At 66.3% G+C, this 115,046-nt stretch carries 91 protein-coding genes and 3 pseudogenes (1 of these 94 cut by a window edge); 39 read left to right on the plus strand and 55 right to left on the minus strand.

What is annotated here, in order from left to right:
- The 6 genes from B3E94_RS21735 to B3E94_RS21760 form a co-directional block, all read left to right on the plus strand.
- A partial coding sequence (locus B3E94_RS21735) for a muconolactone Delta-isomerase family protein (RefSeq protein WP_286915241.1) occupies positions 1-92 on the plus strand: 92 nt, incomplete at its 5' end.
- 51 nt (positions 93-143) lie between these two features.
- Positions 144-1,079: a catechol 1,2-dioxygenase gene (gene catA / locus B3E94_RS21740; RefSeq protein ID WP_286915150.1), complete on the plus strand. Its 936-nt coding sequence runs from the start codon at positions 144-146 to the stop codon at positions 1,077-1,079.
- 280 nt (positions 1,080-1,359) lie between these two features.
- On the plus strand, positions 1,360-2,718 hold the full coding sequence (locus B3E94_RS21745) for a spinster family MFS transporter (protein WP_236237899.1): 1,359 nt from the start codon (positions 1,360-1,362) through the stop codon (positions 2,716-2,718).
- 1 nt (position 2,719) lies between these two features.
- Positions 2,720-3,667, plus strand: coding sequence for a helix-turn-helix transcriptional regulator (locus B3E94_RS21750; protein ID WP_286915151.1), 948 nt, complete (start codon positions 2,720-2,722; stop codon positions 3,665-3,667).
- Between the two features lie 79 nt (positions 3,668-3,746).
- A complete protein-coding gene (locus B3E94_RS21755) occupies positions 3,747-4,847 on the plus strand; it encodes an NAD/NADP-dependent octopine/nopaline dehydrogenase family protein (protein ID WP_286915152.1) in 1,101 nt (366 codons plus the stop codon).
- The gene (locus tag B3E94_RS21760) at positions 4,844-5,854 is read left to right on the plus strand and encodes a 3-hydroxybutyryl-CoA dehydrogenase (RefSeq protein ID WP_286915154.1); all 1,011 of its coding nucleotides are present in this window, start codon (positions 4,844-4,846) and stop codon (positions 5,852-5,854) included. Before B3E94_RS21755 ends, B3E94_RS21760 begins: the two co-directional genes overlap by 4 nt.
- Here B3E94_RS21760 and B3E94_RS25660 read toward each other — a convergent pair.
- The 5 genes and pseudogenes from B3E94_RS25660 to B3E94_RS21780 form a co-directional block, all read right to left on the minus strand.
- Positions 5,816-6,571, minus strand: coding sequence for a methyl-accepting chemotaxis protein (locus B3E94_RS25660; RefSeq protein ID WP_414708169.1), 756 nt, complete (start codon positions 6,569-6,571; stop codon positions 5,816-5,818). The two genes, B3E94_RS21760 and B3E94_RS25660, sit on opposite strands and share 39 nt — an antisense overlap.
- 102 nt (positions 6,572-6,673) lie before the next feature.
- Positions 6,674-7,957: pseudogene (locus B3E94_RS25665) on the minus strand (HAMP domain-containing protein); the annotation flags it as partial.
- A gap of 126 nt (positions 7,958-8,083) precedes the next feature.
- Complete coding sequence (locus B3E94_RS21770; RefSeq protein ID WP_286915156.1) at positions 8,084-8,710, minus strand: NIPSNAP family protein; 627 nt, start codon at positions 8,708-8,710, stop codon at positions 8,084-8,086.
- A gap of 81 nt (positions 8,711-8,791) precedes the next feature.
- A complete protein-coding gene (locus B3E94_RS21775; RefSeq protein ID WP_286915157.1) occupies positions 8,792-10,036 on the minus strand; it encodes an OprD family outer membrane porin in 1,245 nt (414 codons plus the stop codon).
- Between the two features lie 213 nt (positions 10,037-10,249).
- Positions 10,250-11,167, minus strand: a complete 918-nt coding sequence (locus tag B3E94_RS21780) for a LysR family transcriptional regulator (protein ID WP_176517509.1) — start codon at positions 11,165-11,167, stop codon at positions 10,250-10,252.
- A gap of 482 nt (positions 11,168-11,649) precedes the next feature.
- On the opposite strand from B3E94_RS21780, the gene iacA reads away from it, so the two are divergent.
- From iacA to B3E94_RS21815, 7 genes are read left to right on the plus strand one after another with little or no spacing between them, the layout of a single operon-like run.
- Entirely contained in the window at positions 11,650-12,819 is a 1,170-nt protein-coding gene (gene iacA / locus B3E94_RS21785; RefSeq protein ID WP_176517510.1) for an indole-3-acetate monooxygenase, read from the plus strand.
- A gap of 17 nt (positions 12,820-12,836) precedes the next feature.
- On the plus strand, positions 12,837-13,199 hold the full coding sequence (locus B3E94_RS21790) for an IacB protein (protein WP_176517511.1): 363 nt from the start codon (positions 12,837-12,839) through the stop codon (positions 13,197-13,199).
- Between the two features lie 15 nt (positions 13,200-13,214).
- On the plus strand, positions 13,215-14,498 hold the full coding sequence (locus B3E94_RS21795; RefSeq protein WP_176517512.1) for an aromatic ring-hydroxylating oxygenase subunit alpha: 1,284 nt from the start codon (positions 13,215-13,217) through the stop codon (positions 14,496-14,498).
- Positions 14,498-14,974, plus strand: a complete 477-nt coding sequence (locus B3E94_RS21800; protein WP_236237914.1) for an aromatic-ring-hydroxylating dioxygenase subunit beta — start codon at positions 14,498-14,500, stop codon at positions 14,972-14,974. Before B3E94_RS21795 ends, B3E94_RS21800 begins: the two co-directional genes overlap by 1 nt.
- 10 nt (positions 14,975-14,984) lie before the next feature.
- Positions 14,985-15,725, plus strand: a complete 741-nt coding sequence (locus B3E94_RS21805; RefSeq protein WP_286915159.1) for an SDR family NAD(P)-dependent oxidoreductase — start codon at positions 14,985-14,987, stop codon at positions 15,723-15,725.
- Positions 15,726-15,745: 20 nt separating this feature from the next.
- Positions 15,746-16,705, plus strand: coding sequence for a PDR/VanB family oxidoreductase (locus tag B3E94_RS21810; RefSeq protein WP_286915160.1), 960 nt, complete (start codon positions 15,746-15,748; stop codon positions 16,703-16,705).
- Positions 16,706-16,716: 11 nt separating this feature from the next.
- A complete protein-coding gene (locus tag B3E94_RS21815; RefSeq protein ID WP_176517516.1) occupies positions 16,717-17,214 on the plus strand; it encodes a flavin reductase in 498 nt (165 codons plus the stop codon).
- 3 nt (positions 17,215-17,217) lie between these two features.
- Here B3E94_RS21815 and B3E94_RS21820 read toward each other — a convergent pair whose 3' ends face one another.
- From B3E94_RS21820 to lpxO, 3 genes are all read right to left on the minus strand, one after another.
- Complete coding sequence (locus B3E94_RS21820; RefSeq protein WP_236237907.1) at positions 17,218-17,787, minus strand: GNAT family N-acetyltransferase; 570 nt, start codon at positions 17,785-17,787, stop codon at positions 17,218-17,220.
- A 79-nt stretch (positions 17,788-17,866) separates the two neighbouring features.
- Positions 17,867-18,211, minus strand: coding sequence for a carboxymuconolactone decarboxylase family protein (locus tag B3E94_RS21825; protein ID WP_236237908.1), 345 nt, complete (start codon positions 18,209-18,211; stop codon positions 17,867-17,869).
- Positions 18,212-18,390: 179 nt separating this feature from the next.
- Positions 18,391-19,290, minus strand: a complete 900-nt coding sequence (lpxO, locus tag B3E94_RS21830; protein WP_176517519.1) for a lipid A hydroxylase LpxO — start codon at positions 19,288-19,290, stop codon at positions 18,391-18,393.
- A 157-nt stretch (positions 19,291-19,447) separates the two neighbouring features.
- Here lpxO and thpR point away from each other — a divergent pair, with 157 nt between their 5' ends.
- Entirely contained in the window at positions 19,448-19,993 is a 546-nt protein-coding gene (thpR, locus tag B3E94_RS21835; RefSeq protein ID WP_176517520.1) for an RNA 2',3'-cyclic phosphodiesterase, read from the plus strand.
- A gap of 7 nt (positions 19,994-20,000) precedes the next feature.
- Here the strand turns inward: thpR and B3E94_RS21840 are convergent, their stop codons facing one another.
- From B3E94_RS21840 to B3E94_RS21860, 5 genes are all read right to left on the minus strand, one after another.
- A complete protein-coding gene (locus B3E94_RS21840; protein WP_286915161.1) occupies positions 20,001-22,436 on the minus strand; it encodes a TonB-dependent siderophore receptor in 2,436 nt (811 codons plus the stop codon).
- Between the two features lie 85 nt (positions 22,437-22,521).
- Positions 22,522-23,496: a FecR family protein gene (locus B3E94_RS21845; RefSeq protein WP_286915163.1), complete on the minus strand. Its 975-nt coding sequence runs from the start codon at positions 23,494-23,496 to the stop codon at positions 22,522-22,524.
- Positions 23,493-23,999 (minus strand): sigma-70 family RNA polymerase sigma factor, encoded by a 507-nt coding sequence (locus B3E94_RS21850; protein ID WP_286915164.1) that lies wholly within the window; start codon positions 23,997-23,999, stop codon positions 23,493-23,495. The genes B3E94_RS21845 and B3E94_RS21850 overlap by 4 nt, the downstream gene beginning before the upstream one ends.
- A gap of 39 nt (positions 24,000-24,038) precedes the next feature.
- Positions 24,039-24,650, minus strand: a complete 612-nt coding sequence (locus B3E94_RS21855) for an NAD(P)H-dependent oxidoreductase (protein ID WP_236237912.1) — start codon at positions 24,648-24,650, stop codon at positions 24,039-24,041.
- A 178-nt stretch (positions 24,651-24,828) separates the two neighbouring features.
- On the minus strand, positions 24,829-25,734 hold the full coding sequence (locus tag B3E94_RS21860; protein ID WP_286915167.1) for an AraC family transcriptional regulator: 906 nt from the start codon (positions 25,732-25,734) through the stop codon (positions 24,829-24,831).
- Positions 25,735-25,914: 180 nt separating this feature from the next.
- Here B3E94_RS21860 and calA point away from each other — a divergent pair, with 180 nt between their 5' ends.
- Positions 25,915-26,967 (plus strand): vanillin reductase, encoded by a 1,053-nt coding sequence (calA, locus tag B3E94_RS21865; RefSeq protein ID WP_286915168.1) that lies wholly within the window; start codon positions 25,915-25,917, stop codon positions 26,965-26,967.
- 116 nt (positions 26,968-27,083) lie between these two features.
- Here the strand turns inward: calA and B3E94_RS21870 are convergent, their stop codons facing one another.
- On the minus strand, positions 27,084-28,400 hold the full coding sequence (locus B3E94_RS21870) for a hypothetical protein (RefSeq protein WP_286915169.1): 1,317 nt from the start codon (positions 28,398-28,400) through the stop codon (positions 27,084-27,086).
- Between the two features lie 199 nt (positions 28,401-28,599).
- On the opposite strand from B3E94_RS21870, the gene B3E94_RS21875 reads away from it, so the two are divergent.
- Positions 28,600-29,799, plus strand: a complete 1,200-nt coding sequence (locus B3E94_RS21875) for a sugar transporter (RefSeq protein ID WP_286915170.1) — start codon at positions 28,600-28,602, stop codon at positions 29,797-29,799.
- Positions 29,800-29,893: 94 nt separating this feature from the next.
- On the opposite strand, the gene B3E94_RS21880 is transcribed toward B3E94_RS21875, so the two are convergent.
- The 3 genes from B3E94_RS21880 to B3E94_RS21890 are packed head-to-tail and all read right to left on the minus strand — an operon-like array spanning position 29,894 to position 32,317.
- Positions 29,894-30,478 (minus strand): LysE family translocator, encoded by a 585-nt coding sequence (locus B3E94_RS21880; RefSeq protein ID WP_236238428.1) that lies wholly within the window; start codon positions 30,476-30,478, stop codon positions 29,894-29,896.
- A gap of 50 nt (positions 30,479-30,528) precedes the next feature.
- Positions 30,529-31,359 (minus strand): AraC family transcriptional regulator, encoded by an 831-nt coding sequence (locus B3E94_RS21885; protein WP_286915171.1) that lies wholly within the window; start codon positions 31,357-31,359, stop codon positions 30,529-30,531.
- Positions 31,360-31,417: 58 nt separating this feature from the next.
- Positions 31,418-32,317: a LysR family transcriptional regulator gene (locus tag B3E94_RS21890; RefSeq protein ID WP_176517441.1), complete on the minus strand. Its 900-nt coding sequence runs from the start codon at positions 32,315-32,317 to the stop codon at positions 31,418-31,420.
- 104 nt (positions 32,318-32,421) lie between these two features.
- Here B3E94_RS21890 and nfsB point away from each other — a divergent pair, with 104 nt between their 5' ends.
- Complete coding sequence (gene nfsB, locus B3E94_RS21895; RefSeq protein WP_286915173.1) at positions 32,422-33,075, plus strand: oxygen-insensitive NAD(P)H nitroreductase; 654 nt, start codon at positions 32,422-32,424, stop codon at positions 33,073-33,075.
- A gap of 120 nt (positions 33,076-33,195) precedes the next feature.
- Here nfsB and B3E94_RS21900 read toward each other — a convergent pair whose 3' ends face one another.
- Together B3E94_RS21900 and B3E94_RS21905 are read right to left on the minus strand one after the other, a co-directional pair.
- Positions 33,196-34,350, minus strand: a complete 1,155-nt coding sequence (locus tag B3E94_RS21900; RefSeq protein ID WP_286915175.1) for a cysteine desulfurase family protein — start codon at positions 34,348-34,350, stop codon at positions 33,196-33,198.
- Positions 34,351-34,500: 150 nt separating this feature from the next.
- Positions 34,501-35,427 (minus strand): LysR family transcriptional regulator, encoded by a 927-nt coding sequence (locus tag B3E94_RS21905; protein WP_176513199.1) that lies wholly within the window; start codon positions 35,425-35,427, stop codon positions 34,501-34,503.
- A gap of 139 nt (positions 35,428-35,566) precedes the next feature.
- Between B3E94_RS21905 and B3E94_RS21910 the strand changes: the two genes are divergently transcribed.
- Complete coding sequence (locus tag B3E94_RS21910) at positions 35,567-36,796, plus strand: acyl-CoA dehydrogenase (RefSeq protein WP_176513197.1); 1,230 nt, start codon at positions 35,567-35,569, stop codon at positions 36,794-36,796.
- Between the two features lie 47 nt (positions 36,797-36,843).
- Here the strand turns inward: B3E94_RS21910 and B3E94_RS21915 are convergent, their stop codons facing one another.
- The gene (locus B3E94_RS21915; protein ID WP_286915176.1) at positions 36,844-38,067 is read right to left on the minus strand and encodes an MFS transporter; all 1,224 of its coding nucleotides are present in this window, start codon (positions 38,065-38,067) and stop codon (positions 36,844-36,846) included.
- Positions 38,068-38,433: 366 nt separating this feature from the next.
- Between B3E94_RS21915 and B3E94_RS21920 the strand changes: the two genes are divergently transcribed.
- Both B3E94_RS21920 and B3E94_RS21925 read left to right on the plus strand, forming a co-directional pair.
- Complete coding sequence (locus B3E94_RS21920) at positions 38,434-39,843, plus strand: PAAR domain-containing protein (RefSeq protein ID WP_286915177.1); 1,410 nt, start codon at positions 38,434-38,436, stop codon at positions 39,841-39,843.
- Positions 39,836-40,228, plus strand: coding sequence for a hypothetical protein (locus tag B3E94_RS21925; RefSeq protein ID WP_286915178.1), 393 nt, complete (start codon positions 39,836-39,838; stop codon positions 40,226-40,228). The genes B3E94_RS21920 and B3E94_RS21925 overlap by 8 nt, the downstream gene beginning before the upstream one ends.
- 85 nt (positions 40,229-40,313) lie before the next feature.
- Here the strand turns inward: B3E94_RS21925 and B3E94_RS21930 are convergent.
- From B3E94_RS21930 to B3E94_RS21975, 10 genes and pseudogenes are all read right to left on the minus strand, one after another.
- Positions 40,314-40,575 (minus strand): annotated as a pseudogene (locus B3E94_RS21930) (membrane protease subunit, stomatin/prohibitin); the annotation flags it as partial.
- Between the two features lie 63 nt (positions 40,576-40,638).
- Positions 40,639-41,682 (minus strand): TerC family protein, encoded by a 1,044-nt coding sequence (locus tag B3E94_RS21935; protein WP_286915179.1) that lies wholly within the window; start codon positions 41,680-41,682, stop codon positions 40,639-40,641.
- A 162-nt stretch (positions 41,683-41,844) separates the two neighbouring features.
- A complete protein-coding gene (locus tag B3E94_RS21940; RefSeq protein WP_286915180.1) occupies positions 41,845-42,855 on the minus strand; it encodes a methionine ABC transporter ATP-binding protein in 1,011 nt (336 codons plus the stop codon).
- 18 nt (positions 42,856-42,873) lie between these two features.
- On the minus strand, positions 42,874-43,653 hold the full coding sequence (locus B3E94_RS21945) for a MetQ/NlpA family ABC transporter substrate-binding protein (protein ID WP_286915181.1): 780 nt from the start codon (positions 43,651-43,653) through the stop codon (positions 42,874-42,876).
- Positions 43,654-43,678: 25 nt separating this feature from the next.
- Entirely contained in the window at positions 43,679-44,344 is a 666-nt protein-coding gene (locus B3E94_RS21950; RefSeq protein ID WP_286915182.1) for a methionine ABC transporter permease, read from the minus strand.
- A complete protein-coding gene (locus B3E94_RS21955) occupies positions 44,341-45,714 on the minus strand; it encodes an LLM class flavin-dependent oxidoreductase (RefSeq protein ID WP_286915183.1) in 1,374 nt (457 codons plus the stop codon). The genes B3E94_RS21950 and B3E94_RS21955 overlap by 4 nt, the downstream gene beginning before the upstream one ends.
- 10 nt (positions 45,715-45,724) lie before the next feature.
- Positions 45,725-46,948: an SfnB family sulfur acquisition oxidoreductase gene (locus B3E94_RS21960; RefSeq protein WP_286915184.1), complete on the minus strand. Its 1,224-nt coding sequence runs from the start codon at positions 46,946-46,948 to the stop codon at positions 45,725-45,727.
- Positions 46,949-47,130: 182 nt separating this feature from the next.
- Positions 47,131-48,438, minus strand: coding sequence for a phosphate ABC transporter substrate-binding/OmpA family protein (locus tag B3E94_RS21965; RefSeq protein ID WP_286915185.1), 1,308 nt, complete (start codon positions 48,436-48,438; stop codon positions 47,131-47,133).
- A 173-nt stretch (positions 48,439-48,611) separates the two neighbouring features.
- Positions 48,612-49,124, minus strand: a complete 513-nt coding sequence (locus B3E94_RS21970; RefSeq protein ID WP_286915186.1) for a nuclear transport factor 2 family protein — start codon at positions 49,122-49,124, stop codon at positions 48,612-48,614.
- A gap of 9 nt (positions 49,125-49,133) precedes the next feature.
- Positions 49,134-50,252 (minus strand): amidase, encoded by a 1,119-nt coding sequence (locus tag B3E94_RS21975; RefSeq protein WP_286915187.1) that lies wholly within the window; start codon positions 50,250-50,252, stop codon positions 49,134-49,136.
- A 170-nt stretch (positions 50,253-50,422) separates the two neighbouring features.
- Between B3E94_RS21975 and B3E94_RS21980 the strand changes: the two genes are divergently transcribed.
- A complete protein-coding gene (locus B3E94_RS21980) occupies positions 50,423-50,902 on the plus strand; it encodes a MarR family winged helix-turn-helix transcriptional regulator (RefSeq protein ID WP_176518080.1) in 480 nt (159 codons plus the stop codon).
- 34 nt (positions 50,903-50,936) lie between these two features.
- On the opposite strand, the gene B3E94_RS21985 is transcribed toward B3E94_RS21980, so the two are convergent.
- The 10 genes from B3E94_RS21985 to B3E94_RS22030 form a co-directional block, all read right to left on the minus strand.
- Positions 50,937-52,256 carry a hypothetical protein gene (locus B3E94_RS21985; protein ID WP_286915188.1) on the minus strand — a complete coding sequence of 440 codons (1,320 nt, stop codon included), beginning with the start codon at positions 52,254-52,256 and terminating at the stop codon, positions 50,937-50,939.
- A 154-nt stretch (positions 52,257-52,410) separates the two neighbouring features.
- Positions 52,411-52,809: a c-type cytochrome gene (locus B3E94_RS21990; protein WP_286915190.1), complete on the minus strand. Its 399-nt coding sequence runs from the start codon at positions 52,807-52,809 to the stop codon at positions 52,411-52,413.
- Between the two features lie 247 nt (positions 52,810-53,056).
- Entirely contained in the window at positions 53,057-53,971 is a 915-nt protein-coding gene (gene feaR / locus B3E94_RS21995; protein ID WP_286915191.1) for a transcriptional regulator FeaR, read from the minus strand.
- 383 nt (positions 53,972-54,354) lie between these two features.
- The gene (gene mrdA, locus B3E94_RS22000; RefSeq protein WP_176517545.1) at positions 54,355-56,247 is read right to left on the minus strand and encodes a penicillin-binding protein 2; all 1,893 of its coding nucleotides are present in this window, start codon (positions 56,245-56,247) and stop codon (positions 54,355-54,357) included.
- Positions 56,248-56,515: 268 nt separating this feature from the next.
- Entirely contained in the window at positions 56,516-58,024 is a 1,509-nt protein-coding gene (locus B3E94_RS22005) for a TolC family protein (protein ID WP_236237987.1), read from the minus strand.
- Positions 58,025-58,061: 37 nt separating this feature from the next.
- Positions 58,062-68,597: a VCBS domain-containing protein gene (locus B3E94_RS22010; protein WP_286915192.1), complete on the minus strand. Its 10,536-nt coding sequence runs from the start codon at positions 68,595-68,597 to the stop codon at positions 58,062-58,064.
- Between the two features lie 97 nt (positions 68,598-68,694).
- Positions 68,695-70,785, minus strand: coding sequence for an HlyD family efflux transporter periplasmic adaptor subunit (locus B3E94_RS22015; RefSeq protein ID WP_286915193.1), 2,091 nt, complete (start codon positions 70,783-70,785; stop codon positions 68,695-68,697).
- The gene (locus B3E94_RS22020) at positions 70,785-72,131 is read right to left on the minus strand and encodes an efflux RND transporter periplasmic adaptor subunit (RefSeq protein WP_286915194.1); all 1,347 of its coding nucleotides are present in this window, start codon (positions 72,129-72,131) and stop codon (positions 70,785-70,787) included. Before B3E94_RS22020 ends, B3E94_RS22015 begins: the two co-directional genes overlap by 1 nt.
- Positions 72,118-72,879 carry an efflux RND transporter periplasmic adaptor subunit gene (locus tag B3E94_RS22025; RefSeq protein ID WP_286915195.1) on the minus strand — a complete coding sequence of 254 codons (762 nt, stop codon included), beginning with the start codon at positions 72,877-72,879 and terminating at the stop codon, positions 72,118-72,120. Before B3E94_RS22025 ends, B3E94_RS22020 begins: the two co-directional genes overlap by 14 nt.
- A 154-nt stretch (positions 72,880-73,033) precedes the next feature.
- On the minus strand, positions 73,034-74,329 hold the full coding sequence (locus B3E94_RS22030; RefSeq protein ID WP_286915197.1) for a DUF1254 domain-containing protein: 1,296 nt from the start codon (positions 74,327-74,329) through the stop codon (positions 73,034-73,036).
- 294 nt (positions 74,330-74,623) lie between these two features.
- Between B3E94_RS22030 and B3E94_RS22035 the strand changes: the two genes are divergently transcribed.
- From B3E94_RS22035 to B3E94_RS22085, 11 genes are all read left to right on the plus strand, one after another.
- On the plus strand, positions 74,624-76,939 hold the full coding sequence (locus B3E94_RS22035; RefSeq protein WP_286915198.1) for a tetratricopeptide repeat protein: 2,316 nt from the start codon (positions 74,624-74,626) through the stop codon (positions 76,937-76,939).
- A gap of 153 nt (positions 76,940-77,092) precedes the next feature.
- Entirely contained in the window at positions 77,093-78,067 is a 975-nt protein-coding gene (locus B3E94_RS22040; protein ID WP_286915199.1) for an AAA family ATPase, read from the plus strand.
- A gap of 11 nt (positions 78,068-78,078) precedes the next feature.
- Positions 78,079-79,029 (plus strand): DUF58 domain-containing protein, encoded by a 951-nt coding sequence (locus B3E94_RS22045; protein WP_286915201.1) that lies wholly within the window; start codon positions 78,079-78,081, stop codon positions 79,027-79,029.
- Positions 79,026-79,511, plus strand: a complete 486-nt coding sequence (locus B3E94_RS22050; RefSeq protein ID WP_286915202.1) for a DUF4381 domain-containing protein — start codon at positions 79,026-79,028, stop codon at positions 79,509-79,511. The genes B3E94_RS22045 and B3E94_RS22050 overlap by 4 nt, the downstream gene beginning before the upstream one ends.
- Complete coding sequence (locus B3E94_RS22055) at positions 79,498-80,499, plus strand: vWA domain-containing protein (RefSeq protein ID WP_286915203.1); 1,002 nt, start codon at positions 79,498-79,500, stop codon at positions 80,497-80,499. The genes B3E94_RS22050 and B3E94_RS22055 overlap by 14 nt, the downstream gene beginning before the upstream one ends.
- On the plus strand, positions 80,496-82,082 hold the full coding sequence (locus B3E94_RS22060; protein ID WP_286915204.1) for a VWA domain-containing protein: 1,587 nt from the start codon (positions 80,496-80,498) through the stop codon (positions 82,080-82,082). The genes B3E94_RS22055 and B3E94_RS22060 overlap by 4 nt, the downstream gene beginning before the upstream one ends.
- Positions 82,079-83,398 (plus strand): hypothetical protein, encoded by a 1,320-nt coding sequence (locus B3E94_RS22065; protein WP_286915205.1) that lies wholly within the window; start codon positions 82,079-82,081, stop codon positions 83,396-83,398. The genes B3E94_RS22060 and B3E94_RS22065 overlap by 4 nt, the downstream gene beginning before the upstream one ends.
- Positions 83,399-83,411: 13 nt before the next feature.
- Positions 83,412-84,437, plus strand: coding sequence for an HAD family hydrolase (locus tag B3E94_RS22070; RefSeq protein ID WP_286915207.1), 1,026 nt, complete (start codon positions 83,412-83,414; stop codon positions 84,435-84,437).
- A gap of 104 nt (positions 84,438-84,541) precedes the next feature.
- Positions 84,542-86,110 (plus strand): arylsulfatase, encoded by a 1,569-nt coding sequence (locus B3E94_RS22075; RefSeq protein WP_286915208.1) that lies wholly within the window; start codon positions 84,542-84,544, stop codon positions 86,108-86,110.
- 78 nt (positions 86,111-86,188) lie between these two features.
- Positions 86,189-88,717, plus strand: a complete 2,529-nt coding sequence (locus B3E94_RS22080) for a fused MFS/spermidine synthase (RefSeq protein WP_286915209.1) — start codon at positions 86,189-86,191, stop codon at positions 88,715-88,717.
- A 55-nt stretch (positions 88,718-88,772) separates the two neighbouring features.
- Positions 88,773-90,407 (plus strand): mechanosensitive ion channel family protein, encoded by a 1,635-nt coding sequence (locus tag B3E94_RS22085; RefSeq protein ID WP_286915210.1) that lies wholly within the window; start codon positions 88,773-88,775, stop codon positions 90,405-90,407.
- On the opposite strand, the gene B3E94_RS22090 is transcribed toward B3E94_RS22085, so the two are convergent.
- From B3E94_RS22090 to B3E94_RS22135, 10 genes and pseudogenes are all read right to left on the minus strand, one after another.
- Positions 90,404-90,838, minus strand: a complete 435-nt coding sequence (locus B3E94_RS22090; protein WP_349681714.1) for a helix-turn-helix transcriptional regulator — start codon at positions 90,836-90,838, stop codon at positions 90,404-90,406. The two genes, B3E94_RS22085 and B3E94_RS22090, sit on opposite strands and share 4 nt — an antisense overlap.
- Positions 90,827-91,417, minus strand: a pseudogene (locus B3E94_RS22095) (AraC family transcriptional regulator ligand-binding domain-containing protein); the annotation flags it as partial. The gene B3E94_RS22090 and the pseudogene B3E94_RS22095, both read right to left, overlap by 12 nt.
- A 77-nt stretch (positions 91,418-91,494) precedes the next feature.
- On the minus strand, positions 91,495-92,163 hold the full coding sequence (locus B3E94_RS22100) for a DUF3313 domain-containing protein (RefSeq protein WP_236237072.1): 669 nt from the start codon (positions 92,161-92,163) through the stop codon (positions 91,495-91,497).
- A 49-nt stretch (positions 92,164-92,212) separates the two neighbouring features.
- Positions 92,213-93,517 (minus strand): OmpP1/FadL family transporter, encoded by a 1,305-nt coding sequence (locus tag B3E94_RS22105; protein ID WP_286915211.1) that lies wholly within the window; start codon positions 93,515-93,517, stop codon positions 92,213-92,215.
- Between the two features lie 99 nt (positions 93,518-93,616).
- Entirely contained in the window at positions 93,617-95,641 is a 2,025-nt protein-coding gene (locus B3E94_RS22110) for an alkyl/aryl-sulfatase (RefSeq protein ID WP_286915212.1), read from the minus strand.
- Between the two features lie 253 nt (positions 95,642-95,894).
- Positions 95,895-97,574, minus strand: a complete 1,680-nt coding sequence (gene aspT / locus B3E94_RS22115; protein WP_286915213.1) for an aspartate-alanine antiporter — start codon at positions 97,572-97,574, stop codon at positions 95,895-95,897.
- 88 nt (positions 97,575-97,662) lie between these two features.
- A complete protein-coding gene (locus B3E94_RS22120) occupies positions 97,663-98,130 on the minus strand; it encodes a DoxX family protein (protein ID WP_286915214.1) in 468 nt (155 codons plus the stop codon).
- A gap of 11 nt (positions 98,131-98,141) precedes the next feature.
- Positions 98,142-98,897, minus strand: a complete 756-nt coding sequence (locus B3E94_RS22125) for a DNA-binding domain-containing protein (RefSeq protein WP_286915215.1) — start codon at positions 98,895-98,897, stop codon at positions 98,142-98,144.
- A complete protein-coding gene (locus tag B3E94_RS22130) occupies positions 98,894-99,727 on the minus strand; it encodes a DUF692 domain-containing protein (protein ID WP_176515574.1) in 834 nt (277 codons plus the stop codon). The genes B3E94_RS22125 and B3E94_RS22130 overlap by 4 nt, the downstream gene beginning before the upstream one ends.
- A 16-nt stretch (positions 99,728-99,743) precedes the next feature.
- Entirely contained in the window at positions 99,744-100,022 is a 279-nt protein-coding gene (locus tag B3E94_RS22135) for a DUF2282 domain-containing protein (RefSeq protein ID WP_176515572.1), read from the minus strand.
- A gap of 192 nt (positions 100,023-100,214) precedes the next feature.
- Between B3E94_RS22135 and B3E94_RS22140 the strand changes: the two genes are divergently transcribed.
- The 3 genes from B3E94_RS22140 (at position 100,215) to nhaA (ending at position 102,895) form a co-directional block, all read left to right on the plus strand.
- Positions 100,215-100,802: a sigma-70 family RNA polymerase sigma factor gene (locus B3E94_RS22140; RefSeq protein ID WP_176515570.1), complete on the plus strand. Its 588-nt coding sequence runs from the start codon at positions 100,215-100,217 to the stop codon at positions 100,800-100,802.
- On the plus strand, positions 100,789-101,430 hold the full coding sequence (locus tag B3E94_RS22145; RefSeq protein WP_236237066.1) for a DUF1109 domain-containing protein: 642 nt from the start codon (positions 100,789-100,791) through the stop codon (positions 101,428-101,430). The genes B3E94_RS22140 and B3E94_RS22145 overlap by 14 nt, the downstream gene beginning before the upstream one ends.
- Positions 101,431-101,542: 112 nt before the next feature.
- On the plus strand, positions 101,543-102,895 hold the full coding sequence (nhaA, locus tag B3E94_RS22150) for a Na+/H+ antiporter NhaA (protein WP_286915216.1): 1,353 nt from the start codon (positions 101,543-101,545) through the stop codon (positions 102,893-102,895).
- Between the two features lie 57 nt (positions 102,896-102,952).
- Here the strand turns inward: nhaA and B3E94_RS22155 are convergent, their stop codons facing one another.
- The 3 genes from B3E94_RS22155 to B3E94_RS22165 form a co-directional block, all read right to left on the minus strand.
- Entirely contained in the window at positions 102,953-104,467 is a 1,515-nt protein-coding gene (locus B3E94_RS22155) for a nucleobase:cation symporter-2 family protein (protein ID WP_236237065.1), read from the minus strand.
- 126 nt (positions 104,468-104,593) lie between these two features.
- Positions 104,594-105,952, minus strand: a complete 1,359-nt coding sequence (locus tag B3E94_RS22160) for an 8-oxoguanine deaminase (RefSeq protein WP_176515564.1) — start codon at positions 105,950-105,952, stop codon at positions 104,594-104,596.
- A 460-nt stretch (positions 105,953-106,412) separates the two neighbouring features.
- Positions 106,413-107,729: an MFS transporter gene (locus tag B3E94_RS22165; protein ID WP_286915219.1), complete on the minus strand. Its 1,317-nt coding sequence runs from the start codon at positions 107,727-107,729 to the stop codon at positions 106,413-106,415.
- Between the two features lie 258 nt (positions 107,730-107,987).
- On the opposite strand from B3E94_RS22165, the gene B3E94_RS22170 reads away from it, so the two are divergent.
- The 3 genes from B3E94_RS22170 to gltS are packed head-to-tail and all read left to right on the plus strand — an operon-like array spanning position 107,988 to position 110,923.
- Positions 107,988-108,713, plus strand: coding sequence for an IclR family transcriptional regulator (locus B3E94_RS22170; RefSeq protein WP_176514023.1), 726 nt, complete (start codon positions 107,988-107,990; stop codon positions 108,711-108,713).
- Between the two features lie 18 nt (positions 108,714-108,731).
- A complete protein-coding gene (gene hutG, locus B3E94_RS22175; protein WP_286915220.1) occupies positions 108,732-109,670 on the plus strand; it encodes a formimidoylglutamase in 939 nt (312 codons plus the stop codon).
- Between the two features lie 44 nt (positions 109,671-109,714).
- The gene (gene gltS, locus B3E94_RS22180; protein ID WP_286915221.1) at positions 109,715-110,923 is read left to right on the plus strand and encodes a sodium/glutamate symporter; all 1,209 of its coding nucleotides are present in this window, start codon (positions 109,715-109,717) and stop codon (positions 110,921-110,923) included.
- Between the two features lie 51 nt (positions 110,924-110,974).
- Here gltS and B3E94_RS22185 read toward each other — a convergent pair whose 3' ends face one another.
- The gene (locus B3E94_RS22185; protein WP_176514017.1) at positions 110,975-112,201 is read right to left on the minus strand and encodes an MFS transporter; all 1,227 of its coding nucleotides are present in this window, start codon (positions 112,199-112,201) and stop codon (positions 110,975-110,977) included.
- 160 nt (positions 112,202-112,361) lie between these two features.
- Entirely contained in the window at positions 112,362-113,861 is a 1,500-nt protein-coding gene (locus B3E94_RS22190) for a lytic transglycosylase F (RefSeq protein ID WP_286915222.1), read from the minus strand.
- A 196-nt stretch (positions 113,862-114,057) separates the two neighbouring features.
- On the opposite strand from B3E94_RS22190, the gene hflK reads away from it, so the two are divergent.
- Positions 114,058-115,046 carry the start of a protease modulator HflK gene (gene hflK / locus B3E94_RS22195; RefSeq protein ID WP_286915223.1) on the plus strand. Its footprint extends 994 nt past the window's final position, so the window shows 989 of its 1,983 coding nt (coding positions 1-989); it begins with the start codon at positions 114,058-114,060; its stop codon lies beyond the right edge, outside the window.

Here is a 115,046-nt window from a genome sequence, read left to right on the forward strand (position 1 = left end):
CGCTGATGCAACTGCCGCTGTTTCCGTATATGGACATCGAGGTTGACGGCCTGTGCCGCCACCCCTCGTCGATCCATGCCGACGACCGCTGAAACGCACCCTGCGCCACGACTACCTGACAAGAACAATACGAGGTAAGCAAGATGACCGTGAAGATCTCCCACACCCCCGATGTCCAGGCCTTCTTCGAGCAAGTGGCCGGCCTTGGCCAGGCCGAAGGCAACCCACGCTGCAAAGAGATCATCCTGCGTGTGCTGCAGGACACCGCGCGCCTGATCGAAGACCTGCAGGTCAGCGAGGGCGAGTTCTGGCACGCCGTCGACTACCTCAACCGCCTGGGCGGGCGCAACGAGGCCGGCCTGTTGGCCGCGGGCCTGGGCATCGAGCACTTCATCGACCTGCTGCAGGATGCCAAGGACGCCGAAGCCGGCCTTGGCGGCGGCACCCCGCGCACCATCGAAGGCCCGCTGTACGTGGCCGGCGCGCCGCTGTCCGAGGGTGAGGCGCGGATGGACGATGGCACCGACCCGGGTGTGGTGATGTTCCTCCAGGGCCAGGTGTTCGATGCCCAAGGCCAACCCCTGGCCGGCGCTACCGTCGATCTGTGGCATGCCAATACCCAGGGCACCTATTCGTACTTCGACTCGACCCAGTCCGAATACAACCTGCGCCGGCGCATCGTCACCGACGCCGAGGGCCGCTACCGGGCGCGCTCCATCGTGCCGTCGGGCTATGGCTGCGACCCCCAGGGGCCGACCCAGGAATGCCTGAACCTGCTCGGCCGCCACGGCCAGCGCCCGGCCCACGTGCACTTCTTCATCTCGGCGCCGGGGCACCGGCACCTGACCACGCAGATCAACTTCGAAGGTGACAAGTACCTGTGGGACGACTTCGCCTATGCCACCCGCGATGGCCTGATCGGCGCGCTGCGTTTCGTCGACGATGCCGCCACGGCGCGTGACCGAGGCGTTGCCGGCGAGCGCTTTGCCGAGCTGGCGTTCGACTTCCGCCTGCAAGCGGCCACGGCCCCCGAAGCCGAAGCCCGCAGCCACCGCCCACGGGCGCTGCAAGCAGGCTGACGGCCAACCAACCTGTGGGAGCGGGCTTGCCCCGCGAACCAGGGCAAAGCCCTGGCCATGTTCCTCCATTGCCTGGGCCGGCCCCTTCGCGGGGCAAGCCCGCTCCCACAAATGGCCACATTGGCCTCACCCGAAAACCTGTTCCACTGCCATACACCATTCCAATAACAATAAAAGGTCCTTGGTCATGCATAACCCCGCCCTGCGTTCGCTCGCCTGTTGCTGACAGGTCACTGCCTAGTAATCCCTCCCCAGGCTGTCCCATCAGGAACCCTCGAGCATGACGAACCTCACCCAAGAGCAGCACCTCGAAACCCCCACCAAGCGCTACTACTACGAGTGGTACGTGGTCACCCTGTGCATGGTGGCGTACATCTTCTCCTTCGTTGACCGGCAGATCCTGGCGCTGATGATCGAGCCGATCAAAGCCGACCTGCAGCTCAGCGACACCCAGTTCAGCCTGTTGCATGGCCTGGCGTTCTCGCTGTTCTACGCCTTCATGGGCATGCCCATCGCCTACCTCGCCGACCGCTTCTCGCGGCCGCGCATCATCGCCGTGGGGGTGATCTTCTGGAGCATCGCCACCGCCACCTGCGGCCTGAGCAAGAACTTCGTGCAGATGTTCCTCGCCCGCATCGGCGTGGGGGTGGGCGAGGCTGCGTTGTCGCCTTCGGCCTATTCGATGTTCAGCGACATGTTCCCCAAGGAAAAACTCGGCCGCGCCGTGGGCATCTATTCGATCGGCTCGTTCGTCGGCGGCGGTGTCGCGTTCCTGGTCGGCGGCTACGTCATCACCTTGCTCAAGGATGCGCAAACCATCGAGGTGGCCGTGCTCGGCGCCATGAAGGCCTGGCAGCTGGCGTTCTTCATCGTCGGCCTGCCGGGGGTGATCGTCGGCCTGCTGGTCTGGCTGACGGTGCGCAACCCAGAGCGCAAGGGCGCGCAGCTCGATGCCGACGGCCAGGTGCGCAAGGTCAGGCTCACCGATGGCCTGCGCTTCATCGGCCGCCATCGCCGTACCTTCAGCTGCCACTACCTGGGCTTTTCGTTCTACGCCATGGCGCTGTTCTGCATGATGAGCTGGACGCCCGCGCTGTATATCCGCAAGTACGGCATGAGCCCGCAAGAGGCCGGCTTCATGCTCGGCACCATCCTGCTGCTGGCCAACACCACCGGCGTGGTGTTCGGCGGCTGGCTCACCGACCACCTGGCCAAGCGTGGCTACCGCGATGCGGCCATGCGCACCGGGGTGATCGGCGCACTGGGCATGCTCGTGCCGGCGGTGCTGTATTCGCAGGTCGAGCCGCTGTGGCTGTCGGTCACCTTGCTGGTGCCGGCGATGTTCTTCGCCTCGTTCCCGATGCCGGCCTCCACGGCGGCCATGCAGATCCTCTCGCCCAACCAGGTGCGCGCCCAGGTGTCGGCGGTGTTCCTGCTGATCAGCAACCTGCTGGGGCTGGGCCTTGGCACCACGCTGGTGGCACTGATCACCGACCGCTACTTCGGCGCACCGGCGGCGGTCGGCTCGTCGATGTCGATCGTCAGCTGCGGCGCGTCGCTGCTGGCCATCGTGCTACTGGCCAAGGGCTGCAAGTGCTTCCGTGACAGCCTGCAGCGCGAACACGCCGCCGAGGCTTGAGGTGCTCGAGCGCTTCCCGCTGCTCGACTCGCGCGATGTGGCCCAGATGCAGGTGCAGCTGGCCCGCTACCTCTGCCCGCACCGGCTGCGCGTGCTCAACGGCACGCCGCCGCGCCTGCAGGCCAGCGGCGTGGCCTTTGCCGGGGCCTGGCTGCTGGAGCTGGACTATGACGTGCCGGTGGAAGTCAGCCTCGACGGCGGCGGCGCGCACTACCTGTTCCGCACCACCTTGCAGGGGCAGTGCGAGGTGACCCACGGCCGCCACCAGGCGGCGGTGGCGGCGGGCGGGCTGAGTGTCAGTTCGCCGTTCGCCAGCAGCCGCATCGTCACCGGCGGCGCTTGCCGCAACGCGGTGCTCAGCCTGCCGCGCGAGGCGCTGGAGGTGCAGTTGCAGCACCTGCTGGGGCGCAGCCTGCGTCAGCCGCTGGCGTTCGCCGTACCGCTGGCGGCGACGCACCCCGGTGTGCACGCCTTGGCTGCTGCGCTGGACTACCTGTGCAGCTTGCTGGCGCTGGAGCTGAACCTGGCACCCCTGCGCCAGGGCCTTGCCGACCACCTGGTGCAACTGCTGCTGACCCAGTTGCCGCACAACTATTCCGATGCGCTTTGCCAAGGGGCCAGCACGCCGCTGCCCGGCCCCGTGCGGCGGGCGCGCGACCATATCGAAGCGCACCTGGACCAGCCGCTGACCCTGGCAGCCCTGTGTGCGCTCAGCGGGGTGTCGGTACGTACCCTGCAAACCGGCTTTCTCAAGTTCCTCGGCCAGACCCCGGTCGAATACATCCGCGAGCGGCGCCTGCTCGCGGTCAACCAGGCGCTGCAGCGCGGCGAGGGCAGCGTGACCGAGGTGCTGCTGCGCTTTGGCATCAACAGCCCCGCGCACTTCACCCGCCACTACCGCCAGCGCTTCGGCTGCCGGCCCTGCGACACGAAACTGCGCAATCGCTAGCCTGCCTGCGTGATCGGATGCGCGGGCCGGCTGGGTGCTGGCTAGCATCGGCCTACCTTCAACACGCGGAGCGAACCCCATGAATGTCACGATCCTTGGCGGCGGCCACGGCTGCTATGCAGCGGCCGTCGAAATGGCCGAACGCGGCCACCACACCCGCCTGTGGCGGCGCGACCAGGCGGCGCTGCAGGCGCTGCAAGCGATTGGCAGCCTCACCGTGCGCGACTACCGCGGCCGCCGCCAGGTCGCCTTGGGCGAGCGCTTTGCACTGGTCGCCGACCTGGCCCAGGCCCTGGAAGGCGCGGACCTGGTCGTCATCCCGCTGCCCTCCACCAGCCATCCGGCGCTGGCCGCCGAGGTGGCGCCGTTGCTGCGCGATGGCCAGGTGGTGTTCCTGCCGCCGGGCACCTTTGGCAGCTATGTGTTCGCCAAGGCGCTGCACGCCTGCGGCAACGCCGCCGAAGTCGCCTTCGCCGAAACCGGCACCTTGCCGTACCTGGTGCGCAAGCACGGCGCCGACCAACTGGTGATCAGCGCCTACGCCACCCGCCTGCCCACCGGCGTGCTGCCCAGCCGGCTGTCCGCCCACGCCTTCGCCGTGCTGCGCCAAGCCTACCCCAGCGTCGAGCCCATCGAGAACGCCCTGAGCGGCGCGCTGATGAATGCCGGGCCGATCATCCACCCGCCGCTGATCCTCATGAATGCCGGCCCCCTGGAGCACTTCGAGTCGTGGGACATCCACAACGAAGGCACCCAGCCGTCGATCCGCCGGGTCACCAACCAGCTCGACGCCGAACGCATGCGCGTGCGCGAGGCACTCGGTTACCCGGCCCCGCACTTCCCGCTGGCCGACCACTACAACACCGACCAGGGCGATGAGTGGATGTATGGCCGCGGCGCCCACGGCAAGCTCACCGACAGCGGCGACTGGCGCGAGAAGATCGACCTGCAGCAGCACCGCTACATGCTCGAAGACACCCGCCTGGGCCTGTCGCTGCTGGTGTCGGTCGGGCGCTGGGCCGGCGTCTCGACCCCGGTGGCCGAAGGCTTGCTGGCGTTGGCCTCGGCCTTGACCGGGCGCGACCTGTACGGCGAAGGGCGAACCCTGGAAAACCTCGGCCTGGCGGCGCTCGACCGGGCGCAGATGGCCGCCATGCTGCACGGCGGGGTGGCGCCATGAATGCCCCGTTGCGGCACATCGCCGTGGTCGGTGCCGGGCGCATGGGCGAGGGCATCGCCCTGGCCTTTGCCCAGGCCGGGCTGCAGGTGAGCCTGATCGACCTCAAGCAGCGCGCGGCGCAGGCGGACCATTTCCAGGCGCTCAGGCGCAATCTTGAAACCGAGGCGCACAGCCTGGTCGCCCTGGAACTGATCGGTAGCGTGCAGGCCGAACAGCTGCTGGCGCGCATACAACTGCTCACCCGAGCGCAAGGCGAGCCGGCCCTGGCGGGCTGCCGGCTGGTCTTCGAAGCGGTGCCGGAAATGCTGGCGGCCAAGCGCGAGGCCATGGCCTGGATCGACCGGCATGCCCCGGCCGACGGCATCATTGCCTCGACCACCTCGACCTTCCTGGTCACCGAGCTTGCGCAGATGGTGTCGGCGCCGCAGCGCCTGCTCAACGCGCACTGGCTCAACCCCGCGCACCTGATGCCGCTGGTGGAGGTGTCGCGCAGCGCGCAGACCTGCGAGGCGAAGCTTGCCGAGCTGCTGGCGACCTTGCAGGGCATCGGCAAGGTGGCGGTGGTGTGCAACGCGGCGCCCGGCTTCATCGTGCCGCGCCTGCAGGCGCTGGTGATGAACGAAGCGGCGCGCATGGTCGAGGAGGGCGTGGCCAGTGCCGAGCAGATCGACCTGGCGGTGCGCAGCGGTTTCGGCCCGCGCTTTTCGGTGCTCGGGCTGCTGGAGTTCATCGACTGGGGCGGCGGCGACATCCTCCACCACGCCTCGGCCTACCTCAGCCAGCACCTGGGCGAGCGCTACCAGGCGGCGCAGGCCGTGCGCGACAACATGGCCGCCGGGCGCAACGGGCTGCGCGAAGGGCTGGGCTTCTACGACTACCGGCACATCGATGTGCCGGCCTATCGCCAGGCGCGCCTGGCCGCGCTGGTGCAGCGGCTGCGCCAGGCAGGCCTGGCGCCGTACTTCGCATCAGGCCTTGAAGCGCTGGATGAGCCCTTGCTGCTCTGACGCCAGGTCGTTCAACTGCTGGCTGATGCCGGCCGAGCGCTCGGCCTGGCCCGACAGCGAAGCGGTGACATCGCGCACCGCTTCGACGTTGCGGTTGACCTCTTCGGCGACGCTGCGCTGCTGTTCGGCGGCGCAGGCGATCTGCACGTTCATGTCGCTGATCACGCTGACCGCCTGGCGAATCTGCGCCAGGGCATCCAGGGCCTGGCGCGCCTGTTCGGCATTGGCCTGGGCCTGCTCGTGGCTGTGCTGCAGGCTGCGGGTCACCTCGCGGGTGCCGGTGCGCAGGCTGTCGGTGATGGCGCCGATTTCCTCCACCGAGGCCTGGGTGCGCTGGGCCAGCCCGCGCACCTCGTCGGCGACCACGGCAAAGCCACGGCCGGCTTCCCCGGCGCGGGCAGCCTCGATGGCGGCATTGAGGGCCAGCAGGTTGGTCTGCCGGGCGATCGACAAGATCACCGCCATCACCGTGCCGATCTGCTCGCCGCTGTTGGCCAGGGCGTGCAGGCGCTGCATGCCGTCGCTCATGTCATGGGCCAGGGCCTGGATGCTGGCGTTGGCGTGCTCGATCACCTGCAGGCCATCGCCGGTGGCCTGGTCGGCATTGCGCGCTGCGGCGGCAGCCTGGGCGGCGCTGTGCGCCGAGGCCTGGGCCGTGGCCGACATCTGCTGCAGCGCGGCGGCCATCTGCTCGATCTCGCGCAGTTGCTGCTGCATGCCGGCGTTGGTCTGGCTGGCGATGCGCGCCGACTGGTCGGCGGTGTCGCGGGTGTTGCGCACCCCGGCCTGCACCTGGGCGATCACCGGTTGCAGGTGTTCGAGGAAGCGGTCGAAGGCGCGGCTCAGGCGCCCCAGCTCATCGCGGCCGGGGTAGGCCAGGCGGCGGGTCAGGTCGCCTTCGCCTTCGGCGATGTCCTCCAGCACCTGGGCCACATGCAGCAGCGGCCGGCTGACGCTGCGGGCGGTCAGCCACATCATCAGCACGCCGAGCACCGCGACGCTCAGGCCCAGGCCCACCTGCAGCGCCAGGCTGCGCAGGCGCTGGGCGCGCATCTGCGTTTGCAGCGCCGCTACCGGGGCGCCCAGCACGGCCTTGGGCACGCTGACCAGCACGGCCCAGGGGCTGGCGTCGGGCAGCGGCTGGATGGGCACCAGCATGCGCATGTCGCTGGCGTCTTCGAAGGTTTGCCCATGGCCTGCGCGAATGGCATCGAGCATGGCGGCGGCGTGTTCGGGGTGGCGCGCCGTGAGCAAGCTGCCCAGGCGCTCGGGGTGGCGGCTGTCACCGGCCAGCAGGCCGGCGGTGCTGACGATGGCGATATCGCCCTGGCCCTCGTAGAGCGCGGCGCTGGCGGCTTCGGCGTCGCGCTGCAGCGCGCCCAGGTCGATGTCCAGGCCGATCACCGCGACCACCCGGCCCTGGTCGAGCAGCGGCAAGGTCAGGCTGGTGACCAGCCGCGCGGTGCCGCTGGAGCTGTCGACGTAGGGCTCCAGCAGGCAGGGTTTGGCGGCCTTGCGCGAGCAGCTGAAGAAGGCATTGAACGGCGCGCCGCTGGGGCCGGGCGAGGTGTCGGCGAGCAGTTGTTCGTCACCTGGCACGGCCTGCAGCTGGCCGGGGGCCGATTGCAGCCAGTACAGGGCGAAACGGCCCTGGTCGTTGCTGCCCCGTGCCAGCTGGCCGGCGAAGTCGGCATCGCGGCCATCGAGGGCGTTGCGGTCGAAGGTGATGAACAGCCCCAGCAGCTCCGGCCGCCCGGCCAGGGCCTGGTGCAGCACCTGGGTGAGGTCGCTGCGCAGCTCTGCCGCAGGCACCTGGCCGCCGGCGGCGCGCTCGCGCAGGTGCATGACCTGGCGGCCGACGCCTTCGGCGAAGGTGTAGGCGCGGGCGAAGCCCTGCTGGATCTGCAGCGCCTGGGCCTGGCCTTCGGCGCGCAGGTTCTGCCGCGCCGCGGCCAGCAGCATGTCGCTGGCACTGGCCTTGGCCTGGTCCTCGCTGGCCTGGCGCTGGGCCAGGGCAAGGGTGGTGAGCAGTACGACAACGGTGGCCAGGCACAGGCTGGCGAGCAGGGTGATCTTGTTATGGATGCTCAAGGCGTTGGTCATGTCGTTGTTTTCCGCGACGCGAATTGGGCTCGCGGCAGGCTACCGGGGCGGCAGCGGCAACGGTATGCCTGCGCGGGCAATTGGCAGGCAGCGCCAAGAGGTTGGCACGCCTGGGCAATCGCGGCTTCAGGCAAGCGGCGAGAAGGGCGCGGGCAGGTACACCACCGACTGCATCTTCTGCAGTTGCGGTGCCGAGTTTTCCGGCGGCCACACCCCATCGCGCACGGCGCGGGTGCGCACGTCGAGGCGTTGTTCGAGGCTGGCGTAGGGCCAGATGTGCAGGTAGCGGGGCACGCGGCCACTGGTGGCGTAGAACGCCGCGTACACCTGGGAGTAGTCAGCCCCGGTACGCGGGCCGACGGCCTTGCGCCAGCCGGCCAGGGTCGGGGCCAGGCCCGAGGTCACCAGGTCGTACTCGCGCAGCTCGAAGAACGGCCCGTGCTTGCCGGGCGTCAGTGGCTGCAGGAAGGGGAACAGGCGGTAGTCGTCGATGTGCTGCTCGAGGATGAACTCGCCGATGCCGAAGGCATCGCTGGCGAGCAGCACGCGCTGGCGTTCGCTGGCCTGGGCCTGGGCATCGGTGAAGCGGCGCAGCACGGCAATGGTGTTTTGCGGGCCGATTTCCGAGAGCCAGCAGCCGACCAGCTCGACCCCGTCGCCGGCCTCCTGCAAAGCGGCCTGCAGGCGCGGCAGGGCCATAGCCTGGGTGCGCACACGCAGGGTGAAGCGCAGCAGTTCGTAAAGGTCGGACATGGCGGTGGTTCCTTGGTTTGCAATAAAAGCGCCCGAACCCTCCCCGCACGGAAAGGCCCGGGCAAAAACGGTGAGCGGCGGCTACCAGAACTTCCAGGTGTAGGAGGTGATCAGCCGGTATTCGTCGTAGTCGGCGCCGTACTTCTGCTGGGTGTGGATGTTCTTCAGGTCGAAGGCCAGGTCCTTGAGCGGGCCGCTTTGCACCACGTAGTTGAGCATGATGTCGCGCTCGCTTTCCTGGTCGCGGTCAAGGCCCGCGCCGCGGTCCACATCGGTGCCCCGGGTGTAGCGGGTGAACAGCTTCAGGCCCGGGACGCCCAGGGCTGCGAAGTTGTAGCCGTAACGCAGTGACCAGCTGCGCTCGTCCGGGCGCAGGAACGGGATGCTGCCCCAGTTCGGCAGCCACAGCTGCGGCACGTAGCCGTTCAGGGTCGGGAACACCGTGTCACCGGTCATGCGCTGGTAGACCACGCCGACGGTGTGGCCGCTCTTTTCCACGCTCACCAGGCCGTAGTAGGCGCGGTTGTCCACCGGGCCGCTGCGTGCGGCGCCGTCTTCCTGGTTGTTGAAGTAGCCGATGTCGGTCTTGAGCTGGTAGCCGTCGGCAAAGCGCAGGGTGTGCTTGATGCCGGCGTAATCCTGCTTGTAGATGTCGTTGAGCACGCCGTGGAAGTAGCTGCCTTGCAGGTCGGGGGTGAGCGCATAGGTGGCGCCGGCGAAGTCCAGGCCGTCGCTGTCCTGGCTGTCGCTGGTGCCGTAGCGGTACAGGCGTTCGTGGTTGGACGACTCGCGGGTGACGATCGACCAGAACCGCCCGCCGACCAGGGTCAGCTTGTCGATGTCGCGCGATTCGATCACCGCGCCCTGGTAGATGGTATCGAGCTGGCGGCTCGGGTCGTTGGAGGCGACCGGGTAGAACGGCCGCTGGTCACCGACCTTGAGCACGCTCTTGGCGTACTTGAACTTGAGCGTGGCGCCGCCACGGCTGTAGTCGTCGGAGGTTTTCTGGCGGTGGCGGCTGTAGGGCAGCGAGCCGTCGTTGCCGGTGGCGTCCAGGCGCACGGCGTATTGCCCGTCAAGGTCCAGGCCGACCGCCACCGGGGTGTCGGTGTAGCCGGACTCGAACTGCAGGTCGAAGCCCTGGGACCAGTTGCCGGCCTTGGACGCCGGGGCATCGTGCTGGGTGTAGTTGCGGTTCAGGTAGAGGTTCTTGATATTCAGCGAGAGGTGGCTGTCATCGACCAGGTCGGCCAGGCCGACCTGGGGGAGGGCGCACGCCAGGCACAGGCACAACGGTTTTGCACGCAGGGGCCATCGCAGTTCCATGGGGGTATTCCTGGAGGTGTGATCAGGACAAGACCGGGGCAGTGATGCAACTGGGCAGGAAGGGCCGCAGGTCGGTTGCCTGCTTGTCTGTCACGTTGTTCTTGTTGTTTTGGGTGTGCGGTGCACGACAGCAACGCTAATGGGCCAGCGCAGGTGGCTCAATGACAGGGGCGGGCAAAGTCGTTGCGTTTAGCGCAACGACCTGGCCGAAGGTCACAGCACCTTGCGCATGGCCTTGGCCATTTCGGTCGCCAGCGCCCGGCTCAGGTCGTCCAGGGTGCGGCCGCGGCGGGTGACGACCTGGATGTCGGTGGCGTTCATCTGCGCGCAGTCGACCGCCAGCGCCTTGAAGGTGCCGCCCTTGAGTTCGTCGATGATCGGCAGCTCGGCGAGCAAGGTCGCGCCCAGGCCCGAGCGGACGAAATCGAGGATCACCGCCAGCGAGTTGGAGGTCAGCGTCGGCACGATCGCGACCCCCTGCGCCTGGCAGGCGTCGTCCACCAGCTCGCGCACGCGAAAGTTGGCGCCGGGCAGCACCAGCGACTCGCGGGCGATGTCGGCGAGGCTGACCCGGCTGCGTTCGGCCAGGCGGCTGTCCCGGTGCACGATCAGGCGCAGCGGCTGGGCCAGGCTGAACAGCCGGCTCAGGCAGGCCGTGGGGCTGGGCGCGAACACCACGCCCAGGTGGGCCTGGTCGCTCATCACCAGGCGCTGCACCTCCAGCGAAGGCGCGCTGATGATCTCGGCCTTGTGCGCGCCATGGGCCTGGAGAAAGCCCTGCAGCGCATTGATCGCCCGCGCCCCGAGCAGGCCTTCGCCGATGGCGATCACCGTCGAGGCCTGCTGCTGCTGGCGCAGGGCGTCCAGGCGGCTGAGCAACTGGCTGTGCTGGCGCTGGCGCTCGACGTAGTAGTCCACCGCGGCCTCGCCGGCGTGGGTCAGGCTGATGCGGTGGGTGTCGGGGCGCACCAGCTCGATGCCCAGTTCCGCTTCGAGCCGGGCGATCTGCCGGCTGACCGAGGAGGTGGCGACCCCCAGGGCTTCGGCGGCGGCGCGCATGGAGCCTTTGTCGTGGCTCAGGTGCAGGTAGCGCAGGCGGTGATCCTGCAGTTCGATGGGGCGGGTGGGCATGGCCTCGACCTCGGGGTGTGCACGCCAGGCATGGCGGGGGTGCTGTTCTGATTGTTCTTGTGGGCGCGATGCCCAGCCATGCTACACCAGCTTTTTTATCTCCGAAATCATGTGAAAAGTGTATTAAAAATTTTTCGACATATCGCCAGGCCTGGTTAGTTTTTTTGGCTAGCCAGCTGCTTCGAAATTCATCTTTAAAGCCGATAAAAATCAGATAGATAGCCTTGTTTTGCGGTGCTGGTCGGGCATTCGTCCGTCGAAAAAATGCGATTTTAAGCGTGAAAAATCAATTGACAATTCACGTAATTGACCGCAGATTTTTGTCACCGGCACCCAAAACAAGAGAGACAGAACATGCCGCACGATCCCGCCTTCGCCCCCTTGCATGGCCGCTACCTTGCTGCAGCGAGCCCTGCCATTTCGCCTCCTGCCCACCGACACCTGCCAGAACCACAACACCGCGCCTGAGACGGAGAAAGTCCATGGATTCGCTTTGCCTGCGTGCTGCGCCCGAGTCGGCGCTTGCCAGTGGCCCTGCCTTCGAGGCTTTGCTGGACGGGGTTCGTGATCGAGCCCGTCTGGGTGAGTTCGATCGCCAACGCCATATTTCCCGCGACGTGATCGATGCCTTCAAGGCCCACGGCGTCTACCGTGCCCTGGTGCCCAAACGCTTCGGCGGCCTGCAATGCTCGCCCGGCGAGTTCTGCGAGATGGTCGAGCGCATCTCCCACGCCGACGGCTCCGCCGGCTGGGTGGCGAGCTTCGGCATGAGCCCGGTGTACCTGGCGGCGCTGCCGCTGGAGACCATCGCCCAGATCTACGGCAACAGCCCCGACACCGTGTTCGCCGGCGGCATCTTCCCGCCGCAGCCGGCCGAGATCGTTGCCGGTGGCTTCAAGGTCAATGGCCGCTGGAAGTACTCCAGCGGCTCCATGGGCGCCGACATCGTTGGCGTCGGCATCGCCCCGCGCAACGGCGACAAGCTCGACCTGCCGCGCCTGGCGGTGCTGCCGCGCAGCCAGGCGCGCATCGAAGAAACCTGGGACACCGTCGGCCTGCTCGGCACCGGCAGCCACGACCTGCTGGTCGAGGATGTGGTGGTGGGCGAGCAGTGGACCTTCGTGCGCGGCGGCAAGCCGAACCTGGACGAGCCGTTCTTCCGCTACCCGTCGCTGTCGTTCGCCACCCAGGTGCTGTCGGTGGTCGGCCTGGGCATTGCCCGCGCCGCCCTCGACGAGCTGTCGGGCATGGCCAGCGGGCGCATTTCGGTCACCGGCGCCCCGGCCCTGGCCGACCGGCCGCTGGCCCAGGTCGATGTGGCCAAGGCCGAGGCCGCGCTGCGTTCGGCCCGGGCGTTCTTCTACGAATCGATCGAACGCGCCTGGCAGCACGTGCTGGCCGGCGACCCGGTGCCGATCGAGGTCACCAACCTGTTGCGCCTGTCCTCCACCCATGCCGCGCGCGTTGCCGCGGAAGTGGCGCGCAGCGCGCAGCTGCTGTCGGGCATGACCGGCATCTACAACGAAAGCCCGCTGGCCCGCTGCGTCAACGATGCGCAGGTGGTCACCCAGCACGCCTTCATGGGCGACGTCACCTACCAGAACGCCGGGGCGATGTTCTTCGGCAAACAGCCCCTTCCGGGCTACCTGTAACTCTCGGGATACCAGTCATGAGCGATAACAAAGCCTTGCGCGTGCTGTTCTGCATGGGCATCAACCAGAACTTCTTCGACGCCGCGCGCGAGGAGCAACTGCAGGTGTGGGCCGCCTTCAGCGCGATGTGGAACGCCATCCACGACCTGCCCGGGGTGAACGTGCTGGGCAACATGGACGACGACCAGGGCATGGTCGGCCCGTCCGATGGCTTCCCCTGGACCACCTACCTGCTGGCCGATGTGCCGGACATCCAGACCGTGCACGCCGCCTGCAACCTGTTCCGCACCACCGCCGTGGGCGAGGGGCCGTACAAGCTGTGGCGCTATGCCAAGGTCGAGGCCCGTGTCGGCCGCGAACTGATCATCCAGCGCGCCTGAGAAGAGGACTTATCCGTGACCAACCTGATTCCCGCCGTCAACCTGAGCGTCGACCCGGCCGAGCTGGTGCAGCCAGACCGCGTCCACACCTCGCTGTACACCGACCCGGCGCTGTTCGACGCCGAGCTTGAAAAGATCTTCCACAGCACCTGGATCTGGGTCGCCCACGAGAGCGAGATCCCCGAGGCCGGCAGCTACAAGACCACCTACATCGGCAAGCAGCCGGTGATCGTCGTGCGCGACCGCAAGAAGGCGGTGAACGTGCTGCTCAACCGCTGCCGCCACCGCGGCGCCACGGTGTGCGAACACAAGAAGGGCAAGACCAACAGCTTCGTCTGCCCCTACCACGGCTGGGGCTATGCCCTGGACGGCTCGCTGCGCGGCGTGCCGCACCCGGAAAGCTACGGCGACTGCCTGGACAAGGCCGAGCTGCCGCTGGTCAGCCTGCGTACCGAAAGCTACGCCGGGATGATCTTCGCCACCTTCAAGGACGACATCGAGCCGCTGGAAGACTTCCTGGGCGCTGCGAAAAAGTGGATGGACCTGTTCATGAAGCAGGGCGCGGGCTACGGCATCAAGGTGCCGGGCGAGCACCGCTTCCGCTTCCCCGGCAACTGGAAGATCCAGCTGGAGAACACCACCGACGCCTACCACTTCCCGCTGGTGCACAAGAGCTTCCTGTCGTCGGTGGATGAACAGACCCTGGAGCTGTTCGACTTCGTCAAAGGCCCCGGCTACGTCGAGGACCTGGGCAACGGCCACAGCGTGATGGTGATGATCCCCGAGCTGGTCGACCTGGAAGCCGACCTCGACAAGCCGATCCCCGAGCGCTTCGAAGCGCTGGCCGCCGAGCTGCGCGACGAGGGCATCGACGAGCCGCAGGTGCGGCGCATCGTGCGTGCGGTGGGCGGGTCGGGCTTCAACCTCAACCTGTTCCCCAACGTGGCCTGCTCGATGGCGTTCTTCCGCGTGCTGCAGCCGATTTCGGTGACCGAGACCGAGATCCACCACTCGGTGATCACCATGGACGGCGGCCCGGCGGCGGCCAACCGCTACCGCCTGCGCCTGCACGAGCACTTCCAGGGCCCGATGGGCTTTGGTACCCCGGACGATTCCGAGGCCTGGGAGCGCGTGCAAAAGGGCGCCAGTGCCGGCGAGAACCTGTGGATCATGCTCAACCGTGGCTTGCCCGGCGAGCGTGCCAGCGAAGATGGCCTGGTTTCCGACGTGAGTGCCGAAACCGGCATGCGCGCGGCGTACCAGCAGTGGAAAAAGATGATGAGCGCGGAGACCAAGTGATGAACCTCAACCTACTCAACGAAGTCACCGCGTTCATCTGGCAGGAAGGCGACATGCTCGACCACGGCGAGTACGAAGCGTGGCTGGCGCAATGGACCGCGAAGGGGACGTACATCATCCCGATCAACCCGAAGGAAACCGACTACGAGAACACCCTCAACTACGCCTACGACGACCACCACATGCGCCGCCTGCGCGTGCAGCGGCTGATTGGCGGCGAGTCGATTTCCACCAGCCCGCAGCCGCGCACCGTGCGCAGCATCTCGCGCATTCGCGTGCTCGGCGATGACGGGGTCAACGTGACCGTGCGCGCCGCGCAGAACATCCGCGAGTTCCGCAAGGAAAGCCTCAAGCACTACACCGCCGACCTGACCTACACCCTGGTGCGCGCCGAGGGTGGGTTCAAGATCGCGCGCAAGGTGATCAGCCTGATCAACAGCGACGATACCCTTGCCGGTATCGGCTACATCCTCTGAGGGCCCGGCCATGAACCAAGTTGCATTGGTAACCGGGGCCGGGCAGGGGCTGGGCCGGCGCTTCTGCGCCCGGCTGCTCGCCGCAGGCTTCAACGTGGTGGTCTCGGACCGCGACCTGGCCTTGGCCCAGGCCACGGCCGAGCAGCTCGCAGGGCAGGGCGGCCGTAGCTTGGCAGTCAAGCTCGACGTCGCCAGCAAGGCGGACTTCGAGCAGGCCCTGGCCCAGGTGCTGGAGCACTTCGGCGCCCTGCACGTGGTGGTCAACAACGCGGCGGTGACCAAGACCACGCCGCTGATGCAGATCAGCCCGGAGGAGTTCGACGCGGTGGTCGGCCTGAACCTGCGCAGCGTGTTCCTCGGCTGCCAGGTATTCGGCGCGCACCTGGCCGAGCGCGGCTACGGGCGGATCATCAACATGGCCTCGCTGGCCGGGCAGAACGGCGGCACCGCCACCGGCGCGCACTACGCGGCGAGCAAGGGGGCGATCGTCACCCTGACCAAGGTCTTCGCCAAGGAATTCGCCGCCCGCGGCGTCACCGTCAATGCCATCGCCCCAGGCCCGATCGACTCGCCGGCGGTGCATGCCGCGGTGCCGGCCGAGCGCCTGCCGGGGCTGCTGGCGAACATCCCGGTGCAGCGCCTGGGCGATGCGGATTTTCTTGGCGACCTGATCGTGCAACTGGCGCGCCCCGAGGCCTACTTCACCACCGGGGCGACCTGGGACGTGAACGGCGGCCTGTACATGCGATGAATCACTACAGGACACCGCTGATGAACGAACAACTGTTGAACGTGATCGTGCGCAAGCGCGAGATCCAGGGGGCCGATGTGCTGGTCCTCGATTTGGGCCGGGCCGATGGCGCCGCGCTGCCTGCCTTCGAGGCGGGGGCGCACGTGGACATTCACGTGGCCCCGGGCCTGGTGCGCCAGTACTCGCTGTGCAGCGACCCAGCGGACGCTTCGCTGTATCGCCTGGGGGTGCTGAAAGACCCAGCCTCCCGTGGCGGCTCGGTGGGGGTGCACGAGGTGCTGGTGGAAGGGCGCGAGGTGCAGATCAGCGCGCCGCGCAACCTGTTCCCGCTGGCTCCCGATGCGCGCCGCTCGATCCTGCTCGGTGGCGGCATCGGCATCACGCCGATGATCGCCATGGCCCATGCCCTGCACCAGCAGGGCGCCGATTTCGAATTGCATTACTGCGGGCGTTCGCGCAGCCGCAGCGCCTTCCTCGAGGCCTTGGCCAGTGCGCCCTTCGCCGGGCGGGTGGCCACCCACTTCGACGACGAAGACGCGGCCCAGCGCCTGGACCTGCCTGCGGTGCTGGGCGCCGCCCAGGCCGGCACCCACGTCTACACCTGCGGGCCGTCGGGCTTCATGGACTGGGTGATCGGCGGCGCGCGCCAGCAGGGCTACGCCGAGGACCACATCCACAAGGAGTACTTCCAGGTCGAGGTGGATGCCAGTGGCGCCAGCTTCGAAGTGGTCGCCGCGCGCAGCAACAAGACCGTGCAGGTGGCCGAGGGCCAGAGCATCCTCGAGGCCCTGGCCCAGGTCGGCATCAAGATCGACATCTCGTGCGAGCAGGGCGTGTGCGGCACCTGCATGTGCGAAGTGCTCGAAGGCGAGCCGGACCACCGCGACGTGTACCTGACCGATGAAGAAAAAGCCGCGAACGACCAGATCCTGGTGTGCTGTTCGCGGGCCAAGTCCAACAAGCTGGTGCTGGATATCTGAGGAGCATGACCATGGTTGACGTAACCCAATTTCGCAACGCGATGGCCATGCTCGGTGGCGCCGTGTCGGTGATCACCACCGATGGCCCTGCCGGGCGCTTCGGCTTCACCGCCTCGGCGGTGTGCAGCGTCACCGACGCACCGCCGACCTTGCTGGTGTGCATGAACCGCGCCTCGTATTCCAACGAGCAGTTCAAGGCCAATGGTGCGCTGTGCGTGAACGTGCTGGCTGGCACCCACCAGGACCTGTCGGGGGCCTTTGCCAACCGCCACCTGAGCATGGAAGAGCGTTTTGCCACCACCCACTGGACCGTGCTGCAGAGCGGCGCGCCGGTGATGCACGAAGCGCTGGTGAACTTCGACTGCCGCATCGTCCAGGTGCACGAGGTGGGCTCGCACAGCATCTTCTACTGCCAGATCGAGGAAATCCGCCACGGCGGCGCCGATGATGGGCTGGTGTATTTCAACCGTGCCTATCACCGCGTGTGCGAGGCCTCCAAGGCCTGCTGAAACCTAGCGTCCGCGCCGCCGCGAAACCCGGGCCTCGATGTTCTTGCGGCCGATCAGCAGCGGTGGTTTCTCCACCACCGGCTCGTCGGCCAGCCACTTGTACATCACCAGGCAGTCCACCAGGCCCAGGCGGGCGTGGCGAAACGCCTTGGGCAGGCGGCCAACGGTGTCGAAACCAAGCGTGTGCCACAGCGCCACGGCCGCTTCGTTGCTGGCCACCACCGAATTGAACTGCAGCGCCAGGAAGCCTTCCTGGCGCGCCAGCTTCTGCGAGTGCTCGCACATCAGGCGCGCCACGCCACGGCCACGGGCGGCCTCGGCGACCATGTAGCCGCAGTTGCCGACATGGCCACCGGGGCCGGCGGCATTGGCCTTGAGGTAGTAGCTGCCAAGCAGTTCACCGTCGGCTTCGGCCACCAGCGTGTGCATGGGCAGCTCCAGCCACAGCTGGCGGGCTTGTTCCAGGCTCAGGGCCGGGTCGTAGGCGTAGGTTTCACGGGCCTGGACGATGGCCTGGAAGGTGGGCCAGAAACGCGCGAAGTCGTCGGGCGTCATGGGGCGGATGTGAATCATGGCGGTACCTGTGGGGGCTAGGGCGCCAAGTCTGAGAGGCGCGGCGCCGTCGCGCAAGGGCGGCGACGCCGCAGGGGGCTCAACCGCCGGCCTTGCCCACCGCGTCCATGGCGCGGGCCGAGTAGACCAGCGCGGCACCCGCATTCATCGCCACGGCCACGCCCAGGGCCTCGGCGATTTCTTCACGGGTGGCGCCTTGCTTGAGCGCCTGCTGCGAATGCACGGCGATGCAGCCGTCGCAGCGGGTGGTGACGGCCACGGCCAGGGAGATCAGCTCGCGGGTCTTGGCATCCAGGTGGTTGGTCTTGGCACCGGCGCCGCTGGCGGTCATGTAGCCGGCCACGGTGTCGGGGGACAACTGCTTGAGATCGCCGATGCCGGCCATCAACTGCTTACGGTAGGCGTCCCAGTCCATCATGCTCATCGTCTTCACCTTGGGGAGGTTGCGAGTGGAGCTATGAGGCTAGTCGAAGATGGAAGGTGGTGTGTCAATGCCGGCCTCTTCGCGGGGCAAGCCCGCTCCCACAGGTATTGCACAGTCTTTGAGAACTGTGGTGTACCTGTGGGAGCGGGCTTGCCCCGCGAAGAGGCCGGCACAGCCAATCAGATATAGACGAACACCAGCACCAGCGCCGCCACCACCAGCCATTTCTCCAGGTAGTAGCGCATGCGGTTGCGCTTCTTCAGCGCCTTGCCGCGCTCGCGGATCTTGTAGATGCGGGTGAACAGGCGGTTGATGCCGCCGGTCTTGTCGTTGGCATCGTTCGGCGCTGCCGCCGCGGCCATCACGTTGCGGCTGAACCAGCGGTTGAACGCGGTGGCCCAGCGGTACTTGAGCGGGCGCTCGACGTCGCAGAACAGGATGATGCGGTTGTGCTCGGTGGTGTTGGCGGCGTAGTGGATGTAGGTTTCGTCGAACACCACACCCTCACCGTCGCGCCAGGAATACTTCTCGCCGTCCACGTCGATGTAGCAGCCATCGTCGTTCGGCGTGTCCAGGCCCAGGTGGTAGCGGTAGGAGCCGGCATACGGGTCGCGGTGGCGCACCAGCTTGGCGCCTGGCGGCAGGGTGGCGAACATCGCCGCCTTGACCGTGCCGATGCCCTGCAGCAGCTCGGTGGTGCGCGGGCACAGGGTCATCGCCGACGGGTGGCTTTCGCCGTACCACTTCAGGTAGAAGCGCTTCCAGCCGGTCTTGAAGAACGAATTGAAGCCGACGTCGTCATAATTGTCGGACTTCTTGATCTCGCCCACATGCAGCAGGCGCTGGGCTTCCTCGCGAATTTCCTGCCAATGGTCCTGCAGCGGCTGCAGCTCGGGGAAGGCTTGCACCGGCAGGTAGGGCTTGGCCGGGTGCTTGGAGAACAGGTAGAGGAAGCTGTTGACCGGGGCCAGGAAGCTTGAGTGATCACCCAGCTGGCGAGTCAGCTTGTGACGTACCCGACCGCGCAGGTGAACATAGGCGATCGAGAGGACGAAGATCAGTACGAGTGCAATTTTCATGGACGATTCTTTGTCGAAAAATGGCCATGCGCCATGGCATAAGCCCGCCAGCATAAACAATCATGGGGCGAGTTTGTAGATATTGTTGGCCGATTGACGGGCGACTTAGGTGTAATGCCCTACAGACTGCACAAACGTTTTAGTACGAGGAGCAACCATGGTTCAGGCCATGCGCCCCAGCGGCGCCCCCTTCAAGCGGCTGTTCTTCGCCTTGCCGGTTGCCGATGCCCAGCGCCGGGCGCTGGCCCAGTGGCGGCGCGGCCTGAACCTGCGCAGCGGCAAGCCGGTGGCGAGCGAGAACTTCCACCTGACCTTGCTGTTTCTGGGCGATGTGGACGCCGCCCAGGTGCCGGCGATCTGCGCCGCGGTGGACAACATCGCCCGCCCGGGCGCGCCGCTGCGCCTGCTGCTCGACCAGTTGAAGGCCTGGCCACGGGCCAATGTGCTGGTGCTGGAGCCGCAAGAGGCGCCGCCGGCGTTGCGCCAACTGGTCTATGGGCTGCAGCAGGCGCTGCTGCCCATGGGCTTTGCCGAGCAGGCCCGTGAATACCGCCCGCACCTGACCCTGTCCCGCGAGTTTCGCGGCCAGGCGCCGGAAGCCACGGTGGCGCCCGACTTTTTCCTGACGGCCCGGCACTTCACGCTCTTCGAGTCGCGCAAAGGCCAGTACTGGCCGCTGGCGCAGTGGCCGTTGACGGCATGAGAGCGGATCAAAACTGGGGCGTGTACTTGACCGTGAACATGAAGTTGCGCGGCTCGCCGTAGTTGTTGCTGCCGTTGAGCTGGTTGAAGCCGGCCACCCAGTACTTCTTGTCGAACAGGTTGTTGCCGTTGACCGCCAGGCTTACTTCAGGCGTCAGCTGGTAGGCCAGGCGCGCGCTCCACACGGTGTAGCCGGGCACGGTGTAGGTGCGCTCGTAACCCAGGGTGTGGCTCTGGGTGGTGAAGCCCAGGCCCGTGCTCCAGCGCTGGCCGTCCAGCGGCAGGGTGTAGTCGGCCCAGGCGCGCAGCATGTGCTTGGGCGTCCACTGGCTGAACACGCGGCCTTCTTCCTCCGGGTCGTCGAGGAACTTGGTGGTGTTGTAGGTGTAGCCGGCAAACAGCTGCAGGCCGCTGAGCACCTCGCCGCTGATCTCGGCTTCGATGCCCTGGCTGCGCACCTTGCCGGCGGCGGTGGAGCAGTACCAGTCATCGCAGGCAAAACCTGAGGCCACGTCGGTGACGGCGCGGTTTTCCTGGTCGTAGCGGAACAGCGCCAGCGAGGCGTTGACCCGGCCATCGAGCAGCTCGCCCTTCAGGCCCGTCTCGTAGTTGCTGCCGATCACCGGCTTGAGCGGCTGGTTGTTCACCGCGCGTTCGGTCTGCGGCACGAACACGTCGGTGTAGCTGGCGTACCAGGCCCATTCGCGGGTCAGGTCATAGACGAAACCTGCGTAGGGCGTGACTTCGCCGGTCTCGGTCATGCGGCTGGTGGGGTAGCGGGTGCCAGGGTCGCTATGGCTGTCGAAGTCGATCGAGTCCCAGCTGTAGTCGAACCAGCTGACCCGCGAGCCGACGATCAGGGTCAGGTCGTCGCTGGGCTTGACCCGCCACACGCCATACAGGCCCTTCTGGCGGATGTCGTAGCTGGCCTTGTTGGCGCGTGCCAGCTTGCCGTCGAGCAGGCTGTCGCGGCTGGGCTCGGGGCGGTGGTGGTCGATGTCGAAGAGGCTGTCGCCGGAGGCGTCGAAGTTGCGCCAGTAGGCGTCGTCGGAGGTCAGCTTGGAGTAGTTGCCGCCGACGGTGATCTCGTGGGCCAGGGGGCCGGCGTCGAAGTGGCCGACCAGGTTCATGTCCAGGCCCAGCTTGGTGTTGTGAAAATCGGTGATCCAGTCGGCGTAGGTGATACCGCTGCCATCGGCTTTCACGCCCTGGCCGGTGGATTGCACGCGCTGGTGCGTGGAGGTGTTGGTTTCGTCCATGCGCACGGCGGCGGCCTTGAACGCCCAGTCGTCGTTGAAACGGTGCTCCAGGTCCAGGTAGTAGGTGGTGACGTCGGTTTCGGCGCGGCTCCAGCGGGCGCCGGTGAAGGTCGAGCGTGGCAGGTCGACCGGCTTGCCGTCGGCATAGCGGGGGATGCCGCGCAGCATTGGCCGCGACTGCTGGCGGTTGTAGCTGATGCCGCCGCCCACCGTGGTGGCGTCGTTCAGGTCGATGTCCAGCGCGCCATACAAGGAGTGGGACTTGCCCCACTGGTAATCGATGAAGCTGTCGCTCTGGTCCTCGTCGGCGACCATCCGGCCGCGCACCCGGCCGTCGTCGGTCAGCGGGCCGCCGGCGTCCAGTTGCAGGCCGTAGTGGTCCCAGCTGCCGGCCTTGCCGGTGACGCTCACGGTCGGCGTGGCCTGGCCGCGCTTGCGCACCAGGTTGATCGCCCCACCCGGGCTGCCGGTGCCTTGCAGCAGGCCCGAGGCGCCGCGCAGCACTTCGACGCGGTCGAAGAACACCAGGTCCTGGGTCGCCCAGTTGCCCAGCGAGTAGTTGTTGCGCGGGATCGGCACGCCGTCGTATTGCCAGTCGTCGATCTGGAAGCCGCGCGAGGTCACCACCACGCCCGGGCCGATGCCCTGGGCGCCGACGATGCCGGTGGTGTGGTTGAGGGCGTCCTGCAGGTCGGTGATGCCTTGGTCATCGAGCTGCTTGCGGGTAATCACCGTGATCGACTGGGGGATTTCCTTGAGGCTGTGGGTGCCCTTGCCCAGGGTGACCGCACGGGCGGCATACGAGCCGCTGCCTTCGCTGGTGGCGTCGAGGTAGTCGTCGGTGATGCTGGTGCTCCCCAGCTCCAGTGCATCACCGCCTTGGCTGGCCGGGGCCACGCTGAAGTGCCCGCTGCTGCTCACGCGCAATTGCAGGCCGCTGCCGGCCAGGGCCGCTTGCATGGCTTGCTCGGCGCTCATCTGGCCGACCACGGCCGGGGCCTGCTTGCCCCGCACCAGCGCAGGTTCCAGGGCGATGATGGTGCCGCTCTGGCTGGCAATGCGGTTGAGGGTGGTGGCCAGGCTTGCGGGCGGCAGGTCGAACGCCAGGGCCTGGGCCTGGGCAAGGGCGTGGAAACTGGTGAGGGCGGCGACCAGGGGCAGGGCGCGGGGCCAGAGGTTGTGCACGGAATTCTCCCGATTGTGTTGGCTTGTCAGGAGATAGGTGCAACGAGAAATGAAAACCGGACACGCTTGATAATGATTTTCATGATTATTTTTGCGCAGGGCCGATCAGGGTCAGCCACGGGCCATAGTGCTCGACGCTGATCGGCAGGCTTTCGGCCAGCGCCTGCAGGGCTTGCCGGGGCTGGTCGAGGGGGAATACGCCTTGCACCCGCAGGTTGCGCACCGCAGGCGCCAGCCGCAGGTAGCCGCGCTGGTACGGGCGCAGGGCATCGATCACTGCCTGCAGCGGTTCGTCGAGCACTTCCAGGCGGCCATCCAGCCAGGCGGCGCGCTGCTGTTGCTCATCAGCCAGCGCTTCGATGGCGTTGCCGTGCAGCAGCGCCGCCTGGCCCTGTTGCAGGTCGAGCCATTGGCCGTCGGGCAGGCTGGTGCGCACGCTGTGCTCGAGCACCACGACCCGCGTGGCAGTGGCTTCCTGGCTGACCAGAAAACGCGTGCCCAGGGCCTGGGCCTGCCCTTGGGCAGTGCGCACGCGCAAGGGGCGGCGGGGGTCGGCGGCAACCTCGATCAGCAACTGGCCACGGCGCAGCACCAGCAGGCGCTGCCCGGCGTCGAAATACAGGTCTACGGCGCTGGCGCTGTCGAGGCTCAGGCGGCTGCCGTCGGCGAGGGTGAAACTGCGGCGCTCGCCACTGCCGGTATGCAGGTCGGCCAGCCAGTTCTGCGCCGTGTCGCTGCGCCAGCCGCCCCACAGGGTGCCACCGAACAGCCCGACACTGGCCAGCGCCGCGAGCACGTCACGCCGCGAGTGGGTGGGCTGCAGCAACACCTGGCGCGCCTCGGCGGCTTGGCCCGGGGCGCGTTGCTCCAGGGCGCGCAAGGTGGCGACCGGCTTGCCCAGGCGGCGCTGCAGGCGCTCCCAGGCCTGCTGGTGGGCCGGGTCCTGCTGCAGCCAGTGGGCCAGGCGTTGCAGCAGGGCGTCGTCGGGGGTGCGGGCGTTGAGCGCCACCATCCAGTCGATGGCCTGTTCGCTGACCGCGTCGAGCTTGCCGCGGCTCACGGCTGCACCTCGCACAGGTAGCACTGGCGCAGGGCCTGCTTCATGTAGCGGCTGACGGTGCGTTCGCTGATCTGCAGCCTGGCGCCGATGTCGACATAGCTCATGCCATCGAGCTGGCTGTACAGGAAGGCCGCCTTGACGATGGCGGGCAGGCCGTCGAGCACCTGGTCGATGGCCACCAGCGCCTCGATCAGCAGCAGTTGCTCTTCGGCGCTGGGGGCCACCGGCTCAGGCAGCTGCGCCAGGCGCTCGAGGTAGGCCTGTTCGAGCTGGCGGCGGCGGTGGCGATCGAAGATCAAGCGCCGCGCGATGGTCGAGAGGTAGGCGCGCGGTTGCGCGATGCTGTCGGGGTCCACGCGCGCGCCGAGCATCTGGCAGAAGGCTTCGGCGGCGGTGTCCTCGGCGTCGGCGCGGTTGCGCAGGCGCTTGTGGATGTGTTGGAGCAGCCAGCGGTGGTGGTCGCTGAAGAAAAAGCCCAGCTTGCGGGTCGACGTGCTGTCCAACGGCTGACATCCAAGTGTGAGTGTGAATCGTTCTCAATATTAGCCGGGTCGCTGGATGCCTCGCAATGGGGCGGCGTCGAACAGTTGCTCGCCCAGCTGCCGGGCGCTGGGCAGCAGCAGTGCGGCGGCGGGGCCTTCGCTGTCTTCGAGCAGGGTCGAGCTGAGCACTTCGGCGCCGCAGTAGTCGAAGATGCCGTGCTCGATCTGCACGCGCATCGCTTCGCCATAGCCGTGGCGCTGGAAGGTGCCGGCATCGGCGCCGGCAATGGCCACCAGGTGCACCTTCTTGCCGCGCAGTTTCTTGACGATGCCGCCGTTGTCGTAGGCGAACGCCCAGCCGTGGCTGAACACGCGCTCGACCCAGCCTTTGAGCAGGGCCGGCAGCGACCACCAGTAGATCGGGTAAACCAGCACCAGCGTATCGGCGCTGTCGATGCGCGCCTGTTCGCGCAGCACATCGGCCGGTGGCGCGGCCTGGCCGCGGTGCACGGCGTGATCGGCGAAGCTGAAGCGCGGGTCGAAGCCTTCGCTGGCGAGGTCGGCGATCTCGCTGCTGTGGCCGGCGCTGGCCAGGCCGGCGGCGATTTGCTGGGCGAGGGCGTGGGTGAGGGACTGTGGGTCGTGGTGGCCGATGACGATCAGGGCGTGCATGGAGTTCTCCTGGGGATGCTACCTACTCAAGGTAACTTACGATTGGTAAGTTACTTTTGGTAGGTGCTGCTGTCAAGCGACGACCCTTCGCGGGACAAGCCCGCTCCCACAGGCCCTCCCACAGGCCCTGTGGGAGCGGGCTTGTCCCGCGAATGGGCTGCAAAGCAGCCCCAGCAAATCACACAGGCAAACTCTGATAAGGCAGCTCATCCCCCGGGCTGCGTTCGAACTGGCGCTTGTACTCGCGGCTGAACTGGGAGGTGCTCTGGTACCCCACTCGGTGCGCCGCCTGCGCCACCCCAAGCCCTTCGCCAATCAGCATCTGCTGCGCCTTGAGCAACCTCAGGCGCTTGAGGTACTGCATCGGCGCCATGTCGGTGCAGCGCTTGAAATGCTCATGGAAGGTCGACACGCTCATGTTGGCGCGCGCCGCCAGGTCCTCGACGCTCAGCGGCTCGCTGTAGTGCTCGCGCAGGTGAGCGAGGGCGGCGGCGATGCGGGCGAAGTGCCCTTGCTGTTCCACCAGCGCCCTCAGCACCCCGGCCTGGGGGCCGCGCAGCGCGGTGTACAGCACCTCGCGCACCCGCGCAGGGCCGAGCACCTTGGCATCCAGCGGGTCCTGCAGGCAGCGCAGCAGGCGCTCGACGCTGTCGCGCATCGGCGCATCCAGCGCAGCCGAAGTCATCGACTGGGGCGTTTGCGCCTGCACCGGTGCGCCGGGCGCCAGGCCCATGCTCTGCACCAGCTCGCTGAGCACGCCGCGGTCGATATCCACCGCCACCCCCAGCAACGGCGCCTCGGCGGTGGCGAAGGTTTCGCACATGAAGGGCACCGACAACGCCTGCACCAGGTAGTGGCCGGCGCCGTATTCCAGGGTCCGCGGCCCCAGGCGCGCCAGTTTGCTGCCCTGGGCCAGGATCATCAGGCTCGGCTCGTACAGCTGCGGGCTGCTGGCCACATAGTGCTCCCAGCTCAGCACCTGCACCTGGGGCAGGTGCGTGGGCACGAAGCCTGGGCGGGTGGCCAGGCGGCGGATCAGGGTGCACAACGTGGCGTTGGCGTCGACGTGGCGAGTCAGTTGCATGATGAACCAGGGCAGAGAATCAGACACTGGCATCATCGCAGATTGAAGGCCAGGCGCCAGGTGCCGGGGGCAAGGTTCGGAGAATCAGGCATGCATGCCGGAGAATCTGCCGTGGGCAGGGCGGTTTTCGGCGCGCAGAATTCGCCGCCTGAATCGTTTCACTTCTATGCGAGGTCCTGCATGTATACCGCCATCGGTTACGCCGCCCAAACCCCCACCAGCCCCCTGGCCCCCATGACCTTCGAGCGCCGCAGCCCGCGTCCGGACGACGTCGCCATCGAGATCCTGTACTGCGGTGTGTGCCACTCCGACATCCACCAGGCGCGCAACGAGTGGGGCATCGCCGTGTACCCGCTGATGCCCGGCCACGAGATCATCGGCCGGGTCACTGCGGTCGGTGCGCAGGTCACCGGGCACAAGGTCGGCGACCTGGTCGGGGTCGGCTGCATGGTCGATTCCTGCCGCCACTGCGAGGCCTGCGCCAAGGACCTGGAGCAGTACTGCCTGGAAGGCCCGACCATGACCTACGCCACCCCCGACCGGGTCGACGGCAGCAACACCCTGGGCGGCTACTCCAGCAGCATCGTGGTCAGCGAGCACTTCGTGGTGCGCATCCCGGCCGGCATGGACCTGCCCAGCGCCGCGCCGATCCTGTGCGCCGGCATCACCACCTACTCGCCGCTCAAGCACCATGGCGTCGGCCCTGGCCACAAGGTCGGCATCCTCGGCATGGGCGGCCTGGGCCACATGGGCATCAAGCTGGCCAAGGCGCTGGGCGCCGAAGTGACCTTGTTCACCCGCTCCCAGGCCAAGGCCGAAGAAGCCCGCCGCCAGGGCGCCGACCATGTGATCGTGTCCACGGATGATGTGCAGATGCGCGCCGCTGCCGGGCGCTTCGACTTCCTGCTCGACACCATCCCGGTGCAGCACGACCTCAACCCGTACCTGGAAACGCTGAAGTTCGACGGCGTGCACATCCTCGTGGGCCTGATCGAGCCGATCGACCCGGCGCTGCATGCGGCCAACCTGGTGCTCAAGCGCCGGGTGCTGGCGGGGTCGTTGATTGGTGGCATCGCTGAAACCCAGGAAGTGCTGGATTTCTGTGCCGAGCATGACATCCGCTGCGATATCGAGATGCTCGATATCCGCAATATCAACCAGGCCTACGAGCGCATGATTGCCGGGGATGTGAAGTACCGGTTCGTGATCGACATGGCCACGTTGCAGGGCTGATTGCTGTCTGTTGCGCCCCTATCGCCGGCAAGCCGGCTCCCACAGGAAACCCACTGCCCTAAGGCCTGTGCATCACCTGTGGGAGCCGGCTTGCCGGCGATGGCGGCGCAGCAGATCTACCAGACCAGCGCCCTGTCCAACCCCTTCCAGAACAACCAGCGCCGCACCTCGCCATGCTCCCCGGTGCCGATCTGCCACTCAGGCCGCCCAGCGCCCAGGGCAATCACCGATATGAACCCGGCATGGCTCGCCGCAACCAGGGTGCGCCCGTCCGCGCTGATGTCCATGGCGCTGATGGTCGAGCCCAGGTAATGCTGCCAATGCTCCGCCCCGTCCTCGCCAAACGCCCGCAGGTAGCCATAGGCATCGCCGACGATGTACTCGCCATTGCCCGCCACCCCGGCGTACACCCGCGCGCCCTCCTGCAGCAGCGGGGTGCGTGGGTCTTCGCTGTAGTACTCGGTATCCAGCCCCGGCAGGTCGGCCACGCGCACGCCCAGCGTGCCGCCATTGTAGAAATGGCAGGCGTTGACGATCAGCTGGTCGCCCTTGCGGTTGAACAGGGCGAAGTGCGGGTATTCGCCGCCCGGGCCGATCTGCGCAAGGGGTTGCAGCTGCTCGTCCAGCACCAGGTGCCGGCTGCTCTGCTCACCCAGCACGATCAGCCGGCCATCTGGCGAGACTGCGCCATGCTCCATGGACAGGCCCAGGGCGATGTCGTCAGGGTCGGTGCCTTCGGTCAGCTCCTCCAGCACCTGCGCCGCACTGGGCAGCAGGCGCGTGGCGCCCTCGGCGGCCAGCACGAAAATGCCCTCGGCGCTGACCAGCAGCACCCGCTGGCCATCGGCGAAGGGCACAAGCGTAGTGGGGGTCGGCGGCAGGTCCAGAGGGTCGAACGGATAACCCGTTGGCAGCCCCTCCAGCCCGTTGGGCCAGGGCAGGCGGGCGACCAGCGGGCCGCCCCAGCCATCGCTGACCCTGACCCCTTCGGCGTTGGCCAGGGCGAAATAGCGGCGCTGCGGGCAACGGCCGAAATGATCGATACCGATCACCGGCGTCACGCCGTGTTCGCCGATGCGCACCACCTGGCCTTTCTCGTAGGGCCTGCCGATGCGTGCCAACAGGCTGCCGTCATCGAGCAGCAGCACCGTGCAGATGCCTTGCCCATGTTGATCGAGCAGCGGCACCAGCGGCTGGTGCGCGGGCGGCCAGGCGGCGCGGAAGGCCTGGCGCCGGGTTTCGTCGACGCCTGGCTGGTTGATGGCCTGCAGGGCCGCCTGCCAGGCCTCGAGCAGGTGTTCGGTGGCCGGGGCCTGGGGTTCTTCGAGGTCGTCCCAACCGTGTTCGCGGCCTTGCGCAACGTAGTGGTTGATGGCCCGGGCATAGGCCGTGACCGCTTGCTGCCACTGCTGCTGGGGGTGTTGCTTGTCCATGGACGGATCGCACTCCTTGTTCCGTTTGCCTTCAGACAGACCGCGCATGGTACCCGCAATCCGCCCACGGTTGTGAGGCCCGGCATTGGCGCGTACCATGCCCGCATTCCCCCAATAACAAACCCGTGCCTCAGCGCGGCCGATACTTGGCCCCTGACGCGCGTCCTTTCGCCATGCCTGCGGAGAAAGCATCCCACCCATGAACGGACCCCTACCCAACGACCTGCCACCGACGGTCGGCAGCGGCAGTTGGCTGAGCGTGATCGCGCTGGCCCTGGCTGCCTTCATCTTCAACACCACCGAGTTCGTGCCGGTGGCGCTGCTCAGCGACATCGGCAGCAGCTTCGACATGAGCACCGCCCAGGTCGGCCTGATGCTGACCATCTACGCCTGGGTGGTGGCGCTGGCCTCGTTGCCGATGATGCTGCTCACGCGCAACGTCGAGCGCCGCCGCCTGCTGTTGTTCGTGTTCCTGGTGTTCATCGCCAGCCACGTGCTGTCGTGGCTGGCGCAGAGCTTTGCCATGCTGCTGCTCAGCCGCATCGGTATCGCCCTGGCGCATGCGGTGTTCTGGGCCATCACCGCCTCGCTGGCGGTGCGCGTGGCACCGCCCGGCCAGCAGGCCAAGGCGCTGGGCCTGCTGGCCACCGGCACGACCCTGGCGATGGTGCTGGGCATTCCGTTGGGTCGGGTGGTGGGTGAGGCGCTGGGCTGGCGGGTGACCTTCCTCAGCATTGCCGGGGTGGCCCTGGCCACCATGCTGTGCCTGATGAAATCGCTGCCGCTGCTGCCAAGCCAGAACTCCGGCTCGCTGCGCAGCCTGCCGGTCCTGTTCAAACGCCCGGCGCTGGTGATTACCTATGTGCTGGTGACCCTGGTGATCACCGCGCAATTCACCGCCTACAGCTACATCGAGCCGTTCGCGCTGCATGTGGCGCAGATCGGTGGCGAGCGCACCACGCTGGTGTTGCTGCTGTTCGGTGGCGCCGGGGTGTTCGGCTCGCTGTTGTTCAGCCGCTACAGCGACCGCTTCCCGCATGGCTTTCTGGTGGGTTCGATCGGCTTGCTGGCCGCTTGCCTGCTGTTGCTGCTGCCGCTGTCGGGCAACTTCTATGCCTTTGCCGCGCTGAGCATGTTCTGGGGGATTGCGATTTTGAGTTTCAGCCTGTCGTTGCAGTCCAAGACGCTGAAGCTTGCGTCCGATGCCACGGATGTGGCGATGGCGCTGTTTTCCGGCATCTACAACATCGGCATCGGCGGCGGGGCGTTGCTGGGGAGTATCGTCAGCAGCCAGATGGGCGTGGCCGATATCGGCATGGTCGGCGGCAGCGTGGCGGTGGCCGGGTTGCTGCTGGCGGTGGCCAGTACCCGGCGCTTTCGCGAGGCGCTTGGCAGGTGATTGAGCTTTAGGGCCCATCGCCGGCAAGCCGGCACCCACGGCTACCCCACAGTATGCTGTGGGAGCCGGCTTGCCGGCGATGGGGCCTAGAGGTTCAGCCCAGCAGCGCGGCCCAGGCCGACACCAGCAACATCCCCGCCAACCCCCGGTTGAACCACAGCAACCGCCCCGGTGCCTGCAGCCAGCGCGCACTGCCCACCCCCAGCAGCGCCCAGGCCGTCATGCACGGCAGGGCGATCAGCAGAAACACCAGCGCCAACTGCCACACCGGCAATGCAGGCGCCGCGAACACGCCTATCACCGCCACGGCCATCATCCACACCTTGGGGTTCACCACCTGCAGGGACGCGGCGCTCCAGGCACTGAACGGCTTGTCTGCGCCGACCTCCAGCGGCTGCTGCGCGCTGCGCAGAATGCGCCACGCCAGCCAGCTCAGCCACAACACGCCGGCCCAGCTCATCAGCCGCTGGGCCAGCGGGTGGCGCAGCAGCAACTCGCCAAGGCCCAGCCCCACCAGCAGCACCACGGCCGCCGCCGCCGCGCAACCGGCCAGGATCGGCGCCACGCTTGCGCGCAGGCCCAGGCGCGCGCCATGGGCGAGGATCAGCAAGTTGGTCGGCCCTGGGCTGATGCTGGCGACCAGGGCGAAGAGGATGAACGGCAACAACGAATGGGACATGGTCAACGGCTCCGAATGATCAGAGCCCCATGCTCGGCGATTGCCTGGCGTCAGTCTGGAAGGTTTGAGCAGCGCCGGCGGTAGTCGGCCGGGGTCAGCTGGTAGGCACGGCGGAACCAGCGCCCCAGGTGGCTCTGGTCGGCAAAGCCCAGGGCCATGGCCACTGCGCTGGGCGTCTGGCCCTGGGCCAGCAGGCGCCGGGCGCGGGCCAGGCGCAGCTGGATCAGGTAGGCGTGCGGCGCCAGGCCGAAGGCCGCTTTGAACGCCCGGGTCAGGCGGAAGCGGTCGACGCCGCAGGCCTGCGCCAGGTCGTCGAGGCTGATGTCCTGGTCGAGGTGGGCATGCAGGTAGTCCCGCGCCCGCTGAGCGGTCAATGGCAGGCGCGGGTCGGGGTTCAGGCGCTTGCGCCAGTGCAGGTGGCGGGTCAGGCAACTGAGCAGGTCATCGGTGGCGGTCTGCCGAACGATGCGCAGCTCCTCGCCATGCACGGCCTGGAAGGCGCGGGCGGTGGCACCGGCCAGACGCAGGTCGTGGCACAGCGGGTCGGCGATGCTTGGCAGGCTGTCGCTTGGCGCCTGCTCGAACAGCGCGCGCAATTCGGCCTCCAGCCAGTGCGGCTGCAGGTACAGGGTGGAGTAGGTGAAGCCCTCTTCGGTGGGGGCGTGGCCATTGTGGATGTCGCCGGGTTCGAGCAGAAACACATGCCCTGGCGTGCTGTGGTGGCGCACCTTGCGGCAATCGAACTGCTGCACGCCTTGCTCGGTGAAGCCGACCAGGAAGCTGTCGTGCCAGTGCGGGTCGTAGGCATGGCCGACGAAATGCGCACGGACCGACTCGATGCCGGTGCCGGCGTCTTGCTTGAGGTCGATCCAGTTGGGCATGGCGGTGGGGCTGCTGTGGTACAGGGCAGTACACCTTAGCGCGTCGGCGCCGACGGGTTTAGAACATTTGTGCAGGCTGCAGGGCGCTGAAACGCTCGCGCAGCCACAGGTGCAGCTGCGAAACCGCAGGCGAAAGCTGCTTGCGGTGCGGGCACACCAGGGTCACCGGAGTGAGTTCGCCGGGGTGCTCCGGCAGCAGCACCTGCAGCTCGCCGGCCGCCACGTTGGCGCTGACATCCAGCCACGACTTGTAGGCAATGCCTTCACCCAGCAACGCCCAGCGCCGCACCACATCGGCGTCGTCGCTGAACAGCGGGCCACTGACCTGCACCGTGCGGTTGCCGAGGCGCCATTTGTCATACACGCGCCCCAGCTGCAGGTACAGCAGGCAGGCATGCTGTTGCAGGTCGTCCAGCTGCTGCGGGCGGCCGTGGCGCGCGAGGTACTCCGGCGAGGCCACCAGCACCCGGCGGTTCCACGGCGCCAGCGGCAGGGCGATGTAGTTGGCGTGCTCGTTGAGGCCGTAGCGGATGGCCACGTCCACCGGGTCGCGGAACAGGTCGGCGACCTGGTCGGAAAGGAAGAAGCGCAGGCTCAGGTCGGGGTGGTCGCGGCGAAAGTCACTCAACCACGGCAGCAGGATATTACGCCCAAGGTCCGAAGGCGCCGACACCTGCAGCACGCCGCGCAGGGTGCTGTGCGCGCCGTGCAGGTTGTCGCGCCCCTGGCGCAGGCTTTCCAGCACGTTGAGCGCGGTGGGCAGGTACAGCTCGCCTTCGGCGGTCAGGCGCAGGCTGCGGGTGGTGCGGGCGAACAGGCGCACATCGAGGTCGCGCTCCAGGCGCTTGATGGCGGCGGCGACTTGCCCGGGCAACAGGTCGGCCTCGTGGGCGGCGGCGGTGAAACTGCCCAGGGCGCTGCTGCGCACGAAGAGTTCGAGGTCGGTGATGCGCAGCATTTTCACTCCAGAAGATAAAGTGTTCCTGCATTTTGCCGGTTTTTCTTATCTGCAGGAAAGATAGTATGCGGCCCATGTCCTCATCCCATTATCGGAGTCACCCCATGGATACCGTCTCGCTGGCCAAGCGCCGCTACACCACCAAGGCCTACGATGCTGCGCGCAAGATCCCCCAGGCCACCATCGATGCCTTGCTCGAGCAACTGCGCCATAGCCCCTCGTCGGTCAACTCGCAGCCTTGGCACTTCGTCGTCGCCGACAGCGCCGAGGGCAAGGCGCGCCTGGCCAAGAGCACGGTCGACGGGTATGCCTACAACACGCCGAAGATTGTCGATGCGTCCCATGTCATCGTGTTCTGCACCCGCACCGAGATGACCGAGGCGCACCTGGACACGCTGCTCGATCAGGAAGCCGCCGACGGGCGTTTTCGCGATGAGCAGGCCCGCGCCGGGCAGAACCAGAGCCGCCGTCACTATGTGAACCTGCATCGTTTCGAGCAAAAGGATGTGCAGCACTGGATGGAGAAGCAGACTTACCTGGCGCTGGGCACCGCGCTGCTGGGCGCCGCCGCCCATGGGCTGGACGCAACGCCGATCGAGGGTTTCGACAGCAAGATCATGGATGCCGAACTGGGGCTGCGTGAGCAGGGGTACACCAGTGTGGTGGTGTTGAGCCTGGGTTATCGCAGCGAGACGGACTTCAATGCCGGGCTGAACAAGTCGCGGTTGCCGGCTGCCAAGGTGTTCACCTTCCTTTAAGCCAGTTGCCGGCCTCTTCGCGGGGCAAGCCCGCTCCCACAGTTACTGCACTGCTCTGAAGACTGTGGGAGCGGGCTTGGCCCGCGAAGAGGCCCGCTCAGCCCACAGAGAAAACGGGCGTTACCACAACGCCACCGCCCCCGCCGCAACCACCCGCGCAAACACCTCGATCGCCTTGTCCACGTCCGCCTCCCGGGTAAACCGCCCGATGCTGATGCGCACGCTCTTGCGCGCCCGCTGCTCATCCAGCCCCATGGCCAGCAGCACATGCGATGCTGCATTGCTCGCCGAATTGCACGCCGAAGTCGTCGACAATGCCAACTCGCTGGCCAGGGCCAGGCTGTTGAACCCCGGCGCTTCGATACACAGGTTGAGGGTGTGGGGGATGCGCTGCTGCGGGCAACCATTGAGGCTCACCCCAGGCAAAGCCAGCAACCCTTCGCGCAGGCGTCGCGCCAGCTGGTCCAGGCGCTGGTGCTCGCTATCGCCCGGCTGCCCGGCGAGGGCGAAGGCGCTGCCCATGCCGACGATCTGGTGGGTCGGCAAGGTGCCCGAACGCAGGCCACGCTCGTGGCCGCCGCCGTGAATCTGCGCGCGCATCAGCGCCCGCGCACGCGGGCCGACGTACAACGCACCAATGCCCTTGGGGCCATACACCTTGTGCGCCGAGAACGACATCAGGTCGACCGCCGTGTTGCGCAGGTCGATGGCCAGCTTGCCTACTGCCTGGGCCGCGTCCACGTGCAGCAGTGCGCCATGGGCGCGCACCCGCTCACCGATGGTGGCGAAGTCGGTGACGGTGCCCAGTTCATTGTTCACCGCCATCAGCGACACCAGGCGGGTATCGGCGCGCAGGGCCGCTTGTACCGCATAAGGCTGGATCAGGCCCGCCGCGTCCGGGGCCAGGCGGGTGACGGCCCAGCCTTGACGCTCCAGTTCGTTGACGGTATCGAGCACGGCCTTGTGCTCCAGCTGGCTGGTGATCAGGTGGCCGGGCTCGCCGATGCCCTGGGCGATGCCTTTGAGTGCGAGGTTGTTGGACTCGGTGGCGCCCGAGGTCCACACCAGTTCGTCGGCGCTGGCGCCAACGCGCTCGGCCACTTGCCCGCGGGCCTGCTCGACCGCGTCACGGGCTGCCTGGCCGTAGGCATGGCCGCTGGAGGCGGGGTTGCCGAAATTCACTTGCTGGCCGAGGCAGGTGAGCATGGTTTCGATCACCCGGTCGTCGACCGGGGTGGTGGCGGCGTAGTCGAAATAGAGGGGGGCGCTAGGCATGGGGGCGGGTCCGTTGCTGTCGTCGTGGAATCGTCGATCGTGGCAGCAAGCGTACCCGCGCTTGGCGAGATGGTTTTGTCCTTTTCTTGATGCTTGAGGGGTTGAGTGGAGAAAATTATTCTCCTTTATGTCAACCAAGTAGAAATTAATTCAAGCTGGCGCCAATGCCCGTTCTTCTTCGGCCACCACCCGCTCGCACAACTCGATGATCTGCTCGCGCATCCAGCGGTTGGCCGGGTCCTGGTCGGTGCTTTCGTGCCAGTACAGGTGGGTTTCCAGCGGCGGCACGTCAACCGGCAGCGGGTGGTAGCGCAGTTGGTGGCGGCGGGCGAAGCGCTCGGGCACGGTCATCGCCATGTCGGTCTGCTGCAGCACCTGGGAGGCCATCAGGTAGTGCTGCGAGCGCAGGGCGACCTTGCGCTGCACGCCCATCTTGCCCAGCGCCAGGTCGACGTAGCCCAGGCCGTTGCGGCGGCTGGAGATATGGATGTGGGTCATGCCCAGGTAGGCATCGAGGGTGAGCTTGGCGTCGGCCAACGGGTGGCCCGGGCGCAGGGCGCAGACGTAGCGGTCGTGGATGAGCTTGACGTGACGCACCTGCGGGTCGGTGTTCAGCGGCGCGTCGACGGCGAAGTCCAAGCGCCCGGCGGCCAGCTCCTTGGTGGTTTCCCGGCGCTTGCACAGGAAGCTTTCGATCAGCACCGAGGGGGCCAGGCGGCGCAGGCGCTGGAACAGCGGCGGCAGGATCACCGCCTCGGTGAGGTCGGTCATGCTGATGCGGAAGGTCTTGTTGGCCTGCTGCGGGTTGAAGATGCGGCTCTCCTGCACCGAGGTGCGCAGCAGCGCCAGGGCGTTGCGCACCGGGCCGATGATGTTCTGCGCCATGGGCGTGGGCACCATGCCCTGGGCGGTGCGCACGAACAGCGGGTCGTTGAAGGTTTCGCGCAACCGCGACAGCGCGTTGGACACCGCAGGTTGGGTGATGCCGACGATTTGCCCGGCGCGGGTCAGGTTGGCTTCGGTGTAGATCGCGTCGAAGACGATGAACAGGTTGAGGTCGACCTTGCTGAGGTTCATGGGCGCCGCTCTTTGTTGGAATTATCGGCCGATCATATATCGGTTATGAATGTTTATACACGTAGAAAATAGACTAGGTGGATTGAGGCCGGCTGCTCTAGGCTCTGCCCATGTACTTCCAACCGTGAAGGTAGCCCCGATGGATTTCGCCTATTCGCCCAAGGTCCAGGCACTGCGCGAGCGTGTCACCGCGTTCATGGACGCCTATGTCTACCCCGCAGAAGCGGTGTTCGAGCGCCAGGTCGCCGAAGGTGACCGCTGGCAGCCCACCGCGATCATGGAAGAGCTCAAGGCCAAGGCCCAGGCCGAGGGCCTGTGGAACCTGTTCTTGCCCGAGTCCGAATACGGCGCCGGCCTGAGCAACCTGGAATACGCGCCGCTGGCGGAAATCATGGGCCGCTCGCTACTAGGGCCGGAGCCATTCAATTGCTCGGCACCTGACACCGGCAACATGGAGGTGCTGGTGCGCTATGGCAGCCCAGCACAGAAGCAGCAGTGGCTGGAGCCGCTGCTGCGCGGCGAGATCCGTTCTGCCTTCGCCATGACCGAGCCGGACGTGGCCTCCTCGGACGCCACCAACATGGCCGCCACCGCCGTGCGCGAGGGTGACGAGTGGGTGATCAATGGCCGCAAGTGGTGGACCTCCGGCGCATGCGACCCGCGCTGCAAGGTGATGATCTTCATGGGCCTGTCCAACCCTGATGGCCCGCGCCACCAGCAGCATTCGATGGTGCTGGTGCCAACCGATGCGCCAGGCGTGAAGATCGTCCGGCCGCTGCCGGTGTTCGGCTACGACGACGCACCGCACGGCCACGCCGAAGTGCTGTTCGAGAACGTGCGCGTGCCTTACGACAATGTGATTCTCGGTGAGGGCCGCGGCTTCGAGATCGCCCAGGGCCGCCTGGGGCCAGGCCGCATTCACCACTGCATGCGCTCGATCGGCATGGCCGAACGCGCGCTGGAATTGATGTGCAAGCGCGCCGTCTCCCGCACCGCCTTCGGCCGCCCGCTGGCGCGGCTGGGGGGCAACGTCGACAAGATCGCCGACTCGCGCATGGAAATCGACATGGCGCGGCTGCTGACGCTGAAGGCCGCCTACATGATGGACACGGCCGGCAACAAGGTCGCCCGCAGCGAAATCGCGCAGATCAAGGTGGTGGCGCCGAACGTGGCCTTGAAGGTGATCGACCGGGCGATCCAGATGCATGGCGGGGCAGGGGTGAGCGGCGACTTCCCGTTGGCGTACATGTATGCGATGCAGCGCACCTTGCGCTTGGCGGATGGGCCGGATGAAGTGCATCGGGCGGCGATCGGCAAATATGAGATTGGCAAGTATGTGCCGGCGCAGATGATGCGTAGCGGGCGGTAGCTGATTGCTTTGCGGGACAGGCGCAAGGCTTGTCCCGCATTGCAGGTTCAGGACTCTTTCTGAGCAGCCTTTTCGCAGTTTCTATAGGTCCTGGTAGTGAACAGCACAATTACAGAAACCAGCGCCAGCGCTCCCCAGCCATAGGCATAGGTGCCAAGGCTGTCTCGCGATAGGCCAATGATCGGCGGTATCAGAACTACGGAAACCTGATTGGCTGTCATGGCCATCCCCAGCGCGAAACCCTTGCGATCTTCTGGAGCGGTCTCTGCTATATAAGCCACCCAAGGGCCGTACCAGCCGTATGCAAAGAAGCCCGTCACCGCCATGAAAGCACTCAGGATTGCCAGGTTCTGGGTTTGCAGAAAGGGTAAAACTACCAGGATGGCAGTTACCGCGCCCAGGCAAGTCATCACGGGGTAGTACCGTCCAGCCTTGCAACGGTCGCTCCAGGCCGCCAGGATAATTCTGCCCGCGATACCGGCTCCCAGCACCACGAAGAACAACATGGCGGCAACGGAATTTTCAAGGCCTAGCGAAGTGTGGAGGTATAACACCAGAAACACCGAAATGGCGTACTGGGAGGCGGTAAGGCTGGCACCAGACAACATGATCTTTCTCATGGAAGGGTGCGATGCCATCGACAGTCGTGACAGCGCCGCCAACTTCAGATCGATCGGTTTTTTTGCGATGCCTGTTTGTGTTTGGGGTGTTTTGCATAGCGCCATGAATACAAGCGCACCAAACAATGCGATCAGCCCGCCCGCGAGGAAAGCTGCATGAACCGAATATTGGATGGCAATGAATGGAAGCAGCAGTGCAGCCATTGCGCCGCCAAGGGGCAGGCCGGCTTGTCGTATACCCATGGCGAAACCTAGCTGGTTTCCTTTGAACCAATTGGATACGGACTTGCTCCCCCCGGGTTGGGCAGTGCTGTAACCGAAGCCTAACAGGATGAGCGCTATAAGCAGTTGCGCATAGGCGTCAGCCAGCGCCGCCGCGCACAGCGAGGCGCCCACGATCAATGTGCCAATGCCTACAACAAAGCGTTCGCTGTATCTGTCCAGCAGCTCGCCTGCAATCAGAAGGCCAGCCAGCGGGATCAATTGCGCAGCGGAAATCAGCAGGCCTATTTGCCAGTCGCTGAGGCTCATCTCGGACTTGACATTCAATGCGATGGAACCGAAGCCCTGGACGAAGAAGCAGGCGCAGGCTTGTGCGAAAGTCGCTGCAATTAAAATTACCCATCGGTACGGATTGTTGTGAGTGCTCAATTCGTCGGGCTTCCTGTTAGCAATGCGTGATCGTCAGATTGTATTGTTTCGGTCGTTGATTCTTTTCAAGTTAAATGTTGGGTCTCATATGTCCTCTCTTTTTTGTGGTGAAGAAGGTAGGGTTTGAGCGAGTTACAGTCAATATTTTATGTTGTAGGGCGTTTCTTGTTTAAGCAACGCTCCTATGACTTGGGTGGTTTCAGAATCTTGGCGTGATTTTTTGTAGGATATTTCTCTTTTGCTTTGCTAGGCCCATCAAACATTGAGGTAGATGATAATTTCCAGCCTCACTTTGAGCACAAGGAACATGCCAGTGTCTGGAACCAATGAAACTGCCCCCCTGCTGTTGACGATGCGAGGTCAGCTATGACCAATCGCATGAATGTCTTTGGCCGCGGGCAAGGCCTGCACGGCGACAAGACCTCCACAGGTGCTACTTGCCTATCCAGCCTGCCCAATGCCCATCAGATGCGACGCGGGATCTTGCGGCTAGGGGATGTCACGACGCCCTGCCCAGCTTGCGGCAAGAGCGGGAAAATTCTGGAAGGCGAAAGCCGCATCAAGTTCCAGGGAATACCGGTCGCCACTGATGGCGCATTGGTGTCGTGCGACTGCCCGTCGGGCAGTAATTGGCTGCTAGCTCCGCTGGGGCAATTGTCGAGTGGCAGTGCGTCAGCCGCGGCAGGAAATGCGCAAAGCATGGCGCATTCGGGGGCTGCAGCCAGGGGCTCGGCAGCGGCACCATCCGCTTTCATGTCCGCATCTTCGGGCAGCCTGGAGCCTGGGTTTTTCATCGTGCCGCGGAGCATGTCGTTTTCGGGTGTGCTGTTGGAGCTGGCCTTGCATGACAGCACGCTGCCTATCTCCCGTCTCAAATGGCTGAACCCTACCTTCGAGCAGGGTTTCAAAGCAGGGGAGATGTTTGTGGTCGGTGATCCCGACAGTGCCAACGCCTGCACTTCTGAAGAAGCCAAGCTGATGGCTGCCGCCCAGGATGCGCGGTACGCCTTGACGGCGCTTGATTTCGCCGAATCGGATTTCATGATGCAGCACCAGGCACAAATTGCTGGGTTGCTCAGTGGTGCCAGTCAGTCCATGGGTGTGGGCAAGGACATGCTGGATCAGGGATTGAGGCAGGTTAATCAGACGTTGACGCAGATAGAGCATCTCCATCAGCGAGAGTTTATGCGGCATGGGCATTTGAACAGCCGGGAATTCTTTGCTTCGCGGCGGCAGCTGTTGCAGCAGTTGGATGGCCAGTTGAAGGCGGCTTTTCTCAATAAGCAGCTGAATCTCGGCAATTATGAACGGCTGAAGAAGAGTTTGAACATTTCGACCAAGAGCCTGGTGCATCACTGGTCGAAAGCGGGTGGGGCGGGGCAGATTCCGGGGTATGCGACGCATTTGGAGAAAGTGGCAAAGCTTGGTAAGTACCTGCAGTATGGGGGGTATGCCGCAGTAGGGTTGGGTGGTGTTTCATCGTATATGAAAGTTCAGGATGTATGTCGCGCTGGCGAAACCCTTGAGTGCAAAAAGATCCGATTGACTGAGGCAGGCAGTTTCTCTGCTGGATTGGTAGGAGGGGCAATAGGGGCGTCAGTTGCAAGTTCGGCGGCAGGCTCACTATGTGCTGTCTTTGCCATAGGATCTGGAGGACTAGGTGTACCAGTGTGCGGCATGGTGCTGGTGGGAGCGGCGGGACTGACAGGAGGTTTGGGGGGCGGTGCATTCGGTGAAGCAACAGGTGAACTTCTCCACGAGGCTATCAATGATTGACATAACGGGTTGGTCGGTATTGACAAAGCTAATTTTTTTACTCAGCCCTTTCGTCATAGGGATCCCGGGCATTGTCATGAGTGCCTATACAACAATGACAAAGGATTATCATGTTGTCTGCTCAGCCATCACCAGCAACCCATACTTTGAAACGGTGAAATCTGCATGGGGCAGTGGTAGTTTCAAGTGGCGCTGGATGGTTATATGCACGGCAAGTGGATTAGTTGCATTTCCTTGGTATCCTGCGCGTAGAGGAATGCTGGATTTAGATGAGTTGAGAGCGTTCCCTACTCATCTTAAAAAGCGACTGGTGATATCAGCGTGGTTGAGCATGAGCGGATTCATCTGGTTGATGACCGCATGGGCAATGTTCGAACTCAAGTAGATGGCATGCTCGCGAACTCGCCACTGGCCGTGATTTACTTGCCCCTGTGACCCTTGGGAAGCTGGTTTCACAGCGGGCAAGGCGTTTACGGCGTCTTGAGATCCATCATCAGATCCTTGGCCACCTTCGTCGTAAACATGATCATAAGCTTACTCATCTCATCCTGACGACCAACACCTGACTCCGCCCCCCTTGATCGCAGCCTCTTGCGCATACGCTTGCGCATCAGTCGTGATCCTGGTGGCCTCGGCATTGACCCGGGCCTTATCGCGCAGTAATTCAACAGTCTGCTTTTCGATTTCGGCTGGCGCTTTCTCCTGTTCAGCGTTGAGCAGTGTCAGCTGCTTTTGCATGAGATATTCCTTATGCAGGGAGCGCGCATGCTGGCCAAGGGGGAAGCAATACAATAATCAGTCTATTCCCTTGGGTTTTGTAGGAAAGTTCGACTGTGATTTTGCCCATTCGGTATCACGTTCCGGCTTCTCCCCCCGCGTCTTGATCAACGAAACCACCACCCCACCCAGCAACAACCCGAACGTCACCCCCAACGACAATAGCGCCGGCACCTTGCCGACCATGCCGTGGTAGAAGATCTTGCAGCCAATGAAGATCAGCACCAAGGCCAGCGCATATTTGAGATACACAAACCGGTGCATCAACGCCGAAAGCGCAAAGTACAGCGAGCGCAAGCCCAGGATGGCGAAGATGTTCGAGGTGTAGACGATGAACGGGTCCTGGGTAATGGCGAAGATCGCCGGCACGCTGTCGACGGCGAATACCAGGTCGGCCAACTCGATCAGCACCAGCGCCAGGAACAAGGGCGTGGCATAGCGCAGTGCCTTGCTCTGGCCCGGCGGGGTAAGGCGCACGAAGAAGTGCGCGCCGTGGATCTGGTCGGTGACGCGGATGTGCCGGCGGACGAACTTGAGGATTGGGTTGTTGGCCAGGTCCGGGTGGCTGTCTTCTTTGGACAGGGCCATCTTCACCCCGGTGAACAGCAGGAAAGCGCCGAAGAGGTAGAGCACCCATTCGAAGTTCTGCACCAGCGTTGCGCCCACGCCGATCATGATCGCGCGCAGGAACACCACGCCGAGGATGCCCCAGAACAGCACCCGGTGCTGGTAGCGGCGGGGGATGGCGAAGAAGCCGAAGATCATCGCCATGACGAACACGTTGTCCATCGACAGCGACTGCTCCACCAGGAACCCGGTGTAGAACTCCAGCGCCGACTGCGCGCCCAGCTCGTACCAGACCCAGGCACCGAACAGCACGCCGACGCTGAAATAGCACGAATACAGCAGCAGGCTCTCGCGCATTTCGATTTCGCGGTGCTGGCGGTGCAGCACGCCCAGGTCGAGCACCAGCAAGGCAATGACGATGGTGAGGAACACCAGCCACAACCAGGTGCTGGTGCCGAGCAAAGGTGAAGTGAGGAATGTCTGCAGAGCTGTCATGAGCCCCTCCTTGAATGTCGACGTTGCATGGCAACAGTGATCCGACATGGCGGCGCGGTTGCCGTCAGAGGGGCCCGGTATCACGTGGATTTGAGCCTAGACCCAATAAAGCGTGATGCCGAATGGCGCGATGTTACAAAACTTTGCCTGCCAGGGCGGCGGTCAATGCACCCACTGCGCCCGGTCGGCAATGGCTTGCGCCCGTTGCAGCAGTTCGCCAGCACCAGCCTCACCGGCCACCGCCAGGCGCAGCCTGCCCAAGGCCCGGCCCTGTATGCGCTGGATCGAACCTTCAAGCAGGCGCACCTGCGAGCCCAGGGCGGCGGCCAGCAACCCCAGGTCCGGCTCGATGCCTTTCACACCGGTGAAATGCAGCTCCAGGTGCGCCTCGTCCGTGGCCTGGCGCGGGTGTTCGTGGCTGCCCAGCAGCAACTGGCTGACCGCATGCTGCGGCGCCCCGAACACCTGCCACACCTCGCCCTGTTCGACCACGCTGCCGTGCTCCAGCACGGCCACGCGGTCACACAGGTCGCGGATCACTTCCATCTCGTGGGTGATCAGCACGATGGTCAGGCCCAGCCGCTGGTTGATGTCGCGCAGCAGCGCAAGGATGGCGCGGGTGCTCTGCGGGTCGAGGGCCGAGGTGGCCTCGTCGCACAGCAGGATGTCCGGTTGCAGCACCAGCGCACGGGCGATGCCTACCCGCTGTTTCTGCCCGCCCGACAGCTGCGCCGGGTAGGCATTGGCCCGCTCGGCAAGGCCGACCAGTTGCAACAGTTCGCTGACCCTGCGGGCGCGCTCCGGCGCTGGCACACCGGCCATCTGCATCGGCAGCGCGACGTTATCGGCGACCGTGCGGCTGGCCAGCAGATTGAAGTGCTGGAAAATCATCGCCACCTTGCGCCGCAAGTGGCGAAGGCCGGCAGTCCCGAGCGTGGCGATGTCCTCGCCGTCGAGCAGCACCTGCCCGTCGCTGGGCGTTTCCAGGCGGTTGAGCAAACGCAGCAGGGTGGACTTGCCCGCGCCACTGCGGCCGATGATGCCGAACACCTCACCGCGGCGGATGTGCAGGTCGATGCCTTGCAGCGCCGGCAGGTCGCCATAGCGTTTGTGCACCCCGCGCACTTGCAGTTGCGCAGTTGCAGCCAGAACTTCTTGGGGAAAGCGGGTCATGGGTGACGTTCTCGCTGGTCAGAAACCCGGGGCGATCTGCCCTTTGTAGCGGGTCAGGATGAAGTTGCGAACCTCTGGCGAATTCAGCGCCTTGGCCAGTTTCTGCAGGCCTTCGTCGTGCAGGTTGTCCGGGCGGGCCACCAGGTATTCGACATACAGGTCCTTGCCCTTTTCGACGATCAGCGCGCTGCTGGTATCGATGCCGGCTTCCAGGGCGTAGTTGGCGAAGACGAACGCCAGGTCCACCTGCTTCACCGAGCGCGCCAGCATGGCGCCTTCCAGTTCGCGGATCTTCAAGTGGTGCGGGTTGGCGGTGATGTCGCGCTGGGTCGACTGCGGGTTGCTTGGCTCCTTGAGGCTGATCAGCCCGGCTTCGGCCAGCAGCACCAGGGCCCGGCCGGTGTTCACCGGGTCGTTGGGGATGGCCACGCTGGCGCCGTCGGGCAGCTCGGCGATGCGCTTGTACTTGGCCGAATAGGCGCCGAACGGCTCGATGTGCACGCCGACCACCGGCACCAGGTCGGTGTGGCGGGTCTTGTTGAAGTCATCGAGGAACGGGCGGTACTGGTAGTAGTTGGCGTCCAGGTTCTTCTGCGCGAGTTGCAGGTTGGGCTGGATGAAGTCGTTGAACACCTTGATGTCCAGGTCGACGCCTTCCTTGGCCAGGGTGGGTTTGACGAACTCGAGGATCTCGGCGTGGGGCACCGGGGTGGCGCCGACCACCAGGTGCTCGGCCGCGTGCGCGGCGAAGCTGTTGGCGGCGATGAGGGTGGCAAGGGCAGCGAGGGTCTTTTTCATGGCAGTGTCCTGAAAGGGTTTGGAGTCAGCGTCGGGTGAAATGCCGAACAAGGCGGTCGCCGCCCATCTGCAGCGCCTGCACCAGCACGATCAGCAGCAGCACGGTGACCACCATCACGTCGGTCTGGAAGCGTTGATAGCCAAAGCGGATGGCCAGGTCGCCCAGGCCGCCGCCACCGATCACCCCGGCCATGGCGGTGTAGTCCACCAGCACGATGGCCGTGACGGTGACGGCTGCGAGCAGCCCGGTGCGGGCCTCGGGCAGCAGGGTGTGCCAGATGATCTGGCGGATACTGCCGCCCATGGCCTGGCTGGCTTCGACCAGGCCTCGGTCGACTTCACGCAGGGCGGTTTCCACCAGCCGCGCGAAGAACGGCGTGCAGCCCACCACCAGCGGCGGGATGGTGCCGCGCACCCCCAGCGAGGTGCCGGTGAGCACGGTGGTGAGCGGGATCAGCACGATCAGCAGGATGATGAACGGCAGCGAGCGCAGCACGTTGACCAGCGCCGACAGCACGCGATACAGCGGCGCATTGGCCAGCAGCTGGCGTTGCCCGGTGAGGTACAGCAGCACCCCCAGCGGCAGCCCGAACAGCACCGTGAAGCCCAGCGCGGCGCCGAGCATGCTCAGCGTGTCGATGCAGGCCTGGAGGATTTCCGCCCAGTCGAGGTTTGCCAGCAGCTCGCTCATCGCCGTGCCTCCTGGCGCAGCGTCGCCACCGGATGCGGCGCGCGCAGGCGGTCGCCCTGGCCGAACAGTTTGTTGCGCAGGGTGCCTTGGGCGTATTCGCGCTTGAACAGCCCGCGCGCCTGCAGCTCCGGCACCAGCAGGTCGACCACGGCGGTGAAGGTTTCCGGGGCCACCACGCTGGCCAGGTTGAAGCCATCGACATCGGTGTCCTCGACCCATGCCTGCAACTGGTCGGCCACGGTCTGCGCCGACCCGACCAGCACCGGCCCGTCGCCACCGATGGCGCAGTAGTCGGCGATTTCGGCGGCGGTCCAGGTACGCGAAGGGTCGGCCCGGGTGAATGCCTCGACGACGGACTGGATAGCTTCGCTTGGGACTTCGCGCAGCACCTGGCCCGGTTCCAGCTTGGCAAAGTCGATGCCGGTCCAGCCCGACATCAGGGTCAAGGCGCCCGTGGCACTGGCGTATTCGCGGTACTCGCGCAGCAAGGCCAGGGCAGCTTCATCGGTTGGCGCGACGATCACCGTCAGTTGCTCGAAGACCAGCACGCTGTCGGCCGCCCGGCCCGCTGCGACGGCGGCCGTGCGCAAGTCGGCGACCTGCTTTTTCAACACTGCGCGGGTCGGCGCTGCGACGAACACGCATTCGGCGTTGCCGGCGGCGAACGCCCGGCCACGGCTGGAGGCGCCGGCCTGGTAGAGCACTGGCGTGCGCTGCGGCGATGGCTCGCTGAGGTGAAAGCCGGGCACCTTGAAGTAGGTGCCGTCGTGCTCGATGCCATGCACCTTGCGCGGGTCGGCGTACACCCCGCTGGCCCGGTCGGCGCACACCGCATCGTCTTCCCAGCTGGTTTCCCAAAGCTTGTAGCAGACCTGCAGGTATTCCTCGGCCAGGGCGTAGCGCTGGTCGTGGCTGAGCTGGTCGCGCTGGCCGAGGTTGCGTGCGCCGCTGGCCAGGTACGAGGTGACGATGTTCCAGCCGGCGCGGCCCTGGGTCAGGTGGTCCAGCGTGCTCATGCGCCGGGCGAACGGGAACGGGTGCTCGAACGACACCGAGGCGGTCACGCCAAAACCCAGGTGGCGCGTGGCAGCGGCCATCGCCGGCACCAGTTGCAGCGGGTCGTTGACCGGCACCTGGGCGGCGTTGGCCAAGGCCGCGTCGGCGCTGGCGCCATATACGTCGTACACGCCCAGCACGTCGGCGATGAACAGGCCGTCGATGCAGCCGCGCTCCAGGGTTTGGGCCAGCTCCACCCAGTAGTGGATATCGGTGTAGCGCGTGGCCTGATCGCGCGGGTGGCGCCACAGGCCCGGCGACAGGTGGCCGACGGTGTTCATGGCGAAGGCGTTGAGGCGAATCTGCTTGGTCATGGCGCGGGCCTCAGTTCCAGTCGTGGCGGGCCGGCTTGATGCCGTTCAAGGCCCAGTTGCCGACCAGGTGGTACTTCCAGCGCACCGGGTCGTGCAGGGTGTGCACGCGGGCGTTGCGCCAGTGGCGGTCGAAGTTGTGGCGGGTCAGCGAAGAGCGCGTGCCGCCCAGCTCGAACAGGCGGTTGCTGGCTTCGATGGCCGCTTCGGTGGTCAGCACCTTGGCCTTGGCCACGGCCAGCGAGGCGGCGGCGACGTTGTCTTCGTCGGGCGCGGGCTTGGCCTTGTCCATGACCCAGCCGGCACGTTCGAGCAGGGCCTCGGCGGCCTCCTGGCGGATCTCCAGGGACCCGACCTGGATGATCGTCAGCGGGTCATCGCTGGCGCGCTCGACCTTGGCGTCGATCCACGGGCGGGCGTGCTCGCGGACGAAGGCGATGGTGTCGTCCAGCGCTGCGCGGCCGATGCCGGCATCGATCGCGGCGGTGGTCAGCTGGGCGAACGGGCCGGCCAGGGTCGGGCCTTCATAGGAGCGGTAGCTGGGGAACAGGTTGAAGGCCGGCACGCGCAGGCCGTCGAGCAGCACCGTGCCGCTGGAGGTGGTGCGCTGGCCCATGCTGCTCCAGTCGTCGACGATCACCAGCCCAGGGGTGCCGCGCTGGACGAAGGCGAGCTGGCCACGGCCCTGCTCGTCGAGGGCCAGCACGCCGAGCCAGTGGGCGTACAGCGAGCCGGTGCAATAGCCTTTGCGCCCGTCGATGCGGTAGCCATCACCTTCGGCGACCAGGCGGGTGCTGATGTCCTGCACGGTCTTGCCGCCGGTTTCGGAAAGGGCGTTGGCGAAGCGGTTGCCTTTCAAGGCCAGGTCGAAGAAGAAACGCTTTTGCGCATCGCTGCCTTGCAGGCGGATGTCTTCGAGCAGGCAGTAGTGGTTCTGCGGGATCTGGCCGAGCGAAGGGTCGGCGGCAGAGACGATGGCGATCACCTGCGCCAGGGTGGCGAAGGACACTTCGGCGCCGCCGTACTCACGGGGCACGGTGATGCCCCACAGGCCACTGTTGGAGTAGGCATCGACGATATCGGCGGGCACCGCGCGGTTGCGGTCGCGCTCGGCGGCGCCTTTGCGCAGCAGAGCGGCGACGCGGTGGGCGATGGCGATGGCTTCGCTGTCGTCGACGATCAGGTGGGCGTTGGGTTGGCGGATGTCGTAGTGCGCAGAGACGGTTTCAGTCGGCATGTTGACCTCGGAGACTGGATGGTTGAATCCATGTCTGCAGGGCTCATGCCAGAATCAAATGCCTTTGAAATCAGGCGATTGGCGCGAAAAACGCGGTCATTGTGTTGCGCCGCACGAACAAGTGTTGAAGGGCTGTCTGCCGTGCAACAGTTCCCTCGGCAACACTGGCGCGGCTGTGCGCCTCAGTACACCCACACTTCGACCCGGCGATTGCGCAGGCGCCCTTGCTCAAGGTCGTTGCCCGCCACTGGCAACTCATCGCCCATGCCGGTCACCTGCAGCACTTCAACGCCATCGCGCGCCAGTTCACGGCGTACCGCCTGAGCCCGCAGGCGCGAGAGCAGGGCGGCGCGGCCTGGGGTTTCCTTGGGGTCGCCAAAGCCCACCAGCACGGCCTTGCTTTGCAGCTTGCCGGCCTGGCGCAGGTAGTCGGCCACCCGCTGCACATCGCGCAGGGCCTTGTTGTCGAGGCTGGCGCTGCCTTCCTGGAAGCGGAAGTTCACGCTCAGGCGCTGGGCCTGCTGGGCCAGGCTGCGATAGCGCGGCGGCATGTCGGCCTGGGCCGGCACCGGCTGCGCATTGATCTGCTGGGACACGAAGCCCTGCTCGGCGACGATGGCCTGGCCGGCCGGGCTCTGCGCGAAGTCGGCCAGGGCCTTGGCCTGGGGCTTGGCGTTGGCCGGCAGGTAGAGGTAGAGGCGGCGCGACAGCGGGTAGTCCTCGCTGGCCACCAAGGGGCGCTCGGGCAGCATGGCCGGGGCGTCGCCTTCGGCGATGGCCAGCACCTTGGCACCGTGCACGGCCGCCAGGCTGCTGAAGCCGATGGCCTGGCGGTCGGCGAGCACTCGCGCAGCCAGCTCGTCGCTGGCCTCGAAGCGCTGCACCCGGGCTGCCAGCGTTGCCTGATGGGGCTCGAGCACCAGGGCCTTGAATGTCTCGAAGGTGCCGGAGCGGTCGTCGCGGGCATACAGGTGGATGGCGCCGCCGGCCACGCCGAGCTGCTCCCAGCGCTGGATCTGCCCGGCATAGATCTGCGCCAGTTGCTGGGTGCTCAATTGCGGCAAGGGATTGTCCGGGTGGACGATCACCGCCACGCCGTCCAGGCCGATGACTTGCTCGGCGCGTGCCGCACGCAGGTCGCCGAGGGCCTTGAGCTGCTGCGCCTCGGCGTCGCTGATGGGGCGTGAGGAGGCCGCCAGGTCCGCATCGCCGCGGCCCAGGGCGGTGAAGCCGGTGCTCGAACCGTGCGCCGCGATGTCGATGCGCAGCGCCTGGCCCTGGGCGTCGTGGGCGGTGATGACGGTCTCGTTGGCCAGCGCACCGGGGCGTTGTTCGATGGCGCTGGCCTGTTGGGCGCGCAACTGCCCTTGCACCAGCGCCGGCATCAGGGCGGCACCGATGGTGTTGGAGCCCTGCACGCGCAGGTGGGCGGGTTCGGCCAGCGCCGTCAGGGGCATCAGGGGAAGGAGCAGGAGCAGCAGGCGCAGCATGCCGGGCTACCTTTGGCATAGAGTTGGCCGGCAGATTACGACAGCGGCGTGACCGAAATGTGACGGTTGCGGCCTTATCGCCGGCAAGCCGGCTCCCACAGGTACACCACTGAGCCTGAGTGCTGTGGAGTAGCTGTGGGAGCCGGCTTGCCGGCGATGGGGCCAGGGTGCTGTTACCGTTCAGGCACCGGCAGCGGCGCCTCGTCGTTCCAGGCACTGACCGGCCGGCTGAATTGGTTTTCGGTCTGGAAGTGCGCCATGCGCCATTGCCCTTCTTCCAAGGCGAAGCGCACGGTCAGCCGCGCAGCATTCAGGTGCGAGGCGCCGTCGGCGAAGGTGCTGGTCTGCAGCATCACCCAGCGGCCCAGGCCCTGGCCGCCGTCGGCCTCGATCACTTCGCTGGTCAGAAAATGCACGTTCAAGGCGAAGTGCGCCGGGGTTTTCATGTAGGTGGCGAACATCGCCCGGATCGCTTCACGGCCACGGTAGCCGCCAAAGCTTGCGGCATACTTGGCCCCTTTGCCTTCCCACACGGCGTCGCGGGTGAACAGTTCGGCCAGTTCGTCCAACGGGGTGCTGGCGTCGAGCTGATCGCACAGTTCCATGTAGCGGTTGATGCACACGCGGATCGCCTGCTGGCTTTCAAAACGCTGCAGGCGGGCCAACAGGGCTGAGGTATCGGTCATCGGTGCCCCTCAGCCGTTCTGGTACAGGTTGAGCAACAACCGCTCGGCCACGGCCAGCAGCTTCTCGTCGGCGCCCTTGGCCGCCACCAGCTGCAGGCCGACCGGCAAGCCGGCGGCGCTGCCCAGGGGGATGCTCAGGGCCGGGTGCCCCGACAGGTTGAACGGGCGCACCAGCGACGTCATGCCCAGCACTGCACGGGTGTCGCCGGCCTCTTCGAGGCGCAGCGGGAAATCGGGCATGGTCGGCAACGCCAGCACGTCAAAGCCAGCCAGGGCCTGGTCGACTTCCTCGGTGAAGCGCTGGCGCACGGCTTCAGCTTCGGCCAGCGCGCTGTCGCTGGTGTTGCCCGCCGCGGCCAGGCGCCCGGCGATGTCGGCGCCGACCTTGCCGGTTTCCAGCAGGTGGCCACAGCCTTCGAAGGTTTCGCGGTTGATCACCACCATGCCGGCGTCGTAGGCCGCGCCAAAGTGCTTGAGCTCGACATTGCCCAGCGGCAGGCCACTGGCGCTCAGGGCGCCGTGCACCACCTTGTGGATGGCCGCCTCGGCGGTCACCCGCAGCACGCCGATGCGGGCCTTGGCCGGCACCTGGGCGGGCACGAACGTGGGGTCGATCATGCTCATGGCCCGTACCAGCATCGGCAGGCTGGCGGCGAACGGGCCGACGCAGTCCAGGCTGCTGTGCGCTGGCATCACGCCTTTGCGGCTGACCCGGCCAAAGGTCGGCTTGAAGCCGAACACGCCGCAGCAGCACGCCGGGATGCGCACCGAGCCACCGGTGTCGGTGCCCAGGCTGAAGTCGGCCAGGCCCGCCGCCACGGCCGCCGCCGAACCACTGGACGAGCCGCCGGGAATGCGCCCGGGGAAGCGCGGGTTGGCGGCGGTGCCGGTGTAGTGGTTGATGCCGGTGGTGCCGAACGCCAGCTCGTGCAGGCCCACCTTGCCGGTCAGGCGCGCGCCGTTGGCCAGCAGGTGGCTGACCACCTCGGCATGCCGTTCGGCCAGCGGCGCGTGCTCCAGCGCCTGGCTCGAGGCGCGGGTCGCGGTACCGGCGACATCGAGGGTGTCCTTGACCATGACCCGGGGGCCGGCGCCGCCCAGGTCGAGGGTTTCTACGATTATTGTCATTTTTATTCAGCCTTGAAGGAGGGGATGCCGGGCACGGCCCAGCCGATAAAATGCGTTTCAATTACGTGAAATGTCAACTGAATATTCCAGTATTGTATGGCGCCTGCCGGTAGCCAAATGCGCACAAACGGCTATGATGGCGCGACTATTTCCGCACAAGTAGTGAATCGATGAGCAACTCGAAGAACACAGGCCACAGCCACCACGACCCGGCCAGCGATGAATTTCGCAAGGAAGATTTCCCTTTCTACTGGCTGGCCCGTGTGCATGGTCGCTACACCCAGAACATGGAGCGTCTGCTCAAGAAGATCGACCTCGACGTGCCGCGCTGGCGCGTGCTGTGGATCCTCAACGAGAACGGTGAGTCGAGCATTTCCGAGATCTCCACCCACGCCATCGCCAAGCTGTCGACCATCACCAAGATCGTCTACCGCATGAAGGACGACGGCCTGGTGGACACGGCGCCCAGCCCGGAAGACGGGCGGGTGACCCAGGTGCGCATCACCGAGGTCGGCCTGCAGAACATCGAGCGCATGCAGGAGGTGACCCGTGAACTGTTCCAGCGCAGCTTCAAGGGCCTGACCGAAGCCCAGGTACAGCGCCTGAACCGCATGCTCGAAGTGGTGTTCCACAACCTCGAAACGCTCTGAGCGCTACGGGGCGCGCCGCGCCCCACGCGCCGGCTCAGAAGGTGCTGACGAACACCACCTGGCTATACAGGTTGTTGTTGTCGTTGCCCAGTTGCGTGCCGCCCTGGGCAGCGCTGCGGTCGGGCTGATACAGGCCCACCAGCGGCACCACCATCAGGTGCTCGTTGATCGTCCATTGGGCATACACATCCAGCTCGCGGCCGTCGACGTTGCCCAGGTTGCGGTCGATCGTGTCGAACTTGAACAGCATCGCGCCCAGGCTCAGCGACGGGGCAGGGGTGACGCTCAGGCCGACCTTCTGCACCCGTGCATTGCTGTTGAAGGGCCCGGCATAGTTGCCGGCCACTTCGCCCTGGAACCAGGTGCCCAGGCCGCGGCCAAGCCCGTAGAACAGGGTGTCGTACTGCTCGGAGAAGCGGCTGTAGCGGTAGCTGACGTTCGGCTGCCAGGGCAGGTCGGCGAAGGTCCAGCCGGCTTCCAGGTACCAGGCATCCTCGGTGGCGCTGTGCGGTTTGTCCTGCTTTGCGTATTCGCCCGAGAGAAACAGGTTTTCCACCCCGGCATTGCCCTGGCCGCGCAGGCTGTAGGTCTTCATGCCGTCACGTTCCAGTTGCTGGGGCGAGGCGTACTGTTCGTCCACGTGGGTGGTGCCGACGTAGGTGAGGCCCACGGTGCCGGCGTCCGCCACATGCTCCAGGGTGGCCACGTGCAGTTCCGTGTTGGCCTGGGCGCGGTTGTCCGACTGCAGCCACATCAGGTCGCCACGCCAGCCCGTCTTGCCGCCCAGGCGCAGCACGGCGGTCTTGTCGAAGCTCTTGCGCGCGGCCAGGTAGTAGGCGCCGCCGCGGTTGAACTGGCCGTCGGCCAGGCCATGGCCGACGTTGAGCGAGTCGCCCTGGATCAGGAAGCCGTCGCCGACCGCCACCATCTGCTTGCCGAACGACAGGTCGATGCCGTCCTCGCCCAGCAGCGGCACCAGGTTGCCCGACTTCCAGCCCAGGTATGCGTCCTCGATCTTGCTGGTGCGTTCGCTGCCGTCGCTGAAGCCCGCCGCATCGCCATCGCCCCAGGTGGCCGAGCTGAGCAGGGCGAAGGCGCCATACAGCGAGGCGGCGCCGCCCAGGCGCTGGTCGCCGCTCAGGCCGTACTTGATGTAGCCCTCGCGCCAGGACTGGGAGCCCTCCCGGTCGCGGGCGATGGCATAGCTTTCTTCACTGTGGAACGCCCCGAACACCGCTTCGACATTGGCGTTGAGGTGGCGCTCGGCGTCGCCGTAGAGCTCCAGGGCGCAGGCCTGCAGCGAGGCCCCGGCCAGCACGGCGGCCAGGGTGAGACGGAACGGGCGGTGGAGCATGGTCTGGCTTCCTTTGTTATGGGTTTGGCAGAAGTTCCCAGGATCATGCAGCAAGCCCCGACAGCGGTTTTTGCCCTGGCTGCCAGTTGCCTTTGGCAGCGTGCCAAAACGCCAAAGGCCCCATTTCGGGGCCTTTGGCAGGGCAGCGCAGGTGTTACTTGAGGCTGGCGAGGAAGCAGGTCACTGCCTGGCGTTCGGCGGCATCGTGCAGGCCGGCATAGGGCATGTAGGTGCCCGGCACGGCGGCTTGTGGCTGCTCGATGAAGGCGCTGATGCCCTGGGCGGTCCAGGCGGCCTGGCGCGATTTCATGGCTTGCGAGTAGTTGGCGCCGGGCGCGGTGCCGGGGGTGCGGCCGAGCACGTCGTGCAGGTTGGGGCCCATCATCACCGGGCCGTTCTGCTGTGCCGAGTGGCAGGCTGCGCAGTCGCGGGCGAACACCTGTTCGCCTTGCCGGGATTGCGGGGCGGCGCATTCTTCTGCCAGGGCCAGGGGGCTGGCCAGGGCGGCGAGCAGGAAGGGGATGGCCAATTTGCGCGGGGTGATGGTCAACATCAGTACGGTTCCAGGGTTGTTTCTTGTTGGTTTATGGCTCGATTGTGCGCCAGCTTGGCGCACCGGGTTTTGCTCTGCCTGCCAGGCTGTTTGCCAGGGTTGCCAAGTGATGGCCTGTGGGAGCCGGCTTGCCGGCGATGAGGCCAGGGCAGGCAAGAAGCGGGCTGATGTTGCTCAAAGCTTGCCTTGAGCAGGCTGTGCGGGCCCTATCGCCGGCAAGCCGGCTCCCACAAGAAAAGCGGGGAGGTCAGTTGGCGTGGCGCTTGCGATATTCCCCCGGCGTCATGCCAAAGCGTGCCTTGAACGCGGTGCTGAAATAGCTCGAATCGGAAAACCCCCAGGCATAACCCAGCGACGAGACTTTCTGGTCCATGGCCGGGTTGCGCAGGCTTTCGGCGCAGAATTCGAGGCGGCGGTTGCGGATGTACTGGGCGATCACCAGCTCGTGCTTGGCAAAGATGCGGTACAGGCTGCGCATGGAAATGCCCACTTCGCGGGCGATGAACTCGGGGCTCAGGCTTTCGCAGGTGATGTTCTGGTCGATCAGCGCCAGGGCCTTGCGGAACATGCGCTCGTGGCTGCCGGGCACCGAGTCCTGGCTGATGGCCGGGCGCAGCAGGGCGATCAGCGCATCGAGCACCGCCAGGCTTTCGTTGTTGGCCATGTGCCGGGTGCGCCCGGCTTCGAGCATCATTTGCCGGGCCATGCTGGCCAGCGGTGTCTGCGCCTCGATGCGCTTGGCGCAGGCAACGCCGATGCCGCGGGTGCCGGCTTGCACCTGGGCACGCGGCAGGATCAGCGACAGTTGCCGCGAACGCTGGTGAAAGTGCATGTCCAGCGGGGTGCTGGCGTCGATCAGGGTGAGGTCGCCGGCCTGCAGTTCGATGCTTGCCTGCTGGTGCTCGATGCGTGAGGTGCCGGCCAGCTGCAGCACGGCGTAGTAGTTGTCGGCGCCACTGGCGCGGATTTCCCGCTGGCCGCGGAACAGGTTCACCTGGGTCATGTCGACGATGCTCATGGAAATCTGGCCTACCTGGCATTTTTCCAGCTGGCCGACGAAGCCTGGGTCCAGCTTGCGGCCGTTGAAGTGGCCGCAGGCTTCATTCACCTGGCTGAGCCAGGCCTGGAAGTGGTCGTCGGAAACACGGCTTGCAGGGGTCATGGATGCCTCGCACGGTATGACGTGGAACGGATCGCTTGGGCGAACTCTTGGAATGGGGGTATGCATTACTATTCACTTGAATATTCAAGCAAAAAGCGGGCCTGGGGAGGCACTTGGGTTTTTGCCTTCATATTTAACTGATTGAAAAATATGAGGTTAAAAGAAATTCAGGGTAGGGAGGGGTGGAGCTGAGGAGGGCGCGAATAGAGGGTCGATGCTCGCAGTTGTAGCATTTTGAAACGCGGGTGTTTCGCAAGCGGGCATTTGCGTTGAATGTGCGGGCCCCATCGCCGGCAAGCCGGCTCCCACAGGGTTTGGTGGGGGCTGTGGGGGCTGTGGGGTTGTGTGGGAGCCGGCTTGCCGGCGATGGGCGCGCAGCAGCCCTAGGTGTGCGGCACCGGCTTGGGCGCCGCGCCGCCGGCATATTCGGGCTTCAGATGGCCCTGGTCATCGAGCAGGTAGGCATCCATCACCTCGCGCACCACCGGCCCCGCCACCCGGCCGCCGGCTTCGCCGTTCTCGATCATCACCGCCACCACCACGCTGGGGTGGTCGGCCGGGGCGAAGCCGACGAACAGGGCGTTGTCGCGGTGGCGTTCGAGGGTCTTGTTGCGGTTGTAGCGCTCACCCTGCTTGATCGCCACCACCTGCGCCGTGCCGCTCTTGCCGGCGATGCGGTACTGGGCGCCGGCGGCGGCGGCGCGGGCGATGCCGCGCGGGTCGTGCATGACCATCTGCATGCCCTGGCTGACCTGGTCCCAGGCATGCCGGTCGTGCAGCACGATGTCGGGCATCGGGTTGGGGTCGACCGGGGTTTCGCCGCCCACGGTCATCGCCAGGTGCGGGCGGTGCCACATGCCCTTGCTGGCCAGAAGGCTAGTGGCCTGGGCCAGCTGCAGCGGGGTCACCTGCATGTAGCCCTGGCCGATGCCGAGGATCAGCGTTTCGCCGGGGAACCAGGCCTGGCGGCGCGTCGCCCGCTTCCACTGGGCCGAAGGCATCAGCCCTGCGGCCTCTTCGTTCATGTCCAGCGAAACCTTCTGGCCCAGGCCGAATTCGGCCATGTAGTCGTGCAGGCGGTCGATGCCCAGCTTGTGCGCCAGGTCGTAGAAGTAGGTGTCGTTGGAGCGCATGATGGCGGTGTACATGTCCACCCAGCCATCGCCGCTGTGGTTCCAGTTGCGGTACTTGTGGTCGTAGTTGGGCAGCTCGTAGTAGCCCGGGTCGAACACCCGGCTGCCCGGGGTGATGACGCCGCTGTCGAGGCCGGCGATGGCCACTTCCGGCTTCACCGTCGAGCCCGGTGCATACAGGCCGCGCAGCACGCGGTTGAACAGCGGGCGGTCGATCGAGTCGCGCAGGGCGGCGTACTGCTTGAAGCTGATGCCCTTGACGAACAGGTTGGGGTCGAAGCTGGGGTTGCTGACCATCGCCAGCACGTCGCCGTTGGCCGGGTCCAGTACCACCACCGCGCCACGGCGCTCGCCCAGGGCCTTTTCGGCGGCCACCTGCAGGTGCGCGTCGAGGCTGAGCACGATGTCCTTGCCGGGGGTCGGGTCCTGGTGGTTGAGCACGCGCATCACCCGGCCCTGGGCATTGGTCTCGACTTCCTCGTAGCCCACATGGCCATGCAGCTGGCTTTCGTAGAAGTGCTCGATGCCGGTCTTGCCGATCGACTGGGTGCCCCGGTATTCGGTGCTGTCGAGGGTCTTGGCTTCTTTTTCGTTGATGCGCCCGACGTAGCCTACCGAGTGGGCGAAATGCTCGGCCAGGGGGTATTCGCGGATGAACTGCGGCTCCACGTCCAGGCCCGGCAGGCGGAACTGGTTCACCGCCACCAGGGCGATCTGCTCCTCGGTCAGGCCAACCATCAGGGTCACCGGCTCGAATGGCTTGCGGCCACGGCGCAGGTCCTTGTCGAACTGCAGGCGGTCATCCTCGCCAAGGCCCAGCACCTGCGCCAGGGTGTCGAGCACCTTGGCCGAGTCGCCGGCGCGCTCGCGGGTCATGGTCAGGTCGAAGCTGGGCTTGTTGTCGGCCAGCACCACGCCGTTGCGGTCGTAGATCAGCCCGCGCTCGGGGGCGATGGGCAGCACGTGCACGCGGTTGTTTTCCGATACCGCGCTCTGCTGGTCATGTTGCAGCACTTGCAGCACATAGAGCCTGCCGACGAGGACGGCCACCAGGCTGAAGACCAGGGCAGCGCAGGCCAGGAGCCGGCGGTTGACCAGGTGCTTTTCCTTTTCGTGGTCCTTGAGGGGGATCGGCTGGGGCATGGGCGGTGGTGGGTCGGCTGAACACGCGAAACTTGTGGGAGCCGGCTTGCCGGCGAGTACGCCAGGCCAGCCAACATGGATGTAGACGAGTGCTACGCACTCGAATCGCCGGCAAGCCGGCTCCCACAAGGATGCGGGGCGGCGATGCTACGCGTACCGGCGCCGGCCCTCAAGGCAAGGGCCGACGCACGGTGCGCGTTGCCTGGCGTTTCACCCCGTCATCAGGGCATCACGGCGTACATGAAGATTTGTTCATGCGCCTTCAGTTTCACTTGCCGGCCGCCAGCAGGTTGTCCTGGGTCTGCTGCTCGACGGTGCGCTGGATCTCCCGTGCCAGGGTCTTGACATCATGCTGGCCGATTTCCTTGGGCATCACTGCAAAGCCGATCGAGTTGTACAGCCGGCCCCAGGCTGCCTGGGCATCGGAGTAGGCCGCTTCGCGCTGGTAGCGCGAGAGCAGCATGCGCCCTTCGGCGCGGATCAGCTCCAGTTCGCTGCCCAGCGCAGCATTGCGCGAGGACTGGGCGTAGCTGAGCAGGCTCTGGTCGACGCGCAGGCTTTCGTCGGCGAACTCCACCTCCTGGCGGGCCAGCTGATAGCGCAGCAGGCCCACGCGCACCTGGGTCAGGATCGCCATCGACAGCGCTGTACGGCGCATGTCGTCGGTCTTTTCCTGGCTCTTTTCCGCAGCGGTGATGTCCGGGTACTGCAGCAGACGCAGCAGGTTCATCGAGACGTTGATGCCGGTCTGGTTCCAGTCGCTGTTGTACAGGTACTTGTTGGAGTCGTACTCGTAGCCGTAGTTGAAGCTCACGTTGGGCCACAACTGGGCCTTGGCGATCTTCAGGTCGTTCATGCTCACGCGCTTGCGGTACCACTCTTCCATGATTTCCGGGCGGCGCTCCAGGGACAGGCGCTCGAGCTGCTCGACATTGCCGGTCAGCAGCGGCAGCGGCGGTTCGCTGGTGTCGGCCAGCACCATGCGGGTATTGGGCGGCAGCGACATCAGCGCGGCCAGCTCGGCACGGGCGAACTCCAGGTCCTGGCGGCGCACGGTGAGCATGTACACCGAGTCGAGCAGGGCGCGCTGGTAGGCCAGGATGTCCTGGCGCGGCAGCAGGCCCTTGCCCTCGGCTTCACGGGCCGAGGTCAGGGCGCGGTGGGTGCGCATCAGCAGGCCGTCCACTTCCGGCAGCAGGCGCTGGGCGCCCAGGGCGCGCCAGTAGGCGTTGCGCACATCCTGCAAAACGTTCTGCGCGACTTTTTCGCGGCGCTCCTCGGCCATCAGGATCTGGTCGTTCTTCTGCTGGGTGCGGAAGTAGGCGACGCCAAAGTCCAGCAGGCTCCACGACAGGCCCAGGCTGTACAGCGTGCGGTAGCGCTCCTCGGAGGTGGAAGGGCGCAAGCTGACCTGGCGGTCCTCGATGCCGATCGAGGTGCCGCCGGAGTCGTTGTTGCGCCCGGCGTAGCCGGCGGAGGCCACCAGGCGCGGCAGCATCTCGTGGCTGGACACGTCGCGCAGGTCCGAGGCCAGCGCGCTTTCCAGCAGCTTCAGGCGGTAGTCGAGGTTGTACTTCAAGGCCCGCGCCGACGCCTCGTAGAAGGTGATGGGGCCGCTCACCGGCTCCTGTTCCTTGTACATGCGCGCCTGGTCGTCGATCACCCGCTGGCGCATTTCATCTTCGCTGTAGGGCTTGGGTTCGAAGGCCGAGCAAGCGCTGAGCAGAATGCTCACAGCAGTGAAGGTGCTCAGGCTTTTCAATGTGGCTACTGGCATAGGCAGTCCTTGGTCCATCCGTGAATAGGCATCGACATCATGGTGCGTTGCTGCCGCGGCGTTGGGCGGCGTCGCGCAACTGCGCACGGAAGCCGTGCGCGGGCTGTGGGGGCTTCTCGGCGGCCGGTACCATGTCGGCCTGGAAGGGTGCCCACAGCGAAGGGTCCGGCAGCAGGCCATCAGCGCTCAGGCTGATGACGCCATGGCGGCCGTCGACCCAGTTCTTGTCCTCGGCACTGTCGCGCCGGCTTTCGGCCACTGCGCGCGCGACGAACTGGCCATTGACCTGGCCCAGCTGGCTGCCGATCGACTGGCTTTCGATCTCGGGGGTGGCGAACAGCTGCACATTGCTGCCGTCCGCGCTCCAGGCCGACAGGGTCAGGGTCTGGTTGACGCGCTCCACCACCGGGGCGACGAAGATCGCCGGCGACACGTCCGGCAGGGGCAGCGCCGCGGTGCCGCCCAGGCCGTCGCGGTCCAGGTGCGGCCCTGGTGGGATGTACGGGGTGGCAATGTCCAGGGTGATGGTCAGCTGCGCCTGGTCGGTGGCCCCGGCAAGGTCGCTGATGGTGTAGGTGAAGTAATCCTTGAGCACCTGGCCAAGGCCCGCCGCCGCCAGCACGTCGCGGTTGCTCAGGTCGATGGTGTAGGTGTAGCTGCCGTCGGCATTGAGCACCAGGGTGCCGTACTTGCCGAGGATCGGCTGGCCGACCACCCCGGCGCTGCCGCTGCCGTTCTCCTGGCCGGTGCGGATGCCGGTGACGGTGATCGCGTCGCCGCCGTCCTCGTCGCTGTCATTGACCAGCACGTTACCGCTGGTGTGCGGCGCCGGCACCTGGTCGCTGGCAAAGCTGGCATCGTCGCGGGCCACCGGGTTGTCGTCGGCGCCCTGGATGGTCACGGTCAGGCGTGCATCCGAGGTGATGCCGGCGGTGTCGCGCATGCGGTAGGTGAACACCTCGCGCAGCGACTCGCCGGCGCTGCGCAACGCCTGCACGGTGGGGTTGGCGTTGTCGACGATGTACTGGTAGCTGCCGTCGGCATTGATCAGCAGCGTGCCGTACAGGCCCTGGAGCACTTCGCCGGCGCTGGCGGTGCGGCCGTTCTCGCCGGTGTACTGCACCACGGTCTTGGTTTCGCCGTACTGCACGCCGTCGATGTCGGTGTCGTTGTCGAGCACGTTGCCGCGTGGGTCGACGCCGGGCGTGCCGTTGTTCACGCCGCCGGCTTCCACCGCCTGGGCGGTGTCGTCATGGGCTTGCGGGTAGTCGTTGCGCCCGTCGATGGTGATGGTCAGCGAGCCGTTGGCGGTGCCGCCCCAGATGTCGCTGACCAGGTAGGTGAAGTTGTCGACCAGGGTCTGGCCGCTGATGCGCAGGGCCTGCACCGCCTGCAGGCTGTTGTCGAGCACGTAGCTCCAGGTGCCGTCGGCGTTGAGCGTGAGGTCGCCGTACTGGCCGCGCAGGGTTTGCCCGACCAGGCTGGCATTGCCCGGCAGGGGGCCGTCGCCGCTCCAGAACGCCAGCACTTCCAGGGTTTCCGGGAACAGGATGTTGACCGTGTCCGGGTCGCTGTCGTTGTCCATCACGTTGCCGCTGGGGTTGCTGCCCGGGATGTTGTTGTCGACGCCACCGGCCTCGACCGCCAGGCCCTGGTCGGGGCCGGCGACTGGCGGCTGGTTCTCGCCGCGGATGAAGATGGTCAGGGTGGCGGTGTCGCTCAGGCCGCCCGCGTCGGTGACCTGGTAGGTGTAGTTCTGGATGACGAAGCCCAGCGGGCCCAGGGCAATGATGTCGGGGTCGAAGGAGTTGACCACGAAGCGGTAGCTGCCGTCGGCGTTGAGGGTCAGGGTGCCGTAGTTGGTGGTGAGCGTGGCGCTGCCGGTGAGCGGGTCGAGGGTCGGGTTGCTGCTTTCGGCGCCCAGGCCCACGGCGGTGACCACCTTGGTGTCGTTGGCATCCACGTCGGTGTCGTTGTTCAGCACGTTGCCGGTGGGGTTGCGCCCGCCATTGCCATCGTCGTCCTCGGCCACGGCATAGGCGAAATCGTCATGCGCCACCGGCGTGTCGTAGCGACCTTCGATGGTGATGTTGATCTGCGCCTGGGCGCTGGCTCCGGCGATGTCGTGCATGCGGTAGGTGAAGGTTTCGCGCAGCTGCTCGCCGGCCTTGAGCGCCTGCACCGCGGCCAGGCTGTCGTTGACGGTGTACACGTAGTTGCCGTTGGCATCGATGCTCAGGGTGCCGTAGGTGCCAGCCACCACGGTGGCGCCGGCATTGACCTGGACGAAGGTGCCACCTGCGGCCAGGGTGCCCAGGTAGATGCCATCGACGAACTTGCCGTCGCCGGCATCCACGTCGCTGTCGTTGCCCAGCGCGTTGCCGCTGCCGGCCTGGCCGGGCGTGCCGTTGTTGACGCCGCCGGCCTCGATGGCGATGGCGTTGTCATCGGCGGCGATGGGGGTGTCGTTGCGGCCGTGGATGACCACGGTGAAGGTGGCGGTGACGACCTTGCCGTTGCCATCGCTGACGCTGTACTGGAACACCTCGGTGAGGCGGTCGGCGTCGGTGCGCAGGGCCTGCACCGCGCTGTTGCTGTTGTCGACCACATAGCGGTAGTTGCCCTGGGCATCGAGCACCAGGCTGCCATAGTTGCCGGCCAGGCTCTGGCCGGGGGCGGCGATGGCGCCGGTGGGGCTGAGCACGCCGCTGATGGTCAGGGTATCGCCGTCCGGGTCGGTGTATGCCGCGCGGATGCTGCCGCTGGGGTCGAGGCCAGGGGTGGCGTTGTTCAGCCCGCCGGCCTCGATGGCGTCGACGGTGACCGGGTTGACCACGGGTGGGTCGTTGACCCCGGTCACGGTGATCACCAGCTGCGCCTGGTCGGTGAGCCCACCGCTGTCGTGGATCTGGTAGGTGAAGATCACGTCCAGGCTCTGCCCGGCCGCCAATGCACGAATGGCCGGGTCGGCGCTGTTGACCACGAAGGTGTAGGTGCCGTCTTCGTTGAGGGTGAGCTGGCCGAAGTTGCCGCTGATCAGGCTGTTGTCGGCCAGGCGGGCCACGGTGCCGGGGATGGATGCGGGGGCGCCGCTGGCCACCGAGGTGAGCGCGCCGCCGGCGCTTTCCAGGCCGCTGCGCACGCCGTCCACCTTGAGCTGGGTGGCGTTTGGCTGGTCGAGGCGGTCGACGTCGGTATCGGCGCCGACGCCGCCGTTGCCGGTGATCACGTTGCCGCTGGCATCCACCGCTGCCGGGCTGCCGTCACTGGCCCCGGCGCTGGCGGTGCCGTGGTCGTCCACCGCCACCGGTGCGTCGTTGGCGCCCTCGATGGTGATCACCAGCACGGTCAAGGATTTCAGCCCGCCGGCATCGATCATCTGGTAGGTGAACTGCTCGACCAGCGTATCGCCGGGCGACAGCGCCTGCACGGCGGCGTTGTTGTTGTCGACCACATAGCGGTAGCTGCCGTCGGCGCTGATGGTCAGGGTGCCGAAGTTGGCCAGCAAGGTGGTCGGCTGGCTACCGTCAACCGGAATGATCCGGCCGCCCCCGGGGCCATCGTAGCGCACGGTATTGACGTGCTTGGTCTCGCCCAGGGCTATGGAGTCGACGTCGGTGTCGTTGTCCAGCACGTTGCCGATCGCATCTTGCCCCGCCGTGCCATTGTTGGTGCCGCCGGCCTCGATGGCGGTGGCCGTGTCGCCGTTGGCGATCGGGGTGTCGTTGGCGCCGTGGATGTTGATCTGCAGGACCGCGCTGCTGGTCAGGCCGCCGGTGTCGACGATGTCGTAGCCGAAGAAGTCGCTGATGAAGTCGCCGGCGGTGCGCAGCGCCTGCACCTGCGGGTTGCTGTTGTCGACGATGTACTGGAAGGCGCCGTTGGGCCTGATCACCAGGGTGCCATAGAACCCTTGGATCACCGTGACCAGGTTGCCCGTCACCGGCACGCCGGCCGGGTTGACGTTGCTGGCGATGCGGGTGACGGTGAGCACGTCGTTGTTGGTCTGGATATCGACGTCGGTGTCGTTGGCCAGCACGTTGCCGGTCGGGTTCACCCCTGGGTCGGCGTTGTTGAAGCCACCGGCCTCGACGGCGATGGCGATGTCGTTGTGCGCCACCGGGGCATCGTTGACGGGGTCGATGATGATGTTCATCACGTCGGTGTCGGTCAGTGCGTCGGCCGGGTTCTGCCCGGGGATGCCGTCGCCGCCGACCGGCGCATCGCCGTAGTTGCCCTGGTCATTGGTGACCATGGTCAGGGTTTCGCTGTTGCGGAAGGTGTTGAAGTCCTGGTCGCCCTTGTAATAGAGCTGGCTGAGCAACGCGTTCAGCTCGGCCAGGGTACCGGTCAGCACCAGGGTGCGGCCGGCGCCGGCCGGTGGCGTGGCGTTGGCGGCGGGCGGGGTGGCGGTCTGCCAGAGCACGCCGTGCACCACGCTCAGGGTGATGGTCATGACGCCATCGGCGTTACCGGCGTTCACGTCCACGTCGCTGATCGCCAGGCCACCGATGTGCAGCACCGTGTCTTCCTGGCCGTGCTGGTCGGAAACGGTGTTCACCGGCGCCTCGTTGATATGCACGTAGCCGGCGTCCGCGGTGCCGGTGCTGCCTTCGCCCAGGGCCAGGTTGATGCTGCCAAGGCCTGCGGCTGCCGCAGCGGTGTCGCTATCGATGCGCACGCGGAAGTTGTTGCCGGGCGTGACCTGGTGGGTCTGGTCCACGGCGATCAGGTAGTTGCCCGAAGGCAGCAGGGCGAACTGGTACACCCCGCCGTTGGCGGTGGTGGTGCTGAAGACCTTGTCGTCGGCGGTGCCGAACAGGCCGTCGTCGCCGGCCCAGGTCAGGGTCACGCCGACCCCGTCCAGGCCCGGGCCGTCCGGGGTGACGTTGTCCGTGGCGCTGCGGGTGTCGTCCCACAGCGTGCCGCGGATCACGCCCATGCCGGCGCCGTCGCTCAAGATGTAGTTGTTCAGGCCGTTGGCGCCGTCCTGGCCGGTGCGCTCGCCGGTTGCGCCGCCTGGGGTGGAAGGCAGCGAGCCACCCCAGCCGTTGCTTTCGAAGTCGCTGGGCAGGCTGGTCCAGGTCAGCACGGCGGAACTGGCGGCGTCATCGGCGATGTTGGCGGTGTTGGGCAGGGTGACGGTGTAGATCACCTGCACCGTGTCGTTGGGCGCCAGCCGGGCGAAGTCGACGGTGATGCCGGTGCCATCGCTGAAGCTGATGCCCGCGGGCAGGTTGGCCAGGTTCAGCGCCGTGCCGTTGAGCAGGATGCTTTGCACCTGGTAGTTGCTGCCATTGGGGAACTTGTCGACCAGGTGGGTCTCGTAGGCGGGCACGCCGCCGTTCTGGGTGAAGCTCACCGACACCGTGGCCTCGGTGGTGCTGCTGCCGGGCGTCACGTTGATGACCGACTTGTCCATGTTGGTGAAGCTTGGCTCCACCACGCGCTCGAAAATGGTGTCGCTGCGGCCGCGGTCGACGCCGCCGTTGTCGCCCACGTGTTCGAAGACGGTCATGCCCAGGCGTGTGTCGGCCTGGTTGCCGGCCACGTTGCTGACGCGCACGTTGAACTCGAGGATGACCCCTTCGATATCGTTGTCGTTGATCTCGGTGTTGGTCAGGTTGCCGAGGCTGAAGGTGATCGTCTGGCTGCCGTCGCCGTTGGTGGTGATCTGCAGCCGGTTGTTGGTGGTGTCGAAGATGCCGCTCGGTGCCGTGCCGCCCAGGTCGGGGTGGATCGGCAGGGACACATCGCTGTTCTGGTTGCCGGTCATGTACAGCGACGAACCTGCGATGACCAGGTCACCGGCATCGGTGGTAAGGCCACCGTTGGACACCATCGCGATGAGGATCCGGTTGAATTCCTCGGGGATGAACTCAAGGCCCGCCGCCAGTTCGATGCGGATCTGGTAGTTGGGGTTGTCGCCGGTCGGCACCAGCACCGCCACCCGGTAGCGGATGATTTCGCCGACCGCGACGTTCTCCTGCAGGCCGCTGGTGTCGGTGGCACCACTGCTGTTGGTGGCCGGCGGCGTATCGCTCACGCCACCGACGCGCGACACCTGGATGCCATTGGTGACCGGGATCAGCAAGGCACTGATCACCGAGTAGTCGTTGAGCACGCCCGAGTTGAGCAGGCCGTCGTTGCCGTTGCGCTCGCCGTTGGCGGTGTCGGTGCTGCTGTCGATGCCGTTCAGGCTGCTCCAGTTGACCTGCACGTTGTTGGGGATCACCGCCATGCCGGCCGCCGAAGCATTGACCGTGCCCTTGAGGGTGATGACGATGCTGCCGCCGTTGGCGATGTCGATGTTGGCGCCGTTGGCGGTCACCAGCTGGCCGCCACTGATGATGAAGTCGATGCTGCCGTTGTTGGTGGCGCCACCTAAGTATTGGATGGTGCCGTTGATGACCAGGTTGTCGATCTGGGTCGGCAGGTTGTCCAGCAGGCTGATGTCGAAGGCATCGGTGCCGGAGTTGTTGGCCACCGTGATGGTGAAGATCACCTCATCGCCTTGGTCGAAGCCGCCGAAGGAGGGGGTCGAGGTGATCTGCTGGGTCACCGTGAGCGTCGGCTCGACGATGGTCACACCGGGCTGCTGCGCGCTGTCGAGGCTGCGGTCCACGGCCACTGCGCCGTTGGGGGTATCGCCGTCGGGGTCGCTGTAGACCAGCTGCGCGCCATTGTTCAGCGTGGTGCCCTGCTGGTTGCCGCTGACGTTGCTGGCCACCAGCACCAGGCGGATGACGAAGCTGTTGTTGCCGACGATGTTGTCGGCGGTGGCGCCGGCACTGCCGAACACCAGCATCAGGTCGGCGCCGTCGCTGCCGTCCAGGTTCACCGGGTTGACGGTGAGCACGCCATTGAAATCCGCCCCCAGCGCGCCGCTGCCGGCAGCGCTGGTGATGATCTGGTAGCCCAGGTTGCCGTTGAAGCGTGGGTCCAGGCGCAGGCCCGGGGGGATCAGGTCATTGATGCGCAGGTTGCCGGTGGTGCCTTCGGGCAGGGTGACGACGATGTCGTAGGTGATGCTTTCGCCGATCACCAGGTTGCTGCCGGTGGTGTGGCTGGCGCTGGAGTCGTCGTCACTGAGGCTGCCGTCCTTGTAGGTCTTGCTGATGGTCGGCGCGGCCACTTGCTGGTTGGCCACCTCCACCAGGTCGGTGGGGGTGAAGTCCTGGCCGCCGTCGACGCTGGCGTAGTAGGTCAGTGCCGCGGTGCTCTGCAGGGTGCTGGAGGCGAGGATCGCGTCGTTGACCCTGACGTCGTAGGTGATCACCACCACGTTGGCGCCGGACAGGTCGCTGGCGGTGCCGCTGCGCCCGGCCAGCAAGGTGGCCTGGCCGTTGGCGTCGAGGAAGGTGATGGTGTTGCCGCTGACGCTGTAGTCGGTGCCGGCCACCAGCAAGGTGCCGTCGCCCCGGTAGATCTGCAGGTTGGCCGCACCGAGGCTACCGCCGACGAACGAAATGCCGGCCGGCAGGGTGATGCTGGTGCTCACGTCGAAGGCACCGCCACCGCCGCTGTTCTTCAGCGCAGTGGCCAGGCGCAGGGTATCGGCACCGTCGATGCCGCTGACGTTGCCGTCCACCGCGGCCAGGCTGGTGACGCTGCCGCCGAACGGCACGCCGCTGGTGCCGGGGGCGGTCCAGCTGCCGGTGGTGCCGGTGACCGTGCCATTGCTGCTGGACACCACGCCATGCTTGATGTCCAGCACAGGTTCGGCCACCGACTCGATCACTGCCACATCGGAAGACGTCAGCACGGTCTTGTCGACCGTGGTGGTCTGGCTCGACTGCGCCAGCACGTCGAGTTCACGCTGGTCGGCGAACGGCTGGTCGCCGACCACCATGGTGAAGCGCACCTGCACGGTGCCGCCGTTGAGGCCGCCGGAGGCGAAGTTGCCGAAGTCGAAGATGATCGAGTTGCCCGGGCCTGTGGTGACGCTGTCGGGCACATCGAGGATGTTGTTGCCGCTGCCGAAGCTCCACTGGCCGACGCCGGTGCCGAAGCTCCAGGTGATGCCGTTGGCGTCGAGCAGAGGCAGTGGCAGGTAGGCGGTGAGCTTGAAGTTTTCGTAATCGGCCACCAGCAGGTCGTAGCTGATGGTGAAGGTCACCACATCGCCCGGGCGCAGTTCGCCGTTGCTCGGTGGGTTGCCGCCGTTGACCTGGGTCAGCTCGATGTCGACGGTGGAGGTGTCGATGGTGCTGGTGGTACTGGAGCCATCGCTCTGCACGCCGCCGATGTTGAGAATGTCGCGCAGCACCGTGGCACTGACCGTGGCGTTGTTGCTGATGCTGTCGCCTTCGTTGAGCTGGTCGTGGGGCGGGTGGTCGGTGGTGTAGGTGGTGTCGATCAGCGCGTCGTAGACGATGCTCAGGCGCGTGGCGCCTTCCTGTATGTCATCGTCGTAGAGGTCGCCGAACAGCGCCGCGATACCCGGGCCTGCAACGGCCCGGCGGATCGACTCGGCGATGTCGAACACCAGCGTGGTGCTGCCGTCGGCGTTCACCGTCTGGGTATAGACCAGGGCAATGGCCTGGGAGCCGCCATGCTGCTGGATGATCAGGGTGGGCGGGTTGCTCGGGTCGAAGGTCTGGCCATCGCTGAGCAGGTCGGTGACGCTGAACTGGCCCTCTTCGAGGATGTTCTCGCCGAAGGCGAAGAAGTCGGAGATGGCCACATCCATGGTGTAGCGCAGGGTGTCGCCAGGCGTGAGCCCCGGCGTGCCGACGTCGTTCTGCAGGTTGACCTGCTTGAGCAGGGTGATCGACTTGGCAACGAAGGTGATGCCCTGGCCATTGCCGGTTTCATTGAACGGGTAGCCGTCCGGGTCGGTGGGGCGGTCGCGTGGGTCGAGCGGGTTCCAGTCGCCGTTGACGCTGGCGTTGCCGAAGTTGATGGTCACCGGGTTGCCGGTGGTCGGGTCGATCACCGGGCGGCCGTTGGCGTCGATCTCCGGCACATAGAAGTTGACCTGGGTTTCGCTGGCGCCGGTCAGGGTGTCGTAGTGGATGTCGTAGCTGGCCACGAAGGCATTGGGGTTGGCTAGGGCCGCCGCGATGGCGGTGGGGTCGGTGAGCACCGTGCCGTCGTGCAGGGTGATCGAGGCCAGCGTGCCGCCGGGGCCTGGGGTGATGGAGCTGACGTGCACCTGGTCGGGCACGGTCTGGGTGACGGTGACGTTGGTCAGGGTCTGGCCGGGCGCCGGGGTCACGGTGACGGTCTGGGTGCGGGTGAAGTTGGGGCCGGTGACCGTTTCGCCTTCGGGCATGTTGACCGTTTGCGTGACCTGCAACAGCTTCGGCGTGATCACGAAACTGTGCAGCGCGCTTTCCACCAGGCTCGGGTCCTGGACCGGGTTGTTCACCGAATCGTTGCCGTACTCGAAACCTGCGCGGGTATTGATGGTGAGGTTGGGCGCGCCGTCGGAGTAGGTGGTGTCGGCCAGGTTGCTCAGCTGCCCGGTGATCACGATGTCGATGCTGGGCTGGCCGTTGGTGACGCTGGCGTAAGGCAGTTGCAGCACCACCATCTGGTCGCCGGGCTTCATGCCGACGCTGGCGGCGTTGATCACCAGGGCGTTGCCGCTGGCATCCTTGGCCAGCGGGTGGGTGGCATTGCCGTTGGCGTCGAAGGTGATGACGAAGCTGTTCACCGCCCGCCCCAGGTAGGTGGCGGAGACGAAGCTGGCGCCGTCGTCGCCATCGCGGCCGGTGGCCGGCATGAACACATCGATGAACGGCGCGTAGCCTTCCTGGCTGGACGGGTTGCTGAAGCTCACGGTGAAGTTGAACTGGGTGCCCAGCTGCACGTCGGCGCCGCCGCTGCTCAGGCTGGCGGTGGGGCTGGCGTCGGCCAGCAGGCCCTGGAAGTTGTCGAGGGTGGCGGCGGCCAGGGCGATGGTCTTGTCCACATCGCCATTGCGCACCTCAAGGCGCCAGTCGCCGCCGGCCAGCTGGCTGCCGGTGGCGTTGTTCGAGGCGCCCACGTCGGCGCCGGTCCAGCGTGCCAGCTCGTTGACCAGCGCTTGCCCGGCGCTGCCGGTGCCCACGTCGCAGCCGTAGAGCTGGATATCGGCGCCGGCATTGAGTTCGTCGCGCCAGGCGCTCAGGCGCTCGCCCATTTGTTCGACGGTCTGGCGGGTGAACACCTGGTTGCCCAGGGTGAACTGGCCGGAGGCGCCGTGGGAGAACACCTGGATGGAGTCGACCTTGCCCAGTTGCGCCAAGGCATTGCTGATGGCCGCGACCGCGTCCTGGCCGGGGTCGACCACCAGCGCGGTGGTGCCCACCGGCAGGTTGGCGGCCAGCTGGTCGCGGTTTTCCAGGCGTGCGTCGATGACCACCAGGTTGCGTTGAGCGGGCGGCGCCGCCGTGGTTTGCGCCTCGCTGGCGGTGGGGGCGGGGTGGCTGCTGTCCTTGGCCTCTGCAGTGCTGGGGTCGCTGTGGTGCTGCTGATCGACTGCCGCCGCAGCGGCCCCGTCGAACAGGATACGCTGCTCAAGGGCGACCGTTTGCGACCGCGGGCGCAAGGCAGTGGCGAAGCCGGCTCTGCTTTTGATGTCCATGTCCTTACCTGCTCAAAGTTTCGACTGCAAATTCGGGAGCTTAAGCAATGCTAGTCGGGTTTTCTGAAAGTGCAGCGGGAGCCGCCCAGAGGCGCTGTCAGAACCCGCTTTCACGCAGCCCGACGCCCAACAGCCACTTGCCCAATTCGCCCAGCACGCTGCGCCTTTCCCCTTCGATCTGCAGCTTGCCGCGGGTTTCGCGCACGCTGGCCAGGGGCTCGTCCAGGGCGATCAGCACCTGGAACAACGCGGCATTGGGGGTCAGGGACTGGCCGCTGGTGGCCACTGGCCCGCCAAAGTGCGAAGACAGCATGCGGTGGGCCAGTTGCCCGGCGCGGGTGCTGCCGATGGCCAGCACCTTGCCGTGCAGCTCGGTGGCCTGGCCTTCGGGGTAGAACTTGACCGGGTTGCCCACGGCCAGGTGGTGCACCTGGTCTTGCGCGACATAGGCATCGACCTGCCAGTGGCGGGGGTCGATGAGGATGCCCAGCGGCTCCTGGCGGTTGAGCCACTGGCCGGGCTGCAGGTCGCGGTCCACGTCCAGCCAGGCGCCGGCGAACGGTGCCTGCAGGTTGAGCCGGGCGATTTCCCGGCGCGCCGAGCGGGCTTCTTCGTTCTGCACGCTCAGGCGCTGCTGGGTGGCGGCATCCTCGGCCAACCCGGCAGGGTCGGCCAGCAGCCCCGACAGCCGCGCCTGGTAGCTGCGCGCCGTGGCCTCGCTGCTGCGCATGCGCGAGTCGAGGTCCGGCTCGTCGAGCACCGCCAGCACCTCGCCGGCCTTGACCTGGCCGGCCGGCAGCAGGCTCTTGAGGCGTGCCGGGTAGGGCGTGTACACGCGCAACTGGTGTTCGGCACGGGCCACGCCCACCGCATCCACCTGGTTGTGCCAAGGCACCGCCAGGGCCAGCACCAGCAGCCCCAGGGCCAGGTAGAACAGCCGCTTGCGCTGCCCGGGAATGAACGCGCGCTGCTGCCACCAGTGGTTGAGCTCGCGCTTTACCGGCAGGGCGATGAACCACGCCAATTCGACCATGAACAGTACGATCCCCAGCAATTTGAAGAAGAACAGGTACACCGCCACCGCGATGCCCAGGAACAGCACCAGGCGGTAGAGCCAGGTGGCAAAGGCGAACGCCACCAGCAGCCGCCGCTGGCCGACGGGAAACGGCTCGGGCCAGGCCTCGTTCAGCCCCAGCAGGTTGCGCCGCAGGGCCACCCGCGCCATGGCCGAGGCGCGCTCGTGCAGGTTGGGGAAGTCGAGCAGGTCGCTGAGGATGAAGTAGCCGTCAAAGCGCATGAACGGGCTGGCGTTGAGTGCCAGTGACAGCACCCAGCTGGTGGTCGCCAGGTACAGCAAGGCATTGCGCAGGGCGCCGTCGTCGCACAAGGCCCAGCCCAGGGTGGCCAGGCCCGCCAGCGACAGCTCGGTGACGATGCCGGCCGAGGCGATCGCCAGGCGCTGGCGGGAGCGCTTGAGCTTCCAGCTTTCGCCGGTGTCGGTGTACAGCATCGGCCACAGCACCAGGAACGCCACGCCCATGTGCCCGACGCGCAGGCCCAGGCGCGTGGCCACCAGCGCATGGCCCAGCTCGTGCAAGGTCTTGGCCACGACCAGCGCCAGGGCAAAGCTGAACAGGCCCTCGGTGGAAAACGACTCCACCACTGCATGGGTGAAGCTGTCCCATTGCTGCATCACCAGCACCAGCCCGACCAGGGTCAGGGCCACCACCAGCACCGCGGTCAGCGGGTGGAACAGCCAGCCCAGGGCCTTGGCCAGGTGCTGCAGCCCGGCTTGCGGGCGCAGCAGCGGGATGCGAAAGAACAGGTAGTGGTGCAGCCACCAGCGCCAGCTCGACCAGGTGCGCGACTCGCTGGCCGCCTGCAGCCTGGCCAGTTGCTCGTGGCCGGGGCGCAGCAGGTTGTGCTGTTCGAGGAACGCCCGCAGCGCCAGCACCTGCTCGACGTCCGGGTTCAGCGCGCTGTCGCGTGAAACCTGTTCGCTGACCTGGCGCGGCGTCTGGCCCCAGCGCAGCAGGCATTCGAACTCCAGCCAGCCGATCCGGTAGAAGCGGTTGACCACCGTGTCGTGGATCATCCACGCCGGCTCTCCCTCACGGTTGTCGGCGGCTTCGCACAGGCGCAGGTCCTCGCGCAGTGGCGGCAGGGGCAGGTCGCTGAGCTCGAGCATCACCAGCCACTCCAGGCACGCACGGTGGCCAGCGGGCGACGCAGCAGGTAATAGCCGAGCATCACCCGGCCGCCGTAGAGCTTGGCGGTGCCGTGCAGGCCCAGGCGGGCATGCTCGGAGTGCTCGTCGATGCTGGCCAGCAGGCGGTAGGCGACCACGCCGTCGTCGCTGGGCTTGGCCTGGTAGCTGGTCTCGAGGATCTTGCCCTTGAGCGGGCTGAGCGGGTAGGCGGTGAGAAACAGCGTGACCTCGGCGCCCGGCTCCAGGGCGATGGCATCGGCCACGGCCAGCTGGATCTGCATCGCCGGTTGCGAGGGGTCGGCCACATGCAGGATGCGCTCGCCGGTCGACACCGGCTTGCCGATCCAGTCGTTGGGGTCGCTGAACACCGCAACGCCGGCCCTTGGCGCCACCACCTGGGTGCGCCGCAGCTGCGCCTGCACGGCGGCCAGCTCGGCCCGGCGCTGCTGGGCTCGGCCCTGCAGCAGGGTCAGTTCGTTCTTGCTTTGCGGGTTGTCGAACGCCCGCTGGCTGGCGGCCAGCAGCTCGGCATCGGCCACCGCCACTTCCTTGCCGAGCACTTCGGCGCGGCTGCGCAGGGTGGTTTCATCGAGGGTGAACAGCGGCGTGCCGGCTTCCACCGGCTGGTTGGGGCGCACCAGCACCTGGGCAATCACCCCGTCGATCGGCGAGCTGACGATCTGCGCCTGGCGCGAGACGATCTGCGCCGGCGCCAGCGCCGTCTGGCGCACCGGCACCAGCAGCAGCCCGGCGGCCACCAGCAGTGTCACCAGCACCTGGCGCCGGCTGGGGCGCCAGCGGCGCAGGTGGCGGCGCCGGGTCAGCGTGCGCCAGCAGTAGGCCCAGGTACGGGTCAGGCCTTCGAGCTGCGTGTACAACACCTCGGGCGGCGCTTCTTCGAGCAGCAGCACCAGCACGCCAAGGCGTTCGCCGGCCGGCCCGTGCAGCGGGATGCACCACAGGCCGCTGGGCCACCATTCGCTCCAGCCCTGGGCGATATCGTCGGGCGGTGCGGCATTGTCCAAAGTCAGCCAGGTGGGCTGGGCAGTGGCCAGGCGTTCGGCCAGCCAGCGGCTGGCGCGCTTGAGCCAGACCAGGTAGGGCGAGTCCTCGGTGGGCCGCGCCAGGCCCGAGACGCACAGCAGGTCGAGGCCGGCCTTGCCTTGCTCGAACACCAGCGCCTGGTGGAAGGGCAGCAGCGGGTAGAGGTCGTTGGCCATGCTGAACGCCAGGGCATTCAGGGTTTCGGCGGCCATGGCCTTGTCGCGCAGGTGGTCCAGCTGCAACAGCAGTTGCGGGTGAGGGAGCGGCCTATTCACGGTCATGGTCGAACCGCGCAGTGCCGCTCATGCCGGCCATCAGTTCAGGGAAACGCTGATCGAAGCGCGCTTCGAGCTCCACGGTTTGCGCCACGGCATCGACCCGGGCGTTGATCACGCTGACCTTGGCCGGGTAGGTCTTGCCGGTTTCGTGCACGCTCACCTCCAGCGGCTGGCCAGGGCGCAGTTCCTTGAGCTGGCTCGATGGCACATTGAGGCGCACCTTCAAGGCGCCATCGCTGACCAGGTCGAACAGCGGCGTACCGGCGCTGACCGTCTGGAACGGCTTGACGTAGACCTTGGCGACATGCCCGGAGAACGGCGCCAGCACCTGGCAGTAGCTCATCTGCGCCTCGCCCATGGCGCGCGCGCCGTCGGCCTTCTGCACTTCGGTATTGGCCGCGGCCACTTCGATGTCGCCCACGGCATCGAGCTTGCGCAGCTGCTTCTTGGCGTCCAGGTTCTGCCGCGCCATGGCCAGTTCGGCCACCGCGACCTTGCCCCGTGCCTGGGCCTCGTTGCAGTTGAAGCGGGCCAGGCTGGCGCCCTTGGCCACGTGTTCGCCAAAGCTGGCCTTGAGTTCGCCCAGGGTGCCGCTCATCTGGCTGGACAGGGTGGTCTCCAGCTCAGCGGCAAGCAGTACGCGGATCAGCTGCGGGTCCTCGCCCGTGGTTTCGCCTTCGGCGTGTACGGCAAAGCTGGCCAGGGCCAGCAACAGTGGCAGATAACGGTGTTCAACGACGGGCAACGGCATCCTCGACTCCTTTCTGAGAACTTGATTGAAGCGCTGCGTAAACAGTTCGAATTCTCATACTAGAAAGGAATCTGGATTTTGCCCAATCGCGCGCGATAGAGGCCCCTGCGACGGGACGTCACGGGGCCTCCAGGGCAGATCGAACAGGCAGGTTTCAGGGCTTGACCACCTCGATCGGCGGGAACTTGTAGCTGCCTTCCTGCACTGCTTTGCTGGGGCCGTACAGGCGCATCACGATGTAGGCGTCCTTTTCCGGAATGGGCAGGTAGTTGGGGTTGCTCTCGTCGCCCTTGGCGCTCAGCTCGAGGGTGTAGTTGCCCTCGGCGTCCGGCTTCAGCGTGCGGTCGCCGCGGCTGTGGCGGTTGATTGCGTTGTGGGCCATGAAGCGGTTGTCGGCGGCGTAGACGGTGAAGGACCAGAACTGGCTGACATCCGGCGCCTTGAAGGTGATGCGGTACGACTTGCCATTGGCGCCGTTGATGTTCTTGCCATCACTGGCGGTGCCTTCCTTGAGGTAGACGCTTTCGTCCGGTGGCAGGCCCCATTGGCCGACGTAGGTGCCGACGGCGAACAGGTCGCGCGGGCCATCACCAAGCTGCTCTCGGGTGCCCAGCGACTTGCCGGAAGTGGTCAGCTTGGGCGCCAGTTCCTCGATGTGCTTCTTGCCCAGCGCCTCGCCTTTCCTGGCGGCAGCCAACTGCTCCTGGGTGAAGTCTTTCTTGCACGGGGCCAGGCCTACCGTCTTGTACTGGTCCAGCCATTTCTGGTCGGCCTTGGCCATGCTGCCATCGCACAGGACGAAATTGACCCGTTGCAGCCAGTTGCTCTTGGCCGGGTCCAGGTAGTTGCGTTGCTTGGCCTTGGGCCCGGGCAGGCCCAGGTAGGCGGACAGCGTGCGCACGTTCCAGTCGTCCATGTAGTTGAGTGCGGTCTTCTGGTCTTCGGGGCCGGTGGCCATGATCCGGCCCATCAGCTTGATCAGGTTGGAGTCGACGCGGATCACCTCGGTGACGCTGGGCGGTACTTCGCCTTTCCAGCCCTGGGCGGCGAACATGAAATGGCCGCCTTTGGTGTCGCGGGTGCGCGAGCCGATCATGGAGGTGGTGTAGTGGCCCATGTCCATGGTGTGCAGGATCCAGTAACGGCCCTTGTCCATGTCCGGCACGCTGACGATCACAGGTTCCGCGGCCACGTCCAGCCAGCCCATCAGGTGCAGGGTGTCGTTGTTGATGGTGGGGTGGTCGGTGTAGGTGTCATCGGCCAGGTGGCGGATGTTCTGGAAGCGGTTGAGCGGGGTGTGGGTCTTCACCGCCGTTTCGTAGAAGAACTTGTAGGCTTCATCGATCGAATAGCCATAGATGTAGGCATCCTCGGCCAGCTTGTCGGGGATCTGGGCAAAGGCCGATACGCTCAGGGATAACAGGGATGCACCCAGCAACCAGTGTTTCATGACGTCTCCTTGTGGCTGCCTGCGCAGCCTTGTCAATCGATGAGGGCAACGCCTATCCAGGGCTCAAGGGCCGACCCGTTGCGGCACTGGAAAGTCACTCGGGCAAGGCACCTGGCTCATGTGCTGGCTGGGCGACTGAGCCTGTCGCAGTGTAGTCGAGGTTTTTTCGGCCAGGCCCCTGTGCACGATGCGCAGGAAGCAGAGGGCTGTACTAGGGTGAAGCTGTGTTTTGGGGTGCGAATACATCAGAACAGCCCGCTACAGGGCGAACAGCAACGGCCGTGGAGCTGATCAATGGGGTGGCGTGCACAGGCAGTGCAGGGGTTGCGAGTGCTCGTCAGAAGCACCGTGCTGTTGCTGGCACTAACCAGCACGCCGCTCGTCATGGCCGCGCCGGGAGGCGGCCAGCCGCCGGCCCCGGCCAAGGACCGTGAAGGCTACGCCGATGCCGGCAGCTGCCAGGCCTGCCACACCGAGCAGGCCGCACAGTGGCAGCATTCCGACCATGCCTGGGCGCTGCGCGATGCCAGCCCGGCCAACGTATTGGGCAATTTCAATGACGTGCGCTACGACCAGGATGGCGTGCAGGCGCGCTTCTATCGCAAGGGCGATGGCTATTTCGTCAACCTCGAAGGCGAGGACGGCAAACCGGCCGACTTCAAGGTGCTCTACACCTTCGGCTACTCGCCGCTGCAGCAATACCTGGTGGCGTTGTCGCGGGGGCGCTTGCAGGCCCTGACCATCGCCTGGGACAGCCGGCCTGCGGAGCAGGGTGGCCAGCGCTGGTTCTCGCTGTATCCCGGGCAGCGCTTTACCCCGCAAGACCCGTTGCACTGGACCGGCCGCTACCAGAACTGGAACGGCATGTGCGCCGACTGCCATTCGACCCGGCTGCTCAAGCACTACGACGATGCCAAGGACAGCTTCGCCAGTACCTGGCAGGAGAAGACCGTGGGCTGCCAAGGCTGCCATGGGCCAAGCCAGGCCCATGTCGACTGGGCCAGGCGCAACCCCGGGGCATCGCCGGCCCAGGGCCTGGCGGTGGATTTCAAGGCGCTGGGCAGCAAGGGGCTGGTAGAGCAGTGCGCCTATTGCCACAGCCGCCGGCAGGGCCTGGGCACCGGCCAGTTGCCCGGCCACCCGCAGCTCGACCAGAGCTTGCCGGCCACCCTGCGCGCCGGCCTGTACCACGCCGACGGGCAGATCGACGGCGAGGTGTATGAGTACGGCTCGTTCACCCAGAGCAAGATGTACGCCGCAGGGGTCACCTGCACCGACTGCCACAACCCGCACACCACCAAGGTGCGCATCGAAGGCAACGGCCTGTGCCTGCAGTGCCACAACACCCAGCCCAACACCGCGCGCTTCGCTGGCTTGCAGGCCAAGGACTACGACAGCCCCGAGCACCATCACCATGCTGCAGGCTCGCCGGGCGCGCAGTGCGTGAACTGCCACATGCCGAGCAAGAACTACATGGTCGTCGACCCCCGGCGCGACCACGCCCTGCGCATTCCACGGCCCGACCTCGCGGCCCAGGGCATCGGCCCGGATGCCTGCACGATGTGCCATCAAGACCGCCAGCCAGCGTGGGCCGCCAGCGCCATCGACAGTTGGTTCAGCCACCCCAAGCGCCCGGCCCATTACGGCGAAAGTTTCCATGCCGTGCGCGAAGACCCAAGTTCCGGCCTCAGCCGCCTGGGCTACGTGCTGGCAGACAAGAGCAACCCCGCTATCGTCCGGGCGACCGCTGCCGAGCAGCTGGCGGGCATGGGGCCTGCGGCCAGCAGCAACTTGCGTTGGGCGCTGCAGGACAAGGACGCGGTGGTGCGCGCCTACGCGGTGAACGGCTTCAGCCGTGTGCCGCCCGAACAGCGCGTGGCGCCCTTGCTGGCGCTGTTGCAGGACCCGGCCCTGGCGGTGCGCGACGAAGCCGTGCGTGCGCTGGCCGACGTGCCCGCCGCGCAGCTTCCCGAAGCCAGCCGCCAACCGTACAGCGCCATGCTTGCCGAATACGAACAGCGCCTGCGCAGCAACGCCGACCTGCCGGGCGGGCGGCTCAACCTGGCGGTGCTGATGCAGCGCCAGGGCCGTGACGAGCAGGCCATGGTGCAGTACCGCCAGGCCCTGCGCATGGACCCGTATTTCACGCCGGCCAGGGTCAACCTGGTGACCCTGGCCAGTGGCAGCCAGCGCCTGGACGATGCCGAGCAGCTGCTGCGCGAAGGCGTGGCGCTGGACAAGATGCCCACCCCCGACCGCGGCAACCTGGCCTACATGCTCGCCCTGCTGCTGGTGGAGCGGGGCAAGCCCGAGGAGGCGGTGGGCTGGATGGAACAAGCGGCCGTGGCCCTGCCGGGCAATACGCGCATTCGTTACAACCAGGGCTTGCTGCTGTCGCGCATGGACCGCCGAGACGAGGCGCTGCAGGCGTTGCGCAGTGGCCTGGAGCAGGCGCCGGCGGATGCGGACCTGCTGTATTCGCTGATCTACCTGCATGCCCTGGCAGGGGAGCGGGAGCAGGCCTGGCCGTATGTGCAGCGGATGCGTGAGGTGGCGCCGGAAGATCCGCGGTTGCGGGGCATCGAGCCGTATTGGCAGAAGCAGCCCTGAGGCACTGCGCCTGTGGGAGCGGGCTTGCCCCGCGAACACCGGCGCAGCCGGTGCCAACCGCCGCGCATGTTCTCTTCACGACACCCCATTGCACCCCACCCCAACCCAACTAGATTTACCAGACTCCCAAACGCCACCCAGGAACCCCGCCCCGTGAACACTCACGAACACGTCCAGGCCCTGGAAGCTTCGGTCGCGCAAAAGGTCCTCGGCCAGGCCGAGACCATCCGCCACGTGCTGCTGGGCCTGCTCGCCAACGGCCATGTGCTGCTCGAAAGCCTCCCAGGCCTGGCCAAGACCCGCACGGTCAAAGCCCTGGCCACGCACCTGGAAGCGCAGATGCGGCGCATCCAGTTCACCCCCGACCTGCTGCCGTCGGACATCACCGGCGGGGAGATCCTGCAGCAGACCGCCGAAGGCAACAGCATCCGTTTCCAGCCCGGCCCGCTGTTCGGCAACGTCATCCTCGCCGACGAAATCAACCGCGCCCCGGCCAAGGTCCAGGCCGCCTTGCTGGAGGCCATGGAAGAACGGCAGATCACCGTGGCCGGGCAGAGCTACCCGATGCCGGGGCTGTTCATGGTGCTGGCGACCCAGAACCCCATCGAGCAGGAGGGCACCTACCCCTTGCCCGAGGCGCAGATGGACCGCTTCCTGATGAAGCTGCAGCTCGACTACCCGCGCCCTGAAGACGAAACCCAGGTGCTGCGCCTGGTGCGCGAAGAGGACCAGGCCAGCCCTGACGGCACGACGCAACCCGCGCGCCTGGCCCAGCAGGTGATTTTCGACGCCCGCCGCGAAGTGGCCCAGGTGCACGTGGCCGCCGCCATCGACCGCTACCTCATCGACCTGGTCAACGCCACCCGCCACCCCGGCGACTACGATGCCGACCTGGCCCGCTGGATCAGCATCGGCGCCAGCCCGCGCGGCGGCATCAGCCTGGACCGGGTGTCGCGGGCGCATGCCTGGCTCAATGGCCAGGACTTCGTTTCGCCGGATAACGTGCGTGCCGTGGTGCACCCGGTGCTGCGCCACCGCCTGCAGCTTTCCTACGACGCCATCACCGATGGGGTGGGCGCCGACCAGGTCATCGACCGGCTGTTGGACAAGGTGGCCATTCCCGCCTGACGGAGATACCGATGCCTGCGCGCAGCGTTGCCGCCGATGGTTTCGTCTATGCCGCCCTCGCCGAACTGATGGCGCTGGAAGCACGTGCCCGGGGCTTGAGCTTCGTCGCGCGCCAGCCACTGTCGAGCATCCTTTCCGGCAACCACGCCTCGCGCCTGCGCGGGCGGGGGCTGAGCTTCGATGAACTGCGCCATTACATCCCCGGCGATGACCTGCGCCACCTCGACTGGCGCGCCTCGCTGCGCTATGGCAAGCCGTTCGTGCGCACGTTCACCGAGGAGCGCGACCGGCCCACGCTGGTGCTGGTCGATCAACGCATGAGCATGTATTTCGGCTCGCAGCGCTACTTCAAGTCGGTCAGCGCCGCGCAGCTGGCGGCCATCTGCGCGTGGATGGCGTTCCATGCCGGCGACCGGGTCGGTGGCATGGTGTTCGGCAACCAGCAGGTCGACTATGTGCGCCCGCTGCGCAGCCGTGCGCGGGTCGAGGCATTGTGCAGCGCAGTGATCAAGGCCAACCAGCGCTTGTCGGCCTATGCCGCGGACGAGGAGAACGATGCACAGCTGGACAAGGTGCTGCGCAGCTGCGTGGCCTCGGCGGGCCATGATCACCTGATCTGCATCATCAGCGACTTCGCCGGCATCGGCCCGGACACCCTGGCGTTGCTGCGCCAGTTGCGCCAGCACAACGACGTGATCGCCATCCAGGTCTATGACCCGCTTGCCCTGCAACTGCCGGACAAGGGCCGGCTCAATGTGACCCAGGGTGCCCAGCAGGTGGAGCTGGAGGTTGGCCAGCGCCGCATCAACCGGCCCTTGGGCGAGTTTCTGGCCGGGCGCCTGCGCGATGTCGCCGAACTGCTGCGCCGCAGCCAGGTGCCGCTGCTGCTGGTGAGCACTGGCGACGACAGCCTTGAACAATTGCGCCGGGAGCTGGGCCGCCTGGCCCAGGCGTCACGATGAATACCCCGGCGCCTGCCATCGACCAACTGCGTGAGCTGGCGCCCGGCGCGCCGCCGTTCAGCTACCTGCCGCAGACCTGGGCCTGGCTGGTGGTGGGCGTGCTGTTGCTGGCGCTGGTGCTGCTGTGGGCGGTGCTGCGCTGGCGGCGCTGGCAGCGCGAGCGTTATCGCCGTGAAGCCTTGCAGCGGCTCGAGCAACTGGCGGGCGACGGGCTGAAGGGGTTGCGCGAACTGCCCGAGTTGCTCAAGCGGGTCGCCTTGTCGATGCCGGGGGCGCCGCCGGTGGCCAGCCTGGCCGGTGCGCAGTGGCAGGCGTTTCTCGCCCGGCATGCGCCGCAGCCGCTGCCCGAGGGCTTTGCCGACACCCTGCACACGCTAGCCTATGCACCGGATGCCCAGGTGCTCGGGTTGCAGGCGCAGCAGCTCGACGCCTTGTTCAGTGCCAGCCGCCGCTGGATCGAGGGGCACCATGTGGCAGTTTGACTACCCCTGGGTGTTCCTGCTGCTGCCCCTGGCCTGGGTGGCCTACCGGATGCTGGGCGTCTACCAGGAAAGCCGCAGTGCACTGCGGGTGCCGTTTTTCGCGGCCATGAGCCGTGCCGTCGGCAAGCAGCCGGGCGCCGCGAGCGCCAGCGGCGGGCGCGGGCAGTTGCTGCTCAATGTGCTGGTGTGGGGGCTGCTGGTGGCGGCCTGTGCCAGGCCGGTGCTGGTGGAGCGGCCGATCCAGCGCGAACAGCCCATGCGCGACATGATGCTGGCCATCGACATCTCCCAGTCCATGTCGGCCACCGACTACACCAACGCCGAAGGCCAGCGCACCGACCGCCTGAGCGCGGTGAAGGCGGTGGTGCGCGACTTCATTGCCCGGCGCAAGGACGACCGCATCGGCTTGATCGTGTTCGGCACCGGGGCCTATCCGCAGGCGCCGCTGACCCTGGACCACGCCAGCCTGCTGATGTTGCTGGACGAAGTGGGCATCGGCATGGCCGGGCCCAACACCGCGCTGGGCGATGCCATTGGCCTGACCATCAAGGCCATGGCCCATGCCCAGGCGCCGGAGAAGGTGCTGATCCTGCTCACCGACGGCAACGACACCGGCAGCGCCATCACCCCCGAACACGCAGCGCGCCTGGCTCGGGCCAATCGTATCGTGGTACATACCATCGGTATCGGTGATCCGCAGGCCAGCGGTGACGCCAAGGTCGACCTGGCCGCCCTGCAGGCGATCGCCCACACCACCGGTGGCCAGTTCTTCCGCGCCGATGACCGCCAAGCCCTGCAGCAGGTGTACGCCACCCTCGACCGGCTGACCCCGCACCAGGTCAAGACCTTCAGCCACCAGCCCAAGCGTGACCTGTTCATCTGGCCGCTGGGCGCGGCCCTGGCGCTGTTGCTGCTGGGCCAGTTGCTGGCCCTGGCGCGCGCAAGGCTCGTGGGCCGGCGGCCGCAACCTGTGGAGCCGCCGGCATGACCTTCGATCTCGCCGCGTTCCACTTCCTGCGGCCGCTGTGGCTGCTGATGCTGCTGCCCGGCGTTCTGCTGCCGCTGCTGTGGCTGCGCCGGCACGACCTGCGCCGCCAGCTTGACGGCATCATCGCCCCGCACCTGGTCGCGCACCTGCTGATCACCCCGCAGGAGCAGCGGCGCTGGCGCCCCGTGCACCTGCTCGGCGCGGTGCTGGTGCTCGGCGCCCTGGCCGCCGCCGGGCCGACCTGGCAGCAGGACACCCCAGACTTTCTCGATAACCGCGCACCGCTGATCATTGCCGTGGACCTGTCGCCTTCGATGGATGCCGACGACGTGCCGCCCAGCCGCCTGGCGGCGGTGCGCCACACCCTGCACGATCTGGTGCTGCGCCGCGCCGGGGCGCGCACGGCGCTGGTCGCCTACGCCGGCAGCGCGCACCTGGTGCTGCCGGCCACCGATGACCCGGCGCTGCTCGACACCTTCATCCAGGCCCTGGCCACCGACCTGATGAGCAAGCCCGGCAAGGACGCACTGGGCGCGATCGACCAGGCGCTCAAGCTGCTGGACGCGGAACAGGCGCCCGGCAGCCTGGTGCTGCTGACCGATGGCGCCGACCCCAGCCAGTTCGAGGCAATCGGCAAGCGTTTGCGCGGCAGCCCGCTGCAGGTGCTGGTGCTGGCGGTCGGCAGCCAGCCAAGTGGCCCGCTGCGCGATGCCCAGGGCCTGCCCAGGCTCGATGCCCAGGGGCGCCCGGTGCAGGGCGATTTCGATGCCCAGGGCCTCAAGGGCCTGGCCAAGGCGGCGAATGCGCCGCTGGGCAGCCTGTCGCTCAATGACGATGACCTGGACTGGATCGAGCTGCATGCCCAGCGCCATTTCAAGGCCGCCAGTGGCCTGGAGGCGCAGTTGCACTGGAAGGATGCCGGCTACTGGCTGTGCTGGCCGCTGCTGCTGCTGGTGCTGTTGAGCGTGCGCCGGGGCTGGCGGGTGAACTGGCTGCCGGGCCTGCTGCTGGCCCTGCTGCTGGGCGCAACCGCGCAGCCTGCCCGGGCGGGGGCGCTGGCCGACGCCTTCTTTACCGCCGACCAGCAAGGGCGCTGGGCGTTCGAGCATGGGCACTACCCGCAGGCTGCCGCGCAGTTCCACGACCCGTACTGGAAGGGCGTCGCCGCCTACGAGGCTGCCGACTTCCAGGCGGCGCTGGCCAGCCTGGGCAAGGTCGATACGCCAATGGCCTGGTTCTACCAGGGCAACAGCTACGTGCGCCTGTTCAAGTTCCCCCAGGCGATTGCCGCCTACCAGCAGGCCTTGCGTCTGCAGCCGGAGTTCGCCGAAGCCCAGGCCAACCTGGCGCTGGCCCAGGCGCTGCTCAAGGATTACCAGGACCAGCAGCAGGAAGACCCACCCGACGAGAAACCCGACAAGGTCGTCGAGGACCAGACGCCAAGCGCAGGCGGCAAGCAACAGCCGCAACAGACCGCCCAGGCAGCGTCCGATCAGCTGTGGCTGAACAACCTCACCACTTCGCCGGCGCAGTTCCTCAGGCGCAAGTTCGCGCTGCAGGATGCGGCCAAGGAGGCGCCATGATTCGCAGGGCCTTGCTGCTGTTGATGTGCCTGGCTGGGCTTGCGAATGCGGCGGACCCCGAGGTGAGGGTGCAGGCGCGGCTGGTGCCGGACAAACCGGTGATGACCGGGGCCACGGTCAACCTGGAAGTGGACCTGCTGGTCGACACCTGGTTCACCGATGCCCCGGTGCTGCCAGCGCTGCAACTGGCCGGCGCGGTGGTCAGCCCGCCCAGCGGCCAAGCCCAGCACCTGAACCAGCAGCTCGACGGCAAGGCCTTCTTCGGCTTGCGTTACCACTACCAGATCACCCCCACCGTGGCGCAGCGCTTCGACATCCCGGCGTTGGCCTTTGGCGTTCAGCCTGGCCCGGATAACAAGGTGCTGACCGTGCGCAGCCAGCCGCTGTCGTTCGAGGCTAGCGGGCCCGCCAGCACGGCCGGCGAGCAGCGCCTGGTGGCGCAGCGGGTGGAGCTGACGCAGACCATCGAGCGCTCGCACAGCCCTTTGCGGGTCGGTGACAGCATCACGCGCCGCCTGCATACGGTCGCCGTCGGTGCCCAGGCCATGCTGATCCCGCCGCCGCCGTTGAGCGAGGTCGAAGGTTTCAAGCGCTATGTGCAGACGCCCCAGGTAGCGCCGCTCAGCGATGGCCGCGGCGGCACCCTGGGCGGCCAGCGCGAGGACAGTGCCAGCTATGTGGCCACGGCCGCCGGGCATTTCAGCCTGCCGGCCATCGAGCTGAAGTGGTGGGACGGCACGACGGGCGAGGCGCACACGGCTTCGCTGCCTGCGGTGCAGGTGCAGGCACAGGCGGGCACCTACCAGGCACCGTTCTCCCTCACGCAAGACCTGCAGGCCCTCGGCCAGGGGGCGCAGGTCAGGCTTTCCGGCCATTGGCTGGTGCTGCTGGCAGCGCTGTCGCTGTTGGCGGCATTGGCATGGGCCGGGCGTGAATGGGGGCGGGCAGGCTGGCACTGGCTGCGCGGTTGGCAGGCCCGGCGCCACCAGGCCTGGCTCGATTCGCCAGGCTTTGCCCTGCGCCAGGCCCGGCAGCAGTGCGCCCACCTGCCGGTGCGCCTGGACGGCCTGTACCTGTGGGTTCGGCGCCGCACCGGGCGACGTGTGCTGTCGTCAAGTGAACATCCCTGCGGCGAGCATTCGCAGGGCGATTTGCTAGCCTTTTTCCAGGCCGCCTACGGCGCCCAGGGCGAGCCCGCGCTCAGCGCCGCTGCGCGCAAGCGCCTGCTGCAGCGCTTGCGCCAGGAGGCTGCCAAGGGCCAGCCGAATTGCGCTGACAAACACGCGCTGCATGATCTGAACCCCCGAAGCCGCTGATCGAGGTAAGGCAATGACGCAAGCGAGGCTCACCCTGCGCGACTCGGCCCGCGGCGCTGCGCGCCAGGCCGGTTTGTGCCTGGTGCTCATCCTGCTGCCACTGCTGGCCCAGGCGGCCGACCCGCTGCCGGCCTGGCGCGAAGGCCCTTCGCGCAGCGCCATCGTGGCCTTCGTCGAGGCGGTCAGCCAGCAAGGCGGGCCGGACTACGTCGTACCCGCCGAGCGCATCGCCGTGTTCGACAACGACGGCACCCTGTGGAGCGAGCAGCCGCTGTACTTCGAGGTGTTGTTCGCCATGGACGAGGTCAGGCGCCTGGCCCCCGAACACCCCCAGTGGCGTACCCAGCAACCGTTCAAGGCTGTGCTCGAGCGCGACCATCAGGCCCTGGCCGCGCAAGGCATGGATGGCCTGCTGAAGATCGTCGCCGCCACTCATTCGGGCATGAGCAGCAGCGACTTCATTGCCCGCAGCCGCGCCTGGCTTGCCAGCGCCCGCCACCCGCGCACCGGCAAGCCGTACACCGAAATGGTGTTCCAGCCGATGCTGGAGCTGCTGGCCTACCTGCGCGACAACGGCTTCAAGACCTACATCGTCTCGGGTGGCGAGGTGGCCTTCATGCGCGCGTTTGCCGAGGAGGTGTACGGCATCCCGCCGGAACAGGTGATCGGCACCACCCTGGGCGCCCGCTTCCAGGACCAGCAGGGCAAATTGAGCATCCAGCGCCTGCCCACCGTCCAGCACAACGACGATGGCCCGGGCAAGCCTGTGAGCATCGACTGGGTCATCGGCCGCCGGCCGATCCTGGCCTTTGGCAATTCCGACGGCGACCTGCAGATGCTGCAGTGGACCATGGCCGGGCCAGGCCGGCGCTTTGCCGGGCTGGTGCACCACACCGACGCCCACCGTGAATGGGCCTATGACCGCACGAGCAAGGTCGGGCACCTGGACAAGGCCCTGGACCAGGCGCAGGCCAAAGGTTGGACGGTGGTGGACATGGCCGGGGAATGGCGCCGTGTGTATCCCTTCGAAACACCCTGAAGCGTTATCAACCAACCGCAGGAGTACAGGGCCCGGCCCGTGTCGGCAGCCCATGTGCCCGAAGTCGTGGACTACAGCAGTGACGTGAAACGGAGAGCGTAGCTATGAAGTCCAGAAGAGCATGGTTGTCGGCGGCCGCCCTCGCGGCCACGGCAACGTTCGCGGCGGGGCTGGCCAGTGCGGCGGACAAGCCGAACATCCTGGTGATATTCGGCGACGATATCGGCCAGACCAACATCAGCGCCTACGGCAAGGGCGTGGTCGGCTACCAGACGCCGAACATCGACCGCATTGCCAAGGAAGGCATGATGTTCACCGATTACTATGCCGAGAACAGCTGTACGGCGGGACGTTCGACCTTCATCACCGGCCAGTCGGCGTTGCGTACCGGCTTGTCCAAGGTCGGCATGCCGGGTGTGCCGGTGGGCCTGCAGGCGCGCGATGTGACCATTGCCCAGGCGCTCAAGGCCGAAGGCTACGCCACCGGCCAGTTCGGCAAGAACCACCTGGGCGATCGCGATGAATACCTGCCCACCAACCACGGTTTCGACGAGTTCTTCGGCAACCTCTACCACCTCAACGCCGAAGAGGAGCCGGAGCGCCCGTACTGGCCCAAGGATGACCAGGAGTTCATCAAGGCTGCCTCGCCGCGCGGGGTGATCAAGGCCAGTGCCGACGGCAAGATCGAGGACACCGGCGCGCTGACCAAAAAGCGTATGGAAACCATCGACGACGAGACCACCCAGGCTGCGATCAACTTCATCGACAAGCAGGTCAAGGCTGACAAGCCGTTCTTCGTGTGGATGAACACCACCCGCATGCACGCCTTCACCCATGTACGCGAGTCGATGCAGGGGCAGAGCGGCATGGTCGGCAACGAGTATGCCGATGGCATGCTCGAGCATGACGGCGATGTCGGCAAGCTGCTCAAGACCCTGGACGACCTCAAGGTCGCCGACAACACCATTGTCGTCTACACCACCGACAACGGCCCCAACCAGTGGTCCTGGCCGGATGCGGCGACCACGCCGTTTCGCAACGAGAAGAACTCCAACTGGGAAGGTGCCTTCAGGGTGCCGGCGATGGTGCGCTGGCCAGGCAAGATCAAGCCTGACTCGGTAAACACCCAGATGATGTCCGGCCTCGACTGGTTCCCGACCTTGCTGGCGGCAACCGGCGACGTCGACATCAAGGACCGCCTGCTCAAGGGCGCCGATGTCGGTGGCAAGAACTTCAAGGTGCACCTGGACGGCTTCAACCAGCTCGACATGCTCACCGGCAAGACCGACAAGAGCGCGCGCACCGAGTTCTACTATTTCAACGATGACGGCGAGCTGGTGTCGATGCGCTATGGCGACTGGAAGATCGTCTTCTGCGAGCAACGCGCGCCAGGCGGCTTCGCGGTCTGGAGCGAACCCTTCACCTGCCTGCGCGTGCCGAAGATGTTCAACCTGCGCATGGACCCTTACGAGCGCGCCGACGTGGTTTCCGACCAGTACAACGACTGGCTGACCAAGAACGACTACCTTGTCTTCAACGGCATCAAGAAGGCCGCCGCGTTCCTCCAGACCTTCGTCGACTACCCGCCTAGCCAGCGGCCGGCGAGCTTCAGCATCGACCAGATCCGTGCCGATGTGGACAAGAAGATCGAGGAGAAGATGAACAAGCAGTGAGCCCCCCTGTGGGAGCCGGCAAGCCGGCTCCCACAGTCATTCATCGGTAGCAACCTTCACCAGACAAGGGCTTCGTGCATGGCATCACCTGCAGCATCCTCCGTCGTCACCGCTGCGCCGCAGAGCAAGGCGCACCTGCAGGTGCTGTTACCCGCCACGCTGCTGTTCCTCTCCGGCGCCGCCGGCCTGGTCTACCAGGTGCTCTGGATCAAACAACTGTCGCTGGTGGTCGGCGTGGAAGTGCACGCCGTGGCCACCGGCATCAGTGCCTTTTTCGCAGGCCTTGCCCTGGGCGGCCTGCTGTTCGGGCGCTGGGCCGACCGCTTGCAGCGCCCGGTGCAGCTCTACGTAGGCCTGGAGCTGGCAGTGGCGGTGCTTGGCATCGGCGCCACCCTGGGCCTGGCCCACGCCGCCGGGCCGTTCGCCCGCCTGGAAGGCAGCGCCGGCCCGTTGGCCTGGGTCTTGCCGTTTGCCCTGGTCGGGCTGCCGGCCTTGCTCATGGGCGGCACCTTGCCGGTGCTGGTGCGCGCCGTGGCACCGGCCAGCGGCCAGCTGGCGGAGGCGGGCGGCCGGCTGTATGCGGCGAACACCGCAGGCGCCATCGCCGGCACCTTGCTGGCCGCGTTCGTGCTGCTGCCTCGCCTGGGGGTTAGCGGTAGCGCCTGCGCCGCCGCCTCGCTCAACCTGCTGGCTGCCCTGGGCGCCTGGCTGGCCCGCCGGCGCGATGCAGCGTTGCCGCCAGCGGCCCTGCGCACGTCGACCCCGCGAGGCGCACAAGCGCGCCTGGCCATCGGTTTGTACTGCCTCGCCGGTGGCGTCGCCCTGGGTTATGAGGTGGTGTGGAGCCAGTCGATCGTGGCGTTCATGAGCACCCGTGCGTTCGCCTTCGCCGTGGTGCTGGCCACCTACCTGGGCGGGCTGCTCGCCGGTAGCGCCCTGTATGCGCGGCGTGCCGATCGAATTCGTGATCCCTGGGGCCTGTTCGGCCTGCTGATCGCCCTGGCCGGCTTGCTGGCCCTGTTGCAGCTTGCCGGGCTTGGACGCTGGCTGGTGCTGGCCCAGACCCAGGCCGAAATGCTCGCCCTGCAGCTGTTCGGCAGCGAACTGGCCGGGATGTGCGCCCGCTTCGCCACGGCGGCGCTGTGCATGGTGCTGCTGCCGACCACCTTGCTCGGCGCGGCCTTCCCCCTGGCCTTGCGCCTGGCGGTGGACAGCGGCCATGTCGGCCGTGACGTGGGTGCGGTGGTGGCGCTCAACACCTTGGGTGGCATCGTCGGCGTGCTGCTCACCGGTTTCGTGCTGGTGCCGCAACTGGGCCTGGTGCGCGCGCTGGGGGTGCTGGCCGTCCTTGCCGCAGTGGTCGGCCTGCTGGCGGTGTGGCGGGGGCAGGGTGTGCGCCGGCCTATGGCCTTCGCGGTGGTTGCGGTGGCCGCTGCGACCCTGCTGGTGGCGGCCCTCACGCCGCCCCAGCGCCTGGCCGAGCTGCTGCCCGGTGCGCGTAACGGCCAGCTCACCTACTACCACGAGGGCAAGGGCGGCACCGTGGCGGTGGTCAGCCAGGGGCGCCAGGGCCAGACCTTCAACCGCCTGTACATCCAGGGTGTATCCAATACCGGCGATGCCATGCCCTCGCTGCGCTACATGCGCCTGCAGGCCCTGTTGCCGCTGTTGATCCACCGCGGCGAGCCGCGTTCGGCGCTGGTGATCGGCTTCGGCACCGGCATCACCGCCGGGGCGATGCTGCGCTACCCGGGGCTGCAGCGCCCGGTGGTGGCCGAGCTGCTGCCCGAGGTGCTGCAAGCAGCGCCACTGTTCAAAGGCAATTTCTCCGCGGTCAGTGATCCTCGCCTGGAAATCCGCCTGCGCGATGGCCGCCGCGAACTGCTGCGCAGTGAAGAGCACTACGACCTGGTGACCCTCGAACCTCCGCCCCCCTCGGCGGCGGGTGTGGTCAACCTGTACTCGCGCGACTTCTACCAGCTCGCTGCCGCACGCCTGGAGCCAGGCGGCCTGGTAGCGCAGTGGCTGCCGCTGCCGACCCAGAACGAAGAGGACAGCCGCGCGCTGGTGCAGAGCTTCATCGAAGTCTTCCCCCATGCGTCGCTGTGGACCACCGAGTTCCACGAAATGCTGCTGATCGGCTCGCTGCAACCGTTGCAGCTGGATGTGCCCAGGATTCGCCAGCGCCTGGCGCAGCCTGCGGTAGCCCAGGCGCTGGCCGAGGTGGGCGTGGACTCGGCGCAGGCGCTGCTGGCGACCTGGGTCACCGACCGCGATGGGCTGCAACGATTTGCCGGCGACGCCAAGCCTGTGACCGACGACCAGCCGCGCATCGAGTACGCCGGCTGGGTACGGCCGCGGGAAATCACCCGGGTGCTGCCGGCGCTGCTGGCGCTCAAGGGCGCGCCACCCCTGCAAGGCGCCGACCCTGACTTCGCCAGTGCGGTGAACGAGCGCTGGCAGGCGCTTGCGCGCTTCTACAGCCTCAGCCTGCATGCCTACAACGGCAACCGCCCGGCCTGGGCGCGGGAGGCCCGCGAGCTGGCCAGAAGCGACGGCGACAACCCTTATTTCCGCTGGTTCCTGGGGCCAGGCCCCGGCCAGTGAACCCTGTGCTATCACTACACAGATGCCGTGCGTCCGAGTGCCCAGGGAGTGTGCAATGAACCACCTTTTCCGCCTGCTGCTAGTGTGGCTGCTGCTGTTGCCCGCCGTGGGGCAGGGCAGTGACAGCGCCGCCAGCGCCACCGACGGTGTGCCCGCCGACCCGGCCGAGCTGGTCATCGCCAACCGCAGCATCTTCACCTTCAACGCCACGCTGCTGGGAGAAACGCCGGCCGCCCGGGTGCAGCGCGCCACGGCGGTGATCGAAGAGGCGCTGCGCGGCACCGACGACCTGCAGGTCAGCGTCGACAGGATTCTCAACAGCCACATGGTGCTGCTCGGCGGTCATCGGGCCTTCATCGTCGCGCCCGTGGATGTGGGCGTGAACGGCGGCGACACGCGCCTGGCCGCCGAGCAGGCCGCCGCGGCGCTGCGCCAGGTGGTGGAGGAGACCGGTGAAGCGCGCAGCCTGCGCTTTCTGCTCAAGGCGGTGGGCTGGTCGGCATTGTCCACCTTGCTCTTCGTGGTGCTGATCAAGGGTGCCAACTGGGGCCGACGCAAGCTGCGCGGGGTGTTGACGCGGTTGATGCGCGAGCGCGCCAAGCAGATCCGCGTCGGCCAGCTGCCGCTGTTCGACATGCAGTACGTGTACTACCTGATCGATCGCCTGCTGCGCCTGTTGTACTGGGTGGTGGTGTTTCTGCTGAGCTACCAGTGGCTGAGCTTCGTGCTGTCGCAGTTCCCCTATACCCGGCCCTGGGGCGAGAGCCTCAACGTGCACCTGCTCGACCTGCTGCGCTATCTGCTGCATGGCATGCTGCAGGCCATCCCCGGCATTGCTGTGGCGGTGATGATCTTCTTCATCGCCCGCGGCATCAGCGGCTTCAGCCGGCGCATCCTGGAGCGCATGGCGCGCCCCGGCACGCTCAAGTGGCTGACCGAGGAAACCCTGCAGCCCACCACCCGCCTGACCTCGCTGGCGATCTGGCTGTTTGCCCTGGTGATGGCCTACCCGTACCTGCCAGGCTCCGGCACCGATGCGTTCAAGGGCTTGTCGGTGCTGCTCGGCTTGATGATCTCGCTGGGGGCCTCCAGCGTGGTGGGGCAGGCCGCAGCCGGGCTGATCCTGACCTATTCGCGCACCTTGAAGGCGGGCGAGTACGTGCGGGTGGGCGATAACGAAGGCACGGTGACGGAAGTGGGCATGTTCAACACCACCATTCGCACTGGCCTTGGCGAGGTGCTGACCTTGCCCAACTCGATGATCACAGGCTCCGTGACGCGCAATTATTCGCGGGTGGTGCAGGGCCGCGGCTATATCGTCGACACGGTCGTCACCATCGGCTACGACACGCCCTGGCGCCAGGTCGAGGCGATGCTGGTGGCGGCTGCCGAGCGTACCGAAGGCATCGTTGCCAAGCCCCGGCCGCAGGTGTTCCAGACCGGGCTTTCGGACTTCTACCCGGAATACCGCCTGGTGGCCCAGGCCGTGCCCAGCGAGCCACGGCCGCGGGCCGAGCTGCTGAGCCTTTTGCATGCCAACATCCAGGACGTGTTCAACGAGTACGGCGTGCAGATCATGTCGCCGCATTATCTGGGTGACCCGGCGCAGGAGAAGTGGGTGCCGCGGGAGAAATGGTTTGCCGCGCCGGCCCGGGATACCTCCAGCAAGCCGCAGGACAGGCAGGGTTAAAGGTGGGCGACCTGCGGGTCGCCATGCTGGCGGCGGTGTTCCAGCGGCGTCATGTCGAACCAGCGCAGGTGGGCGCGGCAGAATGACGTGGTGCGCCGGTAGCCCAGCTCGCTGGCGATCTGGCCCACGCTCAGGCCGGTGCTGCGCAGCATCTGCTGGGCCTGGCGCCGGCGCATGCCGTCGAGGTAATCCTCGAAGTCGATGCCATCGCTCGCCAGGCGCCGCTGCAGCGTGCGCGGGTTCAGCTCAAGGGCCAGGGCAACCTGCTCCAGGGTGCAGCGTTGGCTGGGCAGCAGCATCTGGATGATGCGTTCGACCTGGGCGCACAGGCTGTCACAGGGTACCGCCTGCTCCTCCAGGTAATGGCGCACGATGGCATGCAATGCCGCGTCATGGTGAACGCACGCCTCTTGCAGCACATCCGCCGGCATCAGCAGGCAGTTGTGCGGCTGATCGAATAACACCGGGCAGTCGAAGTAGCGCAGGTAGCCGGCCGGCTCGCCCAGCGCCAGGTGGCGCAAGGTCACGGCCTTCGGGCGCAGGGGCGTGCCGCGCAGCTCGCCGATCAACAGCCTGGCGCCCATCATCTATTTCTCGACGATCTGTGGCGTATGCCGCGAATCGGGCAGGCCATTGTCGAAGTACAGCAGTGCCTGGCCGGCGCGGTGCTCCAGGCGAAAATGAATGGCCGGGCTGTAGTGGCGCATGTAGCGAATCACCGCCACCAGCGCATGGCCGACGGTGGGCGCCGAGTTGGCCAGGTGGCGCAACGGGCCGACCAGGGTCGCGCCTTGCAGCAGCGCCAGTTCCAGGCCGAAACGCGGCAGGCTGAGGGCGTGCGCACTGCCCTCGAACAGTTGCACGAGGTTGAGGTAGGGCAGGCGCTTGGCATGGTTGCCGACCACCTGCGGGTCGATCTTCAGTGGCGCCAGCAAGTCGTGCTGCCGAGCGCCGTGCTCGGTCAGCAGTTGGTCGAACTGCAGCAGAGCGCTGCCGCGAATGCTGTCCATGGGATCGCGCCTCGGTGGGGCCGAGCAAGGGTGCTACGCCCCACTGCAGGCTCGGCCCTGCAGTGGGGTGGGGCGGTTTACTTTCTCAGGGCCTGGAACGAGGTGACCATGTCCTTGGCCCAGCCATCGAGCACGGCCTTGGCGTCCTTGGCCTGCATCACCTGGGACGAATCATCCAGCTCGGTGCCGGCGCCCTTGCGCACCACCTCGGCCACCACCTGGTTGGTCTCGCCATCGAGGAACGCCGCTTCGGTGGCGATGCTGGTGTCCTGGTCACGGATACCGGTGGCGGTGCTGATGCCGGCGGCGATCAGCGCGATCGGGATCACTTCATACGGGCGCAGGCTCTTGGTCTGGGCGCTGACGGCGGTGATCGCCGGGCGCACTACCAGTACCCGTGGGCCAGGGCTGCTGGCCAGCGGCAATACCTGGGAGAAGTGGTTCTTGAGGGTCTGGTCGTAGTACTGGGTGATGCCCTGCAGGGTCGACTGCGGCACCTTTTCGGTCGGCTGCGGTTTCGGGTAGAGCTGGCTTGGCTCGATGTACACGCTGGTGTAGCGCTTGGCATCTACCCCTGATTTGATCCAGCGCATCACCGGTGCGCCCGAGGGCGACTTGTCTTCCTTGAGGATGCTGTAGTCCTTGAGGAAGCCCGAATACTGGTCGGACTCCACGTATTTGCTAGCGCAGCCCTGCAGCATGAGCGTTGCAAGGCACAGCGATGCAGCTAACGTCTTGGTGTTCATGCAGCTTCTCCTTCTTACGATGATCGGGTCTGCGGGCGCGCAGGGTGGTTCAGAAACGCCAGGTCGCGCCACCGCCGAGAATGTGCAACGCACTGTTATCGTAGCTGCCCGCTAGCGTGCTGCCAGAGCGCGCTTTGGTCTGGTCGATGTCCATGTCGCCGAGCCACACCAGGGTGTAGGCCAGGTGCAGGTCCAAGCCTTCCTCGACCTGGTAATTGACCCCCGCCGCCAGCCGCCAGGCTTCGCCCATGGGGTTGTCGACGGTGCGGTCCTTGTCGTCCACGGCCGAGCTGTCGTAGCCCAGGCCCAGGCTCCAGCGCCATTGCCGGGTGGCCTGGTACTGCGCGCCGACAGAGGCGTGCCAGGTGTCCTTGTATTTGCGATCGACCGTGCGGCTGGTGCCGCCGGCATTGCTGTCGACCTCAACGCCGACATCGCCGAAATCGCTCCAGTCCTGCCAGTTCAGGCTGCCCAGCAACGTCCATTGTTCGTCCAGCTCGTGGGCGATGCTGAAGGTCGCTGTCTGCGGCACGTTCAGGTCCAGCTCCAGCGAGTCGACGTCCAGCCGGCGCAGGGCAACGTTGAGCAGGGGGTTGCTGATGTCCTTGAGGTGCGGCTTGTCGTCGAACTCCAGCTTGACCTTGCTGGTGTAGGCCAGGCCCACGCGGGTGCGCGGCGTGACCTGGTAGAGCAAGCCGAGGTTGACCCCCACGCCGACATCGGTGTCCTTGTATTCAAGCTGCCCGTCCGGCCGGTCGGCCAGGCCCAGCAGGTTGTTGTTGATGGCCATTTCGGTGCGGTAGTAGCCGACCATGATCCGCGGGCCGATGCCGATCGACAGGTCGTCGGTGAACTTGTAGGCCAGGGTCGGTTGCATCGACACGCCGATCACTGCCGCTTCCTGGGTGAAGTAGCGCCCGGCCCAGTCATCGTCGTAGTCCAGGGCCAGGCCGAAATTGCCGTACATGCCAAAGCCGATGGCGGCACGGTCGTCGATCTGGTGGCTGATGAACAGGCTGGTGCCGGGCAGGTACTGCAGGGCGTTGCCGCCTTCGTTGCCGTCGAACTGGTTGCCGCTGCCCCGCGAGAAACGGATGTCGCCGAAGATCACCTGGGCGTTGGCGCTGATCTGCGTGCCTTGGAGTCGGGTGATGCCTGCCGGGTTGCTCATCAGCACGCTGGGGTCGTTGGCCAGTGCGGCGGAGCCGGCATTGGCCAGGCCGTTGCCCTCCTGGCCGGCTTCGTAGATGAGGATGCCGCCAGCCCAGGCGGGGCTGTCCAGGCACAAGGTGGCGAGGGCTACGGCGGCGGCGAACCTGGCGCCCTGGGCCTGAACGTTTCGATAGATGGACATGACGATGACTCCGCTTCCCATGCCGTTGAACTCGGTACCAGGCGGTATTGCCGGTGAGCAGGGCAGGGCCTGCGGCCCTGCCAGCTGCTCGTGCCTCCATTACGGCGTGACGATGGGGAACCAGAACTCGAAGTTGTCCATGTAGCTCATCAGCTCTTCGAGCTTGCCTTCGGTACCATCGACCTTGACCTGGCCTGCAGCGACGGCGTCCTTGAGCGTGGTTTCCTTGAGCATCAGCTTGTTCAAGGTGTCGCGGGTCAAGGTGACCGTGGCATCGGCCTTGTCTGCCTGCAGGCCTTCGGTGTGGTTGAGCACGCGGTTGACCATTTCCAGCAGGTACTTCTGCTTGAGGTCGGTGAAGTCCAGGTTCAGGGTGATGTGCTTGTCTTCCACCTCAGGCCCTTTCAGGCGCATGGCCAGGTAGTCGAAGAACAGGTCCAGGTCCATCGCCTTGACTGTGTCGGGGCTGGCGGTATCGGGGGTCGGCAGCTGCTTGACGCCTTCGCGCAGCTCCTTGGCGCCGGTGAGGTAGAAGTTGCGCCATGGGCCGCTTTCGGCCTGGTAGCCAAGCTGCTCGAGGGCATCGGCCTGCATGTTCTTCGCGGCCTGGTTGCTCGGGTCGGCGAACACCACGTGGTTGACCACCTCGGCCACCCAGCGGAAGTCACCCTTGTCGTAGTAGGTCTTGGCCTTGCTCAGTACGGCGTCGGCACCGCCCATCATGTCGACGTAGCGCTTGGCCTCTTCCTCCGGCGGCAGCTCCCAGAGCGTGGCCGGGTTGCCGATGAACCAGCCCAGGTACAGCACGTAGGTGGCCTTGACGTTGTGGTTGAGCGAGCCGTAGTAACCGCGGTTGGAGAAGCGCTCGGCAATGCCCTTGGGCAGCTTCACCTGCTCGGCGATCTCGGTCATGGTGTAACCCTTGTTGGCCAGGCGCAGGGTTTCATCGTTGATGTAGCGGTACATGTCGCGCTGCGACGACAACTGCTCGCGCACCTCCTTGTTGCCCCACACTGGCCAGTGGTGCATGGCGTACATCACCTGCACATCGTTGCCCCACATCTTCAAGGCTTCGTTGAGGTACTTGGACCACGGCAGCGGCTCGCGGATCTTCGCCCCGCGCAGCGAGTAGGTGTTGTGCAGGGTGTGGGTGGAGTCCTCGGCGGTGTTGAGGGCCTTTTTCTCGTGGATGTAGTAGAGCATCTCGGCCGGCGCTTCACTGCCCGGCGCGTACAGGAACTCGTAGGTCAGCCCGTCGATGGTGCGCTTCTCGCCGGTCTTCTCGATGATGTCGGTCGGCGGGATGAGGGTCACGGTACCGGCTGAGGTGGTGGTCCCAAGGCCCGCGCCCAGCTGGCCGGTTTCGCTCGGCGGCAGCAGGTTGCCGTACATGTAGCTGGCCCGCCGGCTCATGGCGGTGCCGGCCATCACGTTTTCCGCCACCGCGTGTTCGAGGAAGCCCTTGGGCGCGTAGATCTTGACCTTGCCGGCCTTGACGTCGTCTTCGCTGATTACGCCGCGCACGCCACCGTAGTGGTCGACATGGCTGTGGGTATAAATCACGGCCACCACCGGCTTTTTGGGCCGATGCTGGTAGTAGAGGTCGAGTGCCGCCTTGGCGGTTTCACTGGAAATCAGTGGGTCGAAGATGGTGATGCCATCCTTGCCTTCGACGATGGTCATGTTCGACAAGTCGTAGTTGCGCACCTGGTAAATGCCATCGGTGACTTCGAACAGGCCGGAAATATTGATCAGTTGCGATTGGCGCCACAAACTTGGGTTGGTGGTGGCCGGGGCTGTTTCACCTTCTTTGATGAACCCGTATTTGTTCGGGTCCCAGATCATGTTGCCACTGGGGCCTTTGATCGGCTCGGAGGGCAGCGGCGCGATAAAACCCTTGTGCGCCAGTTCGAATGAAGTCTTGTCATTGAACGGCAACTCTTTGAGCAATGCGTCGTTGGCGGCCTTGGTGGCTTCGGTGGCCGGCTTGGCTTTTTCTTCCGCCCATGCCAGCGGGGCGGCGGCAATGGCACTGGCCAGCAGGAACGAAGAGCCCATTTTCCACAGGCTGGACGACCTTGCAGTGTTCTTGTGGCGCGCGAACGGTTTGGCAGTCAATCGCATGACAAGCTCCTTTTGAACTGACGTGCTGTACCGGAACGGCAACTACCAGCAACTTCGTTGTGCGGCAGAGGCAGATTAGCGCTGTTCAAGCCGGTTCACGTTGGCGGCCCATGCTCTTTTCACGACAACCAAGCGAATTTGAATAAACAGTGAATCTGATAGTGGGAATTCATACCTTAGCCGACACATTCTGACCTGCAAATTCGCTATTGCTTATTGGCAATTATGTTTATGCGCTTATTCCATTCAGCACTCAGGCGAAGGCAATGATGATCGGGCCGCAAACGGCCAGCAATACATTGGAAACGGCATAGCAAACCGTAAAACCGATGACGGGCGTATTACTGCCGGATTGTTCGATGATCTTGTTCATCGAGGCGGCCTCGGTCTGTGCGCCGGCCAGTGCACCGAACAGGATCATCGGGTGCAGGCGCAGGATGTAGCGCCCGAAAAACAGCGTCACCAAGGGCGGGATGAGGGTTACCAGGGCGCCGGCGATCAGCAAGTCCAGGCCTTGTTCCTTGATGGCCGTCAACGCCGCCGGCCCCGCCAGCAGGCCGATCACGGCGCCGAAGGCCGTCAGGCCGAACTCGGAGAAGGCCCACTGCGCCGCCGGGGGCAGGGCGCCGAGTTCGGGGTGCCGCGAGTTGTACCAACCAATCAGCAGCCCGGCCAGCAGGATGCCCCCACCGACACCCAGCTCCACCGGGATCATGCCGATATGGGTGGAGAGCAGCCCGGCCAGCGACCCCACGACCAGGCCCATGGCGTGCAGGGCAATGTCGCTGCGGTAGCTCGTTTCGCGGATACGGCCCAGCTGCAGGGCCAACGCCTCGACGCTGCTGGCGCGCCCGGTCAGGCTGATGACATCGCCACGGCGCAGCACCGTTTCGGGCAACAGCGGCAGCGCCAGGCCCTGGCGGGTGATGCCGGTGAGAAAGCAGCCCATGCGCTCCGCGCCGGTCAGCGCCGCTTTCACCTGATGCAGGGTGCGCCCGGCCAGGCGCCGGTTGGTCAGCACGATGTCGGCGCTGCGGGTGGGAAAGGACAGGCTGTCGGGGTGGTCGATCTCCGGCCCGATCCAGTCATGCAGGTTGCTTACCGCCTCGCGCAGGGCATAGATGCCGAGAATGTCGCCCTTCACCAGCACCTGCGCAGGGTCGCGGTCGAACACCTTGCTGCCACGGGTGATGCGCTCGACGCTCAACGATGGGTGCAGGGCTTCGACATCGGCCACGCTCAGGCCGATGGCGGTGGCCGCGTTCAGGCGATGGGCGCGCACCACGATGCGGGTGTAGGGGATGCTGATGGCATCTTCGTCGCGTTCAATCCCCAGTTCACGCTCCAGCGCCTGGGCGCTGGTGCGCAGGTCGACGCCGAGCAGGCGCGGTGCCAGGCTGCCGACGAAGACGATCAGGCCGACCGTGCCGAACACATAGGTGATGGCGTAGGCCACGGCCATGTGGCTGTTGAGGGTGGCCTTGGCCGCTTCGTCCAACGGCAACTGGGCGATGGCGCTGCTGGCGGTGCCCATGATCGCGGTGTCGGTCAGGGCGCCGGCGCCAAGGCCTGCCGTGAAGCCTGCGTCGAAGCCGTAGAAGGCATTCATGGCCAGGATCACCGCCAGTGCGGTGGCGCACAGCACCACCGACAGCAGCACCAGCTTGAGCGTGCCGCGGTTGAGGCTGCCGAAGAATTCCGGGCCGCTCTTGAAGCCGACCGCATAGATGAACAGCGCGAAGAACACCGACTTGAGTTCGTGCGGCACCTGCAGGCCGACCTGGCCGATCAGCAACCCCATCAACAAGGCCCCGGCCACTGAGCCGAGGTGAAAGCTGCCCAGCTTCACGCGGCCCAGCACGATGCCCAGGGCGATGGCGAGAAACACGGCGATTTCCGGGTTGGCGCGCAAGGCGCCCACAAGCAGGTCCATGTTCCAGTGCTTCCTCGCTGCGGACCTGCTTGAGTATGCGCACAAACGCGGCGCTGGCCACGGTTGTCAGCAAATGTTCAGGCAGGCGCTAGCGCAGTCGCAGCACACGGTCCAGCGACCAGGCGCCGCCGCCGCGGGCGATCAGCAACAGCAGCAGCCCGGCCCACGACAGGTGGGTCGGCCAGGCGTCGGGGTAGACGAACACCTCGATCACGGTGGTCATGCCCAGCAGGGCCAGGGCCGACAACCGGGTGCACAGGCCCAGCACCAGCAGCAGCGGGAACAGGTGCTCGGCGTAGGTTGCAAGGTGCGCCGCCAACCACGGCGAAACCAGCGGCAGGGCGTATTCGGTCTGGAACAGGTCGTAGGTGCTGGGGGTGATGCTCAGCAGGCCCTCGACCTTGGTGCGGCCGGACATGAAGAACACCGAGGCGATGCCCAGCCGCGCCACCAGGCACAGCACGCTGTCGGTCAGCCAGCCTTGCAGGTGCTCGGCCAGGCTGTTCCAGCGCTGGCGCAGGCTGTGGGTGGGGGCGTTGGAGCGCAGAGTTTCCATGGCCGTTACCTTCAGGCGAATGTGAGGGGGCGAAAGGCCTTGGCTTGCAGCAGCCGGCCGAGCAGGCCGCTGAAGTCCAGGTCGGGTTGGCATTGCTGGGCGAGTTGCGAGGCCTCTTGCAGTGAGTGGCCTGCGGCGCAGGCGTCGAGGAAGGCGCAGGCGCCGATTTCCAGGGGTTGATGGCTGACGCCGTCGCAGTCGCCGCTCAACAGGGCGCCTTCGGCGACCCAGGGCTGCTCGGGCGACCACGGCAAGCCTTCGCGGCTGACGCGCCACAGGCTGTAGGCCGGGTGCGCGGCGAACCACTGCCAGCGCACGCTGCGCCGGGGCGCCAGGTGGCCCCGGGCGAGGTCGGCGGCGGTCATGCCGGCCAGCTCGGCCAAGGTCAGGCAGGGGTCTTGCTCGGCGCTGAAGACTGCGCACCAGTGCCAGTCCAGGCGCGCGACGTCGGCCAGGTACGGCAGGTCGTGGCTGGCCTGCAGCGCTTGCAGGAAGTCGGGAAAGGCTTCGCCGTAGTGGATCAACCGGGGGTCGTGCGGCGGCGATTGCTGCGCATAGGCGCTGGCCACCTCCTGCATCCAGCCAGGGCCGACCAGCGTCTCGATGCTGGGGAAGTTGGCGCGCAGCGCCTCGACACAACCGCTGAGCACGGTATTGCGATAGACCGCGAACGCCGCTTGCCCGGTGAGGCTGGCCAGAGCCGGGGCAGGGCGCTGCTGCAGCGCTTCGATGAAAGCGTCCTGGAATTGGCCGAGGGACAGGTTCATGGCAAGGCTCCTGCGCGGGCAAGTGTGGCTTGGGCGATGGCGCGCTCGGCCAGCAGGTCGGCGAACGCGGGGACGTTGCCGTCGCGCTCGATCAAGGTCGGGCGCGGGCCGATGCGGCTGATCAGCTGGCGATACAGCGCCCATACGGGTTCGGCGATGGCCGCGTCGTGGGAGTCGATCAGCAGCGCCGCCTGTTGGTCCTGGCTGTGCCCGGCAAGGTGCACTTCGCTGATGGCCTGGGCCGGGAAACGGTCCAGATAAGCAGCCGCGTCGTAGCCCAGGTTGTGCGCACTGACGTGCACGTTGTTGACGTCCAGCAGCAGCGTGCAGCCGGTGCGGCGTACCAGTTCGTCGAGAAAATCGATTTCGTCCCAGTCATGGCCTTCGAGGTGCAGGTAGTGGCTGGGGTTTTCCAGGGCAATGCTGCGCCCCAGGGCATCCTGGGTGCGCAGGACATTTTCGCTGATGCGGTTCAAGGCTTCATGGCTGCGCGGAAACGGCAGCAGGTCGGGGTGGTACTGGCCACGCCAGGTGGACCAGGCCAGGTGCTCGGACACCAGCACCGGCCCAACCCGCTCGATCAGTGCGCGCAGGCGGCGCAGGTGGCCGGCATCCGGTTCGGCGTCGGCCGCCAGTGACAGCGCCACGCCGTGCAGCGACAGGGCATGGCGCTCGGCCATGCGTTCCAGCCAGGCCAGGCGCGGCCCGCCGACCATGTAGTTTTCCGGGTGCACCTCGTACCACAGGCCTTCGGCATCGCATGCCAGGGCCTGGGCATAGTGCTCGGCCTTGAGCCCGAGCCCGGCGCCGAGGGGGTTGTTCCGGTTCATGGTCGGCGGCCTCCACTCAGGACTTGGCTGGGGTCAGCGAGCCCATGCCGTTGGGGGTCTTGATAGAGGTGCAGGTGCCGGCCGGGACGTTCTTCCAGTGCATGGCGTCGTAGTCTTTCTTGGCGCTGCCCGCGCAGGTGGTGCCGGCGCCGGCCTTGCAGTCGTTCTGGCCGGCCATGGCGACGCCGTAGCATTTTTCCATGGCAGCACCGGTGCTCGGGGCCGTGGCGGCAACGGCGACACCGGCCAGCGAAGCGAGGGCCAGGGCCGCGGCGGAAAGGGCGAGGTTGTTCATGGTGATGACTCCAGGGTAAGGGGGCCGCGGCGAATTACCGGCGGCTCATCGAGTAGTTCGCGGGGTTTGCGGTTACGGTTACAGCGCCGCGAAAATTTTTTTTTCGCCGCCAGGCCAATCTCTCGGTGCGCTTGGCGCAGCGTCTATGGTTGGATAAAAAGAAATGCTTCCAAGGTGTAACCCTGGCGCGCCATGCAACGAACTAACTCACAAGACCTGCTCCGTGCACGCGAGACGCACCTGCAAGCGCTGCTGCTGCGCGGCCTGGCGGGCGATGCGCGGGCGTACCAGGCGTTTCTCGCGGCGCTGGCTGCGCACCTGCGCGGGTTTCTGCGGCGGCGCCTGGCACAGCGCCCGGCCGAAGTCGAAGACCTGCTCCAGGAGGTGCTGCTGGCCGTGCACAACGCCCGCGACACCTACCAGCCGCAGCAGCCGCTGACCGCCTGGGTGCAGGCCATCGCCCGCTACAAGCTGGTCGATTACCTGCGCCGCTACGGCCAGCGCGAGGCGCGGCACGACAGCCTGGAGGAGGACAGCGAGCTGTTCGCCGCCAGTGACGAAGCACCCGCCGAGGCCCGTCGCGACCTCGGCAAACTGCTGGGGCAATTGCCTGAGCGCCAGCGCCTGCCGATCGTCCACGTCAAGCTCGAGGGCTTGTCGGTGGAAGAAACCGCGCGGATCACCGGGCTGTCCAGCTCGGCGGTCAAGGTGGGCATACACCGTGGGCTCAAGGCCCTGGCCAGGCGGATTCGAGGTGGTAACGACGATGAAGACCGATGAACTGATTGCCCTGCTGGCCAGCGGGGAAGGGCCGGTAGACCGGCATGTGGCGGCCCGCCGCCTGGGCCGGGCGCTGCTGCTCGGCATGCTCGGCGCGCTGCTGCTGGCGGCGACCCTGTACGGGGTGCGCAGCGACCTGGCCGAGGTGGCGCGCACGCCCTTGTTCTGGGCCAAGCTGGCGCTGCCGGGCAGCCTTGCGCTGCTCGGGCTGTGGCTGACCCAGCGGCTGGCCAGGCCCGGGGTGCAGGGCGGCGCCCTGTGGGGCCTGCTGGGGGTGCCGTTGCTGCTGGTGTGGCTGGGTGCGGCCATCAGCCTGGCCGGCGCCCCGGTCGATGCCCGCGCCGAGTTGATCTTCGGGCGCACCTGGCGCACCTGCGCGCTGAACATCACGCTGCTCTCGGCGCCGCTGTTGGTCGCCGTGTTCTGGGCCTTGCGCGGCCTTGCGCCCACACGCCTGCGCCAGGCCGGCGCGGCCGGCGGCCTGCTGGCGGGGGCGACGGCGACGCTGGCCTACTGCGTGCACTGCCCGGAGATGCAAGTGCCGTTCTGGGGCGTGTGGTACCTGCTGGGCATGCTGCTGCCCACCGCCCTGGGCGCGGCGCTGGGCCCGCGCCTGCTACGCTGGTAGAACTGCGGGGAGTTTTTCCGCTAGAATGCCGCCCGGGTGCTAGCTGCATGAAGCAGTGAAGCAGGTTAAACAGCTACGCAGGTCGGGCCGCCTTGCGGGAGTGCTTGCGCCCATGCAAAAACATGTCTTGCCCCGTGCCCAGCGAATCGCCCAGCGCGCGTTCGCCAATCTAGAGCGTTTCCTGCATATCGAGGCGGTCAGTGGCATCGTCCTGCTGATCGCTGCCGTGGCGGCCCTGATCTGGGCGAATTCGCCCGCAGCCGACAGCTACGATGCCCTCTGGCATGCCCCGGTGACCTTCGGCATCGGTTCGATGGTGTTCTCCCAATCCCTGCACTTCTGGGTCAACGATGGCCTGATGACCATCTTCTTCCTGGTGGTCGGCATGGAAATCCGCCGTGAAATCCACGAAGGCGCGCTGTCGAGCCTGCGCCAGGCCACGCTGCCGATGGCCGCGGCGGTCGGCGGGGTGGTGGTGCCCGCGCTGATCTACCTGGCGTTCAGCCATGCGCCCGCCGAACAGCAAGGCTGGGCGGTGCCCACCGCCACCGACATTGCCTTCGCGGTCGGGGTGCTGGCCTTGCTCGGCAAGTCGATCCCCTCGAACGTGCGGGTGTTCCTGCTGGCCCTGGCGATCATCGATGACATCATCGCCGTGCTGATCATTGCCTTCTTCTACACCGGCGGCCTGGATTACAGCGGCCTGGCGGTGGCCGGCGTCGGCCTGCTGCTGGTGCTCGGCCTGCAGAAGATCGGCATCGGCTCGGCCTACGCCTACGTGGTGCCTGGCGCCATCGTCTGGCTCGGCGTGCTGATGACCGGCGCCCACCCAACCCTGGCCGGCGTGATCCTCGGCCTGATGACGCCGGTCCGTTCGATGCCCCTGGGCCAGCGCCCGGTGGAGGCGATTTCCCGCGTGACCGACGAACTGCTGGGCCGCGCCCAGGAAAGCGACAGCAGCAGCCTGAACCACCCGTTGAAGCAGCTGCGCCTGGCCCAGCGCGAGCTGGTTCCGCCGGTGACACGCGTGCAAACCAGCCTGCACCCGTGGGTGGCCTACGGCATCATGCCTGTGTTCGCCCTGGCCAACGCCGGGGTGAGCCTGGCCGGGGTCGACCTGTCCGCGCCCGGGCCTTACTGGGTGATGGTTGCCGTGGCGGTGGCGCTGGTGCTGGGCAAGCCGGTGGGCATCGTCCTGGTCAGCTGGCTGATGGTGCGCCTGGGCTGGGGTGCGCTGCCGGCGGGGGTGACCTGGCGCAGCGTCACCTTGATCGGCCTGTTGGCGGGTATCGGCTTCACCATGTCGATCTTCATCGCCAACCTGGCCTTCGCCGACCCAGCCGCCCTGGGCGCCGCCAAGCTCGGCGTGCTGTCGGGCTCGGTGATCGCCGCGGTGCTGGGCCTGGCGTGGGGCACCCTGAGCCTGCGCAAGGCAAGCAAGGCCGTGCACGCCGAAGCGAGTTGACCGGCACCCAACGCAGTCAGGCAAAAAAAAGCGACGCTCAGGCGTCGCTTTTTTTATTCAGTGCGCTTGCTCCAGGCGCCGCTTGCGTGGGGCCGGCACGTCGCCATGGCCGTCGTCCTCCGCCAGCACCGGCACCTCGTTGCCGTCGCAGTCGAACAGCTTGCCATCGCGGAAGAAGTCACCGTCATTGAGCCCGGCGATATCGCGGTAGCGCAGGGTGCGCTCGCTGGCGGCGACGAACACCGACTGCTGGTCGGAGTTGCCGGTGCGCATGTGGTTGAACAGCAGGTTGAGCAGGATCGCCATGATCGCCGCCGAGCTGATGCCGGAGTGGAAGATGGTTTCGACCCAGGCCGGGAAGTGGTGGTAGAACCCAGGGGCGGCGATCGGGACCATGCCGAAGCCGATCGAGGTGGCGACGATGATCAGGTTCATGTTGTTGCGGTAGTCCACCTGGGACAGGGTGCGGATACCACTGGCCGCCACGGTGCCGAACAGCACCACGCCGGCACCCCCGAGCACCGAGGTGGGCACGGCTGCAATCAGCCGGCCCATCACCGGCAGCAAGCCCAGGGTCAGCAGGATCAGCCCGGCGCTCGCCACCACATAGCGGCTCTTCACGCCGGTGACGGCCACCAGGCCGACGTTCTGGGCAAAGGCGCTCTGGGTGAACGAGCCGGCGAAGGGCGCCAGCACGCTGGAGATCATGTCGGCACGCAGGCCATTGCCCAGGCGCCTTGAGTCGACCTTGGTGCCGATGATCTCGCCCACGGCGAGAATGTCGGCCGAGGTTTCGACCATGGTCACCACGATCACGATCAGCATCGACAGGATCGCCGCCAGCTCGAAATGCGGCGCGCCCAGCGGCAGCACCTGAGGCAGCGCGACGATCGGGCCTTGCCAGACTTGGGAGAAGTCCGTCATGCCGAAGGCGGTGGCCACCAGCGTACCGATCACCATCGCCAGCAGGATCGACAGGCGCGAGATGCTGGCGTTGCCGAGCTTGCTGAGCAGCAGCACGGTGGCCAGGGTGAAGGCTGCCAGGGCGATGTTGGAGGTGCTGCCAAAATCGGCCGCCTGGCTGTTGCCGCCCATGGCCCAGCGCGCCGTCACCGGCATCAGGGTCAGGCCGATGGTGGTGATGACGATGCCCGTCACCAGCGGCGGGAAGAACTTGATGATGCGCGAGAACAGCGGCGTTATCAGCAGGCCGATCAGCGACGCGACGATCACCGCGCCGAACACCGAAGCCAGGCCGCCACGGCCATCGCTGCCGATGATCGCGACCATGGTCGCCACCCCCGCAAAGGACACACCCTGCACCAGCGGCAGCTGGCAGCCGAAGAAGGGGATGCCCAGGGTCTGCAGCAAGGTGGCCAGGCCACCGGCGAACAGCGAGGCGGCGATCAGCAGGCCGATTTCGGCAGGGGTGAGGCCCGCTGCCTGGCCGATGATCAGCGGAACGGCAACAATGCCACCATACATCGTCAGCACATGCTGAAGCCCATAGGCCACGTTGGCACTGACGCCGAGGTTCTCGTCTTCCGGACGAGGTGTAGCGGGAGAAGTCATGGTGAGTAGCTCGCTTTTTTTATATTTGATGCGTCTAACAGCACGGTCTCAGTCGCGGTGGGTGAAGCGGGGTAGCAGATACGGGCAGGCCGTTGCCTCAAGGCGACGGGCAACGGCCTGGGTGGGTTACTCGCCGATCACCAGTTGGTGTGCCAGCTGGTTGTGGCGCTCCAGCACGCGCGGCAGGTCGACGGTGGTGATGCGGCCGTCCTTGACCACCACGCGGCCGTTGATGACGCTGGTGTCGACGTGGGTCGGGGTGCAGAACACCAGCGCGGCCAGCGGGTCGTGCAGGGCACCGGCATAGGCCACGTGGTTGAGGTTGAAGGCCACCAGGTCTGCGACCATGCCCGGGGCGAGGGCGCCGATGTCGTTGCGGTTGAGCACCTTGGCGCCGCCCAGGGTGGCGATTTCCAGGGCTTCGCGCGCGGTCATGGCGTCGGGGCCGAAGCCGACCCGCTGCAGCAGCAGCGCCTGGCGCACTTCGCCGATCATGCTGGCGCCGTCGTTGGAGGCCGAGCCGTCCACGCCCAGGCCCACCGGCACGCCGTGGTCGCGCATCTTGCGGATCGGCGCGATGCCCGAGGCCAGGCGCATGTTCGAGCACGGGCAGTGGGCCACGCCGGTGCCGGTGCGGGCGAACAGTTCGATGCCGTGCTGGTCGAGCTGCACGCAGTGGGCGTGCCACACATCGTGGCCGACCCAGCCCAGGTCCTCGGCGTATTCGGCGGGGGTCATGCCGAACTTTTCGCGGCTGTAGGCGATGTCGTTGACGTTCTCCGCCAGGTGGGTGTGCAGCGACACGCCGTAATGGCGCGCCAGCACCGCCGCTTCGCGCATCAGGTCACGGCTGACCGAGAACGGCGAGCACGGCGCCACCACCACGCGCAGCATCGAGCCGTGGCTGGCGTCGTGGTAGTCCTCGATCAGGCGCTGGGATTCCTTGAGGATCGCGCTTTCCTTCTCCACCACCGAATCCGGCGGCAGGCCGCCCTGGCTCTGGCCCACGCTCATGCTGCCGCGCGCGGCATGGAAGCGCATGCCGATTTCTTCGGCGGCATGGATGCTGTCGTCGAGCTTGCAGCCGTTGGGGTAGATGTACAGGTGATCGCTGGAGGTGGTGCAGCCGGAGAGGATCAGCTCGGCCATGGCGGTCTGGGTCGATACCGAGATCATTTCCGGGGTCAGCCGGGCCCAGATCGGGTACAGGTTGGTCAGCCAGTTGAACAGCTCGCCATCCTGCGCCGCCGGCACCACGCGGGTGAGGCTCTGGTACATGTGGTGGTGGGTGTTGACCAGGCCTGGGATGACCACCTTGCCGGTCATGTCGAGGATTTCGTCGGCGTGCTGGGGCAGCTCGTCGCTGGGGCCGACCTGCTTGATCAGGTTGTCTTCGATGTACAGGCCGCCGCGTCTGATTTCGCGGCGTTCGCCGTCCATCGTAACCAGCAGTTCGGCGTTTTTGATCAGTAATGTCTTGGGCATAGGTGTTCCATTCCCGCGTGGGGTTCTGGTTGCAATTGAAGGTTTGCAGACACCCGGTTTTCGATTAGAGCCAAACCCTAGAAACCAGGCGCTGATCAGGGTTGGTCAGAGCAACGGCGCACGCGTCGACGGCGCCTGGGCACAGTGGCTCGGCGTGGGGCGACGGGGGGAGTGGCGGCTCGGTGAAACAGCGGCGAATGCGGTGCTTCGCGCAGCGGGCTCGGGCGGGGCGAGCAGGTAGGGGTAATGCATGGCTTTAGCCTGTCGCAATACGCAGCGGCGATTACCGCTGTCGTAGGCGTGGGCTAATGTAACCAGAATTGTATTTTTTTGTATACGAAAAATTCGACCCTTGGGCGGTGGTTGCAGCACCCACCCCTTTTGCTGTGGGAGCCGGCTTGCCGGCGATAGGGCCGGTGCAGGCCCCATCGCCGGCAAGCCGGCTCCCACAAGGGTGGTGCTACGCCGCTTCGAGCGTGCGCGGCGCCATGAAGTACAACCACACCAGCGCCACGAAATACACCGCCGGAATCAGGGTGAACAGCACCGCATAGTTGTTGTGGGTAAGCGTCAGCACGCTCCCGACGATCTGCGTCATGAACATCCCCCCCACCGCCGCGCACATGCTGCCGAAACCGAACACCGTGCTCACCAGGTGCTTGGGCGTGTAGTCCATCAGCAGGCTCCAGATGTTCGCCGTCCAGGCCTGGTGCGCGCCCACTGCCACGGCAATCGCCAGCACCGCCAGCCACAGGCCGCTGGCGTGGGCGGCGAAGGTGACGCTGACGATGGTGCAGGCGAACAGCAGCATCGACACCAGCCGCGCGCGGGTGGCGCGCATGCCACGGCCAATCAGCCACGACGACAGGATGCCGCCGCCGATGCTGCCAAAATCCGCAGTCAGCCAGATCAGGATCAGCGGGATACCCATCTGGGTCACGCTGATGCCCAGGTCATACTGCTGGTTGAGAAACGGCGGCAGCCAGTACAGGTAGAACCAGAATACCGGCGCGGTGATCGCGAACGCCACGGCAAAGGCCCAGGTGCCGCGCATGCGCAGGATGCGGGTGAATGGCACGCGCACCGCTTCGGGCTCCACCTCCTGCTGGATGTAGGCGAGTTCGCTCTGGCGCACATGGGGGTGGTCCTCGGGGTTGTAGTACTTAAGCCCCCACAGCACCACCCAGGCAAGGCCCAGGCAGCCCATGGCGATGAACGCCGCCTGCCAGCCCCAGGCCGCCAGGATCACCGGCAGCAGCGCCGGGGTGATCATCGCGCCGACGTTGGTGCCGGCGTTGAACAGCCCGGTGGCGATGGCCCGCTCGCCGGCCGGGAACCACAGGCGCGTGGTCTTCACGCAGGCCGGGTAGTTGGCCGCCTCGGTCAGGCCGAGGATGAAGCGGCAGACCATGAACCCTGCAGCCGACGTGGCCAGGCCATGGGCACCGGTGGCCAGGCTCCAGAGCAGCACCGCGACGAAGAACGCGCGCTTGACCCCGACCTTGTCGATCAACCGGCCTTGCAGCAGGAAACCGATGGCATAGCCCACCTGGAACCAGAAGTTGATGTTGGCGTAGTCCATCGCCGTCCAGCTCATGGCCTTGGCCAGCATCGGCTGCATGATGCCCAGGGCGGCGCGGTCGATGTAGTTCAGGGTGGTGGCGAAGAACACCAGGGCGAGCATGCCCCAGCGCGTCTTGCCGACGGCGAAGGCGCCGCGCATCTTGCTGCCGATGGAAGCCTGGGGCAGGGGGCTGTCGATTTTCGAGGGCGTCATGGGCGTGTTTCTTGAATTTCTTGAAATTGTAGTGAGCGGCTGGTGGCTGCGGCCAGGTTCGGGGCAGGCGGGCGCGCAACGCCAGGGAATGGTGAGCAGCGCAGGCTCGAGCGTCAATGCAAGGTTGCGGGCAACGGTTCGATTATCGAACGGCATTGCTCATCCACGCCTTAAATGCACGATATTTCCCAACTGATGGGAATCGAGTTTCACCCTTTGGGAAAACACTGTGCACCATGACGCACCTAGGAGGCACACATGACCTACAACAGCCCCACCGACCGCCTGCTGCAAATTCTCGTTGCCCTTGGGCAAGCCGATGAGGCGGTGGCGGCCAAGGAGCTCAGCCTGCAGCTGGCGCAACCCTTGAGCAGCACCTACCGGCACTTGAAGACCTTGCTGCGCTGGGGCCTGGCCGAGGACAACGGCTACGGCCGCTACCTGCCAGGGCCGGCCTGCCTGCAACTGGCGAAAAAGTTCGACCGCCAGGCACTGCTGGTGTCGCAGGCGCTGCCCGAGCTCAAGCGCCTGGCCGAGCTGAGCCGTGAAAGTGTCGCCTTGATGGTGCCGAGCAACGGCCAGGCCATTTGCATCGAAATGATCGACAGCCCGCAGCCGCTGCGCTGCTGCTACCAGAAGGGCCTGGCCCAACCCCTGCTGGTGGGGGCTTCGGCGCGAGTGCTGCTGGCCCACATGGAGCCCGAGCGCAGCCAGGCGTTGCTCCACGAACAGGGCGTGGATGGCGCAGGCATTGCCCAGTACGCGGACAGCTTCGAGGCCATCCGCGCCCAGGGCTTTGCCGTCAGCCTGAGCGAAATCGATGACGGGGTGTGGGGCGTCAGCGCACCGGTGCTCGACAGCCGCAACCGCCTGCACGGGGCTATCAGCCTGATGGCGCCGGCCTTCCGTGCGCAGAAGAACAGCGAGCGCCTGACCCACTGGACCTGCGAAGTCGCCTTGCGCGTCGGTGCGCGGCTGGACTGAATCACACCTGGAGTTCTTATGACAGACCCTCTTTCCCTGCCGGTCTGGCAGGGTCGTATCGACGCGGCCGAAGGCGGCCTGGCCTTGCGCTGGCACCAATGGGTGCAGCCCTGGTCGGCCGAGCAAGCCCCAGGTTTTGCCCTGGTGGGCCTGGCCTGCGATGAAGGCGTGAGCCGCAACCAGGGCCGCACCGGCGCCCGGCAAGGCCCGCAGGCCCTGCGCAAGGCGCTGGCCAACCTGGCCTGGTGCGGCCAGCGCCCGGTCTATGACAGCGGCGATATCGCCTGCCAGGGCACCGACCTTGAAGGCGCGCAACACGCCTATGCCCAGCGCGTGGCGCTGCTGCTTGGCCAAGGGCACCTGCCGCTGGGCCTGGGTGGCGGGCATGAAATCGCCTATGCCAGCTTTCTGGGCCTGGCCCGCCACCTGCAAGGCCTGGAGCAACGCCCGCGCATCGGCATCGTGAATTTCGATGCGCATTTCGACCTGCGCAGCGCCGAGCAGAGCAGCTCCGGCACGCCGTTTCGGCAAATCGCCGAGTACTGCGAGCAAGCCGGGCTGGCGTTTGACTATTGCTGCCTGGGCGTGAGCGAAGCCAACAACACCCAGGCCTTGTTCGAACAGGCGCGGCGCCTGAACGTGCGCTACCGCCTCGACCGGCAGATGCAGCCGTGGAACATCGCGGCCATCGAAGCCTTCGTCGATCAATTCCTGGCGGGCATCGACCATCTGTACATGACGATCTGCCTCGACGTGCTCCCGGCCAGCCAGGCCCCTGGCGTCAGTGCGCCTTCGGCCCACGGCGTCGACCTGATGGTGGTCGAGCACCTGGTTCGGCGCGCCAAGGCCTGCGGCAAGTTGCGCATGGCCGATGTGGCCGAGCTGAACCCCGCGCTCGACCAGGATTCGCGCACGGCAAGGATTGCCGCGCGGCTGCTGGCGAGCCTGGTCGACTGACCCCACTCCCTCTCTCTCTACGTATAAAAACAAGAGTATTTCCCATGCTGACGCTTAAACTCGATGCATTGACCACCGTCGCCCTGGCGCTATTGCTGCTGGCCATGGGCGCGCAACTGAAAAAGCACAGTTACTGGCTGCGCCAGCTCTGCGTCCCGGCCCCGGTGATCGGCGGCTTCGGTTTTGCCCTGGTGGTGTGGTTGCTGCGCAACCAGCAGTGGCTGGACATCACCCTCGACACCGCCATGCAAACGCCGTTGATGGTGGCCTTCTTCACCACCGTCGGCCTGGGCGGCAGCCTTGGCCTGCTGCGCCAGGGCGGCAAGATCCTGTTCGTCTACCTGGGCGCCTGCTGGGGGTTGGCGCTGCTGCAGAACCTGGTGGGCGTGGGGATGGCCAAGGCGCTGGGGATCGACCCGCTGCTAGGCATCATGGCCGGCGCGGTCTCGCTTGAAGGCGGCTTTGGCGCAGCGGCTGCATTCGGCCCCATCGCCGAGAGCTTGGGCACTTCCGGTGCGACCACCGCGGCACTGGCTTCGGCCACCTTCGGCATGGTCGCCGGCGGCCTGCTGGGCAGCCCGGTGGCGCGCTACCTGATCGACCGCAAGAAACTCGCCGTGCAGGCCGACAGCGCCGACACCCTGGTAGCGCTGGAAAGAGCCCACGAAGCGCCGAGCGTTGCCATCGACGCCAAGGTGCTGCTGCGCCTGCTCACCTGCATGCTGGTGATCATGGTGTTGGGCTTCTGGATTGGCGATGCGCTGAAGGCGCACCTGGGCATCGTTTTGCCGGTGTATGTCGGCGCCATGTTCGTCGCGATCATTGCGCGCAACTTCAATGACCGTGCGCGCTTGATCGAGATCCCGGACAACGCGGTCAGCACCTTGGGCGACATCAGCCTGGGCATGTTCCTGACCATGGCCATGATGAGCCTGAAGTTCTGGGAGCTGGAACAGCTGGGCCTGCCGTTGCTGGTGATCCTGGTGGTGCAGGTGCTGATCATGGTGGCGCTGTGCGTGTTCGTGCTGTTTCGCCTGTTCGGCGGCAACTACGACGCCGCGGTGCTGTGCGCAGGCTACATGGGCCATGGCCTGGGGGCGACGCCCAACGCGGTGGCCAACATGGGGGCCATCTGCGACCACTACAAGGTGTTCTCCTACAAGGCCTTCATCATCGTGCCGCTGTGCGGTGCGGTGCTGATCGACATCGTCGCCTTGCCGGTGATCACCTGGTTCATCAACGCCTTCAGCTGATTCAAAGCAGCGCCTGCCGCCCAGGCGCTGCTGCATCGAACCTGCCGTACCTCAGCCGGGCTGAGCGGCCAGGCTGTTGCTGACGTTACGCCCCAGCACCAGCACCGTGACGAAGCCCACGCCCACCAGCGCCGTGGCCAGGCTCAGCAGCATCGCGCTGCCGAACTGGTCGACGATGCGCCCGCCGAAGAACGAGCCCAGGGCGATGATTACCTGGAACATCGCGACGAACAGCGGCATGCCGCGTTCCACGTCCTTGGGCGCCACCACGAACATCCAGATGCTGGCGCAGGCCGGGAAGGCGCCGAAGGCGAAGCCCCAGAGCGCGATCAGCATGGCCGCGCCCGTGAGGCTGGTGGCGAAGTAGGGGAACAGCGCGGTGCTGATGGCGATCAGCAGTGCCACCAGCATCAAGGTGTAGCGCACGCTCTGGTTGGCGGCAAAGCCGGCGAACAGGTTGCCGATGACCCCGGCCACGCCGTACAGCAGCAGCAACGAGCCGATGGTCGGCCCATCGAAGCCTGCGCTTTGCTTGAAGAACGGCGCCACGTAGGTGTAGGCGGCAAAGTGCGCCAGGCCGATCAGCAGCACGGCAATCAGGCCAACCCGCGCCAGTGGGTTGATGAACAGCGCCGGCAGGTCACTGATGCGGATGGCCTTGTCCGGGTTGAGCCGCGGCAGCAGCAGTACCTGCGCCAGCAACACCGGGATGCCCAGCAGGGCGGTGACCAGGAAGGTCATGCGCCAGCCCATCAGGCCGCTCAGCCAGGTGCCCACGGGCACGCCCAGCACCGTGGCCAGGGTCACCCCGACCATGATGATCGAGGTGGCCTGGGCCACGCCCACGCCCTTGGGCGCCAGGCGCCCGCTCAGGGCAATGGCCGTGGCCCAGAAGCCGCCGATGCTGATGCCCAGCAGCACACGGCCGAACAGCAGCAGGCTGAAGTCGCTGGCGTAGGCCACCACCGCGTTGGCGATGATCATGATCAGCGTCAGGCCGATCAGCAGGTAGCGCCGGTCCATGGCGCCGATGCCCACCGACAGCAATGGGGCGGCGAGGGCGGCCATGATGCCCGGCAGGGTCACCATCAGGCCGGCGTGGCCGGCACTGATGCCCAGGTCGCTGGCCACATCGTTGAGCACGCCCACCGGGAGGAATTCGCTGGTGACCAGGGCGAAGGCGCCCACGGCCACCGAGAGAATCGCCAGCCACTGCTGTTTGACGCTTTGTTGGTTATGTTCGGGAAGGCCGTGAGAGGCCTGGCTGTCGCTTGGCATGGTGCAGGTTCCAAGGGGTATGTCGCCTGGGGCAGGCGAGGGGAAGGGAGAAAATTGAAGGCGATTATAAAAGTCGGTTTCGCCAACCTCACAGGCGGCCGGCTCGATAGTAATCATCAGTGCTATCGATAAGTCGCTCTAGGACGAGCGCTTGCGGCCATCAGGGCGCGGCTGTGCCGGCGTTCGATGAGGGCCTGTCGGCCACCAGTTTGTAGGCGACATAGTACTTGTAGATGTTGCCCACGTAATCCACGGTTTCCCGCCCGACCACCTGGGCCGCTGCCTGTTCGACATTGCCGAACCAGATGTTCTTGTCGAGCCCGGACTGCTCGGCCAGCGCCCGGAACTTGCGCAGGTTGCCGGGGCCGGCGTTATAGGCGGCGAAGGTCATCAGGGTCTTGTTCATCTCCGTCAACTGCGGGTCGTTCAGGTATTTGTCCGCGAGCAGGCGCATGTACTTGCTGCCGGCTTCGATGTTCTTGTCGGCGCTCTTGTCGATGCCGCTGATGGCCACCGTCGGGTCCATGGCGGTCTTGGGCAGCAACTGCATGACGCCGACGGCGCCGCGGGGGCTGTGCGCCTTCTGGTCGAGCTGCGACTCCTGGAAGCCCTGGGCCATGAGCATCAGGTAATCGAACCCGTAGGTACTGGCGTGGCGGCTGAACACCGCCACCATCTCCTGGAACTTCTTCAATTGCGCTTCTGAGGTGGCGTTGAGTACCCGTTTGCTGCTGTTGGTGACGTATTTGTTTTTAAGGCTGTTGCCGAAGGCGGTGCCGACCTTGTGGGTTTTCACGAATTCGGCCAGTTGGCTTTTCAATTGCGGGCTGCCCTTGCGAATGGCCCAGGCAAATTCTGAGTTGTCGTGCAGCACGATCGCCTCGTGTATTTGCATGTCGGTGTACAGCGGCGCCCAGATCCTGGCCAGGTAGCGGTCGACCACCGTGGCCTTGAGCAGCCCGGCGTTGACCATCTGCATCAGGTCTTCGGACTCCAGGTTTTCGTCAGCCGCCTTCAGCTCGATCGGCGCAATGCCCTTTGCCTTGAACGCGGCGTTCAGTGCCTGCAGATGCTCGTAGTAACTGCTCGACGCCCTGACGGTGATTGCCAGGCCAGACAAGTCCTCGAGTTTTTCCAGCGCCTTGGTGCCGGGTGCGGTGACCAGGATTTCCGGGATGTTCACGGCAAAGGGGTCGGCAAAGTCTACGTTCTCAAGCCGCCCCTGCGTCACGGTCAGGCCACCGGCGGCGATATCGCCCACGCCTTCATTGAGCTTGCTCATCAATTCATTGCGCGCAGTAGGGATGAACATCACCCGCCATTGCATGGACTTGCGGGCATAGGGCTGGGTCTTGTTCAGCCAGGCCTCCAGCCCCTTGCCCAGCTCATAGCTCAGGCCGCGCTGACGGCCGCGGTCCAGTTCGAAGAAGGTCTTGCTGTAGGGCACCAGCACGCGGATCAGCCGGCGCTCGCGCATGCCTTCGAAATCCCCGGCCCAGCTCTCGGGGATGGGCAGCACCAGGCGCTGCACTTCGGCTTTTTCGGCGGGCGTCAGCTCTACGGCGGGCAGCTCCGGTTGCGTGGCTGCCAAGGCGATGTTCAGCCAGCAAAGCAGGCTCAACAAGGCCAACTTGTGAACGCAAGGCCAGGCGATGTTCATGTTCGCGCACCGGAAGGGGCAGGGGAACGGGGCGTCTTTGAGTATGGCAAAGGCTGGGTCTTTTACCCCCGCAGGGGTTTCGAAATATTTTGAACAGATTTTTTACATCAATTGTTATAACGTTACGAAGCGCGTTGCAGAGGACCGTGAACCCGGGGGGCACGGCACGCAGCGCCCGGTACTTCCTGGAGTCTTCATGAGCGTCGATCTGGACACCGAGGCAATAGACCTCGATGGGTTGCCCCGTTTTCAGCGTTCGCCGGTGCACACGCGCTGGCTGGTGTCGCTGACCTATCTATCGGCGGCTGCCGCCCTGCTGTTGTGCTTGCTGCAAGGCGCTGTCGGGCTGTTCAGCCCGAACACTTGCTGGCTGGCCTTGTTGGCCGTCAATGCCGCCGCGCTGTGGCTGCTGGCTGCGGCGGCGCAGTCGGCCTGGTGGGTGGCGAGCTGGCGTGCCACGGCCCTGGGCAAGGCGCCCGCGGCGCTGGCGTTCTGGTGCGGCGCCGAGGTGGCGGCGGCCGAGCCTGGCTCGCTCAGCCGCTACGACCGCTGGTGCCAGGCGATGGCGGCGGCTTGCCGGCGGCAACTGGGCAGGATCGGCCCGCAGCGGCTGTGGCTGTTTGGCCTGGCCGGGCTGGCGATGGGCTTGGTGAACAGTGCCTGGCGCTTCGATTTTGCCGTGCCGGCGTTGGCTGGCCAGGTGACCTGGTTTGCCGTCTGCCTGCTGGCCGCATCCGCGTTCGGCCTGGTGGTGCTCGAACGCCACCTGGTGGCCGAAGGCGAGGCGGCATGGCCCGAGGCCGAGCCGCTTGCTGCCTTCATTCGGGTGGTCATCGCCGTGCAGGTGCTGAGCATCGTGTGCCTGGTGTGCATCGATGGCGAACGCCTGTGGCCGGCGCGGCTGGCGGCCTTGATCGGCCTGTTGCCGGGGCTGGCGGCGCTGGAGCTGCTGCTGCGCACCGGGTTGTCGATGTTCCGCCCGCAGCGCCCGCGTGCAGAGCCGACCCTGGTGGCCCGCAGCGTGGTGGGCGGCCTGCTGCAATGGCCGCCCCGGCCAATGGCGGCGCTGCACAGCGAACTGCAGCAGCGCCTGGGTATCGACCTGCGTCAGGTCTGGGCGTTTTCGTTCATGCGCCGGGCGTTCCTGCCGGTGGCGTTGCTGGTGGCGCTGGTCGGCTGGCTGCT

The sequence above is a fragment of the Pseudomonas sp. UBA6315 genome, from assembly GCF_002438125.1.
GTDB lineage: Bacteria > Pseudomonadota > Gammaproteobacteria > Pseudomonadales > Pseudomonadaceae > Aquipseudomonas > Aquipseudomonas faucium.

What these genes read in the sequence shown, in the direction of transcription:
- B3E94_RS21885 (WP_286915171.1), bottom strand. Translation starts at nt 31,359, where the DNA reads ATGCCCAACTGGATCGACCTCAAGCAAGACGCCGGCACCGGCATCGAG.
- B3E94_RS22070 (WP_286915207.1), top strand. Translation starts at nt 83,412, where the DNA reads ATGACGCAAGCGAGGCTCACCCTGCGCGACTCGGCCCGCGGCGCTGCG.
- B3E94_RS22110 (WP_286915212.1), bottom strand. Translation starts at nt 95,641, where the DNA reads ATGCGATTGACTGCCAAACCGTTCGCGCGCCACAAGAACACTGCAAGG.
- B3E94_RS22185 (WP_176514017.1), bottom strand. Translation starts at nt 112,201, where the DNA reads ATGCCAAGCGACAGCCAGGCCTCTCACGGCCTTCCCGAACATAACCAA.
- B3E94_RS22025 (WP_286915195.1), bottom strand. Translation starts at nt 72,879, where the DNA reads ATGCCGTTGCCCGTCGTTGAACACCGTTATCTGCCACTGTTGCTGGCC.
- B3E94_RS22030 (WP_286915197.1), bottom strand. Translation starts at nt 74,329, where the DNA reads ATGAAACACTGGTTGCTGGGTGCATCCCTGTTATCCCTGAGCGTATCG.
- B3E94_RS22100 (WP_236237072.1), bottom strand. Translation starts at nt 92,163, where the DNA reads ATGAACACCAAGACGTTAGCTGCATCGCTGTGCCTTGCAACGCTCATG.
- B3E94_RS21965 (WP_286915185.1), bottom strand. Translation starts at nt 48,438, where the DNA reads ATGCTGCGCCTGCTGCTCCTGCTCCTTCCCCTGATGCCCCTGACGGCG.
- B3E94_RS21975 (WP_286915187.1), bottom strand. Translation starts at nt 50,252, where the DNA reads ATGACAATAATCGTAGAAACCCTCGACCTGGGCGGCGCCGGCCCCCGG.
- B3E94_RS22145 (WP_236237066.1), top strand. Translation starts at nt 100,789, where the DNA reads ATGAAGACCGATGAACTGATTGCCCTGCTGGCCAGCGGGGAAGGGCCG.
- feaR (WP_286915191.1), bottom strand. Translation starts at nt 53,971, where the DNA reads ATGACCCCTGCAAGCCGTGTTTCCGACGACCACTTCCAGGCCTGGCTC.
- B3E94_RS22045 (WP_286915201.1), top strand. Translation starts at nt 78,079, where the DNA reads ATGCCTGCGCGCAGCGTTGCCGCCGATGGTTTCGTCTATGCCGCCCTC.
- B3E94_RS21760 (WP_286915154.1), top strand. Translation starts at nt 4,844, where the DNA reads ATGAATGCCCCGTTGCGGCACATCGCCGTGGTCGGTGCCGGGCGCATG.
- B3E94_RS22165 (WP_286915219.1), bottom strand. Translation starts at nt 107,729, where the DNA reads ATGACGCCCTCGAAAATCGACAGCCCCCTGCCCCAGGCTTCCATCGGC.
- B3E94_RS22065 (WP_286915205.1), top strand. Translation starts at nt 82,079, where the DNA reads ATGATTCGCAGGGCCTTGCTGCTGTTGATGTGCCTGGCTGGGCTTGCG.
- B3E94_RS22105 (WP_286915211.1), bottom strand. Translation starts at nt 93,517, where the DNA reads ATGTCCATCTATCGAAACGTTCAGGCCCAGGGCGCCAGGTTCGCCGCC.
- B3E94_RS21870 (WP_286915169.1), bottom strand. Translation starts at nt 28,400, where the DNA reads ATGGACAAGCAACACCCCCAGCAGCAGTGGCAGCAAGCGGTCACGGCC.
- B3E94_RS22075 (WP_286915208.1), top strand. Translation starts at nt 84,542, where the DNA reads ATGAAGTCCAGAAGAGCATGGTTGTCGGCGGCCGCCCTCGCGGCCACG.
- B3E94_RS21900 (WP_286915175.1), bottom strand. Translation starts at nt 34,350, where the DNA reads ATGCCTAGCGCCCCCCTCTATTTCGACTACGCCGCCACCACCCCGGTC.
- B3E94_RS21920 (WP_286915177.1), top strand. Translation starts at nt 38,434, where the DNA reads ATGACCAATCGCATGAATGTCTTTGGCCGCGGGCAAGGCCTGCACGGC.
- nhaA (WP_286915216.1), top strand. Translation starts at nt 101,543, where the DNA reads ATGCAAAAACATGTCTTGCCCCGTGCCCAGCGAATCGCCCAGCGCGCG.
- B3E94_RS21805 (WP_286915159.1), top strand. Translation starts at nt 14,985, where the DNA reads ATGAACCAAGTTGCATTGGTAACCGGGGCCGGGCAGGGGCTGGGCCGG.
- B3E94_RS22190 (WP_286915222.1), bottom strand. Translation starts at nt 113,861, where the DNA reads ATGAACATCGCCTGGCCTTGCGTTCACAAGTTGGCCTTGTTGAGCCTG.
- nfsB (WP_286915173.1), top strand. Translation starts at nt 32,422, where the DNA reads ATGGATACCGTCTCGCTGGCCAAGCGCCGCTACACCACCAAGGCCTAC.
- B3E94_RS21940 (WP_286915180.1), bottom strand. Translation starts at nt 42,855, where the DNA reads ATGACCCGCTTTCCCCAAGAAGTTCTGGCTGCAACTGCGCAACTGCAA.
- iacA (WP_176517510.1), top strand. Translation starts at nt 11,650, where the DNA reads ATGGATTCGCTTTGCCTGCGTGCTGCGCCCGAGTCGGCGCTTGCCAGT.
- B3E94_RS21950 (WP_286915182.1), bottom strand. Translation starts at nt 44,344, where the DNA reads ATGAGCGAGCTGCTGGCAAACCTCGACTGGGCGGAAATCCTCCAGGCC.
- B3E94_RS21820 (WP_236237907.1), bottom strand. Translation starts at nt 17,787, where the DNA reads ATGATTCACATCCGCCCCATGACGCCCGACGACTTCGCGCGTTTCTGG.
- B3E94_RS21860 (WP_286915167.1), bottom strand. Translation starts at nt 25,734, where the DNA reads ATGCAACTGACTCGCCACGTCGACGCCAACGCCACGTTGTGCACCCTG.
- B3E94_RS21910 (WP_176513197.1), top strand. Translation starts at nt 35,567, where the DNA reads ATGGATTTCGCCTATTCGCCCAAGGTCCAGGCACTGCGCGAGCGTGTC.
- B3E94_RS21955 (WP_286915183.1), bottom strand. Translation starts at nt 45,714, where the DNA reads ATGACCAAGCAGATTCGCCTCAACGCCTTCGCCATGAACACCGTCGGC.
- lpxO (WP_176517519.1), bottom strand. Translation starts at nt 19,290, where the DNA reads ATGAAAATTGCACTCGTACTGATCTTCGTCCTCTCGATCGCCTATGTT.
- B3E94_RS22080 (WP_286915209.1), top strand. Translation starts at nt 86,189, where the DNA reads ATGGCATCACCTGCAGCATCCTCCGTCGTCACCGCTGCGCCGCAGAGC.
- B3E94_RS21780 (WP_176517509.1), bottom strand. Translation starts at nt 11,167, where the DNA reads ATGCCCACCCGCCCCATCGAACTGCAGGATCACCGCCTGCGCTACCTG.
- B3E94_RS21980 (WP_176518080.1), top strand. Translation starts at nt 50,423, where the DNA reads ATGAGCAACTCGAAGAACACAGGCCACAGCCACCACGACCCGGCCAGC.
- B3E94_RS22010 (WP_286915192.1), bottom strand. Translation starts at nt 68,597, where the DNA reads ATGGACATCAAAAGCAGAGCCGGCTTCGCCACTGCCTTGCGCCCGCGG.
- B3E94_RS22085 (WP_286915210.1), top strand. Translation starts at nt 88,773, where the DNA reads ATGAACCACCTTTTCCGCCTGCTGCTAGTGTGGCTGCTGCTGTTGCCC.
- B3E94_RS22020 (WP_286915194.1), bottom strand. Translation starts at nt 72,131, where the DNA reads ATGACCGTGAATAGGCCGCTCCCTCACCCGCAACTGCTGTTGCAGCTG.
- thpR (WP_176517520.1), top strand. Translation starts at nt 19,448, where the DNA reads ATGGTTCAGGCCATGCGCCCCAGCGGCGCCCCCTTCAAGCGGCTGTTC.
- B3E94_RS22050 (WP_286915202.1), top strand. Translation starts at nt 79,026, where the DNA reads ATGAATACCCCGGCGCCTGCCATCGACCAACTGCGTGAGCTGGCGCCC.
- aspT (WP_286915213.1), bottom strand. Translation starts at nt 97,574, where the DNA reads ATGGACCTGCTTGTGGGCGCCTTGCGCGCCAACCCGGAAATCGCCGTG.
- hutG (WP_286915220.1), top strand. Translation starts at nt 108,732, where the DNA reads ATGACAGACCCTCTTTCCCTGCCGGTCTGGCAGGGTCGTATCGACGCG.
- B3E94_RS21790 (WP_176517511.1), top strand. Translation starts at nt 12,837, where the DNA reads ATGAGCGATAACAAAGCCTTGCGCGTGCTGTTCTGCATGGGCATCAAC.
- B3E94_RS22015 (WP_286915193.1), bottom strand. Translation starts at nt 70,785, where the DNA reads ATGCTCGAGCTCAGCGACCTGCCCCTGCCGCCACTGCGCGAGGACCTG.
- B3E94_RS22060 (WP_286915204.1), top strand. Translation starts at nt 80,496, where the DNA reads ATGACCTTCGATCTCGCCGCGTTCCACTTCCTGCGGCCGCTGTGGCTG.
- catA (WP_286915150.1), top strand. Translation starts at nt 144, where the DNA reads ATGACCGTGAAGATCTCCCACACCCCCGATGTCCAGGCCTTCTTCGAG.
- B3E94_RS21770 (WP_286915156.1), bottom strand. Translation starts at nt 8,710, where the DNA reads ATGTCCGACCTTTACGAACTGCTGCGCTTCACCCTGCGTGTGCGCACC.
- B3E94_RS21745 (WP_236237899.1), top strand. Translation starts at nt 1,360, where the DNA reads ATGACGAACCTCACCCAAGAGCAGCACCTCGAAACCCCCACCAAGCGC.
- B3E94_RS21810 (WP_286915160.1), top strand. Translation starts at nt 15,746, where the DNA reads ATGAACGAACAACTGTTGAACGTGATCGTGCGCAAGCGCGAGATCCAG.
- B3E94_RS21880 (WP_236238428.1), bottom strand. Translation starts at nt 30,478, where the DNA reads ATGTCCCATTCGTTGTTGCCGTTCATCCTCTTCGCCCTGGTCGCCAGC.
- B3E94_RS21990 (WP_286915190.1), bottom strand. Translation starts at nt 52,809, where the DNA reads ATGTTGACCATCACCCCGCGCAAATTGGCCATCCCCTTCCTGCTCGCC.
- B3E94_RS22035 (WP_286915198.1), top strand. Translation starts at nt 74,624, where the DNA reads ATGGGGTGGCGTGCACAGGCAGTGCAGGGGTTGCGAGTGCTCGTCAGA.
- calA (WP_286915168.1), top strand. Translation starts at nt 25,915, where the DNA reads ATGTATACCGCCATCGGTTACGCCGCCCAAACCCCCACCAGCCCCCTG.
- B3E94_RS22120 (WP_286915214.1), bottom strand. Translation starts at nt 98,130, where the DNA reads ATGGAAACTCTGCGCTCCAACGCCCCCACCCACAGCCTGCGCCAGCGC.
- B3E94_RS22170 (WP_176514023.1), top strand. Translation starts at nt 107,988, where the DNA reads ATGACCTACAACAGCCCCACCGACCGCCTGCTGCAAATTCTCGTTGCC.
- mrdA (WP_176517545.1), bottom strand. Translation starts at nt 56,247, where the DNA reads ATGCCCCAGCCGATCCCCCTCAAGGACCACGAAAAGGAAAAGCACCTG.
- B3E94_RS22160 (WP_176515564.1), bottom strand. Translation starts at nt 105,952, where the DNA reads ATGCCCAAGACATTACTGATCAAAAACGCCGAACTGCTGGTTACGATG.
- B3E94_RS21815 (WP_176517516.1), top strand. Translation starts at nt 16,717, where the DNA reads ATGGTTGACGTAACCCAATTTCGCAACGCGATGGCCATGCTCGGTGGC.
- B3E94_RS22125 (WP_286915215.1), bottom strand. Translation starts at nt 98,897, where the DNA reads ATGAACCTGTCCCTCGGCCAATTCCAGGACGCTTTCATCGAAGCGCTG.
- B3E94_RS22005 (WP_236237987.1), bottom strand. Translation starts at nt 58,024, where the DNA reads ATGCCAGTAGCCACATTGAAAAGCCTGAGCACCTTCACTGCTGTGAGC.
- B3E94_RS21985 (WP_286915188.1), bottom strand. Translation starts at nt 52,256, where the DNA reads ATGCTCCACCGCCCGTTCCGTCTCACCCTGGCCGCCGTGCTGGCCGGG.
- B3E94_RS21800 (WP_236237914.1), top strand. Translation starts at nt 14,498, where the DNA reads ATGAACCTCAACCTACTCAACGAAGTCACCGCGTTCATCTGGCAGGAA.
- B3E94_RS21945 (WP_286915181.1), bottom strand. Translation starts at nt 43,653, where the DNA reads ATGAAAAAGACCCTCGCTGCCCTTGCCACCCTCATCGCCGCCAACAGC.
- B3E94_RS25660 (WP_414708169.1), bottom strand. Translation starts at nt 6,571, where the DNA reads ATGCAGCAGCAACTGCGCGAGATCGAGCAGATGGCCGCCGCGCTGCAG.
- B3E94_RS22090 (WP_349681714.1), bottom strand. Translation starts at nt 90,838, where the DNA reads ATGCCGGCGGATGTGCTGCAAGAGGCGTGCGTTCACCATGACGCGGCA.
- B3E94_RS21935 (WP_286915179.1), bottom strand. Translation starts at nt 41,682, where the DNA reads ATGACAGCTCTGCAGACATTCCTCACTTCACCTTTGCTCGGCACCAGC.
- B3E94_RS22055 (WP_286915203.1), top strand. Translation starts at nt 79,498, where the DNA reads ATGTGGCAGTTTGACTACCCCTGGGTGTTCCTGCTGCTGCCCCTGGCC.
- B3E94_RS21970 (WP_286915186.1), bottom strand. Translation starts at nt 49,124, where the DNA reads ATGACCGATACCTCAGCCCTGTTGGCCCGCCTGCAGCGTTTTGAAAGC.
- B3E94_RS21755 (WP_286915152.1), top strand. Translation starts at nt 3,747, where the DNA reads ATGAATGTCACGATCCTTGGCGGCGGCCACGGCTGCTATGCAGCGGCC.
- B3E94_RS21890 (WP_176517441.1), bottom strand. Translation starts at nt 32,317, where the DNA reads ATGCTGCGCATCACCGACCTCGAACTCTTCGTGCGCAGCAGCGCCCTG.
- B3E94_RS21905 (WP_176513199.1), bottom strand. Translation starts at nt 35,427, where the DNA reads ATGAACCTCAGCAAGGTCGACCTCAACCTGTTCATCGTCTTCGACGCG.
- B3E94_RS21960 (WP_286915184.1), bottom strand. Translation starts at nt 46,948, where the DNA reads ATGCCGACTGAAACCGTCTCTGCGCACTACGACATCCGCCAACCCAAC.
- B3E94_RS22135 (WP_176515572.1), bottom strand. Translation starts at nt 100,022, where the DNA reads ATGAACAACCTCGCCCTTTCCGCCGCGGCCCTGGCCCTCGCTTCGCTG.
- B3E94_RS21855 (WP_236237912.1), bottom strand. Translation starts at nt 24,650, where the DNA reads ATGCACGCCCTGATCGTCATCGGCCACCACGACCCACAGTCCCTCACC.
- B3E94_RS21775 (WP_286915157.1), bottom strand. Translation starts at nt 10,036, where the DNA reads ATGGAACTGCGATGGCCCCTGCGTGCAAAACCGTTGTGCCTGTGCCTG.
- B3E94_RS22140 (WP_176515570.1), top strand. Translation starts at nt 100,215, where the DNA reads ATGCAACGAACTAACTCACAAGACCTGCTCCGTGCACGCGAGACGCAC.
- B3E94_RS21925 (WP_286915178.1), top strand. Translation starts at nt 39,836, where the DNA reads ATGATTGACATAACGGGTTGGTCGGTATTGACAAAGCTAATTTTTTTA.
- B3E94_RS22130 (WP_176515574.1), bottom strand. Translation starts at nt 99,727, where the DNA reads ATGAACCGGAACAACCCCCTCGGCGCCGGGCTCGGGCTCAAGGCCGAG.
- B3E94_RS21875 (WP_286915170.1), top strand. Translation starts at nt 28,600, where the DNA reads ATGAACGGACCCCTACCCAACGACCTGCCACCGACGGTCGGCAGCGGC.
- B3E94_RS22155 (WP_236237065.1), bottom strand. Translation starts at nt 104,467, where the DNA reads ATGACTTCTCCCGCTACACCTCGTCCGGAAGACGAGAACCTCGGCGTC.
- B3E94_RS21825 (WP_236237908.1), bottom strand. Translation starts at nt 18,211, where the DNA reads ATGAGCATGATGGACTGGGACGCCTACCGTAAGCAGTTGATGGCCGGC.
- gltS (WP_286915221.1), top strand. Translation starts at nt 109,715, where the DNA reads ATGCTGACGCTTAAACTCGATGCATTGACCACCGTCGCCCTGGCGCTA.